The 107,158-nt window shown below is 60.6% G+C and carries 99 protein-coding genes and 1 pseudogene; 48 read left to right on the top strand and 52 right to left on the bottom strand.

Annotated elements, in window-relative coordinates; genetic code table 11:
- Positions 1 to 220, top strand: a 220-nt coding sequence (locus tag HU765_RS26830) for a hypothetical protein (RefSeq protein ID WP_238344703.1), incomplete at its 5' end; no start/stop codon positions are given.
- Between the two features lie 127 nt (positions 221 to 347).
- Positions 348 to 1,409 carry a DNA polymerase IV gene (dinB, locus tag HU765_RS13955; protein ID WP_186621191.1) on the top strand — a complete coding sequence of 354 codons (1,062 nt, stop codon included), beginning with the start codon at positions 348 to 350 and terminating at the stop codon, positions 1,407 to 1,409.
- Positions 1,410 to 1,507: 98 nt separating this feature from the next.
- Here the strand turns inward: dinB and HU765_RS13950 are convergent, their stop codons facing one another.
- The 4 genes from HU765_RS13950 to HU765_RS13935 form a co-directional block, all read right to left on the bottom strand.
- Positions 1,508 to 2,461, bottom strand: a complete 954-nt coding sequence (locus tag HU765_RS13950; protein WP_186621189.1) for a hypothetical protein — start codon at positions 2,459 to 2,461, stop codon at positions 1,508 to 1,510.
- Between the two features lie 16 nt (positions 2,462 to 2,477).
- Entirely contained in the window at positions 2,478 to 4,193 is a 1,716-nt protein-coding gene (locus HU765_RS13945) for a proline--tRNA ligase (RefSeq protein WP_186621187.1), read from the bottom strand.
- Between the two features lie 129 nt (positions 4,194 to 4,322).
- Entirely contained in the window at positions 4,323 to 5,882 is a 1,560-nt protein-coding gene (locus HU765_RS13940) for an AmpG family muropeptide MFS transporter (protein ID WP_186621186.1), read from the bottom strand.
- 43 nt (positions 5,883 to 5,925) lie between these two features.
- Complete coding sequence (locus tag HU765_RS13935) at positions 5,926 to 6,279, bottom strand: MGMT family protein (RefSeq protein WP_186621185.1); 354 nt, start codon at positions 6,277 to 6,279, stop codon at positions 5,926 to 5,928.
- Positions 6,280 to 6,445: 166 nt separating this feature from the next.
- Here HU765_RS13935 and HU765_RS13930 point away from each other — a divergent pair, with 166 nt between their 5' ends.
- Positions 6,446 to 7,453, top strand: coding sequence for a DUF481 domain-containing protein (locus HU765_RS13930; protein WP_186621184.1), 1,008 nt, complete (start codon positions 6,446 to 6,448; stop codon positions 7,451 to 7,453).
- A gap of 117 nt (positions 7,454 to 7,570) precedes the next feature.
- On the opposite strand, the gene HU765_RS13925 is transcribed toward HU765_RS13930, so the two are convergent.
- Positions 7,571 to 7,780 (bottom strand): cold-shock protein, encoded by a 210-nt coding sequence (locus HU765_RS13925; protein WP_002554837.1) that lies wholly within the window; start codon positions 7,778 to 7,780, stop codon positions 7,571 to 7,573.
- 355 nt (positions 7,781 to 8,135) lie between these two features.
- On the opposite strand from HU765_RS13925, the gene dcd reads away from it, so the two are divergent.
- The gene (dcd, locus tag HU765_RS13920; protein ID WP_007904652.1) at positions 8,136 to 8,702 is read left to right on the top strand and encodes a dCTP deaminase; all 567 of its coding nucleotides are present in this window, start codon (positions 8,136 to 8,138) and stop codon (positions 8,700 to 8,702) included.
- A gap of 107 nt (positions 8,703 to 8,809) precedes the next feature.
- Positions 8,810 to 9,016 carry a hypothetical protein gene (locus tag HU765_RS13915; RefSeq protein WP_186621183.1) on the top strand — a complete coding sequence of 69 codons (207 nt, stop codon included), beginning with the start codon at positions 8,810 to 8,812 and terminating at the stop codon, positions 9,014 to 9,016.
- A gap of 44 nt (positions 9,017 to 9,060) precedes the next feature.
- On the opposite strand, the gene pdeM is transcribed toward HU765_RS13915, so the two are convergent.
- The 10 genes from pdeM to HU765_RS13865 form a co-directional block, all read right to left on the bottom strand.
- Positions 9,061 to 9,717 carry a ligase-associated DNA damage response endonuclease PdeM gene (pdeM, locus tag HU765_RS13910; RefSeq protein ID WP_186621181.1) on the bottom strand — a complete coding sequence of 219 codons (657 nt, stop codon included), beginning with the start codon at positions 9,715 to 9,717 and terminating at the stop codon, positions 9,061 to 9,063.
- A complete protein-coding gene (locus HU765_RS13905) occupies positions 9,714 to 12,203 on the bottom strand; it encodes a ligase-associated DNA damage response DEXH box helicase (protein WP_186621180.1) in 2,490 nt (829 codons plus the stop codon). Before HU765_RS13905 ends, pdeM begins: the two co-directional genes overlap by 4 nt.
- A 187-nt stretch (positions 12,204 to 12,390) precedes the next feature.
- Complete coding sequence (locus HU765_RS13900) at positions 12,391 to 13,155, bottom strand: ATP-binding cassette domain-containing protein (protein WP_180699748.1); 765 nt, start codon at positions 13,153 to 13,155, stop codon at positions 12,391 to 12,393.
- A 13-nt stretch (positions 13,156 to 13,168) separates the two neighbouring features.
- Positions 13,169 to 14,287 carry a succinylglutamate desuccinylase/aspartoacylase family protein gene (locus HU765_RS13895; protein WP_186621178.1) on the bottom strand — a complete coding sequence of 373 codons (1,119 nt, stop codon included), beginning with the start codon at positions 14,285 to 14,287 and terminating at the stop codon, positions 13,169 to 13,171.
- A gap of 12 nt (positions 14,288 to 14,299) precedes the next feature.
- Positions 14,300 to 15,010 (bottom strand): ABC transporter permease, encoded by a 711-nt coding sequence (locus tag HU765_RS13890; protein WP_186621176.1) that lies wholly within the window; start codon positions 15,008 to 15,010, stop codon positions 14,300 to 14,302.
- Complete coding sequence (locus HU765_RS13885) at positions 15,007 to 15,735, bottom strand: ABC transporter permease (protein WP_186621174.1); 729 nt, start codon at positions 15,733 to 15,735, stop codon at positions 15,007 to 15,009. The genes HU765_RS13890 and HU765_RS13885 overlap by 4 nt, the downstream gene beginning before the upstream one ends.
- A 56-nt stretch (positions 15,736 to 15,791) precedes the next feature.
- A complete protein-coding gene (locus tag HU765_RS13880; RefSeq protein ID WP_186552422.1) occupies positions 15,792 to 16,574 on the bottom strand; it encodes a transporter substrate-binding domain-containing protein in 783 nt (260 codons plus the stop codon).
- Between the two features lie 392 nt (positions 16,575 to 16,966).
- Complete coding sequence (locus HU765_RS13875; protein ID WP_186552423.1) at positions 16,967 to 18,655, bottom strand: ATP-dependent DNA ligase; 1,689 nt, start codon at positions 18,653 to 18,655, stop codon at positions 16,967 to 16,969.
- Positions 18,652 to 19,686: a ligase-associated DNA damage response exonuclease gene (locus HU765_RS13870; RefSeq protein WP_186552424.1), complete on the bottom strand. Its 1,035-nt coding sequence runs from the start codon at positions 19,684 to 19,686 to the stop codon at positions 18,652 to 18,654. Before HU765_RS13870 ends, HU765_RS13875 begins: the two co-directional genes overlap by 4 nt.
- A gap of 189 nt (positions 19,687 to 19,875) precedes the next feature.
- Complete coding sequence (locus HU765_RS13865) at positions 19,876 to 22,326, bottom strand: penicillin acylase family protein (RefSeq protein ID WP_186621172.1); 2,451 nt, start codon at positions 22,324 to 22,326, stop codon at positions 19,876 to 19,878.
- A 199-nt stretch (positions 22,327 to 22,525) separates the two neighbouring features.
- Between HU765_RS13865 and HU765_RS13860 the strand changes: the two genes are divergently transcribed.
- A complete protein-coding gene (locus HU765_RS13860; RefSeq protein ID WP_186621193.1) occupies positions 22,526 to 23,083 on the top strand; it encodes a cysteine hydrolase family protein in 558 nt (185 codons plus the stop codon).
- 272 nt (positions 23,084 to 23,355) lie between these two features.
- On the opposite strand, the gene HU765_RS13855 is transcribed toward HU765_RS13860, so the two are convergent.
- The 4 genes from HU765_RS13855 to HU765_RS13840 form a co-directional block, all read right to left on the bottom strand.
- Positions 23,356 to 23,559: an SEC-C metal-binding domain-containing protein gene (locus tag HU765_RS13855; protein WP_003198420.1), complete on the bottom strand. Its 204-nt coding sequence runs from the start codon at positions 23,557 to 23,559 to the stop codon at positions 23,356 to 23,358.
- A complete protein-coding gene (locus HU765_RS13850) occupies positions 23,556 to 24,050 on the bottom strand; it encodes an LEA type 2 family protein (protein WP_186621170.1) in 495 nt (164 codons plus the stop codon). The genes HU765_RS13855 and HU765_RS13850 overlap by 4 nt, the downstream gene beginning before the upstream one ends.
- 122 nt (positions 24,051 to 24,172) lie before the next feature.
- The gene (locus HU765_RS13845; protein WP_186621168.1) at positions 24,173 to 24,649 is read right to left on the bottom strand and encodes a YchJ family protein; all 477 of its coding nucleotides are present in this window, start codon (positions 24,647 to 24,649) and stop codon (positions 24,173 to 24,175) included.
- A gap of 4 nt (positions 24,650 to 24,653) precedes the next feature.
- Entirely contained in the window at positions 24,654 to 25,151 is a 498-nt protein-coding gene (locus tag HU765_RS13840) for a DUF6231 family protein (RefSeq protein WP_186621166.1), read from the bottom strand.
- A 199-nt stretch (positions 25,152 to 25,350) separates the two neighbouring features.
- Here HU765_RS13840 and HU765_RS13835 point away from each other — a divergent pair, with 199 nt between their 5' ends.
- The 4 genes from HU765_RS13835 (at position 25,351) to HU765_RS13820 (ending at position 28,052) form a co-directional block, all read left to right on the top strand.
- Positions 25,351 to 26,046: an OmpA family protein gene (locus HU765_RS13835; RefSeq protein WP_186552029.1), complete on the top strand. Its 696-nt coding sequence runs from the start codon at positions 25,351 to 25,353 to the stop codon at positions 26,044 to 26,046.
- A gap of 90 nt (positions 26,047 to 26,136) precedes the next feature.
- A complete protein-coding gene (locus HU765_RS13830; protein WP_186621163.1) occupies positions 26,137 to 26,859 on the top strand; it encodes an OmpA family protein in 723 nt (240 codons plus the stop codon).
- 160 nt (positions 26,860 to 27,019) lie between these two features.
- Positions 27,020 to 27,301, top strand: coding sequence for a DUF1145 domain-containing protein (locus tag HU765_RS13825; RefSeq protein ID WP_186552027.1), 282 nt, complete (start codon positions 27,020 to 27,022; stop codon positions 27,299 to 27,301).
- Positions 27,294 to 28,052 carry a collagen-like protein gene (locus HU765_RS13820; protein WP_186621161.1) on the top strand — a complete coding sequence of 253 codons (759 nt, stop codon included), beginning with the start codon at positions 27,294 to 27,296 and terminating at the stop codon, positions 28,050 to 28,052. Before HU765_RS13825 ends, HU765_RS13820 begins: the two co-directional genes overlap by 8 nt.
- A 230-nt stretch (positions 28,053 to 28,282) precedes the next feature.
- On the opposite strand, the gene HU765_RS13815 is transcribed toward HU765_RS13820, so the two are convergent.
- A complete protein-coding gene (locus HU765_RS13815; RefSeq protein WP_186621159.1) occupies positions 28,283 to 28,747 on the bottom strand; it encodes a DUF2269 family protein in 465 nt (154 codons plus the stop codon).
- Positions 28,748 to 28,846: 99 nt separating this feature from the next.
- On the opposite strand from HU765_RS13815, the gene dinG reads away from it, so the two are divergent.
- From dinG to HU765_RS13785, 6 genes are all read left to right on the top strand, one after another.
- Positions 28,847 to 30,991 (top strand): ATP-dependent DNA helicase DinG, encoded by a 2,145-nt coding sequence (dinG, locus tag HU765_RS13810; protein ID WP_186552024.1) that lies wholly within the window; start codon positions 28,847 to 28,849, stop codon positions 30,989 to 30,991.
- Positions 30,992 to 31,086: 95 nt separating this feature from the next.
- Positions 31,087 to 33,555 carry a beta-galactosidase gene (locus tag HU765_RS13805; RefSeq protein ID WP_186621157.1) on the top strand — a complete coding sequence of 823 codons (2,469 nt, stop codon included), beginning with the start codon at positions 31,087 to 31,089 and terminating at the stop codon, positions 33,553 to 33,555.
- 218 nt (positions 33,556 to 33,773) lie between these two features.
- Positions 33,774 to 34,919 carry a serine hydrolase gene (locus HU765_RS13800; protein WP_186621155.1) on the top strand — a complete coding sequence of 382 codons (1,146 nt, stop codon included), beginning with the start codon at positions 33,774 to 33,776 and terminating at the stop codon, positions 34,917 to 34,919.
- A 113-nt stretch (positions 34,920 to 35,032) separates the two neighbouring features.
- Positions 35,033 to 36,136, top strand: a complete 1,104-nt coding sequence (locus HU765_RS13795; protein WP_186621153.1) for an OmpA family protein — start codon at positions 35,033 to 35,035, stop codon at positions 36,134 to 36,136.
- Positions 36,137 to 36,160: 24 nt separating this feature from the next.
- Entirely contained in the window at positions 36,161 to 36,808 is a 648-nt protein-coding gene (gene pdxH, locus HU765_RS13790; RefSeq protein ID WP_186621151.1) for a pyridoxamine 5'-phosphate oxidase, read from the top strand.
- A 180-nt stretch (positions 36,809 to 36,988) separates the two neighbouring features.
- Positions 36,989 to 37,453 carry a glycine zipper 2TM domain-containing protein gene (locus HU765_RS13785; RefSeq protein WP_007969461.1) on the top strand — a complete coding sequence of 155 codons (465 nt, stop codon included), beginning with the start codon at positions 36,989 to 36,991 and terminating at the stop codon, positions 37,451 to 37,453.
- An 84-nt stretch (positions 37,454 to 37,537) separates the two neighbouring features.
- On the opposite strand, the gene HU765_RS13780 is transcribed toward HU765_RS13785, so the two are convergent.
- The 3 genes and pseudogenes from HU765_RS13780 to nhaA form a co-directional block, all read right to left on the bottom strand.
- Entirely contained in the window at positions 37,538 to 37,768 is a 231-nt protein-coding gene (locus HU765_RS13780) for a hypothetical protein (protein WP_186621149.1), read from the bottom strand.
- Positions 37,769 to 37,850: 82 nt separating this feature from the next.
- A pseudogene (locus HU765_RS26825) lies at positions 37,851 to 38,078 on the bottom strand (toxin); the annotation flags it as partial.
- A 234-nt stretch (positions 38,079 to 38,312) separates the two neighbouring features.
- Positions 38,313 to 39,497, bottom strand: a complete 1,185-nt coding sequence (gene nhaA / locus HU765_RS13775) for a Na+/H+ antiporter NhaA (protein ID WP_186621147.1) — start codon at positions 39,495 to 39,497, stop codon at positions 38,313 to 38,315.
- A 250-nt stretch (positions 39,498 to 39,747) separates the two neighbouring features.
- Between nhaA and HU765_RS13770 the strand changes: the two genes are divergently transcribed.
- Positions 39,748 to 40,842, top strand: a complete 1,095-nt coding sequence (locus tag HU765_RS13770; RefSeq protein ID WP_186621145.1) for a PLP-dependent cysteine synthase family protein — start codon at positions 39,748 to 39,750, stop codon at positions 40,840 to 40,842.
- Positions 40,843 to 40,958: 116 nt separating this feature from the next.
- Here HU765_RS13770 and HU765_RS13765 read toward each other — a convergent pair whose 3' ends face one another.
- The 3 genes from HU765_RS13765 to HU765_RS13755 form a co-directional block, all read right to left on the bottom strand.
- Positions 40,959 to 42,572, bottom strand: a complete 1,614-nt coding sequence (locus HU765_RS13765) for an NAD(P)/FAD-dependent oxidoreductase (protein ID WP_186621143.1) — start codon at positions 42,570 to 42,572, stop codon at positions 40,959 to 40,961.
- A gap of 96 nt (positions 42,573 to 42,668) precedes the next feature.
- Entirely contained in the window at positions 42,669 to 43,322 is a 654-nt protein-coding gene (locus tag HU765_RS13760) for a hypothetical protein (RefSeq protein WP_186621141.1), read from the bottom strand.
- Between the two features lie 59 nt (positions 43,323 to 43,381).
- Positions 43,382 to 43,981 carry a short chain dehydrogenase gene (locus tag HU765_RS13755; protein WP_186621139.1) on the bottom strand — a complete coding sequence of 200 codons (600 nt, stop codon included), beginning with the start codon at positions 43,979 to 43,981 and terminating at the stop codon, positions 43,382 to 43,384.
- A 104-nt stretch (positions 43,982 to 44,085) separates the two neighbouring features.
- Between HU765_RS13755 and HU765_RS13750 the strand changes: the two genes are divergently transcribed.
- Positions 44,086 to 45,000, top strand: a complete 915-nt coding sequence (locus tag HU765_RS13750) for a LysR family transcriptional regulator (protein WP_186621137.1) — start codon at positions 44,086 to 44,088, stop codon at positions 44,998 to 45,000.
- Between the two features lie 108 nt (positions 45,001 to 45,108).
- On the opposite strand, the gene HU765_RS13745 is transcribed toward HU765_RS13750, so the two are convergent.
- From HU765_RS13745 to HU765_RS13730, 4 genes are read right to left on the bottom strand one after another with little or no spacing between them, the layout of a single operon-like run.
- On the bottom strand, positions 45,109 to 45,585 hold the full coding sequence (locus HU765_RS13745; RefSeq protein WP_186621135.1) for a DoxX family protein: 477 nt from the start codon (positions 45,583 to 45,585) through the stop codon (positions 45,109 to 45,111).
- Positions 45,582 to 46,340: a DNA-binding domain-containing protein gene (locus tag HU765_RS13740; protein WP_186621133.1), complete on the bottom strand. Its 759-nt coding sequence runs from the start codon at positions 46,338 to 46,340 to the stop codon at positions 45,582 to 45,584. Before HU765_RS13740 ends, HU765_RS13745 begins: the two co-directional genes overlap by 4 nt.
- On the bottom strand, positions 46,337 to 47,224 hold the full coding sequence (locus tag HU765_RS13735; protein WP_186621132.1) for a DUF692 domain-containing protein: 888 nt from the start codon (positions 47,222 to 47,224) through the stop codon (positions 46,337 to 46,339). The genes HU765_RS13740 and HU765_RS13735 overlap by 4 nt, the downstream gene beginning before the upstream one ends.
- Before the next feature lie 25 nt (positions 47,225 to 47,249).
- A complete protein-coding gene (locus HU765_RS13730) occupies positions 47,250 to 47,555 on the bottom strand; it encodes a DUF2282 domain-containing protein (RefSeq protein ID WP_186552007.1) in 306 nt (101 codons plus the stop codon).
- Between the two features lie 566 nt (positions 47,556 to 48,121).
- Between HU765_RS13730 and HU765_RS13725 the strand changes: the two genes are divergently transcribed.
- Entirely contained in the window at positions 48,122 to 48,361 is a 240-nt protein-coding gene (locus tag HU765_RS13725; RefSeq protein WP_186621131.1) for an acyl carrier protein, read from the top strand.
- A gap of 79 nt (positions 48,362 to 48,440) precedes the next feature.
- On the opposite strand, the gene HU765_RS13720 is transcribed toward HU765_RS13725, so the two are convergent.
- The 5 genes from HU765_RS13720 to HU765_RS13700 all read right to left on the bottom strand — a co-directional run bounded on the left by HU765_RS13720 (position 48,441) and on the right by HU765_RS13700 (position 53,442).
- Positions 48,441 to 49,142 carry an ABC transporter ATP-binding protein gene (locus HU765_RS13720; RefSeq protein ID WP_186621130.1) on the bottom strand — a complete coding sequence of 234 codons (702 nt, stop codon included), beginning with the start codon at positions 49,140 to 49,142 and terminating at the stop codon, positions 48,441 to 48,443.
- A complete protein-coding gene (gene livG / locus HU765_RS13715; RefSeq protein WP_186621129.1) occupies positions 49,143 to 49,910 on the bottom strand; it encodes a high-affinity branched-chain amino acid ABC transporter ATP-binding protein LivG in 768 nt (255 codons plus the stop codon).
- Positions 49,907 to 51,163, bottom strand: a complete 1,257-nt coding sequence (locus HU765_RS13710) for a high-affinity branched-chain amino acid ABC transporter permease LivM (RefSeq protein ID WP_186552005.1) — start codon at positions 51,161 to 51,163, stop codon at positions 49,907 to 49,909. The genes livG and HU765_RS13710 overlap by 4 nt, the downstream gene beginning before the upstream one ends.
- Positions 51,160 to 52,083 (bottom strand): high-affinity branched-chain amino acid ABC transporter permease LivH, encoded by a 924-nt coding sequence (livH, locus tag HU765_RS13705; protein ID WP_186552004.1) that lies wholly within the window; start codon positions 52,081 to 52,083, stop codon positions 51,160 to 51,162. The genes HU765_RS13710 and livH overlap by 4 nt, the downstream gene beginning before the upstream one ends.
- A gap of 231 nt (positions 52,084 to 52,314) precedes the next feature.
- Positions 52,315 to 53,442 (bottom strand): branched-chain amino acid ABC transporter substrate-binding protein, encoded by a 1,128-nt coding sequence (locus HU765_RS13700; RefSeq protein ID WP_101158403.1) that lies wholly within the window; start codon positions 53,440 to 53,442, stop codon positions 52,315 to 52,317.
- A 353-nt stretch (positions 53,443 to 53,795) separates the two neighbouring features.
- On the opposite strand from HU765_RS13700, the gene HU765_RS13695 reads away from it, so the two are divergent.
- Complete coding sequence (locus HU765_RS13695; protein WP_186621128.1) at positions 53,796 to 54,101, top strand: DUF2288 domain-containing protein; 306 nt, start codon at positions 53,796 to 53,798, stop codon at positions 54,099 to 54,101.
- A gap of 284 nt (positions 54,102 to 54,385) precedes the next feature.
- Here the strand turns inward: HU765_RS13695 and HU765_RS13690 are convergent, their stop codons facing one another.
- Entirely contained in the window at positions 54,386 to 56,584 is a 2,199-nt protein-coding gene (locus tag HU765_RS13690; RefSeq protein ID WP_186552001.1) for a hypothetical protein, read from the bottom strand.
- Between the two features lie 193 nt (positions 56,585 to 56,777).
- On the opposite strand from HU765_RS13690, the gene HU765_RS13685 reads away from it, so the two are divergent.
- The gene (locus HU765_RS13685) at positions 56,778 to 57,674 is read left to right on the top strand and encodes an NAD(P)-dependent oxidoreductase (RefSeq protein ID WP_186621126.1); all 897 of its coding nucleotides are present in this window, start codon (positions 56,778 to 56,780) and stop codon (positions 57,672 to 57,674) included.
- Here HU765_RS13685 and HU765_RS13680 read toward each other — a convergent pair.
- Positions 57,565 to 59,847: an EAL domain-containing protein gene (locus HU765_RS13680; protein ID WP_186621125.1), complete on the bottom strand. Its 2,283-nt coding sequence runs from the start codon at positions 59,845 to 59,847 to the stop codon at positions 57,565 to 57,567. The two genes, HU765_RS13685 and HU765_RS13680, sit on opposite strands and share 110 nt — an antisense overlap.
- 150 nt (positions 59,848 to 59,997) lie before the next feature.
- Positions 59,998 to 60,366 (bottom strand): YkgJ family cysteine cluster protein, encoded by a 369-nt coding sequence (locus tag HU765_RS13675; RefSeq protein ID WP_186551998.1) that lies wholly within the window; start codon positions 60,364 to 60,366, stop codon positions 59,998 to 60,000.
- Positions 60,367 to 60,667: 301 nt separating this feature from the next.
- On the opposite strand from HU765_RS13675, the gene HU765_RS13670 reads away from it, so the two are divergent.
- Positions 60,668 to 62,017 carry an MFS transporter gene (locus HU765_RS13670; RefSeq protein WP_186621124.1) on the top strand — a complete coding sequence of 450 codons (1,350 nt, stop codon included), beginning with the start codon at positions 60,668 to 60,670 and terminating at the stop codon, positions 62,015 to 62,017.
- Positions 62,018 to 62,180: 163 nt separating this feature from the next.
- Here the strand turns inward: HU765_RS13670 and rapA are convergent, their stop codons facing one another.
- Positions 62,181 to 65,027, bottom strand: a complete 2,847-nt coding sequence (gene rapA / locus HU765_RS13665; protein ID WP_186621123.1) for an RNA polymerase-associated protein RapA — start codon at positions 65,025 to 65,027, stop codon at positions 62,181 to 62,183.
- Between the two features lie 253 nt (positions 65,028 to 65,280).
- Here rapA and HU765_RS13660 point away from each other — a divergent pair, with 253 nt between their 5' ends.
- The 3 genes from HU765_RS13660 to ccoM all read left to right on the top strand — a co-directional run bounded on the left by HU765_RS13660 (position 65,281) and on the right by ccoM (position 66,137).
- Positions 65,281 to 65,622, top strand: coding sequence for a hypothetical protein (locus HU765_RS13660; RefSeq protein ID WP_003222394.1), 342 nt, complete (start codon positions 65,281 to 65,283; stop codon positions 65,620 to 65,622).
- Positions 65,623 to 65,654: 32 nt separating this feature from the next.
- On the top strand, positions 65,655 to 65,879 hold the full coding sequence (locus HU765_RS13655; protein WP_186621194.1) for a hypothetical protein: 225 nt from the start codon (positions 65,655 to 65,657) through the stop codon (positions 65,877 to 65,879).
- A gap of 144 nt (positions 65,880 to 66,023) precedes the next feature.
- Positions 66,024 to 66,137 carry a cytochrome c oxidase subunit CcoM gene (ccoM, locus tag HU765_RS27065; protein ID WP_016771346.1) on the top strand — a complete coding sequence of 38 codons (114 nt, stop codon included), beginning with the start codon at positions 66,024 to 66,026 and terminating at the stop codon, positions 66,135 to 66,137.
- Between the two features lie 1,076 nt (positions 66,138 to 67,213).
- On the opposite strand, the gene HU765_RS13650 is transcribed toward ccoM, so the two are convergent.
- Both HU765_RS13650 and HU765_RS13645 read right to left on the bottom strand, forming a co-directional pair.
- Positions 67,214 to 68,689 carry an inorganic phosphate transporter gene (locus tag HU765_RS13650; protein WP_186552071.1) on the bottom strand — a complete coding sequence of 492 codons (1,476 nt, stop codon included), beginning with the start codon at positions 68,687 to 68,689 and terminating at the stop codon, positions 67,214 to 67,216.
- A 373-nt stretch (positions 68,690 to 69,062) separates the two neighbouring features.
- Positions 69,063 to 69,263, bottom strand: coding sequence for a hypothetical protein (locus HU765_RS13645; protein WP_008080067.1), 201 nt, complete (start codon positions 69,261 to 69,263; stop codon positions 69,063 to 69,065).
- 648 nt (positions 69,264 to 69,911) lie between these two features.
- Here HU765_RS13645 and pcaR point away from each other — a divergent pair.
- From pcaR to pcaC, 11 genes are all read left to right on the top strand, one after another.
- On the top strand, positions 69,912 to 70,754 hold the full coding sequence (gene pcaR, locus HU765_RS13640) for a pca regulon transcriptional regulator PcaR (protein ID WP_186552072.1): 843 nt from the start codon (positions 69,912 to 69,914) through the stop codon (positions 70,752 to 70,754).
- A gap of 292 nt (positions 70,755 to 71,046) precedes the next feature.
- The gene (locus HU765_RS13635) at positions 71,047 to 72,393 is read left to right on the top strand and encodes an MFS transporter (protein ID WP_186621122.1); all 1,347 of its coding nucleotides are present in this window, start codon (positions 71,047 to 71,049) and stop codon (positions 72,391 to 72,393) included.
- A 273-nt stretch (positions 72,394 to 72,666) separates the two neighbouring features.
- Entirely contained in the window at positions 72,667 to 73,524 is an 858-nt protein-coding gene (locus HU765_RS13630) for a CoA transferase subunit A (RefSeq protein WP_186621121.1), read from the top strand.
- Entirely contained in the window at positions 73,524 to 74,303 is a 780-nt protein-coding gene (locus HU765_RS13625) for a CoA-transferase subunit beta (protein ID WP_186621120.1), read from the top strand. The genes HU765_RS13630 and HU765_RS13625 overlap by 1 nt, the downstream gene beginning before the upstream one ends.
- Positions 74,300 to 75,505, top strand: a complete 1,206-nt coding sequence (gene pcaF / locus HU765_RS13620) for a 3-oxoadipyl-CoA thiolase (RefSeq protein WP_186621118.1) — start codon at positions 74,300 to 74,302, stop codon at positions 75,503 to 75,505. The genes HU765_RS13625 and pcaF overlap by 4 nt, the downstream gene beginning before the upstream one ends.
- Before the next feature lie 36 nt (positions 75,506 to 75,541).
- Entirely contained in the window at positions 75,542 to 76,246 is a 705-nt protein-coding gene (gene pcaH, locus HU765_RS13615) for a protocatechuate 3,4-dioxygenase subunit beta (RefSeq protein ID WP_186621116.1), read from the top strand.
- Position 76,247: 1 nt separating this feature from the next.
- Positions 76,248 to 76,814, top strand: coding sequence for a protocatechuate 3,4-dioxygenase subunit alpha (gene pcaG / locus HU765_RS13610; RefSeq protein ID WP_186621114.1), 567 nt, complete (start codon positions 76,248 to 76,250; stop codon positions 76,812 to 76,814).
- Positions 76,815 to 77,066: 252 nt separating this feature from the next.
- On the top strand, positions 77,067 to 78,362 hold the full coding sequence (locus HU765_RS13605; RefSeq protein WP_186552079.1) for an MFS family transporter: 1,296 nt from the start codon (positions 77,067 to 77,069) through the stop codon (positions 78,360 to 78,362).
- A 46-nt stretch (positions 78,363 to 78,408) separates the two neighbouring features.
- Positions 78,409 to 79,773, top strand: a complete 1,365-nt coding sequence (locus tag HU765_RS13600) for a 3-carboxy-cis,cis-muconate cycloisomerase (protein ID WP_186621112.1) — start codon at positions 78,409 to 78,411, stop codon at positions 79,771 to 79,773.
- Positions 79,774 to 79,784: 11 nt separating this feature from the next.
- Entirely contained in the window at positions 79,785 to 80,576 is a 792-nt protein-coding gene (gene pcaD / locus HU765_RS13595) for a 3-oxoadipate enol-lactonase (protein ID WP_186621110.1), read from the top strand.
- Positions 80,577 to 80,586: 10 nt separating this feature from the next.
- Positions 80,587 to 80,979, top strand: a complete 393-nt coding sequence (gene pcaC, locus HU765_RS13590) for a 4-carboxymuconolactone decarboxylase (RefSeq protein WP_024011942.1) — start codon at positions 80,587 to 80,589, stop codon at positions 80,977 to 80,979.
- A gap of 105 nt (positions 80,980 to 81,084) precedes the next feature.
- Here pcaC and HU765_RS13585 read toward each other — a convergent pair whose 3' ends face one another.
- From HU765_RS13585 to emhA, 5 genes are all read right to left on the bottom strand, one after another.
- Positions 81,085 to 81,891: a methyltransferase domain-containing protein gene (locus HU765_RS13585; RefSeq protein WP_186621108.1), complete on the bottom strand. Its 807-nt coding sequence runs from the start codon at positions 81,889 to 81,891 to the stop codon at positions 81,085 to 81,087.
- Between the two features lie 275 nt (positions 81,892 to 82,166).
- Entirely contained in the window at positions 82,167 to 83,426 is a 1,260-nt protein-coding gene (locus HU765_RS13580) for an OprD family porin (protein WP_186621106.1), read from the bottom strand.
- Between the two features lie 415 nt (positions 83,427 to 83,841).
- Entirely contained in the window at positions 83,842 to 85,302 is a 1,461-nt protein-coding gene (gene emhC, locus HU765_RS13575) for an efflux RND transporter outer membrane subunit EmhC (protein ID WP_186621104.1), read from the bottom strand.
- A complete protein-coding gene (gene emhB / locus HU765_RS13570) occupies positions 85,299 to 88,463 on the bottom strand; it encodes an efflux RND transporter permease subunit EmhB (RefSeq protein ID WP_186621102.1) in 3,165 nt (1,054 codons plus the stop codon). The genes emhC and emhB overlap by 4 nt, the downstream gene beginning before the upstream one ends.
- Before the next feature lie 3 nt (positions 88,464 to 88,466).
- Positions 88,467 to 89,624 carry an efflux RND transporter periplasmic adaptor subunit EmhA gene (gene emhA / locus HU765_RS13565; RefSeq protein ID WP_186621100.1) on the bottom strand — a complete coding sequence of 386 codons (1,158 nt, stop codon included), beginning with the start codon at positions 89,622 to 89,624 and terminating at the stop codon, positions 88,467 to 88,469.
- A gap of 266 nt (positions 89,625 to 89,890) precedes the next feature.
- On the opposite strand from emhA, the gene emhR reads away from it, so the two are divergent.
- Entirely contained in the window at positions 89,891 to 90,523 is a 633-nt protein-coding gene (emhR, locus tag HU765_RS13560; protein ID WP_186621098.1) for an efflux system transcriptional repressor EmhR, read from the top strand.
- A gap of 212 nt (positions 90,524 to 90,735) precedes the next feature.
- On the opposite strand, the gene HU765_RS13555 is transcribed toward emhR, so the two are convergent.
- Genes HU765_RS13555 through HU765_RS13545 form a run of 3 tightly spaced genes read right to left on the bottom strand, consistent with a single transcriptional unit; the run spans position 90,736 to position 93,317 of the window.
- Positions 90,736 to 91,785, bottom strand: a complete 1,050-nt coding sequence (locus HU765_RS13555; RefSeq protein WP_186552089.1) for an alkene reductase — start codon at positions 91,783 to 91,785, stop codon at positions 90,736 to 90,738.
- A gap of 28 nt (positions 91,786 to 91,813) precedes the next feature.
- Positions 91,814 to 92,980 carry an MFS transporter gene (locus tag HU765_RS13550; protein ID WP_186621096.1) on the bottom strand — a complete coding sequence of 389 codons (1,167 nt, stop codon included), beginning with the start codon at positions 92,978 to 92,980 and terminating at the stop codon, positions 91,814 to 91,816.
- Positions 92,981 to 93,014: 34 nt separating this feature from the next.
- Positions 93,015 to 93,317, bottom strand: coding sequence for a metalloregulator ArsR/SmtB family transcription factor (locus HU765_RS13545; RefSeq protein ID WP_186552091.1), 303 nt, complete (start codon positions 93,315 to 93,317; stop codon positions 93,015 to 93,017).
- 168 nt (positions 93,318 to 93,485) lie between these two features.
- Between HU765_RS13545 and HU765_RS13540 the strand changes: the two genes are divergently transcribed.
- A complete protein-coding gene (locus HU765_RS13540) occupies positions 93,486 to 94,070 on the top strand; it encodes an ACP phosphodiesterase (protein WP_186552092.1) in 585 nt (194 codons plus the stop codon).
- A gap of 103 nt (positions 94,071 to 94,173) precedes the next feature.
- On the opposite strand, the gene HU765_RS13535 is transcribed toward HU765_RS13540, so the two are convergent.
- Positions 94,174 to 94,965 carry a lysophospholipid acyltransferase family protein gene (locus HU765_RS13535; RefSeq protein ID WP_186621094.1) on the bottom strand — a complete coding sequence of 264 codons (792 nt, stop codon included), beginning with the start codon at positions 94,963 to 94,965 and terminating at the stop codon, positions 94,174 to 94,176.
- A complete protein-coding gene (olsB, locus tag HU765_RS13530) occupies positions 94,965 to 95,720 on the bottom strand; it encodes an L-ornithine N(alpha)-acyltransferase (RefSeq protein ID WP_186621092.1) in 756 nt (251 codons plus the stop codon). Before olsB ends, HU765_RS13535 begins: the two co-directional genes overlap by 1 nt.
- A gap of 153 nt (positions 95,721 to 95,873) precedes the next feature.
- On the opposite strand from olsB, the gene HU765_RS13525 reads away from it, so the two are divergent.
- From HU765_RS13525 to HU765_RS13505, 5 genes are all read left to right on the top strand, one after another.
- Entirely contained in the window at positions 95,874 to 96,752 is an 879-nt protein-coding gene (locus HU765_RS13525) for an acyl-CoA dehydrogenase family protein (protein WP_186621090.1), read from the top strand.
- Between the two features lie 165 nt (positions 96,753 to 96,917).
- Positions 96,918 to 97,991 (top strand): serine hydrolase, encoded by a 1,074-nt coding sequence (locus HU765_RS13520; protein WP_186621088.1) that lies wholly within the window; start codon positions 96,918 to 96,920, stop codon positions 97,989 to 97,991.
- Positions 97,988 to 98,284 (top strand): amidase, encoded by a 297-nt coding sequence (locus tag HU765_RS13515; protein WP_186621086.1) that lies wholly within the window; start codon positions 97,988 to 97,990, stop codon positions 98,282 to 98,284. Before HU765_RS13520 ends, HU765_RS13515 begins: the two co-directional genes overlap by 4 nt.
- Before the next feature lie 241 nt (positions 98,285 to 98,525).
- Entirely contained in the window at positions 98,526 to 99,116 is a 591-nt protein-coding gene (locus HU765_RS13510) for a YceI family protein (RefSeq protein ID WP_186621084.1), read from the top strand.
- Position 99,117: 1 nt separating this feature from the next.
- Positions 99,118 to 100,275, top strand: coding sequence for a phospholipase D-like domain-containing protein (locus HU765_RS13505; RefSeq protein WP_186621082.1), 1,158 nt, complete (start codon positions 99,118 to 99,120; stop codon positions 100,273 to 100,275).
- Positions 100,276 to 100,409: 134 nt separating this feature from the next.
- On the opposite strand, the gene bglX is transcribed toward HU765_RS13505, so the two are convergent.
- Positions 100,410 to 102,701, bottom strand: coding sequence for a beta-glucosidase BglX (gene bglX / locus HU765_RS13500; protein WP_186621080.1), 2,292 nt, complete (start codon positions 102,699 to 102,701; stop codon positions 100,410 to 100,412).
- A 259-nt stretch (positions 102,702 to 102,960) separates the two neighbouring features.
- Between bglX and HU765_RS13495 the strand changes: the two genes are divergently transcribed.
- The 5 genes from HU765_RS13495 (at position 102,961) to HU765_RS13475 (ending at position 107,023) form a co-directional block, all read left to right on the top strand.
- Positions 102,961 to 103,569 (top strand): LemA family protein, encoded by a 609-nt coding sequence (locus HU765_RS13495; RefSeq protein ID WP_186552101.1) that lies wholly within the window; start codon positions 102,961 to 102,963, stop codon positions 103,567 to 103,569.
- Between the two features lie 13 nt (positions 103,570 to 103,582).
- Entirely contained in the window at positions 103,583 to 104,317 is a 735-nt protein-coding gene (locus HU765_RS13490; RefSeq protein ID WP_186621078.1) for a TPM domain-containing protein, read from the top strand.
- Positions 104,318 to 104,350: 33 nt separating this feature from the next.
- Positions 104,351 to 104,968: a TPM domain-containing protein gene (locus HU765_RS13485; protein WP_186621076.1), complete on the top strand. Its 618-nt coding sequence runs from the start codon at positions 104,351 to 104,353 to the stop codon at positions 104,966 to 104,968.
- 256 nt (positions 104,969 to 105,224) lie between these two features.
- Positions 105,225 to 106,451: an SAM-dependent methyltransferase gene (locus tag HU765_RS13480; RefSeq protein WP_186621074.1), complete on the top strand. Its 1,227-nt coding sequence runs from the start codon at positions 105,225 to 105,227 to the stop codon at positions 106,449 to 106,451.
- A 227-nt stretch (positions 106,452 to 106,678) separates the two neighbouring features.
- Positions 106,679 to 107,023: a YegP family protein gene (locus tag HU765_RS13475; protein ID WP_186621072.1), complete on the top strand. Its 345-nt coding sequence runs from the start codon at positions 106,679 to 106,681 to the stop codon at positions 107,021 to 107,023.
- The last annotated feature ends 135 nt before the right edge of the window (positions 107,024 to 107,158 follow it).

The following is a 107,158-nucleotide window of genomic DNA, read 5'->3' as shown; positions in this document are numbered from 1 at the left end:
GGAGCCGGATTTGAACCGACGACCTTCGGGTTATGAGCCCGACGAGCTACCAGACTGCTCCATCCCGCGTCTGTGTGTCGGCATTCTACAGAGGATCGCCGAGCTGTCAACCTTCAATCTGGATAAATCTGTTGAGGTTCAAGCGCTTAGCTCGTTTTCAAGGACGCCGGTCGGCGCGCAGCCCAGAGCGTACAAGGCTTCCAGCTCTATTGGCCGTTGATCGGTGATTGAGAAAATAAATCCTTATCAAATTTCCTACCGTCGGAAAAGATCCTTCAACCACTGGTGCTATATACAGGTGTCGGTGAGATACTGGCGCTCCGGCTTGCCACGTTTGTTTTTCCTACATGACTCAGCGAAAAATCATCCACATCGACTGTGATTGTTTCTACGCCGCCATCGAGATGCGCGACGATCCGCGTCTGGCTGGCAAGCCGTTGGCGGTCGGTGGTTCGGCGGATCGACGCGGAGTGATCGCGACCTGCAATTACGAAGCGCGAGCCTATGGCGTGCGCTCGGCGATGGCCTCCGGGCATGCCTTGAAGCTGTGTCCTGACCTGACCATCGTCAAGCCGCGCATGGAGGCTTACCGCGACGCGTCGAAGGAAATTCATACGATCTTTGCCGATTACACCGATCTGATCGAGCCTTTGTCATTGGACGAGGCCTATCTGGACGTGTCGGACAGTGCGCATTTTGGCGGCAGTGCCACGCGCATTGCCCAGGACATTCGTCGCCGGGTCTCCAATCAATTGCATATCACTGTTTCCGCTGGCGTTGCGCCGAACAAGTTTCTGGCCAAGATCGCCAGTGACTGGAAGAAGCCCAACGGCTTGTTCGTGATCACGCCGGACCAGGTCGAGGATTTCGTCAGCGGTTTGCCCGTGAGCAAGCTGCACGGCGTGGGTAAAGTTACCGCCGACAAACTCGGCAAGCTGGGCATTGTTGACTGCGAGCATCTGCGTGAGTGGGGCAGGCTGGCGCTGGTGCGTGAATTTGGCAGCTTCGGCGAGCGATTGTGGAACCTGGCTCGTGGGATTGACGATCGACTGGTGCACAACGACAGTCGTCGTCAGTCGATCAGCGTGGAAAACACCTACGACGTTGATCTGCCGGACTTGCGCAGCTGTCTCGACAAGTTACCCGAACTGCTGGACACCCTGAAAACCCGTATGGCCCGGATCGACAGCAGTTATCGGCCGGGCAAGCCGTTCGTCAAAGTGAAGTTTCATGACTTCACCCAGACCACGCTGGAACAGGCCGGGGCAGGGCGGGATCTGGGCAGTTATCAGTTGATGCTGACGCAGGCGTTCAATCGCGGCGGCAAACCGGTGCGGTTGTTGGGGGTGGGGGTGAGGCTGGAGGATTTGCGCGGTGGGTTTGAGCAGATGGAGTTGTTCGAGCGGTAGTGCAGTTGCAAGGCTCATGACGCTTTCGCGAGCAAGCCCGCTCCCACATTTGGAATGCATTCCACTGTGGGAGCGGGCTTGCTCGCGAAGCTTTAGGCTTAATTCGGTCCAGGATCAGCCACTAAACGCCCGGCATCCTTGGTCAGTGCCTTGAGAAACTCAGCCTGCAACTCAGGATCGTTGCGCGTCAGTTCGATCAGGCTTTGTTCCAGTTCGCTGGCTTCTTCTTCCAGACCCAGTTCCGACAGACGCTTGACCCGGTGTACCCACTGGCTCACTTCGTCGTCTTCCAGATCGTCATAAATCAGCCCGTGCGCCTCCAGCAACTTGCCCCGCAGGTGACTGCTGATCATCAAGGTCGAATCGGAGTGCACGTCGTCCTTGGCATCTTCCACGCTGATCTGCAATCGGCCGATATGATTGAGGTCATTTTCGGCAAACGGGCTGTCGAGCAGATTCAGGCGCAGCACGCCGTTGCGATCGGTGGTCATGTCGAAGGTCTGCTTGCCGGCCTTGACCTGCACCGGGCGCTCGCTCCATGGCAGGCTCGAATACTCCGTGCGCTTGTCGCGCTGGACTTCATCGATGCCCGCCAGGTTCTGCTGCGCGCGTCCGTTGGACTGCACGTTCATGAACGGGTTGAGCCCGGCGAAACCGTAGCTCAGCCAATCCCGGGTGATGCTGTCCGGCAGGTTGCCGAGGGCAAACACGTTGACCACGTTGGCGCCGACACCGCCGACCACCGCCACCGCGCCCAGCGGAATCTCGTAGACTTCGCGCCAGGGTTGGTACGGCGTGTAGCGGTCGTAACGGCGGGTGACTTCGAACTCGGTGACTTCGAAAGTCTTCTGTTCGTTGATCTTCACACGCCGCTGCGGCAGCTCAAGCACCTTGGGCTCGCCGACATCTATCTGCAGGCTGTGGTCGAGCAATTTACGCTCGACCCGCTCCTCGTGCTCGCTGCGTTGGGACATGTGATTGGCACAGCCGCTGACCAGCAGGGCGCCGCACAGGGCGGCGCCACCGAGGCCTAAGGTGTTTCGCTTGAACATGACGTCTCTACTGGTTTCAGCGGCGGATACGGGCCTGCAGGAAGGACAGTACGTCGGCCACCGGCAACGCTTGCGCCTCGCCTTCGGTACGACTCTTGTATTCCAGGTTGCCTTCGGCCAGGCCGCGGTCGCTGACCACGATCCGGTGTGGAATGCCGATCAGCTCCATGTCCGCGAACTTGATGCCCGGGCTGGTTTTCTTGTCGCGATCGTCCAGCAGCACTTCGAAGCCGGCCGCCGTCAGTTCGGCATACAGCTTGTCGGTGGCCTCGCGCACCTGTTCGGTTTCATAGCGCAGCGGGACCAGGGCAATCTGGAACGGCGCCAGGGTGTCGCTCCAGATGATGCCGTTTTCGTCGTTGTTCTGCTCGATGGCGGCAGCCACCACGCGGGACACGCCAATGCCGTAGCAACCCATTTCCAGGGTCACCGGCTTGCCGTTCTCGCCCAGCACTTCGCACTTCATCGCCTTGCTGTACTTGTTGCCCAGCTGGAAGATGTGCCCGACTTCGATGCCGCGCTTGATTTCCAGCGTGCCCTTGCCGTCCGGGCTTGGGTCGCCGGCGACCACGTTGCGCAAGTCGGCGACGGTCGGAACCGGCAGATCACGCTCCCAGTTCACGCCGAAGTAGTGCTTGTCGTCGATGTTCGCGCCAATGCCGAAGTCGCTCATCATCTCCACCGAGCGGTCGATGATGATCGGCAGCGGCAGGTTCAGCGGGCCGAGCGAGCCGGCGCCGGCGCCAATGGCGTCACGCAGTTCGGCATCGGACGCCATGACCAGCGGGCTGGCCACGCCTGGCTGGTTGGCCGCCTTGATCTCGTTCAGTTCGTGGTCGCCACGAATCACCAGTGCGATCAGCTTGCCTTCTTCTTCGGCGTGGACGATCAGCGTCTTGATGGTCTTTTCAATCGGCAGATTGAATTTTTCCACCAGGGCCGCGATGGTTTTGGTGTCTGGCGTGTCGACCAGGCGCAGCTCTTCGGTCGGCGCAGGACGCGAGGTTTCGCGTGGCACCGCTTCGGCTTTTTCGATGTTCGCCGCGTAGTCGGAACCGTTGCTGAAAACGATATCGTCTTCGCCGGACTCGGCCAGCACATGGAACTCGTGGGAGCCGGCGCCGCCGATCGAGCCGTTGTCGGCTTCAACCGGACGGAATTTCAGGCCCAGACGGGTGAACACGTTGCAGTACGCCTGATGCATGCGGTCATAGGTGACCTGCAGCGAAGCTTGATCGGCGTGGAACGAGTAGGCGTCCTTCATGATGAATTCACGGCCGCGCATCAAACCGAAGCGTGGACGGATTTCATCACGGAATTTGGTCTGGATCTGGTACAGGTTGATTGGCAGCTGTTTGTAGCTGCTCAACTCGTTGCGCATCAGATCGGTGATCACTTCTTCGTGGGTCGGGCCCGCGCAGAAATCGCGACCGTGGCGGTCTTTGATGCGCAGCAGTTCAGGGCCGTATTCTTCCCAGCGCCCCGATTCCTGCCACAGCTCGGCCGGTTGGGTGCTCGGCATCAACACTTCCAGAGAACCGGCAGCGTTCATTTCTTCGCGAACGATGGCTTCGACCTTGCGCATGACTCGCAGGCCCATCGGCAGCCAGGTGTACAGGCCCGAGGCAAGCTTGCGGATCATGCCGGCGCGCAGCATCAGCTGATGGCTGATCACGACCGCATCGGAAGGCGTTTCTTTCTGTGTGGCGAGCAAAAATTGACTGGTGCGCATGGTTGGCCGTTGTCGGTTGCTATGACTGGAAATGACGCAGCAGTGTACCGGCGAGTGCTGCCGACGTACAGGCGTGCGGTCGGTGGGGCGGTACGACGGCAGGATTCCTCCCGCCGCCGACGAAACGTCTTACGACTCTTCGCTGACCGGGGCCGCGGCGGGCTCGGGCGTCGGCGTCGGGCCTTCGCGGCGGCTTTCCTGAAACCAGTGCAGCGCAATAAGGATCAGTGTCGGTACGCCGAGCAGTGCGGTGATAAGAAAGAAGCTGTGATAGCCGAATTTCTCCACCAGCACCCCGGAATAGCCACCCATCAGGCGTGGCAGCAGCAGCATGATCGAGCTGAGCAGGGCGTATTGCGTGGCGGAGAACTTCAGGTTGGTCAGGCTCGACAGGTAGGCGACGAACGCCGACGTAGCCAGGCCCGAGCTGAAGTTGTCGAGGGAAATGGTCACCACCAGCATTTGCAGGTTCGGGCCCATGTCGGCAAGCATCACAAACAGCAGGTTGGTCCCCGCCGAGGCTACGCCGCCGATAAACAGGATCGGCAGGATGCCGAAACGCACAATCAACAGGCCGCCCATGCCAGCCCCGACAAGGGTCATGATCAGGCCGAAGATCTTGCTGACACTGGCGATCTGGTCCTTGGTGAAGCCCTGGTCAATGTAGAACACGTTGGCCATCACGCCCATCACCGTGTCCGACATGCGATAGGTGGCGATCAGGCCCAGCAGCAGCAGGGCCTGCCAGCGATAACGCAGGATGAAGTCATTGATTGGCGTCAGCACCGGCGCCAACCCGCGCCGGCCCATGGCCGACAGGCACAGGCCGGTGAGCAGTGTATAGAGAATGGCGCGCAGGAAGGCCCGGTCTTCGAGCAGCAGGTCCAGAGGACTCATGTCGCCGAACAGCACGCCGGCGAAATCGGTGTTGTACAGCTGGGTGAACATCGCCGGTACCGACACCAGCAAAATGATCAGCACAAACACCGACATCAATTGATGCATGAACGTGTAACGCCCGGCCTGCAACTGCGTGCGCAGCGGCACGGGCGGCTCACGCATGAACAGCGTGGTCAACAGTGCGGGCACCATCAAGGCGCCGAACAAGACATAAGTGCCGGTCCAGGCTGCGTGTTTATAGTTGAAACCGGTGGAGCCGAAACCTTCGGCGAAAAACAAGGCGCCGGCGGTGGCGAGCAGGGCGGCGACGCGGTAGCCGGACATGTAACTGGCGGCAAGGGCGGCCTGGCGGCTGTCGTCGGCGATTTCCAGACGATAGGCGTCGACCGCAATATCCTGGGTGGCAGAGGCGAACGCGACGACAACGGCAATGGCGATCAGCCAGGACAAGTGTTTCTGTGGATCACAGAAGCCCATGCCGATCAGTCCGAGAATCACCAGCGCCTGCGAGAGCACCAGCCACGAACGACGACGGCCCAGCTTGCCCAGGAACGGCAGGCGCCATTGGTCGAGCAGGGGCGACCAGACCCATTTGAACGCATAAGCCAGACCGATCAGGCTGGCATAGCCGATGGTTTCACGGGCCACACCGGCTTCACGCAGCCAGACGGAAAGCGTTGAAAACACCAGCATGTACGGCAGGCCGGCAGCAAAACCGAGCAACAACAGCACGAGCGTCGAAGGACTGGCATAGGCGGCGAGCGCGGCGCGCCAGGTTTTACGGGGCATGGGCTGAAGTCTGCCTCAAAATTGCGAAAACAAAGCGCGCACTCTAACCGCTGTGCTCTACCGGACGCCAGCCATGACGCTGAATATCCACACGATTGTTCAGGACGGTAATGCCTTCCATACGCAATCGTGCCCTTTGTTCATCGCCGGAAGGGCTGCCCACCGGCAGGCTGATCCGCCCACCGGCACCCAGCACACGGTGCCAGGGCAGTCTGGTATCGCTCGGCAACTGGCTCAAGGTGCGGCCGACCCAGCGGGCGGCGCGTCCCAGCCCCGCCAGTTCAGCCAGTTGGCCGTAGCTGACCACTTTGCCTTCAGGCACCTGCGCGAGGGTCGAGTAGAGCGCCGTGCGTCGGATTTGCGCTTCGCTCTCGTGGTCATGGATCGCGTCTTTCACGGGCCGGGTTCCTGAGCATCGCTGTGATTAATGCCCCAAGGGTAATCCGTGATCGGGCAGATGAGAAATGAACTCAATAGAAATAGTCCGGTCAGTCCTTGTCATGGGCAGGATCCTGCGGATAATGCCGACTTTTTTTCGCCAACTCTGAGCCCCCGACCTGCTTATGTTCTCCAGAACCCTGTTGTGCCTCGCTGTTTGCAGCACGTCCACGCCCCTGCTTGCCGACACCGTCTGGTTGAAAAACGGCGACAAGCTGAGCGGCACTATCACGGTGTTCGATGGCGGCAAGCTGTTGATCCAGACCAAATACGCTGGTGCGGTCGCGATTGACTGGAAAGAGGTCAAGACCCTCGATAGCGATCAGCACTTGCTGGTCAAGCAGGACGCCTACACCGGTGAAGTATCGAAGTCGCTCACCGCGGCGGATGACGGCAAAGTCACGCTGGCTAACGGTGATGCGCCGAAAACTGTCGAGCTGGCCAGCATTCAGCAGATTCTCAAGCCCAAGCCGATCGTCACCGACCTGGTGTGGAAGGGCAATGTCGACCTGGCGCTGGACTATCAACGCGCCGAAAAAGACACCGACGACTACGATGTCGGCTTCAAGACTTCGGCGCGTCATGGCCGCTGGCGGCATACCGCTGAAGGCGAGTACAACCGCGAAGTGCAGGACGCGGAAACCACCACCAACAACTGGCGTGCCGAATACTCCCTCGACCGCTTCCTGACCGATCAGTGGTTCTGGCAAGGGCGCCTGAACTACAAGCGCGATCATATCGAAGAGCTGGCGCGTCAGCGTGTGGTCGGTACCGGTCCGGGCTACCAGTTCTGGGATGACGAGCTGGGCGCGTTCTCGCTGGGTTCGCTGCTCAACCGCACCGATTACGAATACCGCGATGGCAGCAAGGACAACTTCTATTCCGTTGCCATGAAATGGGATTACAACCGTTACCTGATTGGCAAGAAGGTTGAGTTCTTCACCAGCGGTGAGGTCGGCAAGCCACTGTCGGGTGTAGCTGATTACGCACTGGACGCCGAGTTGGGGCTGCGTTACAAGGTCACTGACTGGGCATCGCTGAACCTCAAGGCCGAGCGCGACATTATCAGCGGCACCAACGATGCGGATTTGAACAAAACGCGCTACACCGCTGGGTTTGGCGTGGCCTGGTAAAGCACAAACATAAAATTGCAGCCTTTCGCGCTGCGATTTTTTTTGCCTGAACAAAACAGGCGCCCACAAAAAAGCCCCGCTTTTAAGGGCGGGGCTTTTTTCTAAAGAAGCTACAAGTTAGATAACTTGTACTTCTTCAGCTTGCATGCCTTTCTGACCGCGGGTAGCGATGAAAGAAACCTGTTGGCCTTCTTTCAGGCTTTTGAAGCCGTCGGATTGGATAGCTTTGAAGTGAACGAACAGGTCGTCACCGGATTGTGGGGTGATGAAGCCGAAGCCTTTTTCATCGTTGAACCACTTAACGGTACCGGTTTGGCGATTAGACATGGTGTAACTCCTTGAACAAAGATAACTGCGACTCAGGAAGAACCCTGGCCGAGACTGAGTGCAAAGAGCAGGAAAAATTCTTGTAGATGGTTGGATCGAAATTCAACATATCGTGTAGAGATTCTCAGTGACACAAGCAACACAGTGACGCCACCTTAACCCTTTTTCAGGAACGTGCCAATGGTTCTTGCGAAGGTTTCTCTGATTTCGGGATCGACGGTCTGCCAGTTCGTCGGCAGAACGCGTAATTACGGGGTGTTCGCCGAGAATTGCGATGTGCACTTTGAACGCGGCGGCGCGCCCGGTAAGATGCCGGACAGAATTTTTCCACCTCGCTATTCAGGACAAACCCGCCATGAGCATCAAATCGGACAAGTGGATTCGCCGCATGGCGCAGGAACACGGCATGATCGAACCGTTCGTCGAGCGCCAGGTGCGCGGCAGCGATGACAGCCGGGTGATTTCCTACGGCGTGTCGAGCTACGGCTACGATGTGCGCTGCACTAACCACTTCAAGGTGTTCACCAACATCAACTCCGCCATTGTCGACCCGAAAAATTTCGACGCCGGCAGCTTCGTCGACATTCACAGCGATGTTTGCATCATTCCGCCGAACTCCTTCGCCTTGGCCAGCACTGTCGAGTACTTCCGCATTCCGCGCAATGTGCTGACCATCTGCCTGGGTAAAAGCACCTACGCGCGTTGCGGCATCATCGTCAACGTCACCCCGCTCGAGCCTGAGTGGGAAGGTCACGTGACCCTGGAATTCTCCAACACCACCAACCTGCCGGCGAAGATCTACGCCAATGAAGGCGTGGCGCAGATGCTCTTCCTCGAGTCCGATGAGGAATGCGAAGTGTCCTACAAGGATCGTGGCGGCAAGTACCAGGGCCAGCGTGGCGTGACATTGCCGCGTACCTGATTTGCCATCCGACGGGCGTCGGGAATTCTTTGGCGGGCAGACACTCTATGGGGTGTACTGCCCGTTTTTGTTACAGACAAATACGGGCCTTCAATGAGGAGTGCCCTATGAAGATCGATCCGCGAATCAGCGCTGAACTGGCAAGGCTTGAGCCCAATCAGATAGGCGTCCTGGCCTGGTCGTTATTGGCGAATCCGTCTTTGAGCCTGTCCGGCGTGCCGGGTCAGCCCGAACCCGATACTCCCAACGAACAGCCGACCGAACCGGGTGAACCGACGTTGCCGGATGAACCGCCTCCGGCGCCTGTCGCTTGATTTGCCTGGAGGTCGATGGCCGTCAATCGGGGTCGGTGAGGACTTCAGTTGACGGGCCATATTTCCTTGTCGCCAATGACAAAAATCCTGCACGTGTCGTCCCGCTCGACCGCATAGCCGCCAGTGAACGCGCCGAAGGCCGGTAGCAGGCTGACCTGTTCGCCCAGCCTGAAGCACGCCAGTCTTAGCCGTTGCCGTCCCTTGCCATGCAAGTGATAAACAGGGTGTACGTGCCCGGCGAGGACGTGTCGCTCCGGATGCGGGTCCGGCTCGTGCTGTAATGCGAACGGCCCCAGCAGCATGGGCTCCGGCACTACACGAATGTTCAGCGAGGCTGGTGGATCGCCGGCGCGCTTGTCATGATTACCGCGAATCAGCGTCATCGGCAACGCGGTGTGCCGAGCTCGCCATTCGGCTAACGCGCTCAGCGTGGCCGGCGCATGCGAGCCCGGGCCATGGAGGAAATCCCCGAGGAAGATCAACTGGCGGCACGGCAGCCTCGCCAGCAGCGCGTCGATCACCGCGATATTGCTCGCAGTGGTGCCATGCGGCACTGGCTGACCAAGGCTGCGATAGGCCGCTGCTTTGCCAAAATGCACGTCGGCAATCAGCAGGGCCTCCTGCGCTGGCCAGTACAACGCCTTCTCCGGCAGCAGCCACAATTCTTCGCCTGCCAGACGCACCGGGTACGCCGCGCTCATGCTGACTGCGCCTTGTCAGCGGTTTTTTCCAGATCTCCAACCATTCTTCTGATCCTGTCCGCGAGTTTTTCCGAACTCATGCTTTCGCGCATCCGCTCCACCAGCAGGGGGAATCCCAGCGGGGTAGGACGTTTAACTTGATGCACGTCCATTTTCATCCGCTTGATGCGTTCCAATGTCTGTTCCAGGCGACGAATATCCAGCTCTTCGCGCAGGACTTCTTCCCCGGCCTGCGCCAGCAGCAGGTTGTCGGCGTCGTATTGTTTGAACACCTCGAAGAACAAGCCGCTCGACGCTTGCACTTGGCGGGTGCTTTTCGGTGCACCGGGATAACCGGCGAACACCAGTCCGGCAATGCGTGCAATTTCGCGAAAACGGCGCAGCGCCAACTCGCCAGCATTGAGGCTGGCGAGCACATCCAGCAACAGGTCATCGGCGTTGAACAGTCGTGCATCGAGATGCGTCGACCAATCCAGCGGCGTGGCGCTGAGCAATTCCAGCCCGTAATCATTCACCGCTATCGAAAAGCTCACCGGCTGGCGCTGGCTGACCCGCCATGCCAGCAGACTCGCCAGTCCCAAATGCACCTGGCGCCCGGCAAACGGGTAGAGGAAAAGGTGCCAGCCCTCGCGGGATTTCAGCACCTCGGCCAGCAGATTTTCGCTGGTAGGCAAGCCGGACCAACGTATCTGGGTTTCCAGCAGCGGTCGCAGCGACTGCATTTCCGGGCCGGCAAACTGACCGCGGGCTGCCGCGCTGAAACGCGCAACCACCGCTTCGGCCAGTTCGTTGGATAACGGCATGCGACCGCCATTCCAGCGCGGCACCGCGGCTTTTTTCGCGGTGCTGCGCTTGACGTAGGCGGTCATGTTCTCCACCCGTACCAGTTCCAGCAGGCGGCCAGCGAAGAGGAAGCCATCGCCGGGTTTGAGTCGAGCGATAAAGCCTTCCTCGACACTGCCCAACTGTTTACCCCCACCACCCTTGCTCCAGAACTTCAGATTGATGCTCGCGTCGCTGACAATGGTGCCGATGCTCATTCGGTGGCGTCGCGCCAGACGAGCATCCGGCACCCGCCAGACGCCATGTTCATCCGGCTCGACCCGGCGGTAATCCGGGTAGGCCGTCAGCGACATCCCGCCATGGCGTACGAAAGCCAGCGCCCAGGCCCAATCGGCAGGTGTCAGATCGCGGTAGGCCCAGGCGCCACGGACTTCTTCGTACAGATCTTGAGGAATAAACCCACCGCCAAGGGCCATGCTGACCAAATGTTGCACCAATACATCCAGAGGTTTGTGCGGCGACAGGCGCGGTTCGATACGGCGTTGCTCGACGGCATCACGAGCCGCAACCGCTTCGATCAGCTCCAGGCTGTGGGTCGGCACCAGTGTCACGCGCGATGTGCGTCCCGGTGCATGGCCAGAGCGCCCGGCGCGCTGCATCAACCGCGCGATGCCTTTCGCCGAGCCGATTTGCAGCACGCGCTCGACCGGCAGGAAATCCACGCCCAGGTCCAGGCTTGAGGTACACACCACGGCCTTCAACTGTCCGTCCTTCAAGGCCTGTTCGACCCAGTCACGGGTCTCGCGCGACAGCGAACCGTGGTGCAAGGCAATCAGCCCGGCCCAATCCGGCCGCGCTTCAAGCAGTGCCTGATACCAGATTTCCGATTGTGCCCGGGTGTTGGTAAACACCAGGCTGCTGGCGCAAGCGTCCAGTTCGGCGACCACCTGCGGCAGCATCTTCAGGCCGATATGCCCGGCCCAGGGAAAACGCTCGATGGCCGGCGGGAGAAGGGTGTCGACCTGCAGGTTTTTTTCGCTTTTGCCCTGAACACTGATACCGCCGCCCTGTGGGATCAGCACTTGCTCGGCGTGGGATTGATTACCGAGGGTGGCGGACACGCCCCAAACGATCAGTTCCGGCTGCCAATGCCGCAGGCGGGCGAGGGCCAGTTGCAATTGCACGCCGCGTTTGTTGCCGAGCAATTCGTGCCATTCATCCACGACGATCATGCGCAGGGTCGATAGCGCCGTGCGAGCATCGGCTCGGGCAAGTAACAGCGTCAGGCTCTCCGGCGTGGTGATCAGTGCGGTCGGCAGGCGCCGGCCCTGACGCGCGCGTTCGCTGCTGCTGGTGTCGCCGGTGCGCAGCCCGATGCTCCATGGCAGTTGCAAATCATCGACCGGTGCCTGCAAGGCGCGCGCAGTGTCGGCGGCGAGGGCGCGCATGGGCGTGATCCACAGCACGGTCAGCGGTTCGGCCGGCGGTTTGCGCTTGCGCGGCGTGGCCGCTGGTGCTTGTCCGCGGGCGAAGCGATTGAGCGCGGCAAACCACACCGCGTAGGTCTTGCCGGCGCCTGTGCTGGCGTGGAGCACTCCGGATTCGCCATTTTTCACCGCCGCCCACACCTGTTTCTGAAAGGCAAACGGCTTCCAGTCGCGGGCCTTGAACCAGGTTTTTGCGTGGTCGGGGGATCTCGCCATGCCGGCTGCGTGCGCTCTGGAGGGGTTGTTTCAGAGACAGCGAAGCGGGCGGACAAGTTTAACTTGGGCTTGCCCCGATCCCTGTAGGAGTGAGCCTGCTCGCGATAGCGTCATCACATCCAGCATTGATGTGACTGACATACCGCTATCGCGAGCAGGCTCACTCCTACAGGGAATGTGTATGGCGTTATTTCAGGTTTCCGCTCAGGAATTGCTTCAGGCGTTCGCTTTTCGGGTTGCCCAGCACTTCTTCCGGCGCACCTTCTTCTTCCACCAGGCCCTGATGCAGAAACAGCACCTGGCTGGACACCTTGCGCGCAAAGCTCATCTCGTGCGTGACCATGATCATCGTCCGGCCTTCTTCGGCCAAGCCTTGAATCACTTTCAACACCTCACCCACCAATTCCGGATCCAGCGCCGAGGTCGGTTCATCGAACAGCATCACTTCCGGCTCCATCGCCAGCGCCCGGGCAATGGCCACGCGTTGCTGCTGACCACCGGAAAGAAAGGCCGGGTATTGATCGGCAACCCGCGCCGGCAGGCCGACCTTGTCCAGATACCGGCGGGCGCGGTCGTCGGCCTCCTGTTTGCTGCAGCCCAGCACCCGGCGTGGGGCCATGGTGATGTTTTCCAGCACGGTCATGTGGCTCCACAGGTTGAAATGCTGGAACACCATCGCCAGCCGCGTGCGCAGGCGTTGCAGTTCATCGGCGTCAGCGACGTGCATGCCGTGGCGGTCGGTGACCATGCGGATCGCCTGGCCGTCGAGGCTCATGGCGCCGTCGTTGGGTTGTTCGAGAAAATTGATGCAGCGTAAAAAGGTGCTTTTGCCCGAGCCGCTGGCGCCGATCAGGCTGATCACGTCGCCGGTTCTGGCCTTGAGCGAAACGCCTTTGAGCACCTGATGATCGCCATAGCTTTTGTGCAGGCCTTCAACGGTCAGTTTGTACATGGGACGAGCATCCTCAAGGCGAAAGTAGGTAGCCGCTGCGATAGGCTTCGGCGCCCGCGACGTGGGCGATGACCATGCCGGCAGTGGCCATGCGCCGCAGCGAGCGCGCATACAACAGGCCGGCGGCGGTGCAATGAATGGGGGTGACCTTGTCGTGGATGGGGTCGATGATTTCGGCAATCTGCTGTCCGGCTTCCAGGTATTGGCCGGGCGCCGCGCAGTACACCAGCAGGCCGCCGACCGGTGTGGTCACAGGTTCCACGCCGGCCAGCGGCGTGGCCGGGAATGGCAGCGGCGGTTGCGGCTTGGTCTCGCCGACGATGGCGTCGAACTGCACCAGATAATCGATCAGTGCCTGGCAGTCGCGACTGGCCATTGGATGGTTGACGTCACCCTGACCGCGCAATTCGACAGTGACCGAGAAGCTGCCCAGCGGAATCTCGAACTGCTCGCCAAAACGTTCTTTCAATTGCCACCACAGCAGGGTGAAGCATTCGTCGAACGACTGGCCGCCGGAATCGGTGGCCAGCAGGCTCGCCCGGGACTCGATGTAGCGCGCCAGAGGTTCGACCTGCGGCCACGCTTCTGGCGTGGTGTAAAGATGCACCACCGATTCGAAGTCGCAGTGCAAATCCAGCACCATGTCGGCATCACAGGCCAGGCGTTGCAGGGTCAGGCGCTGAGACTGTAATTGCGTCGTCGGGGTCTGGCGGGCGAGCGCGTGGCGCAGGCTGGCGCGAATCAGTTCGAGGTTGTGCTGCGGGTCGTCGTTCAGTTGGCCTTCGATGGCGTTGCCGATCTCTTCACTGAGGTCGACGAACCAGCGATTGAAGTTCTGCCCGCTCTCCAGCTCATAACGGCCCAGCGGCACGTCCATTAGCACTTGTTCGAGGCCGACCGGGTTGGCTACCGGCACCAGCACGATCTCGCTACGCAGGCGACCGGCCGCTTCCAGCTCCGCCAGGCGTTGCTTGAGGTGCCAGGCGACGAGCATGCCCGGCAGTTCGTCGGCATGCAGCGAGGACTGGATATAAACCTTGCCCTTGGCCTGCTCCGGGCCGAAGTGAAAGCTGTGAATCTGCCGTGCGGTCCCCGGCAGCGGGGCCAGCAAGTCATGAATCTTGTGGCGCATTGCAAAAGAGTCCTAGTGAGTCGGGCCGAGGAAGGCCAGCCAGCGGCGTTCGGCGAGGCGGAACAGGCCGACCAGGGCGAAGGTGATGGTCAGGTAGATCAGCGCGGCGATTCCGAATGACTGAAACGTCAGGAAGGTCGCCGAGTTGGCGTCCCGAGCGACTTTCAGGATGTCGGGGATGGTCGCGGTGAAAGCCACCGTGGTCGAGTGCAGCATCAGAATCACTTCGTTGCTGTAATAAGGCAACGAGCGGCGCAGCGCCGACGGCATGATCACGTAGGCATACAATTTCCAGCCGGTCAGGCCGTACGCCTTGGCCGCTTCGACTTCGCCGTGGTTCATGCTGCGAATCGCTCCGGCGAAAATCTCCGTGGTGTACGCGCAGGTGTTGAGGGCGAAGGCGAGGATCGTGCAGTTCATCGCATCGCGAAAGAAACTGTCGAGAATCGGTTGTTCGCGCACGGAGGCGAGGCTGTAGATCCCCGTGTAGCAGATCAGCAGCTGGATATAGAGCGGCGTGCCACGGAACAGGTAGGTGTAGAACTGCACCGGCCAGCGAACATAGAAGTGCGGTGAGACGCGGGCGATTGACAGCGGAATCGAGACGATAAAGCCGATGCAGATCGAGGCGCTCAGCAGCCACATCGTCATCGCCAGTCCGGTGATGTTCTGGCCGTCGGTATAAAGGAAGGCTTTCCAGTATTCCTGCAAGAGTTCGATCATCGCACGGCCTCCCGGGCGCCGGCAGCGTAGCGGCGTTCGAGCCAGCGCAGAATGAAGTTCGAAGCACTGGTGATCAGCAGGTAAATCAACGCCGCAAGGACCAGAAAGTAGAACAGCTGATAGGTACTTTTGCCCGCGTCTTGCGCAGCCTTGACCAGATCGGCCAGGCCGATGATCGACACCAGCGCGGTGGCCTTGAGCATGACCATCCAGTTATTGCCGATGCCCGGCAGGGCGAAGCGCATCATTTGCGGGAACACCACGAAGCGAAAGCGCTGGCCGCGTTTAAGACCATAAGCGGTGGCCGCTTCGACCTGACCACGGGGCACGGCGAGGATGGCTCCGCGGAAGGTTTCGGTGAAATAGGCGCCATAGATGAAGCCCAGCGTCAGCACGCCGGCGCTGAACGGGTCAATCTCGATGTATTCCCATTCCATGTAATCGGTCAGCGTGGTCAGCCAGGTTTGCAGGCTGTAGAAGATCAGCAGCATCAGCACCAGGTCCGGCACGCCGCGAATCAGCGTGGTGTAGAGCTGCGCGGGCAGGCGCAGCAGTTTGACTTTCGACAGTTTGGCACTGGCGCCGAGCAGGCCGAGCAACACGGCCACCAGCAGCGACATCGCCGATAATTTGATGGTCATCCAGGTGCCTTGCAGCAGCAACGGACCGAAGCCGTGCAGACTGAAGGAGGCAAGCCCCAGACTTTGCAGAAGGGTTTCGAACATAAATCAGCAACCTGAGCGGATGGAAAAGGCGCCCATCGTGGATGGGCGCCGGAGCATTATTTGCCGCTGTACAGATTCAGATCGCCAAAGTGTTTCTTTTGAATCTCGGCGTACTTGCCGTCGTCGTGTAACGCTTTGATACCTTTATCCAAAAGTGCTTTCAGCTCAGTGTTACCTTTCTTGATACCGATCGCGGTTTTCGACGGCAGCAATTCGCTGTCCACTGGCTGGCTGATTTCATAATCGGCGCCTTTTGGCGACTTCAAAAAGCCCAGCTCGGCTTGCAACATGTCCTGGATGCCAGCGTCGAGACGGCCGGAGGTCAGATCGGAATACACCTGATCCTGGTTCTGGTAGGCCTGGGTTTTCACGCCGGCCTTGTCCAGCACGGCTTTGGCGTAGGCTTCCTGAATGGTGCCCTGCTCATAACCGACAGTTTTGCCCTTCAGCGAGGCGGCATCAGCGGTGATGCCGGAGCCCTTCTTGAATACGTAGGCGGTCGGGCCGGAAAACAGCTCGTTGGAGAAATCGATTACTTTTTCGCGGGCCGGGGTCACGGTCATCGACGAGATCACACCGTCGAATTTGTTGGCCTTGAGGCCCGGAATCATGCCGTCGAAGTCGCTTTCGACCCACTTGCACTTGACCTTCAATTCGGCGCAGATCGCGTTGCCCAGGTCAATGTCGAACCCGACCAGGCTGCCGTCGGCCGCTTTCGACTCGAACGGTGCGTACGAAGGGTCGACGCCAAAGCGCAGCTCTTTGTATTCCTTGGCCAGCGCGGAGCCGGCGGCCATGCACAACGCCAGTGCAGAAAGGGTCAGCAATGCTTTTTTCATTATTCAATCCCTAAGAACCAATATGAGCGCTTGTGGCGCAGAATTATTGTTACTGCAACGCTTACGACCTATAGAAAGTAGCAATTTCCGAACCAGAGTCCCGAACAAGTGTTTTAAAAGGTTGAGCAGGGAGGCAGGAGGGCGATTGAATGCCCGGAAACGGGCGTTGCGATTTCGGTGCACTGTTTCGGATCAAGCGCGAAGCAGAGGGTAGTTAGTAAGAAGCAGAGGGTAGTCAGTAAACTGTGGCGAGGGGATTTATCCCCGATCGACTGCGCAGCAGGCGCAAAAACCTGAGTGCACGATTTCAGGGGGAAATTGCTGGGGCCGCTGCGCAGCCCATCGGGGATAAATCCCCTCGCCACAGGGTTCTGCGTTGTCTCGAGAACCAATCAGGCCAACAGGTCCTGCAGGGTGGCGAGGCTGTCGGCTTCTTCCACGGTTTTGTCCTTGCGCCAGCGCAGCATTCGCGGGAAACGCACGGCGATTCCGCTCTTGTGCCGGCGGGAAAGGGCGATACCTTCGAAGCCCAATTCGAACACCAGACTGGGTTTCACGCTGCTCACCGGGCCGAATTTTTCCACGGTGGTCTTGCGCACGATGCTGTCGACCTGGCGCATTTCTTCGTCGGTCAGGCCCGAATACGCCTTGGCAAACGGCACCAGCGTGCGTTGGCTCGACTCCGGCGGGCCGTCCCACACGGCAAAGGTGTAATCGCTGTACAGGCTGGCGCGGCGGCCATGCCCGCGCTGGGCATAGATCAATACCGCATCGACACTGAACGGGTCGACCTTCCACTTCCACCACACGCCCATGTCCTTGGTCCGACCGACGCCATACAACGAATCGCGCGCCTTGAGCATCATGCCCTCGACCCCCAGTTTGCGCGACGCTTCGCGCTGGCGACCGAGGTCGAACCAGTCTGTGCCGGTCAGCACCGGCGAGGGCAGCAGCACCGGGCTGTTGCAGCGGGCGATCACCTGCTCAAGTTGCGCACGACGCTTGACTTGAGGCTGGTTGCGCCAGTCTTCGCCTTGCCATTCCAACAAGTCGTAGGCAAGCACCACCACCGGCACTTCATCGAGGATTTTCTTGTCGAGGGTCTTGCGGCCGATGCGTTGTTGCAGCAGGGCGAAGGGCTGCACCGCCGGCGGCTCGCTGGATTGCGGATCGAAGGCATCTTCGGTGGTTGGATGGGTGCTTTTCCACACGACGATTTCGCCGTCGATCACCGTGCCATCGGGCAAACCGTGCACCAGCACATCGAACTCAGGGAAACGCTCGGTCACCAGTTCTTCGCCACGCGACCACACCCACAACTTGCCGTCACGCTTGACCACTTGGGCGCGGATGCCATCCCACTTCCATTCCACCTGCCAGTCGCTGGCGGGCCCGAGCAACGCGTCGAACTCCTCGACCGGTTGCGACAAAGCGTGGGCGAGAAAAAAGGGGTAGGGCTGACCGCCGCGCTGGGCATGCTCGTCGGCGGATTCCGCGGCGATCAGTTTCAGGTAACTGGCGGCGCTGGGCCGGTTCGACAGATCGGTGTAACCGACCAGACGCTGGGCCACGCGTTTGCTGTCCAGCCCGGCCATCGACGCCAGCGCGCGGGTGACCAGCAGTTTCGATACTCCGACGCGGAAGCTGCCGGTGATCAGTTTGATGCACAGCATCAGGCTGGGCCGGTCCAGTTGCGCCCACAACGCCGGCAGTTGCCGCGCCAGGTATTCAGGGCTTTCGCCGCGCAGTGGCAGCAGTTTGTCTTCGATCCATTCGGCGAGACCGGCCTCGGAGCTGTGCGAATTCTCCGGCAGCACAAGAGAAATGGTCTCGGCCAGATCGCCGACCGCTTGATAGCTCTCTTCGAACAACCATGGCTGCAGCCCGGACACCTCGACGGCCAGCTCGCGCAGAATACGCACCGGCACCAACTGCCGTGGGCGCCCACCGGACAAGAAATACACCGCCCACCCGGCATCTTCCGGTGCAGCCTGGGCGAAGTACGCCTGCATCGCCGCCAGTTTGGCGTTGCTGGACGTGGTCGCGTCGAGTTCGGCGTACAACTCGGCGAAAGCTTTCATGCGGACGTCTCGGTAACGGTGGGCTCGACGGCGATGTTGTCCTCTTCGTCATCGCCGTATTCGGTGTTGAAGCCTTGTGCGTCCAGACCCTGTTCGCGCAGGTGACGCACGAGCACGCCGATCGAACCGTGCGTGACCATCACCCGTTCTGCGCCGGTCTGGTTGATCGCCCAGAGCAGGCCGGGCCAGTCGGCGTGATCAGATAAGACAAAGCCGCGATCCACACCACGCCGCCGACGAGTACCGCGCAGGCGCATCCAGCCGCTGGCGAAGGCATCGCTGAAATCGCCGAAACGGCGCATCCAGCTACTGCCGCCCGCCGAGGGCGGGGCAATAACCAGGGCCTGACGCATCATCGGGTCGGTTTTTTTCACATCGCCGGCGTAAAGGGTTTGCGGCAGATACACGCCGGCTTCGCGATAAACCCGGTTGAGCGGTTCCACCGCACCGTGGCTAAGGATCGGCCCGAGGCTTTCGTCGATGCCGTGGAGAATCCGCTGGGCCTTGCCGAACGAGTAGCAGAACAACACGCTGGCCTTGCCGGCGGCGATATTGGCGGCCCACCACTGATTGATTTCGTCGAAAATCTGCGCCTGCGGTTGCCAGCGGTAAATCGGCAGGCCGAAGGTCGATTCGGTGATGAAGGTGTGGCAGCGCACCGGTTCGAATGGCGCGCAGGTGCCGTCCGGCTCGACCTTGTAATCCCCCGACGCGACCCAGACTTCGCCACCATATTCCAGGCGCACCTGCGCCGAACCGAGCACATGGCCGGCCGGATGAAAACTCAGGGTGACACCTTGATGGCTCAGGCGCTGACCGTAATCAAGGGTTTGCAGATTGATGTCCTGGCCCAGCCGTGCGCGCAGAATGCCTTCGCTGGCGCTGCTGGCGAGGTAATGCTGATTGCCGCTGCGCGCGTGATCGCCGTGGGCATGGGTGATCACCGAACGTTCGACCGGCCGCCACGGATCGATATAGAAATCCCCGGCGGGGCAGTACAGACCTTCGGGTCGGGCGATAACAAGATCCATGTCGTGACCGGAATGGAGGGCTTGTTAAATATGAGGCTGGGGTGAGGCGGGAAGTTCGATCGGTTTTGAAGTCCTAAGCAAAGCCCATGTGGGAGCGGGCTTGCTCGCGAAAGCGGTGTTTCAGACGATACAAGTATCGACTGACAGGACGCCTTCGCGAGCAAGCCCGCTCCCACAGGTTTGCAGCTGTCACTTACCGGGAGTCAGGGTCAGACGACTCTTGCCATACACCCGATCAAAGTTCTGCGGCTGCATCGGCAGACCGATGTACTGCCCCTTCAGCCACGCATCGATACCATTCAGGTAGTTCGGACTCAGCGGATTGCCCGATTGCCCCGTACCGTTCTGCGCCATCAGCGGTTCGCTCTGGCCGAAATCGACGATAAAACGCATCGACGGCGCCCGCGTTGTGGCGAAGTCCTGACCCCAGGCAAACGCCGAGGCGTTCAGCGTGGTGTGATCGCCACCCGCTGCCAGCGGCCCGCGCACGGTCTGGCCACTGCTGTTTTTCCAGGCATAGCTGTGCAATTTGCCCCACTGCCAGGCGCGGTGATCGCCGCCCAATTGACTGTCGCCTGCGGTGATCGCCGCCGCCAGGCTGCGGGCCAGAATCACGCTTTTGTCTTCCTTCTGCGGCGTGCGAACGTCGTCCCAGAACGGACTGTCCTCGCGGCCAAGCAGATGATCGGCCTGCGCCGCATAAGACAGATCGCCGCTGGCGATAAAAGCTTTCCACGCCGGGCTGGACTCAGGCCCCAATTCGTCGAGGAAGATCTGCTTCATGCTTTCCTGCAGAAACAATTCATAAAGCGCCGCGTCCGCCGAGGTCGGGCTGAGCTTGCCATCGAACGCCATCAAGCGGGTGAAGGCTTCACGGGCCTTGCTGCGCTCGGCTTCCGGCAGGCCATCAATGGCCTGTTTCAGCGGCTGCTTCATGCCTGGAGCTTCAAAGACTTTTTTCAGCTTGGCGGCGAAAGTAGTGGTTTGGTCGTACTGCATCGCGATGACGCTGCGGCTGTCATGCTTGCCGCTGCCGGCCAGTTCGGCCAGGCGTTCGCCACGCTCCGGTGCCGCCCAGGATTTCGACAGCTGCATGCCGTAGCCGTCCGGGATGACGCGCTGGTTGGCCGTGCCGAGCCAGCCTTGGGCCGGGTCCTGATCGTAGGGGTGCAGCATCGGGTCGGCGTAACCGTCCCAATCGTAACGACCGTCCCAGCCCGGCGAGGGCAGCAGACCTTCACCTTCGCGGCGGTTGGGGAAACGTCCGGTGACTTGCCAGCCGATATTGCTCGCATCGGCGAACACCAGGTTTAGCGTGATGGCCCGGATCTCGCGGCTCGCGTCGGAAGCACGCTCGACGTTTTGCGCGCGTGTCAGGTCGAAGAACGCGTCGAGGGTTTTGTCATCGGTGAAACTCGGCATCTGCAAGGCCAGGCCGAAACCGCTGCCTTGCGCCGCTGCCTGCGCACTGTTGAGCAGCGCGCCATGGCGAGTTTCGTACACCGCTTCGCGAATCGGCCGCTGGCCTTTGACGAAATAGGTTTCGTTGCGCACGCCCAGCGGCTGCCATTTGCCGTTGACCTCGTAGGTCAGGCTGCTGCCCTGACGACGGATTTTTTCCAGAAACAGGTCCTGGTTATCACCGAGTACGCTGCTCATGCTCCAGGCGACTTTACCGTTGAAGCCGCCGAGGACCATCGGCAAACCGGCAATCGTCACGCCCGCCGCCTGATATTTCGGGGCGCGGATCTGCACGAAGCTCCACAGCGACGGCGCGGCCAACGGCCCATGGGCGTCGCTGGCCAGCAGACTCTTGCCGCTGCGGCTGCGTTGCGGGGCGATCGCCCAGTTGTTCGCAGTCGGCGTGCCGAGCAGGTTCAGCACCGACAGTTGTTGGCTGGCGTTGCTCAGTTCGTTCAAGCCGGGGATTTGCCCGTTGAGCTTGACGCCTTGCAGTTTGTCGGCCTCGGCCAGTGGCAGATTTTCGTCCGGTGCGGACGGCGACAGCGAGGCGAGTTTGTCGCTGGTCACGGTTTGCGCCAGTACCAGCGAGGCAATTTCCTCCGGCAGGTTGGCCGACTGGCTGAAGTTCAGCAGGGCGAAAATCAGCGCCGAATCTTCCGGCTTCCAGTACTCCGGCTTGTAACCGCTGGCCGCGAGGTCGCCGGGCAACTTGTCGGCGTAGCGGAACAGGTAGGCATTGACGCCCCGCGCATAGACTTCGAAAAAGCGCTTGAGCCGTGGCGACGACGCCTTGTACAAGTCGCCGCCGCTTTTCTTCAGGTTGACGGCGCGCATGTAACGGTCGGCATCGAGCATCGAGGCGCCGGACATCTCCGCCAGTCGGCCCTGCGCCAACAGCCGCAGGGTGACCATCTGGTTGATGCGGTCGCTGGCGTGGACGTAGCCGAGACTGAACAGCGCGTCATGGAAACTGTTGCTTTCGATCAACGGCATGCCCATGGCATTGCGTCGCACCGATACGTTCTGCGCCAGACCCTTGAGCGGTTGCACGCCGGCGGTCGGTGGCAGGCTGTCCTGAGCATTCCAGGTCTGGCACCCGGACAGGCCCAAAACACCGGCCACTGCTGCGGCAACGCCGAACCGGGGAAGAAAATGTGTAAGGGCTGGCGAGGCCATGGCGAAGCTCCTGCGGGGGTATAAGGCTGGGGGCGCAATAAAGCCGCTACGTTAGTGAGCGGGCGAGGGCTGCGCAAGCGGGGCGAGTGGTTATTTGTGCAGTTGTCGGCTGATCGGTCAGAGGCTTTGCAGTTGCCTGTGGGAAAGCTGAGATGTTGAACTACGGAAAACCCCTAGACCTTGCATGAGAAATATCGCCATGGAACTGCAGGCCAGCGCCGCACTGATCATCATCGACCAGCAGAAGGGCATTCTGCATCCGCGCCTGGGCCGTCGGAGTAATCCTCACGCTGAAGAAAACATGCTGGAACTGTTGGCGCTGTGGCGCCGGACAGGGCGACCAGTGATTCATGTGCAGCATTTATCGCGCGAGCCTGATTCGGTGTTCTGGCCCGAGCAATCAGGCGTGGAATTTCAGCCGCGTTTTACGCCGCAGGACGGCGAATGGCTGATCCAGAAAGCCGTGCCAGATGCATTTTGTGCGACGCGTCTGGAAGGGCGGTTGCGCGAAGCGGGGATCGGGCAAGTGGTGATCGTCGGTGTGGCCACAAACAATTCGGTGGAATCGACGGCGCGTACCGCGGGCAATCTCGGGTTCGACGCGTGGGTGGCGGAGGATGCGTGTTTTACCTTCGACAAAGCCGATTATTTCGGCACACCGCGTACCGCTGAAGAGGTGCACGCAATGTCGCTGGGGAATCTGCATGGGGAGTATGCGACGGTGGTCGATTGTGCGCGGATTCTGGCGGCGGGCTGAATGTTCTTGGTCAATGTGCCTGCCTCTTCGCGAGCAGGCTCGCTCCCACATTGGAGCGCGTTTCGTCAGAAGGAACGCGGTCCCTGTAGGAGTGAGCCTGCTCGCGATAGCGTTTATACAGACGACATCAATTTTGAATGTGCCGGCCTCATCGCGAGCAGGCTCATTCCTACAGGGGATCGCATTTCAACTGAAGGAACGCGGTTGTCATGTGGGAGCGAGCCTGCTCGCGAAGGCGGCCTGTCAGGCGAAGAAAATCTCCGCCAAGGGCATCAAGCGCCGTGGCACTTCTTGAATTTCTTGCCGTTGCCGCATGGGCAAGGGTCGTTGCGGCCGACGTCTTTCAGGGCGTTGCGCACCGGTTCCTGGTGGGCATGGCCGCAGTTCGGGCCGTGTACATGGCCGTGGTCATGGTCGTGATGATGGTCATGATCGTGGTTGCAATCAGGGCCATGGACATGAGGTTGTTGAGTCATCGGTGTTGCTCCGGAATTAAATCGGCGGGGATTATCACGCCATTGCGCTCAAGGTGCACGTAGTGGGCGATGAATAAACCGGTTTCCATCTCCCCTTGCAATCGATAGGGAATTTGCTGATTGGGGTTTTTCAGCATTTTCACCACGTCTTTGACCTTCGGCCACAGGTTGGTGCGAATCGGTACCTTGAAATAGGCGCTGCGCTTCGGTCCGACGGTAAACCAGTGTTCATGCTCGCCCTCCGCCAGCAGGATGTCAGCCAGATGAATGCGGTATTCCAGCCCGCGCACCGTCAGGTCGCTGTCGTTGGGGTTATCGAGGCGAAAGTGCAGGATGAACTTTTGTTCGAGCAGTTTTGCCCGCACCACTTCGACGTTCACCAGATGCACGGTGGGTTCGACGCTGTTACCGCTGAACCACGACGCACAGCCGCCGAGATTGAGGATCAGCATGAGGAACAAAAGATGGAATGTGCGTCGACGGCCAAGCATGGTTGTACTCCCTTTGTTGCCAGTCTAGACGCTAAAAGATCGCAGCCTTCGGCAGCTCCTACAGAGGGAACGCAAATGCTGTGTAGGAGCTGCCGCAGGCTGCGATCTTTTGATCTTGTCCTTTAAACGCCGAAGTAACCTGCGCAGCACTTCTTGAACTTTTGTCCGCTGCCGCAAAGGCAACTGTCATTGCGCCCCAACTTCACCGGCACTGTCGGGTCGATGAAATACCAGCGCCCGGCGTTCTGCACGAACGAAGAACGCTCGCGATGACTGTGCTCGCCCTGGCTGTCGTGCCAGCGCGCGGTGAAGGTGACAAAGGCGTGTTCCGGCTGGCCGCCGAAGACCTCCGAACCTTCCACCTCAAGGCCCAGCCAGGTACTTTGCGCGCTCCAGTCGCTGATCGATTGCTTGTTCAGCCCGGCCTGTTGGGCGGGCAGGGTGGTCGCCACCAGATAATCGATCAGCCCCAGCACATAAGCGCTGTAGCGCGAACGCATCAAGGCTTCGGCGCAAGGTGCCGGATGGCCTTCGTGATAATGGCCGCAACAGGCCTCCAGCAGATTGCCGCTGCCGCACGGGCAAATGGCTGTACTCATTGCATTACCACCAGTATTTCCCGAAGTTTTCCGGATTGGCCCAGAACCGCGAGTTGAGCCAGTCGGGGACTTGTTTGTAGTCAAGCAGATCGTAGGTGAACAGGGTCAGCATCTGGTCGTCGCGTTGAAAGCGTTCGCTCGCTTGCAGCGCCAGCGAATAGAAGTCGGTCTCCTGCCAGCCACTGGCCGCCAGGTCGGCCAGCACGGCGATGCGGCTGGCGTTGAGATTACGAATACCGCCTAACAGATTCAGGCCGTCGCGCTTGGGTAAATGTTCCAGGCAATCGACCACCAGTGCGAGGTCGAAGCGCTGCGCCGCCAGTTCGGTGGGCAACGCACCGGGCGCGGCGTGGGCGACCAGGCTGTTGGGGTGCGCGTCCTTGAACGCGCTCAAGGCCGGGAATTCACTGGCGCCGATCAATAACAGTCGAGCCGGGGCGTAGCGGTCCAGCAAAGCGGCCAACGCCTGTTGCGGCGTGCGTGAAGAAATGGCGACGTTCATCGAAGCTCCTCAGTCAGACCGCCAAGACTAGCCTGCCAGACTGCGCCGGCAAAGCGTCCGCTAGCGTGGTTTTTCATTAAAAGAGGCAAACGCCTGTGAACACGGTCGCAAACAGCGCTGGCCTATTGCTGGCGGAGATTAAAACTCCGGTCTTTACTCCCTGAATCGGTTTTAAGCCGATCCCTCAGGAGAAAACTAGATGAGCATAGTTCGGACAGCATTACCCTTGGTTCTGCTAACCAGTGTGTTGACTGGTTGCGCAGGTTTGCAGAAAACCGACTGGCCGACCTGTGCGGCGGTCGGCGGTGTGGTCGGTGCCGGTCTCGGCGCGACGGAAAGTGCGGCGTGGGCCGGCTACGGTGCGTTGCTGGTCGGCGGTACGGCAGCGGCCTATTGCTGGGTGCATGGCGATGGCGACGAAGACGGCGATGGTGTGCCGGACAGTCGCGACAAGTGCCCGGGCACGCCTAAGGGTGTGCAGGTCGATGCCGACGGCTGCCCACCGCCGACGCCTGCGCCAGTGGTTGAAGAAGCGGTAGTGGTCAAGGAAGAGACGATTGTCATCCGTGATGTGCACTTCCAGTTTGACAAAGCCACCCTGACCGGTCCCGACAAGCAAGTGCTCGACAAAGTCGCCACGCGCCTGAAGCAGGAGTCCTCTACTGCGCAACTGACCGTGACCGGTCATACCGACAGCGTGGGCAGCGATGCCTACAACCAGAAACTGTCGGATCGTCGCGCGCATTCGGTGGTGGAATACCTGATCCAGCAAGGTGTGCCGCGTGCCAGCTTCGTTTCGGTGTCGGGCCTGGGTGAAAGCCAGCCGGTGGCGGATAACAAGTCTGCCGACGGCCGCGCACAGAACCGTCGTACTGAAATCAAAATCGTCCGTTGAAACCTCTCGCGTCCGCGGCTTGTGCAGTCGCGGATGCGGGTCTTTACTCCTGTGTAACCGGTATGGGCCGGTGACACAGGAGCTTTCACCATGACTGTTTTCGCAAGGTCCGTCTTGCCGGTGCTGCTGCTTGGCAGCTTGCTTACCGGTTGCGCCACGCACAGCGATGGCACTGCACCCCTCAATCAACGTACATGGCCGATCTGCAGTCTGTTGGGCGGACTGGTCGGCGGTGGGCTTGGCGCTATCGAAAGTGCGGGCTGGGCCGGCGGCGGCGCAGCGCTGGGCATCGTCACCGGCGGATTGATCTGTTACGCCCAGGATGGCGATGAAGACAGCGACGGCGTGTTCGATCGCCGCGACCGTTGCCCGGATACGCCGGAAAATACCGAAGTCGATCACCGCGGTTGCCCGTTGCCGCAATATCCGGTCGCTGAGAAACCGGCCGAGCCGGCGCCGCAAAGTGAAGTGATCACTTTGAGCGATGCGGGCAACGTGCTGTTCGATTTCGACAAGTCTGACCTGACGCCAGCAGCGAAAGCCCAGCTCGACACCCTGATGGACAAGCTGCGCAATGCCGATGTGGTCAGCATCAAAGTGATTGGCCATACCGACAGCAAAGGTTCGGATGCCTACAACCAGGCGTTGTCGGAGCGTCGCGCGAGCAGCGTGGCGGCTTATCTGCTCAGCCAGGGCCTGGCGCCGGACAAATTGACCAGCGAAGGTCGCGGTGAAAGCGAACCGGTGGCCGATAACGCGTCTGACGAAGGACGCGCGCAAAATCGCCGCGTGGAACTCCATATCAATCGTTAGGACGGGTCTGTAGTCCGCAGGCTAGAGCTGCCGGGGAGATATCGTCGACCCGGCAGCCGTTTGGCCGGCATTTGCAGATTTTTCGTTTTCCCCTCTGGCTTATCCCCCGCAGAAGCCGTTACTGTGCGCGCAAAGAATAATTCGCAACGCGGGGGCGCGTATGAAACTGTTTTGGGGGCTGGGCCGTTTACTGACCCTGCTGTTCTGCGGCGTGGTGCTGGTCAATCAACTGGTGCCGTTTGTCCATCCGCTGCACCTGCTGGTCAATCTGGCCGGTGGTCTGTTGTTGCTGATCCATGTGCTCGAAGTGCTGCTGTGCAATCGCAGCCTCAAGGGCCGCCCCCATCCCTGGCGCGACCGTGGCCGCATCCTGCTGTTCGGCGTTTTCCATTTGCAAACCCTCCCGGCCCCGGCCGCTCCGCAGGCTTCTTCCCATGCGTAAACTCTGCTTGCTCGCTGCATTCATCAGCCCCCTGGCCTGTGCTCAGGTCGTCAGCGTTGAAACGAATTCCTTGATGCGCCTGCCCAACACGGCCAGCACCTTGCAGTTGGAGAAGCTGGAGGTCGCCGATTACGGCACTCTGCTGATCCCCTCGAACGTGACGGAACTGAACGTCGATGAACTGCGTCTGGGCCATGAAGCGCGTATTGCCATTGTTCCGGCTGAACAGGCGCTGGAGGTGAGAGTCAAGCGTGCCGAATTGAGCGATGGCAGCCAGATCACTGCCCGCGGTGCACCGGGCACCTATGAAAAAGCCGCGCGTGCCGGGCGCAATCTGAATCTGCAATTCAAGGCGCTGAACGCGCCGCTGCTGTCAATCGACGCGCGGGGCGGCACCGGTGCGCCGGGTTTCGTCGGGCTTGACGGTGGCAACGGCGAAGATCCGGGCTGCACGTATGGTTCGGCCGGTCACGGTGCCGATGGCGGTGACGGCAGCGACGGGCAACCGGGCGCTCCGGGTGCACTGGTACGCCTTGAAATACCTCGCGATTTCCCGGCGGATCTGATCAAGGTCAATGTGGCCGGCGGTGCCGGTGGCCCCGCGGGTGTGGGCGGCAAGGCTGGCAAGGGTGGCAAGTCCAAGGGCTGCCTGGTGTACCGCGCCGATGGCGGCAAGAACGGCAAGGCGGGGGCGGACGGCCAGCCCGGGCCGGTGGGGGCGGCGGGTTCTGTTAGCGTGCAACGCCTCTAAACTGCGACCCGCTCTCTGAACAGTAAAATGCTCTGGTGAGTGGAGATCTTTGGTGAGTGAAATTCTGTGGCGAGGGGATTCTGTGGCGAGGGGATTTAGCGAAATGTCGCACCGCCCCGTTGGGCTGCGCAGCAGTCCCGCTTTTAAATTGAAGAGCGGGGCCGCTGCGCAGCCCAGCGGGGATGAATCCCCTCGCCACAACTGTGTTCACAGCAGAGCAAGAGTGCGGTTCAGAGCATGGGCCGAGCCGCCGCAATAGCCACCAGCACCAACCCGACAAGCAAATTAAGCCCTACCACCCGCCGTATCCGACCCAGCACTGCCGCGCCCGCCGGCCAGTCCTTCGCGTCCACCGCTTTGCGCAGTTCCGGCAACATCAGCCCCTGAATGCGGATAAACAGCGCGGTCATCACCACATACAAACCGATCATGACCTGCACGTACTTCGGCGCGGTTTCGAACCCGACCTGCTGCAGATGCAGCATGCCCACGCCACTGATCGGAAGCAGAATCACCGCGACCCAGACCCAGCGGAAAAAACCTTGAAACACTTCCACCCACAAGGTCAGGCGAGCGGGGCCGTCGAGGGCCTTCACAGCCGCTGGGCGCAGGACCATCCAGGCGAAAAACATGCCGCCGACCCAGACCAGCGCGGCGAGGACATGCAGGGGATAAACGAGGCTAAAAGGTGTCATTGGGTTACTCCGTTCTGCGCAGGATCGATTCGCGGGGTATGATAGCCGCCGAACCAAACTACTGAAAATTTATCCAGCGTTTTTAGCGCCCGACACTCAATGATCAGCACTGAACTCAAAACCACGATCCAGGGCGCCTATTCGCGTTTTCTAGAGGCCAAGAGCCTCAAACCGCGTTACGGCCAGCGCCTGATGATCGCCGAGATCGCTAAAGTCCTCGGGGATATCGACACCGACGACGAAGGCCGGCGCAGTGGCGACCCGGCGATTGTCGCGGTGGAAGCCGGCACCGGTACTGGCAAGACTGTGGCCTACAGCCTGGCGGCGATCCCCACGGCGAAACTGGCGGGCAAGCGTCTGGTGATTGCCACCGCGACCGTCGCCCTGCAGGAACAGATCGTCTACAAGGATTTGCCCGACCTGATGCGCAACAGCGGGCTGAATTTCAGCTTTGCCCTGGCCAAGGGCCGTGGCCGCTACATGTGCCTGTCCAAACTCGACATGCTGCTGCAGGAAGGCCACGCGCAGACGGCCACCGCGCAGCTGTTCGAAGAAGAAGGCTTCAAGATCGAGGTGGACGAGGCCAGTCAGAAGCTGTTCACCAGCATGATCGAGAAACTCGCCGGCAATAAGTGGGACGGCGACCGCGACAGCTGGCCGAACGCGCTGGAAGACGCCGATTGGGCGCGCCTGACCACTGATCACAGCCAGTGCACCAACCGCCATTGCCCGAACTTCGGCCAGTGCGCCTTCTACAAGGCCCGCGAAGGCATGGGCAAGGTTGACGTGATCGTGACCAACCACGACATGGTCCTCGCTGACCTGGCCTTGGGCGGCGGTGCGGTGCTGCCGGACCCGCGCGACACCATTTACGTGTTCGACGAAGGTCACCATCTGCCGGACAAGGCCATCGGCCATTTCGCCCATTACACGCGCCTGCGTTCCACCGCCGACTGGCTGGAAACCACCGCCAAGAACCTCACCAAACTGCTGGCCCAGCATCCGTTGCCCGGCGATCTCGGCAAGTTGATCGAGCAGGTGCCGGAGCTGGCGCGAGAGATCAAGACCCAGCAGCAGTTCATGTTCAGCGCCTGCGAGCAGATCGCCGATTTCAAGCCCGGTGAAGACGTCGAGGGGCGCGAGCGCCCGCGCCATCGCTTCGTGGGCGGGGTGATTCCCGAGCACATGCGCGAGATGGGCATCGAGCTGAAAAAAGGCTATTCGCGCCTCAACGATCTGTTCACGCGTCTGACCGACCTGCTCAAGGAAGGCATGGACGGCGAGGTCAACATCGGCATCGCCAGCAATCAGGCCGAAGAATGGTATCCACTGTTCGGCAGCCTGTTGTCGCGTGCCTCCGGCAACTGGGAACTGTGGACCGCATTCACCGCCGAAGACCCGGAAGACAGCCCGCCGATGGCGCGTTGGCTGACCCTGGCGGAAAGCGGTTCGCTGTTCGACATCGAAGTCAACGCCAGTCCGATTCTGGCTGCCGAAACCCTGCGCCGCAGTTTGTGGAACGTCGCTTACGGTTGTCTGGTGACTTCGGCGACGCTGACGGCGCTGGGCACGTTCGACCGTTTCCGCATGCGCGCCGGTCTGCCGAAAAAAGCCGTCACGGCGGTGGTTCCCAGCCCGTTCCATCACGCCGATGCCGGTGTGTTGCGCGTGCCGGATCTTAAGGCCGACCCGCGCGATGCGGCCGCCCACACGGCGGCGATTATCCGGGAGCTGCCCGATCTGGTCGAAGGTTCGCGCGGCACGCTGGTGCTGTTCTCCTCGCGCAAGCAAATGCAGGACGTGTTCGACGGCCTCGACCGTGACTGGCGCAAGCAAGTGTTCATTCAAGGCAACCTGTCGAAACAGGAAACCCTGAACAAGCACAAGGCGCGGGTCGATGGCGGTGACTCCAGCGTGTTGTTCGGCCTGGCCAGTTTCGCCGAAGGCGTCGACTTGCCGGGGGCTTACTGCGAACACGTGGTAATCGCCAAGATCCCGTTCTCGGTGCCGGACGATCCGGTCGAAGCTGCGTTGTCGGAGTGGATCGAAGCCCGTGGCGGCAATCCGTTCATGGAAATCTCCGTGCCCGATGCCTCGCTGAAACTGGTCCAGGCCTGCGGCCGCCTGCTGCGTACCGAAGAAGACCGCGGCACCATCACCTTGCTCGATCGGCGTCTGGTCACCCAGCGCTACGGCAAAGCGATCCTCAACGCGTTGCCGCCTTTCCGTCGTGAAATATCCTGAGGCACCGGTGGGCCGTTTGGCCCGCCGCGCTGTCTATCTCTCTACCATCGCTTTTCCATTGGCCTTTGTTGGTCGTCAGGGAGAACTCCGTTCTTATGATCCGCCGTTCGTTGCCTGCCGTATTTGCCCTGATCTTTGCTGCGCCGTTGCTCGCGGCGCCTGCCGGCCAGCAGACGCTGTTCAATTTTGTCCGTCCGGCCGATGTGGTCAAAGTCGCGACTGAAAACGCCGATCTGCCGCAAGCCAATGCCGAACAGACCCCCGAAGGCGAAGTGCTGCGCCGCGTGATCTTCAATCCGGCCGCCCGCCCGACCTTGCGTCTGACGCCGCAGACCGGCGCGTGGGACTGGTCGCAGTCCGGCATGATGACCCTGCGTCTGCAGAGTGCAATGAACTGGGCGGTGACGGTCTATGTGCAGATCCAGAGCAACGATGGCCGCACCCTGGTCAGCCGCGTCGATCTGCCGGCCGGCCCCGCGCAAACCTTGCTGGTGCCACTGGTGGCCTCGACGCCGCTGAGTCAGGGCATGAAGGCCGGCCCGCCAATGCCGATGACCGTCGATGGCCAGCGCATCCTGCTGGCCAGCAGCACGGGTGAAATCGATCGCAGCCAGGTGGTCTCGGTCAGTCTGTCGATGGATCAACCGAAGGTTGCGCAAAGCCTGCTGCTTGAGCGTTTCGGCGTGCAGGACGGGGGATCGGTCACGCAGGCGGTGTACGGCAATCTGGTCGACGCTTACGGGCAATCGACCCGTGGCCAATGGCCGGAAAAGATCAGCAATGACGAACAACTGAAATCCGCCGCCAGCAAAGAACAGCGACAACTGAACACTTGGCTGGCCGAGCGCGACAAGTCATCGCTGGACACGTTCGGTGGCTGGAGCAAAGGCCCGGCGTTCAAGGCCAGCGGGTTCTTCCGCACGGAAAAGCGCGATGGTCGTTGGTATCTGGTGACCCCTGAAGGCCATCCGTTTTACTCGCTGGGCGTCAACACCGTCAGCCCCCAGGTCAACCAGACCTACGTGGCCGGGCGCGAATACATGTTCGAGTCCCTGCCCAAGCAAGGCGAGCCGTTGGCCGTGCAGTTCGGCGAAGGCGACAACCGTGGCGGCAATGGTGCCGATCAGGGCCGTGGCTACGGCAGCGGTCGCTGGTATGACTTCTACGGCGCCAACCTGCAGCGCCTGTACGGCGAACCGTGCAAACCTGACAGCGACCACAAGGCCGGTATTGCCGAAGCGGCAAAGGCGGGCGCGTCTGAAACCGGTTTGGATCAGGCGGCTGAATCGGTAGCGGTGCCTGCCGAGCCGAAGCCGGGTATTGCCGAAGCAGCGCAGACAGACGCGGTGCAAGCGTCCGCCGAGAATGCCGTTGCGTGCAAGGCCACGTTTGATGAAACGCGGTGGACTACCCACACCCTCAATCGCCTGCAGGCCTGGGGTTTCAATACTGTCGGCAACTGGAGCGCGCCGTCACTGGCTGACGCCGAACGCGTGCCGTATACCATGCCGCTGTCGATTGTCGGCGACTACACCAGCATCAGCACCGGCAACGATTGGTGGGGCGCCATGCCTGATCCGTTCGATCCGCGTTTTGCCATGGCCACCGAACGCGCCGTGGCGATTGCGGCACGCGATCACCGCGATGATCCGTGGCTGATCGGCTACTACGCCGACAACGAACTGGCCTGGGCCGGCCCCGGCGACGACGCGAAGTCGCGCTACGCACTGGCCTATGGCACGCTGAAAATGACCACCGATGTGCCGGCCAAGCGCGCGTTTCTCAAGCAGTTGCGGGACAAGTATCGCAATCAGGCCGGGTTGTCGAAGGCGTGGGGGGTAGACGTACCGGCATGGGAACTCATGGAGGACCCGGGCTTCGAGCCACCCCTGCCGAACCCGGAGCATCCGGAAATCGAGGCTGATTTCAAATACTTCCAGAAGGTCTTCGCCGACACCTACTTCAAGACGATTTCCGACGCGCTGAAATGGCACGCACCGAACCAGTTGCTGCTCGGTGGCCGCTTTGCTGTCAGTACCCCGGAAGCGGTGGCCTCCTGCGCACAGTATTGCGATGTGCTGAGCTTCAATATGTACACGCTGAAACCCCAGGACGGTTATGACTTCGCAGCGCTGAAGGCCTTGGATAAACCGGTGCTGATCAGCGAGTTCAACTTCGGCTCGACCGATCGCGGCCCGTTCTGGGGCGGTCCGACGCAACTTTCCCGGGAAGAGGATCGTGGCCCGGCCTATGCCAATTTCCTTAAACAGGCCTTGAGTGAACCGTCGATAGTCGGCGTGCACTGGTTCCAGTATCTCGACCAACCGGTGACCGGGCGTTTGCTCGACGGCGAGAACGGCCATTTTGGACTGGTCGGGAACACCGATCTGCCCTATCAAGGCTTCGTCGAGACGGTGCGCAAAAGCAATCTGCAAGCGCTTGAGCAATTGGGCAAGGAGGCGCAGAAAGCGCCGGTGCATGAGGCTGAAGGCGGGCGAAAAGGCGAGGCGGGTAAAAACGCCGGCGCAGGCCATGCCGGGGGGCATTCGGGAAATGGCCACTAGGCTTTGAACCGCGTTATCGTTCTTCGCGAGCAAGCCCGCTCCCACACGGGTCTCGGTAGCATTAGAGTTCCCCTGTGGGAGCGAGCCTGCTCGCGAAGGCGTCAGCCGCCTCACCGAAATATCTGAAATAACCGTCTGGCCCGCGCCTGTTCCCAAATCCCTCAAGGGCTGGAACAATGCGGGCCACTTTGTAGAGCGTTTTCGCGGGGGAGTTGCGGGTGCAGATTCAGGGACATTACGAGCTTCAATTCGAAGCGGTGCGCGAGGCTTTCGCGGCACTGTTCGACGATCCCCAGGAACGCGGCGCAGCCTTGTGCATAAAGGTCGGCGGAGAAACCGTCCTTGACCTCTGGTCCGGTACCGCCGACAAGGACGGCACCGAGGCCTGGCACAGCGACACCATCGCCAACCTGTTCTCGTGCACCAAGACTTTCACCGCGGTCACTGCGCTGCAACTGGTCGCCGAAGGCAAGTTGCAACTCGACGCCCCGGTGGCTCGCTATTGGCCGGAGTTCGCCGCTGCCGGCAAAGAATCCGTAACCCTGCGTCAATTGCTCTGCCATCAGGCCGGCTTGCCGGCTCTGCGCGAACTGCTCGCCCCCGAAGCCCTCTACAACTGGCAAACCATGGTCGACGCCCTCGCGGCCGAAGCACCGTGGTGGACGCCGGGCACCGGTCACGGTTATGCCGCGATCACTTACGGCTGGCTGGTCGGCGAATTGCTGCGCCGCGCCGACGGTCGTGGGCCGGGCGAATCGATTGTCGCTCGGGTCGCCAAACCGTTGGGCCTGGATTTCCATGTGGGCCTGGCCGACGAAGAGTTTCATCGCGTCGCGCACATCGCTCGGGGCAAGGGCAACGCCGGCGACGCCGCGGCTCAGCGCCTGCTGCAAGTGACCATGCGCGAACCGACTGCCATGACCACCCGCGCCTTCACCAATCCGCCGTCAGTGCTGACCAGCACCAACAAGCCGGAATGGCGACGCATGCAGCAACCGGCGGCCAACGGCCACGGCAATGCGCGCAGTCTTGCCGGGTTCTACGCCGGTCTGCTCGATGGCAGCCTGCTCGAAAGCGAGATGCTCGAAGAGCTGACCCGCGAGCACAGCCTCGGCGACGACAAGACCTTGCTCACCCGCACCCGTTTCGGCCTCGGCTGCATGCTCGATCAGCCGGATGTGGCCAACGCCACCTACGGCCTCGGTCCGCGTGCGTTCGGCCATCCGGGCGCGGGCGGCTCGATCGGTTTTGCTGATCCCGAGCATGATGTCGCGTTCGGTTTCGTGACAAATACCTTGGGGCCATACGTTTTGATGGATCCGCGTGCGCAAAAGCTGGCGCGGGTGCTTGCCACTTGTCTGTAAAGCTTCAACAGAGGTTCCAGGGTCGGAACCTCGAAGGGATTTTCGATTCAAAACGGCTGTTTATCCGGGCGAAAGTGCTCTGATTTTTCATTACTTCATTTTGTGGATTTTCAATGTCAGCTAAAAAGACCCTCGCCCTGGCCCTGTGTGTAGCGATCACCGGTTGCGCACAGACCCCGAAAAACGATGCGGACGGCGGCAGTTGGTGGCCGTTCGGTTCTACCGACAACGTAGCCGCCAAGGAGCCTGCACCGGCCCCGGCCCCGTTGAAACCTGCAGCGACCGCGCCCGTCGCCAAGGCCGAGAGCAGCAACCCGTGGTACTGGCCGTTCGGTTCCAGCGATGAAGCGGTCAAGGCTGATTTGAAAGCCGAGGTCAAACCTGAAGCCAAGCCGGTCGAGGTGGCCAAAGCCGAAGCCGAGTCCAATGGCAAATGGTGGTGGCCGTTCGGCGGCAAGGATCAGCCAACCGCCAAAGCCGTGCCGATGCCGGATCCGAAAGTCACGCAGGCCTGGCTCGACGATTACGAGCCGCGTCTGCGTGCGGCGGTGAAGGACAGCAACCTGCAACTCGAACGTCGCGACAACGTACTGGTGGTGACGGCGCCGGTCGAAGGCTCGTTCAACCCGGACCGTCCGGCCATGCTGTTGCCGGTCACCCTCGGCCCGTTCACCCGCGTCGCGAAAATCCTCGAAGCTGACCCGAAGACCGCCGTGCTGGTGCTCGGTCACAGCGACACCAGCGGTGCCGCGCCGGCCAACATCAAACTCAGTCAGGAACGTGCGCAATCGGTGGCGGCGATCTTCCGCCTCAGCGGCTTGCAGCGTGATCGCCTGATGCTGCGTGGCATGGGTTCCGAAGCGCCGCGCGCGGCTAACGACAGCGTGGAAGGGCGTGCGCTGAACCGCCGTGTCGAATTGCTGGTGACCCCGCAAAACACCATGGTTGCGCTGCTGAGCAAATACAACATGCCAGCACCGAAGCCAGTGACCCTAGTGGCTGCGCAAGACGTCAAGCCAGCGGCGAAACCGGCCACTCCAGCGCCTGCCGCGAAGAAAGCCGCCGTCCCTGCGACCAAGAAGGCCCCAGCCAAGAAAGCCGCCGCCAAGGCTCCAGCGAAAAAGGCCCCGGCCAAGACTCCGGCGAAGAAGACAGCACCAGCCAAAGCCGCGGCGACCGACAAGAAAGTCGCCGCGACCGACGCCGCCAAGAAGTAATCCGCTAACGAAAAGGAATGCGCCATGACCCAGTCTCTGGCCGATATGCGTCGTGATTACACCCGGGATGGCTTGACCGAGGCGCAAGCACCGGTCGAGCCGTTTGCGCTGTTCCACCAGTGGTTTGCCGACGCGGTGAAAACCGAGCAGGCGCCGGTGGAAGCCAACGCCATGACCCTGGCCACGGTCGATGCGGCTGGACGTCCGCATTGCCGCATTCTGCTGCTCAAGGGCCTGGACGCGCAGGGCTTCACCTTTTTCACCAACTACGACAGCGCCAAGGGCCAGCACCTGGCGGCCAATCCGTTCGCCGCCATGACGTTCTTCTGGCCAACCCTGGAACGTCAGGTACGCATCGAAGGTCGCGTGGTGAAAGTTACGCCACAAGAGTCCGATGCGTATTATCAGGTGCGTCCGCTGGGCAGCCGTCTCGGTGCCTGGGCATCGCCGCAGAGCCGGGTCATCAACGGCCGTGGCGAGCTGGAAGACTTGCTCAAGGCCACCGAGCAACGCTTCAGCGACACCCAGCCGCACTGCCCGGAACATTGGGGCGGTTACCGCCTGCTCCCCGAGCGTATCGAGTTCTGGCAGGGCCGTCCGAGTCGCCTGCACGATCGCCTCAACTACCGCGTCCAGGGCGTCGACTGGATTCTTGAACGCTTGGCACCTTGAGCAGTCTACCGAGCGGGATAAAGAGTGGCGGCGCAGGATCGGTGATTTAGCGCTACTTTAAGTGGACGCTCGCAGGCATCTGTACCCAGCCTGAATGGAAGCCAATTTATCCGGATGGTGTCGTGACAGGCGCCAAGCCACGGAGTTTAATGAACACAATGTTCTTTTGGAGTTGATGCTATGCGTAAGTCTGTTCTGCTGGTTGCTTCCTTTTCCACGATGGCGATGTTGCTGACCGGCTGCCAATCGAGCCTGACCGGTGACTCCTACTCCCGTGACGAAGCGCGTCGCGTGCAGACGATTCGCATGGGCACCATCGAATCCCTGCGACCGGTGAAAATCGAAGGCACCAAAACCCCGATCGGTGGCGCAGCAGGCGCGGTGGTCGGCGGCGTTGGCGGCAGCGCCATCGGCGGCGGCAAGGGCAGCATCGTCGCAGCAGTCATCGGCGCCGTGGCTGGCGGCCTCATCGGTTCGGCTACTGAAGAAGGCCTGACCCGCACCCAGGGCGTGGAAATTACCGTCCGCGAAGACGACGGCAGCATGCGCGCCTACGTGCAGCAGGTTCAGGAAAATGAAGTGTTCCGCGTTGGTGAGCGGGTGCGTATTTCGACCGTTGGCGGGACCAGCCGCGTTTCGCACTAAGCGCGAGGCAGGTCAAAGAAAACCCCGATCAGGTGACTGGTCGGGTTTTTTTTGGGGAGTGGTTCGGTAGGCAGTAGCCATAAATCATTCGACGCAAACCAGTTGAACGATGTGATTTACGTCCAGCAGTTTTTGTCCCGTCCATTTCTCCAATGTTTTGATTTGTTCTTCAGTCAGATCATCGCCATCAAATTCATCTTCAGGCTTATGCCAGTTCATCAACTCCTTCAATGCTTCCTTATGGCATGCCTCGATTTCGACCGCTCTGAGTAAATTCTCAGTCTTTCGATCAAAGACCTCTACTACGTGTTTCATTTTTCAACCCTCCTGGTTGAATCGGCTGGTTTCGTTTGTTCCCCTGTTTGCGGGTAGTTGCCCGACCAAGGACACAACCACACTTGCAGGACTTGGCAAACACGCATCCGGCACGCACGGCGTCAGGTTTTTTCGCAGCCACTTCACGGCTACGCTCGAAAGCCTCCTGCCGCGCCAACATCGCGTCGTAAGCGTTTTGCCCGGCTTCGCGCTCGGCCAGTTCGGCGGCCGTCATATAACGCCAGGTAACGTGATGCCCGTCGCCCGCCGGTGGGTTCTGCACCCGGGGGATGTCCTTGTTCCGCGCCACTGATCGTCCCTTCGTTCATCATCGACAGCCCTTGGAAAGGGGCTGCACGACGTTATCGAAGCGGGAAAAGTGTGGCTGTAGGACGCGTCGCTAAAGACGTGGGGATTGTTCGCTGTGTAACTGAGAGCGGGGAATCTGTGGCGAGGGAGCTTGCTCCCGCTGGGGTGCGAAGCGCCCCCAATAAATGGGCCTGCTACGCAGTCCAGCGGGAGCAAGCTCCCTCGCCACAAGGGGTCATTTCAGTTGAGAGTTCCTGCGACTCGCCATCGCCGTCACCACATACCCAATCACCGCCGCCAGAATCGAGCCGGTAAGAATGCCCATTCGGTCCATGCCGGCGTAATCGCTCACGCCCGGTTCGAAGGCCAGCGAACCGACGAACAGGCTCATGGTGAAGCCGATGCCGCAGAGGATCGCCACCCCGAGGATCTGGCCCCAGTTAGCGCCTTGGGGCAGGGCGGCGATGCCGATCTTGACGGCCAGCCAGGTCAGGCCGAAGACGCCGATGGTTTTGCCCAGCAGCAGGCCAATGGCGATGCCCATCGGTACGTCGTGGGTGAAGCTTTCGACGGTGACGCCGCTCAGCGACAGGCCAGCGTTGGCGAAGGCGAACAGCGGCAAAATGCCGTAGGCGACCCATGGGTGCAGCGCGTGTTCGAGGGTCAGCAGTGGCGACGGTTCGGCGTTTTTCGTGCGCAGCGGAATGCAGAAGGCCAGGGTCACGCCGGCCAGCGTGGCATGGACGCCGCTCTTGAGTACACAGACCCAGAGGATCAGGCCGATGATCATGTACGGCCCGAGCTTGACCACGCCGAGCCGGTTCATCGCCACCAGTGCGGCAATGCAGGCCGCTGCCAGGCCCAGGGACAGGGTCGACAATTCGCCGGAGTAGAAAATCGCGATGATCACGATGGCACCGAGGTCATCGATGATCGCCAGCGTCATCAGGAACAGCTTCAGCGATACCGGCACGCGCTTGCCGAGCAGGGCCAGCACGCCGAGGGCGAAGGCGATGTCGGTGGCGGTCGGGATCGCCCAGCCGCTCAGGGCGGCGGGGTTGTCGCGGTTGAGGAACCAATAGATCAGCGCCGGCACCAGCATGCCGCCGATGGCCGCTGCACCGGGCAGGACAATCTGCGAGGGCTTGGACAGCTGGCCGTCGAGCACCTCGCGTTTGACCTCCAGACCGATGAGCAGGAAGAACATTGCCATCAGGCCATCGTTGATCCACAGCAGCAGGGGCTTGGCGATTTTCAACGCACCGATCTGCGCCACCACCGGGGTGTCGAGCAGGCCGGTGTACAGCCACGACAGTGGTGAGTTGTTGATAATCAGCGCGAGGATGGCTGCAGCGATCAATAACAGACCGCTGGCAGCTTCCAACTGAAAGAAACGCGTGAAAGTGCTACGCAGAGGCAAGGTCGCTCTCCATCGAATAGTCAAAAGGTGCAACACCCTAACCCGTACCGTTAGTTGTTAAAACAAAAGTTATATTCTTTTTTGTTATATAGCGTTACAAGCCGTCTAGCCCCGGCCACGCTGAGCCTAGCAGTTGCCTGACATATTGAGACTCAGCTGTATCTTTGCGGGCTATAGGTTTTTTCCTAAGCTGACGGACAAGCCTTTCGAGGAGTTCAACCTCCTGCCTGATCCAACGAGAACCCAGACCATGAGCGACAACCGACAGTGGGCCCGCGAAGCCATCCGCATCATTGAAGCGGACTTCCAGCGCAGCGCCGACACCCACCTGATTCCCTTGCCGCTGCCGGGTTTTGCGGGCATCGAACTGTATTTCAAGGACGAGTCCAGCCATCCGACCGGAAGCCTCAAGCATCGCCTGGCGCGTTCGCTGTTCCTCTATGCGCTGTGTAACGGCTGGCTGAAGCCTGGCGCGCCGGTGATCGAGGCGTCCAGCGGCTCGACGGCGATTTCCGAGGCGTACTTCGCCCGCATGCTTGGTCTGCCGTTCATTGCGGTGATGCCGGCGACCACATCGAAAGAGAAGATAGCCCAGATCGCCTTTTACGGCGGCCAAAGCCATCTGGTGAACGATCCGACGCAGATCTACGCCGAGTCCGAGCGTCTGGCACGCGAGCACGGCGGGCATTTCATCGACCAGTTCACCTACGCCGAGCGCGCCACCGACTGGCGAGCGAACAACAACATTGCCGAGTCCATCTTTCAGCAGATGCGCTATGAAAAACACCCGGAACCGAGCTGGCTGATTTCCAGCCCGGGCACCGGCGGCACCACCGCGACCCTCGGTCGTTACGTGCGCTATCGCCAGCACTGCACCCGCGTGCTGTGCGCCGACGCCGAGCGTTCGGTGTTCTTCGATTTTTACCAGACAGGCGACGCCAGCCTGCGACTCGACTGCGGCTCACGCATTGAAGGCATCGGCCGGCCACGGGTAGAGGCGTCGTTCTTGCCCAAGGTGATCGACGCGATGGTCAAGGTGCCGGATGCCTTGTCCCTGGCCGCCATGCACTATCTGGCGCAGCGCCTCGGGCGGCATGTCGGTGGATCGAGCGGGACCAATCTGATCGGCGCGCTGATGGCGGCGCAGCAGATGAAAGCGGCGGGGGAGTCGGGGTCGATTGTGGCGATTCTGTGCGATGGCGGCGAACGGTATGCCGATACGTATTACGACCAGGAGTGGTTGAAGGCGCAGGGGTATGAGTTGGACGGATTGATCGAAGCAGTAGCGGCGAGTGCCGAGCGCGGGGAGGCGCTGCCGCCTTCGGTGCTGCGCGCCAATATCTGACACACCGAAATCAAATGTAGGAGTGAGCCTGCTCGCGATAGCGCAATAATATTCAGCATCGATGTTGACTGAATCACCGCTATCGCGAGCAGGCTCACTCCTACAAGGGTTATGTATCAGTCAGTGAGACCGAGGATATCCCGCGCCACTGCCTCGGCAATCCGGATTCCGTCCACGCCCGCCGAGAGAATCCCGCCGGCATAGCCCGCGCCTTCGCCGGCCGGGAACAGGCCCTTGACGTTCATGCTCTGCAGCGACTCGTTACGCGTGATGCGCAGCGGCGAGGAGGTGCGTGTCTCGATCCCGGTCAGTACCGCATCGTGCAGCGAATAACCGCGAATCTGCTTTTCGAAGGCCGGCAACGCTTCACGAATCGCTTCGATCGCGAAGTCCGGCAGCGCCAACGCCAGGTCGCCCAAGGCAACGCCCGGTTTGTACGACGGCTCGACTTCACCCAGTTCGGTCGAAGGAATGTCGTTGATGAAGTCGCCGACCAGTTGCGCCGGGGCTTTGTAGTCGCTGCCGCCAAGGATGAAGGCGTGGGACTCCAGGCGTTCCTGCAACTCGATCCCGGCGAGCGGGCCGCCCGGATAATCGACTTCCGGGGTGATGCCAACGACGATGCCGGAGTTGGCATTGCGCTCGTTACGCGAGTACTGGCTCATGCCGTTGGTGACCACGCGGTTCGGCTCGGACGTCGCTGCCACCACAGTGCCGCCCGGGCACATGCAGAAGCTGTAGACCGAGCGGCCGTTTTTGGCGTGGTGTACCAGTTTGTAGTCGGCAGCGCCCAGTTTCGGGTGGCCGGCGTATTTACCCAGACGCGCACGGTCGATCAGCGATTGCGGGTGTTCGATACGGAAACCCACCGAAAACGGCTTGGCTTCCATGAACACGCCACGGCTGTGGAGCATGCGGAAGGTGTCGCGGGCGCTGTGGCCGAGGGCCAGGACCACGTGTTTCGAATGCAGGGTTTCGCCGCTGGCCAGTTGCACGCCGACCAGTTGGCCGTCCTCGACCAACACGTCGGTGACGCGCTCCTGAAAACGTACCTCACCGCCCATCTCACGGATCTGCTCGCGCATGTTTTCGACCATGCCGGTCAGGCGGAACGTACCGATGTGCGGCTTGCTGACGTAGAGGATTTCTTCCGGCGCGCCGGCCTTGACGAATTCGTGCAGGACTTTGCGACCGAGAAACTTCGGGTCCTTGATCTGGCTGTACAGCTTGCCGTCGGAAAACGTCCCCGCGCCGCCTTCGCCGAATTGCACATTGGACTCGGGGTTGAGCACGCTTTTGCGCCACAGGCCCCAAGTGTCCTTGGTGCGCTGGCGCACTTCGGTGCCGCGCTCGAGGATGATCGGCTTGAAGCCCATTTGCGCCAGCAGCAACCCGGCGAAGATCCCGCACGGGCCGAAACCGACGACAATCGGCCGCTGGCCCGGATCGCTCGGTGCCTGACCGACGAATTTGTAGCTGACATCCGGCGCCACATTGACGTTACGGTCGTCGGCGAACTTGCCCAACACCTTGGCCTCGTCGCGTACGTTGAGGTCGATGGTGTAGATGAAGCACAGTTCGGAGGACTTTTTGCGCGCGTCATAGCTGCGCTTGAACAAGGTGAAATCGAGCAAGTCATCGCTGGCGATGCCCAGGCGTTGCACGATGGCGGCGCGCAGGTCTTCTTCGGGATGGTCGATTGGCAGCTTGAGTTCAGTGATTCGTAACATGGCGGGGATCCGGATTCGCGGGGCGCACAACTGCGCCAGGGCGTTTGAAGGCGGCGATTATAAGCCGCCGCGACCGGATCCGTGGGGGAAAAACGATCAGTCGTTACGCGCGCCGCCGAAATAGCCGCAACCGCGCTGCACCTGACCGTCGATACGCAGTTCTGCGCTCATGTGCTGCACGCTGCCGGTGCTGCTGTCGACGCAACGCTGCGGCGCGACCCACAATTCGATGCGCTGGTTGTTGGCTTCGCTGCTCAGGTTGAAGCGGCCGTCGCCCAGTTGTTCTTCCACATACGGCACGGCGAGCGGCGGCTGGCCCTCGCGGTCGATCACCATGCCTTTGCCGCTGACCTTCACATTCCATTCCGGGCCATGGCCGGCGGCACGCAGGATCAGCAGTTTGAAATTGGGGTCATCGCACGCCGTGCCCGAGCGTTCGACGCGATACAACTGGCTCAGGTCGAGGCGATCACCAGACACCTTGCCACGCACATCGGCAAACAGTTTGCCCTGCTCGTCGGCGAGGGTCGCAGCCTCTTGCAGGATACTGGTGCCGCCGCTGTCATTGACCACCAGTTGGCGCTGATCCTGACATGGCTGGAACACCAGTTTGCCGTCAGCGGCGGTCAACTGCCCCTGCATCCGCGTCTGCCCGGCATGTGAAACGCTTTCGCGCTGGCCGTCGAACAATTGGCAGGCGGCAAACATCGGCAGCAGGGCAACGAGGACTAACGAACGGGCGACACGCATCTTTGGTTCTCCAGACAAGTGTCGCCACGTTACGCAGCCTGACCGTTCATCACAAGGGCTTAGCCCACGTGAAACGTCTGACCTGTCTGCAGGCCTTCGACACTCTTGGCGTAGGCCAACGCGACTTCCGCCGCAGGAACCGGTTTGAAGCCGCGGAAATAGGGCGCGTATTTGCCCAGGGCTTCGGTTAGCACCGTCGGGCTGACCGAGTTCACCCGCAGGCCGCGTGGCAGTTCAATGGCGGCGGCGCGCACGAAGCTGTCGAGGGCGCCATTGACCAAGGCTGCCGATGCACCGCTGCGAATCGGATCATGGCTGAGTACGCCGGTGGTGAAGGTGAACGAGGCGCCGTCGTTGGCAAATTCGCGACCGATCAGCAGCAAGTTGACCTGACCCATCAGCTTGTCTTTCAGGCCGAGGGCGAAGCTGTCTTCAGTCATCTCGTCCAGTGCTGCGAAGGTGACGTTGCCCGCCGTGCAGACCAGCGCATCGAATTTGCCGGTCTGTTCGAACAGCTCGCGGATTGATGCGCTGTCGCTGATATCCACCCGCAAGTCGCCGCTGTTGCGGCCGATACGAATGACTTCGTGACGTTGCGACAATTCTTTGTCCACCGCCGAACCGATGGTGCCGTTGGCGCCTATCAACAGAATCTTCATCGAGCTGTACCCCAAGTGATTGAACGAGGCTTCAGTCTAGAGTGGTTTTTCCTGCGGATAAGCGCACTAATAGGCAACCTTTGGTTTTCAAATGGAAACAATCGATGAGCGAAATGGATGACCTTGCCGCGTTCGCCGTGCTGATCGAGGCCGGCAGTTTTACCTTGGCCGCGCAGCAGTTGGGTTGCAGCAAAGGCCAGTTGTCCAAGCGCATCAGTCAGCTCGAAGCGCAGTTCAGCGTGGTTTTGCTGCAACGCACGACCCGGCGTTTGAGTCTCACGGCAGCGGGCGCGGCGTTGTTACCGCAGGCTCAGGCGCTGGTGGTTCAGGTCGAACGCGCCCGACAGGCCTTGGCGCGCTTGAAAGACGACATGGCCGGTCCGGTGCGCATGACCGTTCCGGTGTCGCTGGGTGAAACCTTCTTCGATGGCTTGTTGCTCGAGTTTTCGCAGCAATATCCCGAGGTGCAGATCGAACTGGAGCTGAACAACAGTTACCGCGATCTGTCCCGCGACGGTTTTGATCTGGCGATCCGCGCCGAGGTGGCCAATGATGATCGGCTGGTGGCCAAACCCCTGCTGGCCTGGCATGAAATGACCTGCGCCAGCCCGGCCTATCTCGAACGTTTCGGCGAACCGGCGACACCGCAGGCACTGGCCGAACACCGCTGCTTGCTCAACAGCCACTACAGTGGGCGAGAGGAGTGGCTGTACCACCAACAGCACGAATTGCTGCGGGTGCGGGTGTCGGGTCCTTTCGCCAGCAACCATTACAACTTGCTGAAAAAAGCCGCGTTGTCCGGTGCAGGCATCGCTCGCTTGCCGTCGTACCTGTTGCAAACGGAACTGGCTGACGGCCGCTTGCGCTGGTTGCTGCGCGATTATCAGACGCGGCGCATGCCGATGTATCTGGTGCATCCGTATCAGGGCGGCTTGCCGAAACGCACGCTGGTGCTCGCGGATTATTTGATGGGGTGGTTCAAGCGCAGTGGCGAGGCGCTGGATCGACTCCAGCGCTGAAAGCAATCTTTTTGTAGGAGTGAGCCTGCTCGCGATAGCGGTGGATCAGTAAAAAATTGATCGACTGACACACCGCTATCGCGAGCAGGCTCACTCCTACAATTCAGGTCAGCCTTGGAATCGGCGGGCAATCAGATTATCTATCGACAATCGGCCCGGTCCGCTAGCCATCAAGTACAGCAACACCGCCGCCCAGGTGCCATGAGTCGAATAAGCATCCGGATACACAAACAGTTGAATGACCAAGGTCATGCCGAGCAATGCGAGCGCCGAAAACCGTGTGGCCAAGCCGATCAGAATCAGCACCGGGAAAGCATGCTCGGCGAACGCCGCCATGTGTGCCGCGATCTCGGGTGACAACAGCGGCAGGTTGTATTCGCTCTTGAACAAGGGAATCGTCGAGTCGGCCAGGCGTGGCCAACCCAGTTGAAAGGTGCCGTCGATCAGGTCGATGGCCAGTCCTTCAACCTTGGTCTGGCCGGACTTCCAGAACACGCCGGCGATCGAGAAACGGGCGATGAATGCGATCAGGCTGTGCGGGATTCTTTCCAGCAGCGCGACGGCCCGCAGGATGAAAATGTTCATGGCATTTCCTTGTGAGTCAGGCGAGCGATGGCGTTGTGTGCAATCAGCGCGGCAAGGGTCTGTGCGAGGTCGAAGGGCGGGCTGTTTTCCACCGCCGCGAGCAGTGGCTGACCCTTGATCAGGTGACGGATAAACATCGTGGCGCCGGGCTCAATGGCAAACACTTCCACGTCCAGTCCGTTGCGCAGGACCATGGCGTGCTGACCCTGATTGAGGCCAATCCCCGCCAGGGTCTGCGCCTGCTGATGTGCGGCCCAGATTGCGACCACCGCATAGGCTGAATCGAGTGTGTGCACGGACGGATGAAGCCTCAGATACAGATCGCTCAAGGCCTGCGGGCTGGCGAGGGCGGCGCTGATGTCGTCGGGCCGGACGGGCTGCGCATCCGCGGCGTGATAGGCGAGGGTGCGCAGATGCTCAAGGCGTGCAACATCGGCGACATAAGGTACGCCGGCGATCGGTTCGAAGCCGGCGATGAAGTCGGCAAATCCGCCGCCGTAACGGCTCATCAGCGGACTCTGCGGTGGCTGGCGTTGAACAAACACGCCTGCCATGGCACGGAAGAATTCTTCGCCGACCAACTGCACCACCACCGGATAACTCTCAGCCAAGGCGTTGACCAACGAACTGTGCACGTTATTGCGATACACCGCGAAACGGCTGGCAGGGTCGGCACCGTTGTGGCTGCACAAGCCATCCGGACACGGCCGTTTTACGTCGAGCAGCGCGGCGGCGAAGGCCGCTTGCCGGCTCATGGTGCACCCTCCGCCTGGCGCAACAACGCCTCGGCCTGTTGCGCTTCGGCGAGCAACACGTCGAAGGCTGGCACCTGGTTGTCGCGTTCGATCAGGGTCGGCACCGGGCCGATGCGCGCAAGTACTTGTCGATACAGGCGCCAGACCGCCTGATCGACCGGCGCCCCGTGGTCGTCAATCAGCAAGCGATCGCCGAGGTTGTCGCAATCTTCAGCGAAACCGGCCAGATGAATCTCGCCGACGGCGTGCAGCGGCAATGCGTCGAGATAGGCCAGCGGATCACGCTGATGGTTGACGCACGACACGTAGACATTGTTGACGTCGAGCAGCAAGCCGCAGCCGCTGCGCCGGATCACTTCGCTGATGAAGTCCGCCTCGTCGAGGGTTGAATCCCGAAATGCCAGATAGGTCGCCGGGTTCTCCAGCAACATCGGGCGTTTCAGAGTGTTCTGCACCTGATCGATGTGCGCGCACACGCGATCGAGCGTTGGCGTGTCATAGGCCAGTGGCAGCAGATCGTTGAGAAACACCGGGCCATGGCTCGACCAGGCCAAGTGTTCGGAAAAGGATTGTGGTTGATAGCGCTCGATCAGCTCAGCGAGGCGTTGGAGATGCCCGGTGTCGAGCGGACCTTCGCCACCGATCGACAGCCCCACGCCATGCAATGACAACGGGTACTGTTCGCGGATCAAACCGAGAAAATGATGAAACGGGCCGCCGGCCACCATGTAGTTTTCGGCGTGGACCTCGAAAAAACCGAGGTCGGGGATGGAACCGAGCACTTCAAGGAAGTGCCCGGTCTTGAGCCCCAGCCCGGCACGGGCGGGGAGCTCGGTGCGAGCTGCCTGAGTGCGCGGCAGGGACGGTTCGTGATGACTGAACATGGGCGTCACTCAGGCAGGCCGTGGATCAGGACTTGGCTTTGAAGGCTTCGAGCTGACCGAAACCGCTCGGCGAGGTTTTGCTTTCGGTGGTGATGCAGGTGCCTTTCGGAACGAGTTTCCAGGCGTTGGCCTGATAGTCCATTTTCGCCGTGCCGGCACAGGTGGTGCCTGCACCTGCGGCGCAATCATTCTTGCCTTTCAGCGCCACGCCGAAGCATTTTTCCATGTTGGCATCGGCGGCCTGGGCGGTAGAGACAGTGGCGATGCTCAGGGCGGAACCGAGGGCCAGAACCAGGGCGGTGGCGGACAGGGTACGAGTAGTCGCAGTCATGATGTTTCTCCAGATTTATCAGGGTTTCTGCAAGCGGTTTGCGCTTGCTTGTCCCTCTAGAGAAAGCTCACAGCGATGCGTTACAGCCGGCGCAAAACTTTTCCGGAATTTTTCCTGACACGGCTATCCCTTGTGGGAGCGGGCTTGCTCGCGAAAGCGGTGAATCAGTCGACATCTTCGTTAACTGACACACTGCTTTCGCGAGCGAGCCCGCTCCCACAGAGATTCCTCGGGGGCGCCAAATATTTGGAATAACTTGGCTGAAACTTTCAGGCTCCGATCAATTATTTGAAGGAAGAATGGCAGTGTAATAAAAGAATTTTTTATCGCCGATGCGTCTAAAAAACTGTCATTTATAACAGTGGTCAGTATTTTTCAAGTGGTTATATTCAAATCTGGTCAGTCACCTACTAGGAAGAATATTTATGACGCTTATTTCAAAGATTAAGAAATGAACCTCTATCATTGGCCCTTGTTACGCTATGGAGCCTGTCAAGGCGCTCTACTGAAGCGGGAGTTTGCAAGGAAACAAAGAGTGGCATCGGACGGGAATTAAGGAGCATCGAATGGGTACTGTAATAGAGCGGTTTCAGGCAATTGTTGTAGATCATCTGAATGTAGATCCGGATAAGGTTGTAGGCCCTGCCGATTTTATAGAAGATTTAGGAGCGGACTCCTTGGATGTGGTTGAGTTGGTTATGGCGCTGGAGGAAGAGTTTGGTGTGCAGATTCCAGACGACGCTGCCGAAGGCATCGCAACTGTTCAACAAGCCATCGACTACATTACAGCGCAGATTGGCTCATGACTATTAAGTCGCACGTTGGTTTAACTTCGCTTTAAAATTAAAAACGGCCCGAAGGCCGTTTTTAATTTAGCGATATTCTTCAACCACCCAAATACGCCTCGCGCACTTTCGGGTCGGTCAGCAGCGCTTCACCGGTGCCTTGCATGACCACGCGGCCGTTCTCCAGCACGTAGGCGCGGTCGGCGATTTTCAGCGCCTGGTTGGCGTTCTGCTCGACCAGGAACACGGTCACACCGTCCTTGCGCAGCTGTTCGATGATGTCGAAGATCTGCTGGATGATGATCGGTGCCAGGCCCAGCGACGGCTCGTCGAGCAGCAGCAGTTTGGGCTTGCTCATCAGCGCCCGGCCGATGGCGAGCATTTGCTGTTCGCCGCCGGACATGGTGCCGCCGCGCTGGTTGAAGCGTTCTTTCAGGCGTGGGAAAAGTCCGAGGACCTTGTCCATCTGTTCCTGATAATCGCCCTTGTCGGTGAAAAATCCGCCCATGGACAGGTTTTCTTCCACAGTCAGACGGGCAAACACTCGACGACCTTCCGGGACCACGGCAATGCTCTTGCGCATGATCTGCGACGAGTCCTGGCCGATCAGTTCCTCTCCCATGTAGCGGATGCTGCCGCTGTGCGCCTGCGGTGAACCGCAGAGTGTCATCAACAGCGTGGACTTGCCGGCACCGTTGGCACCGATCAGCGTGACGATCTCGCCCTGACGGACTTCGACGTTGACGCTGTGCAGGGCCTGGATCTTGCCGTAAAAGGTGGAAACGTTTTCGAACTGCAGCATTTACGCTTCCCCCAGGTAGGCTTTGATCACTTCAGGATTGTCGCGGATCTGTTCCGGCGTACCGTCGGCGAGTGGCGTGCCCTGGTTGATCACGACGATGTGGTCGGAAATGCTCATGACCAGTTTCATGTCGTGTTCGATCAGCAGCACGGTGACGTTGTGCTCTTCACGCAGCACGCCGATCAGCGCCTTGAGGTCTTCGGTTTCTTTCGGGTTCAGGCCGGCGGCCGGTTCGTCGAGCATGAAAATCCGCGGGCGGGTCATCATGCAGCGAGCGATTTCCAGACGCCGTTGCTGACCGTAGGCGAGGGTGCCGGCGGTGCGGTTGGCGAACTCTTTGAGGTTGACCTTTTCCAGCCAGTACTCGGCAAACTCCATGGCCTCCCGCTCGCTTTTGCGGAACGCCGGGGTCTTGAACAGGCCGGACAGGAAGTTGGTGTTCAGGTGACGGTGCTGGGCGATCAACAGGTTCTCGACCGCCGTCATGTCCTTGAATAAACGCACGTTCTGGAACGTACGCACCACGCCTTTGAGGGCGATCTTGTGGCCCGGCAGGCCCTGAATCGGCTCGCCGTCGAGCAGGATGCTGCCGCCGGTAGGCTGATAGAAACCGGTCAGGCAGTTGAACACGGTGGTTTTGCCGGCGCCGTTCGGCCCGATCAGCGCAACAACCTGTTTCTCTTTGACGGTCAGCGCCACGCCGTTGACCGCCAGCAAGCCGCCGAAGCGCATGCTCAGATTTTCGACTTTAAGGATCTCGCGGCTCATTTGCGCAACTCCATGTGTGGGCGTTGCATCGGCAGCAGACCTTGTGGACGCCAGATCATCATCAACACCATCAGCGCACCGAACATCAACATGCGGTACTCGCTGAACTCACGCATCATTTCCGGCAACAGAATCATGACGATCGCCGCCAGGATCACGCCCAACTGCGAGCCCATCCCGCCCAGTACGACGATGGCGAGGATGATCGCCGACTCGATGAAGGTAAACGACTCTGGCGTCACCAGACCCTGACGCGCGGCGAAGAAGCTGCCGGCGAAACCGGCAAACGCGGCGCCCAGGGTGAACGCGGAAAGCTTGATCACGGTCGGGTTAAGACCCAGCGCACGGCAGGCGATTTCATCTTCACGCAGCGCTTCCCAGGCACGGCCGATCGGCATGCGCAGCAAACGGTTGATGACGAACAGCGCTGCCAGCGCCAGCAACAGGGCAACGAGGTAGAGGAAGATCACCTTGTTGATCGAGTTGTATTGCAGGCCGAAATACTCATGGAACGTCTGCAGGCCTTCGGCCGCTTTACGCTCGAAAGTCAAGCCGAAGAACGTCGGTTTCTCGATGTTGCTGATGCCGTTCGGGCCGCCGGTGATGTCCGTCAGGTTACGCAGGAACAGGCGGATGATTTCGCCGAAGCCCAAGGTCACGATCGCCAGATAGTCGCCGCGCAGACGCAATACCGGGAAGCCCAGCAGGAAGCCGAACGTCGCCGCCATCAGGCCGGCAATCGGCAGGCAGATCCAGAAACTCAGGCCGTAGTAATGCGACAGCAGTGCGTAGCTGTAGGCGCCGACGGCGTAGAAGCCGACGTAACCCAAGTCAAGCAGACCGGCCAGACCGACGACGATGTTCAGACCGAGGCCGAGCATCACGTAGATCAGGATCAGCGTGGCAATGTCCACCGCGCCACGGGAGCCGAAGAACGGCCACACCAGCGCCAGCACAATCAGCCCAATGATGAAATAACGCTGGGTGGAGGGCAGGGTCAGGAAGTTGCTGGCCTTGGCCGGAATCAGCGGCATGCCCGGCGAAGAACGCCAGGCCTTGCTGATCTGCTGGTTGAACAGCACGCGCAAAAACATCAGCACCGAGCAGATCGCGATGGTCGCGAGTACCGCAGGGCTGGTGTTGTGCACTTCCAGATTGATGCCGACGATGGTCAGTTTCAGTCCGAGCACAGGATACGCAACTGCCCAAACCAAGAGCGCACTGAACAGCGCCTGTTTAAGATTCCTAGTCATACTTTCTCAACCTCCGGACGGCCCAGAATGCCGGTCGGACGGAACAACAGCACCAGAACCAGCAAGCCGAACGCCACGACGTCCTTGTACTGGTCGCCGAAGATATCGGCACCGAACGCTTCCGCTACACCCAGCACCAACCCGCCGAGCATGGCCCCGGGGATGCTGCCGATGCCGCCCAGTACCGCAGCGGTGAAGGCCTTGAGGCCGACGAGGAAACCGGCGTTGGGGTTGATCACGCCGTATTGCATGCTCAGCAGCACAGCCGCAACGGCTGCCAGCGCAGCACCGATGACGAAGGTCAGGGCGATGATGTTGTTGGTGTTGATGCCGAGCAGGTTGGCCATCTTGATGTCCTCGGCACAGGCGCGGCAGGCGCGACCCAGGCGGGAACGGGAGATGAACAGGGTCAGGCCGAGCATGGCGATCAGGGTGACTACGAACACCACGATCTGCATGTAGGAAATCAGCACTTCTTGTGCGCCACCTGGACCGAAGGCGAAGTTGCCCGGGATCAGGTTGGGGATAGCTTTGTCCTTGGAGTCTTGCGCCAGCAGAACGGTGTTCTGCAGGAAGATCGACATACCGATGGCGGAAATCAGCGGGATCAGACGGTTGCTGCCACGCAGGGGGCGGTAGGCGATCCGTTCGATGCTGTAACCGTAGGAACTGGTGACGACGATGCTGGCGATGAACGCCGCGGTCATCAACAGCGGGACACTGTCGAGTCCCATCATGGTCAGCCCGGCAATGGCGATGAACGCCACGTAGGAGCCGATCATGTACACCTCGCCGTGGGCGAAGTTGATCATTCCAATGATGCCGTAAACCATCGTGTAGCCGATGGCGATCAGGGCATACATGCTGCCAACGTTGAGGCCGTTAACCAGCTGTTGGAAGAAGTGATAGATGTCAGGCATTACAGCGCTCCTAAAAACCTGATACGCATTTCACTGGTGGAGTCATTTTCCCGCCCGGCCCCGTGGATCTTTATCCACTTCGAATCCGGGTTTTGCCAGCGAACCGCTGATGACGGTTTTGAGATTTTCAGGTGGGGAGACTGGCGGATCACGCCAGCGCGGCCCAATACGTTCGTAAAACAAAGCCCACGGCACGCCGTGGGCTTTATTGGCAGTCAGTCAGGCAAGGCCTTACTGAGGCGAAACTTCGGTTTTAGGTTTGCCGTTGTGCCACTCGTAGACCACAAATTTGAAGTCTTTCAGGTCGCCCTTGTCGTCGAAGCTCAGGTCGCCAGTCGGGGTCTTGAACGAACCGGCGTGGATGGCTTCAGCCACTTTGGTTGCGTCTTCGGACTTGGCAGCCTTGATGCCTTCGGCAATCACGGTCACAGCCGAGTAGGACGGGAACACGAACGGACCGCTCGGATCTTCCTTCTTGGCTTTGAATGCATCAGCCAGAGCGACGTTGGCCGGATCCTGGTCGAAGGATTTCGGCAGGGTCACCAGCAGGCCTTCGGACGCGTCCTTGGCGATTTGGGTGATCGAGTCGTTACCCACGCCTTCCGGACCCATGAAGCGGGCTTTCAGGCCTTTTTCCTGAGCCTGGCGCAGGATCAGGCCCAGCTCCGGGTGGTAGCCGCCGTAATAGACGAAGTCGACGCCGGCTTGCTTGAGCTTGGCGATGATCGCCGAGAAGTCTTTGTCGCCGGCGTTGACGCCTTCGAACACGGCAACCTTGGTGCCTTTCTTTTCGAGGGTCGATTTGACGGCGGTGGCGATGCCTTCACCGTATTGCTGTTTGTCGTGCAGCACGCCAACCACTTTCGGTTTGACGTGATCGGCGATGTAGTTACCGGCGGCAGGGCCCTGCGCGCTGTCCAGACCGATAGTACGGAAGATCATTTTGTAGCCACGGGCGGTGATGTCCGGGCTGGTGGCGGCCGGGGTGATCATGATCACGCCTTCGTCTTCGTAGATGTCCGAAGCCGGCTGAGTGGAGCTGGAGCACAGGTGACCGACCACGAACTTGACGCCGTCGTTGACGACCTTGTTCGCTACCGCAACCGCTTGTTTCGGATCGCAGGCATCGTCGTATTCAACGGCTTGCAGTTGCTTGCCGTCGACGCCGCCCTTGGCGTTGATCTGCTCGATGGCCATTTTGGCGCCACTGAACTGCATGTCGCCGTACTGGGCTACTGGACCGGTCTTGGGACCTGCGATACCGATCTTGATGGTGTCAGCTGCGAACGAATGGCTGGCAACCCCGGCCAGAACCATAGCGGCAAACAGTTTGGAAATCTGCTTAGTAGCCTTAGTCATAGTGCTCCACTCTTACTGTTGTATTTTTTAGAGTTCTGGCGCCGCAGCAGCAGAACCGGGACAGATATCTTTGCGATACCCTCCGGAAATGCCCCCGGCAACTGTACCGGTACAGTGTAGAGCGCCGCTTGTTCAACTGGGAAGCAGGCGTCACGGGGCAAAACTTGGGGGTGTCGCATTTTTGAATGAAAAAGACAGAATCGCGGCGGGGCATTCATAGGCATATAGCCTAAACAGCAGCATTCCCTGGCGTTCCTGCTCTTTTCGTTCGGTGCGGCCATTTGCAACCGGGTTTTTTCTGACGGACCACCAACGTTTATGATTCGCGTCGATTTCTTTTCCGGACAGTTCCCATGAATCAAGAACCTAGCACCCTCTATGCCAAGCTGCTTGGTGAAACGGCATCTATCACCTGGAAGGAGCTGGAGCCGTTCTTCGCCAAGGGTGCCCTATTGTGGGTCGACCCTGACCTGGATTTGATCGCCGCTGCCGAGGCCGTGGCGTCCGATAAAGGCGAGAAAGTCGCGGCCTGGCTGGCCGACGACAAGGTCGCCAAGCTGTCTGAAACGCGGGCGCTGGATATCTTCGAGCGTGATCCACAGCTATGGGCGGTGGTGGTTTCGCCGTGGATTCTGATCCAGGAAAGGGCGGCGACTTGAGGGTTTGCACCTTTTTGGTGCTTGCCTTGTCGCGCCGCAAGTGTGTAGCGGAGTAGCGTGATGGCACGTTGCCGTAGAGAAACACCACGCATCACGGTGACGTAAACGTAACGGGAACAGTTTATTGAGCGGCTTGAGGGCCGCTTAATTGTTTCTGAATGTTCGCAAAGCTGAAATGTGCGATGAATTCGAAGGCGCCTTCGCGAGCAGGCTCGCTGCCACAGGGGAATGCATATCTCTGTGGGAGCGAGCCTGCTCGCGAATAGGGGCGACTCAGTCCTGGATCAGACCGAATAAGTCTTCCCGGTATGGTTATTCAGTGAAATAACCTTGGTCTTGCCAATCCGGTGACGGTAGATCTCACGCAGGTACTTGATCGACTTCTTCACGCAATCGCGGGACAAACGAATGTCGTTGATCGAGACAAACTTGTCTTTGTCGTTGATCAGCTCGCGGTATTTCTTCTCGTACATGGGTTTGATCGCGTACCAGTTGGTGTCGAGGATCTTCGCCGGGTTTTCGAACTCGTTGAGCAATTCGTCGATGCGGTCTTCGTCAAAATCTTCTTGAACGATGAAGTCGAGAATCGAGTTGTCCAGCGTCTCGTCGAAGCGGTACGGATTCTTCGCGAAGCAGCGCTTGATGAACGCCACGATCAGGGTCAGGAAGTCGTCCGACAGGCACGGGCTCTTGGCAATCAGTGTGGTCAGCGACAGGTTGGCCGAAGCGCCGATCACCAGCGCGTAACGCTTGAGCGTGGTGTTGGGGAACAGGCTGTTGAGGTGGGTTTTCAGCCGGTTCAAGTCCATGTACGACAACTTGTAGTCTTTCGGCAGTGAGACGATCGAGACCACCGACGAGCAGTTCTTGAAGAAGTGCAGGTCGTGCAGGGCCGCCGCGTCGTAACCAGAATTCTTGTACTGCTCCAGCGAGGCGCGATAACGCTTGGATTCGATCGGCAACAAACTGATGCCTTCGATGGCTTGGGTAACCTTGTTGAAGTGCGGCAAGTCGATCGAGCGGAAGAACAGGTCATCGATGTTCAGACGCTGTGGCTCTTTATCGAAGACCTTGAACTTGTCGCTGCTCGGCGGCGGCGTTTCCGGCACCACCGATTCGGCGTAGGCAATCGCCACCGGGCCGGCCAGGCTCATGAACAAATCGTTGGCATCCAGGCGAATGGTCTCGCCGATGTCGATGCCGGCGCGGCGGAAGTAGTTCTGGTCGTAGTCGGTGGTAACGGCCTGCGCCGTGAGAATGTTGAAGATCTGCTGCGAGATATACTGGTTGGCGTGCTTCTCCATCGCATTGACATCAATGTTCTGGATGTTGCCGTCATCGCTTTCTTCGGCGTAACGCATGATGTCGTTGGAGATCAGCATCATCGCGTTCCACGGGCGGATACGGCCCATGACGCTGGCTTCGCTGCTGTCTTCGTTGGCGAAGTTGTAGGAGAAGTCCCATTCCTCCGAAAGGTATTTGCACAGCAAACGCCCGGCGTTGATGTGCAGCGCCTCGGACATTTCGCTGCGGTGATCGGAAATATTCGGCAGCACGCAGATGCCGCTGGTGAAGATCGGCTCGAACACAAACGAATGACCGCTCTTGCCGTCGTGTTCATCCATCGGCTTGGTGTCGAACGTCTTGTTCATGTACGAGTGCTGCTGGGCCAGACCAAACTCCGAGGCCATGCCCGAACCGGTACCGCCGCCGGCACTGAAGATTGAAAAGTACAGGCGCGACTGGTTGGCTTTGATGCCGCAGCTGTCGATCAGGTACGAGTGGATCATTTTCCAGTCGGGGCTGGAGAAACGCTGGGTGTCCTTATTAAGGATGATCTTCGCCAGGTACTGGCCGAGGATCGGCGCGTTGCCGGCGCCACCGGCGTGGACTTCGGACAAGTCCATGATTTTCATTTTGCTGTAGTCGCGCAGGAAGCCGCTTTTCTCGCCCTTGCGCGAAAAACGGATGCGTCCGGCGATGTCCTTGTCGAGGTCGCCGAGCATCACCAGCGGTTCGACCAGAAACACCGGTTTGGTCGATTTGCTGGTGCCGATGCGCAGGTTGTTCTTGATCCACTGCGCCGGGCTGTAGCCCTTGTCGGCCAGACGCCGATCCGCCGGGCGGTCTTCGTTGTTGAATTCGTTGAGGTAGAACTTGCGCGCGTTGTACACCAGCTCCGCAACATCCAGGGCGATGTTGGAGCCGCAGCGACCGAGGCCGATCAGGCACACCGACGGAAATTCCTGATCGTTGTGCTGCTCGTTGTCGCCTTCCTGGTGAGGTGGGCGGGGGAACACCGAATCGCGCAGGCCGTCGAGGTTGTCGAGGATGCGGTCGGTGTTGGTTTCAGTGAAATACAGGTATTGCTGGGTCGACAGCGGGCGCGAGGGAGCCGATGGCCTGGACGGTGAAGCGCTGTTGGCGGCAGGATTCAGCGTCAGATCGGATACCGCCGTGGCGGGCTTGTTGTTAGAAGTCATTGCGCCATGCACCTGGACTGGGTTGGTTCGCCGACCAGTGCCGGCGAACCTCACGGAATAGGATCTCGCGTCTTTTGCGCGAATTAGGCCCGAGCGCCAGGGTGTTGGCCTGGGGTGATCGCTGGGCGGAATCCTTTCCTGATCGTTGATGAATCGGCCATTATTCGGCGATCTTTAATGGAAAAGAGGCAAAATGATGTCAACGCTACCTTCGTTGGGATTTGCCGGAATCGGCCTGATGGGCTTGCCCATGTGTCGACGGTTGTTGGCCGCGGGTTACCCGCTGGCCGTGTGGAATCGCAACCCGGACAAATGCGCGCCACTGGTTGAAGCTGGCGCCCGTCAAGTCGCGAGCCCCGCTGAACTGTGCGAACACGCCGATATTGTCATGCTGTGTCTGGCCGACACGGCGGTGGTGCGGCAGGTGGTGTTTGGCGCTGGCGGTGTGGCTGAAGGGGCGAGAAAAGCTCAGTTACTGGTGGATTTTTCCAGCCTCGAACCGACCGCGACCCGCGAAATGGCCGCCGAGCTGGCCGAAAAAACCGGCATGCACTGGCTCGATTCGCCGGTGTCCGGCGGCGTGGTCGGTGCCGAAGCCGGCAGCCTGGCGATCATGGTCGGCGGTGCGGCGGAGCATCTTGAACGGGTGCGCCCGGTGTTGCTTACTCTCGGTCAGCGCGTCACGCACATGGGCGGCATTGGTGCCGGCCAGGTGACCAAGGCCTGCAATCAGATGATCGTCGCCTGCAATGCGCTGGTGATTGCCGAAGTGGTGGCGCTGGCTGAACAGGCAGGCGTCGATGCGCGCCTGATCGCCGAGGCGCTGGCCGGTGGCTTTGCCGATTCGAAACCCTTGCAAATCCTCGCCCCGCAAATGGCCGAGAGCCGTTTTGAGCCGATCAAGTGGCATGTGCGCACACTGCTCAAGGATCTCGACACGGCGGTGAAATTCTCTCGCGAGCAAGGCTCGGCCACGCCGATCAGCGGATTGGCCGCACAACTGATGCGCCTGCATGGGGCGCAGGGTTTTTTGGCGAAGGATCCAGCGACATTGGTGCAAATGTACCGTGCGCCAGACTCAACGGATTGACCGCGTGTGATGGCTTGCGCTGATTGATTTCTGCCAGCACCGGGCGCAATTCATCCAGCGGCACCGGGCGGCTGAGCAGATAGCCCTGAATGAAATCGCAACCCGAGCGCTCGAGGAATTCGTATTGCTCCAGGCTTTCCACGCCTTCGGTGACCACCTGCAAATGCAGGGTATGGGCCATGACGATAATTGCCTGAACGATTTCCATGTCGGCGGTGGCGGTGGGAATGTCGAGGATAAAAGAGCGGTCAATCTTCAAGGTGTTGAGCGGCAGTCGCTTGAGGTAGGCCAGTGATGAATAACCGGTGCCGAAGTCATCGATCGACAGCGACACGCCTAGGGCGCGGATCTGGCGCAACAGCACCAGGGTATTGGCGATATTGCCCATCAGGGCGTTCTCGGTGACTTCCAGCTCCAGTCGCTCCGGTGCGACGCCGGCAGTGCGCAACGCGCTTTCGATTTCGTCGGCCAGTTCCTCGCGGGCCAGGTTCAGCGGTGAGCAGTTCCAGGCGATTTTCAGGTCTTCGCAGCCATGGCGCGACAGCTCGCCCAGATCCTTGCAGGCCCGGCGCAGCACCCAATTGTCCAGTTCGGCGATCAGGCCGTTGTTTTCGGCAATGCCGATAAAACGGTCCGGGGTCAGCAAGCCGTGGGTCGGATGTTGCCAGCGGATCAACGCTTCGAGCTTGGTCACGCGGCCGGTTTTCAGTTCAAAAATCGGCTGGTAATACAGCATCAGCGCGTGCTCTTCACGCAAGGCGTTACGCAATTCCTCTTCCAGTTGCAGCTCGAAGCTGGCGCGGGTCTTGAGGCTGGGACTGAAAAAGTGCAAACCGTTGCGCCCGGCGCCCTTGGATTGATACAGCGCGAGGTCGGCGTGCTTGAGCAACTCTTCGCAAGTGCTGCCATCGTGCGGAAACAGGCTGATGCCGATGCTGGTGGTCATCACCATCCGGCGCCCGGCCAGTTCGACGGGCTCTTTCATCTTGAGCATGATGCGCTGGGCCATGTTGCGCGCTTCTTCGCGGTCACGCAGACTGATGAGGATGCAGAACTCGTCACCGCCGAACCGCGCCACCACGTCCTCATGGCTGCGCACCGAGCTTTTGATGTGACTGGCGATGACTTTGAGCAGCGCATCGCCGGCATCGTGGCCGAGGCTGTCGTTGATACGCTTGAAGTGGTCGATGTCGAGAAACATCACCGCCAGCATGCCGCCTTCGCTGGCTTTCTGGCTGAGCTTCTCGGCGAAGAGCTGATTGAAGCCACGGCGATTGATCAGGTTGGTCAGCGCGTCGTAGTTGGCCACTTGCTGCAACGACATGCGCGCCTGATCGAGCTGGCTGAGCAGGGCGTTGACCCGGCGCAGGTCGTGTTCCTTGTTCTGCAGTTTCTTGTCGGCCATGGCGGCGCTGATGGCGCTGCCCAGAATCAGCAAGATGATCAACGCGACCGTCAGGCCCAGTTGCAGATGGCCGGTTTCCACGGCCATCGTCGGTGCGGCGCCGTCGGGCAGCACCAGTTGCAAGGCGGCCATGCCGGTGAAATGCATGCTGATAATGCCGGCGCCGAGCATCAGCGCGGCGACGTATTTGAGCACCTGATGCGCCACGCCGCTGCCTTCACGCAGGTAGCCGGCCACCCACAACGCCGCAAAACTGGCGCCGACGGCGATCACGATCGACAGTCCGAACAGACTCGGTTGGTAATACGCCGTGGCGCTCGATTGCATGGCGGCCATGCCGACGTAATGCATGCTGGCGATCCCCAGGCCGATGACCACGGCGGTCCTCAGGCAACGCGCCAGACTCGGCTGCGCCACGCTCAGGGTGTGCATGGCCAGCGCCGAGGCGAGCAGGGCGATCAACAATGAAAACAGGGTGGTCGGCAGGTGGTAGTGGATCTCGATGGGGGCCTGAAAGGCCAGCATGCCAATGAAATGCATGGCCCAGATCCCGCCGGCCAGGCAGGCGCCGCCGATCCAGCGCCAGACGCGTCGCGCGCCCGGGTTTTCGGCATGGCCGACCCGCTCGGCCATGTCCAGCGTGGCAAAACTGGCCGCGCACGCGACCAGATACGCCACCAGCACCAGCACGGGATCGTGGGTGCAATTGAGTATGACCTGTCCGCTCTCCGGCAGCTCGGTAACAAACTGCAAACCAAGCCACTCCATAGCGTGCCCCGTCTCGGATTCATCGGGCCGGTGCGTTCGTCAACGCCGGCGAATGCCTGGAGTATAGAGGCCGTTTCTGGGGCGCAAGGCGTAGTGGCACATTGGCGCGAATGATTTTGACATTAGCCTCATAGCGATTGGCGCTAAGGGTCAGGCAATACGTTCCAGAGGCAGGTCATTCCAGTGCGGCGGCAAGGGTGGCAGGCCGTGGGCGGCGCGGGCTTTGTCGCAGTCGCTGTTGTGTTCGCCGTTTTCCCATGAGGCCTCGAACTCGCGGCAGGGGCTGGAGCGCTGTTCATAGATCGTGCATTGCACGGCGCTACCGACCTCGCCCGCCAGCGATATGCAGCGCGTCGGCTTGCGGTCAGTGCCGATCATCGCTACCCGGCTCGGCGTGACTTGGGTCACCAGTTCATCGGGGACCGTACCGCCTGAGGATGAACACTCACCCCAGAAAAAAGACACGCGAAAATGGGAACAGCAGGCACCGCAATTCAGACACGGACTGGCTTCGGACATGGGCGGGGGTATCAAAGGGATTGATCGGAAGATCCGGACGGATCCGGCGGCCATTCTAGGCTTTGCCATGGCGTTGGGAAGGGGGGCGCGAAACTATTTTTTTGTGCCAGGGTTTTGCCGCAAAGCCCCCGGTTTTCGGGGGATTGCAGACTTATCAAGGGCTTACGTTTCGTTACAGTGCGATGGGCCGATATCAGGCTGACGAATGATGACAGACAGCCCTCGCGCGGCTGACTAGATTGCAGGTTCCGGGCTCGGATGCGTTGGCAGTGAAGCCCCATAACAATAAAGAGACGGACCCATGCAGAACTCGACCCAAGCGGCGAATGCCTGGCGCATTCTGTTCCTGCTGTTCCTCGCCAACCTGTTCAACTTCTTCGACCGCACGATCCCGGCGATCATCATCGAACCGATCCGTATGGAATGGCACCTCAGCGACTTTCAGCTCGGTATCATCGGTACCGCGTTCACCGTCGTTTATGCCATCGCCGGCCTGCCGCTGGGGCGCATGGCCGACACCGGTTCGCGCAGCAAGCTGATGGGTTGGGGCCTGGCGACGTGGAGCGCGCTGACCGCCGTCAACGGTCTGGTCGGCAGTTTCTGGAGCTTTTTGATCGTGCGCATGGGCATCGGCATTGGCGAGGCCAGTTATGCGCCGGCGGCCAACTCACTGATCGGCGACTTGTTTCCAGCGCACCGTCGGGCGCGGGCCATGGGCATTTTCATGCTTGGCCTGCCGCTGGGGTTGCTGCTGGCGTTCTTCACCATCGGTGCGATGGTCAAGGCGTTCGACAGCTGGCGGGCGCCGTTTTTCATTGCAGCGGTACCGGGGCTGATCCTCGCCATTTTCATGTTTTTCATCAAAGAGCCAAAGCGCGGCGCGGCAGAAGCCGTGCAGGTCTCGCAAGAGAAGGTCGACAGGCCGATTCGCCGGGTACTCGCCGTGCCGACTTTTCTCTGGCTGGTGATGGCCGGGCTGTGTTTCAACTTCGCCACCTACGCCTGCAACTCGTTTCTGGTGCCGATGCTGCAACGTTACTTCCTGATGCCTTTGCAGGACGCGGCTGTGGCGACCGGGGTTATCGTCGGCGTGACCGGGCTGGTCGGGCTGACGCTCGGCGGCTGGATCGCCGACAAGATTCACCAGCGTTTCGCCAGTGGCCGGCTGTTGTTTGCCGCGTTCAGCCTGATTATCTCGACGCTGTGCACGGCGTGGGCGTTGCATGCCGGGCGCATTGAGATCGGCGTGTTCGTCGCGGTGTTCAGCGTTGGCTGGCTGTTCGCGTACAACTTCTACACCTGCGTATACACGGCGATCCAGGACGTGGTCGAACCGCGCCTGCGGGCTACCGCGATGGCGTTGTTCTTCGCCGGGCTGTATCTGCTCGGCGGTGGTCTGGGGCCGGTGGTGGTCGGTGGGTTGTCGGATCACTTCGCCCACACGGCGATGTTGTCGGCGGGGGCTGAGCAGATGACCGAAGCGTTCAAGGCCGTGGGTCTGCATGACGCGATGTACCTGATTCCGGTGGCGCTGTTTTTGACCATGGTCTTTCTGTTTCTGGCGTCGCGGTGTTTTGTTCGCGATGCGCAGCGGATGAGGGATGGGTTGGTGGCGGTGGTTGAGCCAGAGGTTTCGGCGGCGACTGCTTAACGGCTATCGCGAGCAGGCTCACTCCTACAGGGGGAACGCTTTCCAACTGTAGGAGTGAGCCTGCTCGCGATAGGGTTATCAGCATCAGCTGATAAATAACTGACTTACAAAAAGGCCCGCATCACTGCGGGCCTCCTTGTTTTTCAACGGTGGGGCGGGGCGATCAACCCGCCACCAGCACCCGAATCGCTTCCAGGCGCAAAGCCGCTTTATCCAGCATCGCCAGACCCTGTTCACGCTGTGTACGCAGCGCTTCCAGTTCGCTGTCACGTACGCTCGGGTTGACCGCTTGCAACGCGGTCAGGCGCGCCAGTTCTTCGTCGGTGTCGGCGGCCAGGCGACGACGCGCTTCGGCCACGCGCTCGGCGTGACGCGGGGCGATCTTGTCTTCACCGGCGTTGATCCGTGGCGTCAGCTGATCGCGCTGGGCCTGGATGAACTTGTTGGCGCTGGCACGCGGCACGCTTTCGAGTTGATCGTTCAGGGTTTCAAACGACACCCGTGGCGACAGGTCATTGCCATTGGCATCGAGCAGGCAGCGCAGCGCCGCCGGTGGCAAGTAGCGGCCCAGTTGCAGCGAGCGCGGCGCGACCACTTCACTGACGTAAAGCAGTTCCAGCAACACGGTGCCCGGTTTCAGCGCCTTGTTCTTGATCAGCGCGACGGCGGTGTTGCCCATCGAGCCGGACAGCACCAGGTCCATGCCGCCCTGCACCATCGGGTGTTCCCAGGTGATGAACTGCATGTCTTCGCGCGACAGCGCCTGGTTACGGTCGTAGGTGATGGTCACGCCTTCGTCGTCGCCCAGCGGGAAACTGGCGTCGAGCATTTTCTCGCTCGGCTTGAGGATCAGGGCGTTTTCCGAATGGTCTTCGCTGTCGATGCCAAACGCATCGAACAGGGTTTCCATATAGATCGGCAGGGCGAATTGGTCGTCCTGCTCGAGGATCGCCTCGACCAGCGCTTCACCTTCGCCAGCGCCGCCGGAGTTTAGTTCCAGCAAACGGTCACGACCGGTGTGCAGCTCGGCTTCCAGGCGTTCACGCTCGGCGCGCGCTTCGTCGATCAGCGCTTGCCACTCGCCGTCGTCGGCTTCTTCGAGCAGCGGCAGCAGGCGCGGGCCGAACTGATGCTGCAAGGCGTTGCCGGTCGGGCAGGTGTTGAGGAACGCATTCAGCGCTTCGTGATACCACTGGAACAGGCGCGCTTGCGGGCTGGTTTCCAGGTACGGCACGTGCAGCTCGATGATGTGCTTCTGGCCAATCCGGTCGAGGCGACCAATGCGCTGCTCGAGCAGGTCCGGGTGTGACGGCAGATCGAACAGCACCAGGTGGTGAGCGAACTGGAAGTTGCGGCCTTCGCTGCCGATTTCCGAGCAGATCAGCACCTGCGCGCCAAACTCTTCGTCGGCGAAGTAGGCGGCGGCGCGGTCACGCTCGAGGATGTTCATGCCTTCGTGGAACACCGTGGCCGGGATGCCGGAGCGCACGCGCAGGGCGTCTTCCAGGTCCATCGCGGTTTCGGCATGGGCGCAGATCACCAGCACTTTGGTGCGCTTGAGCATTTTCAGCTGATCGATCAGCCACTCGACACGCGGGTCGAATTTCCACCAGCGCTCTTCTTCGCTGGCGTCCGGCTGGGCCTGGAAGCTGACTTCCGGGTACAGCTCGGCGTGTTCGCCCAGCGGCAGTTCGAGGTATTCGGCCGGGCACGGCAGCGGATACGGGTGCAGCTTGCGCTCCGGGAAGCCCTGCACGGCGGCGCGGGTGTTACGGAACAGCACGCGGCCGGTGCCGTGGCGGTCGAGCAGCTCACGCACCAGGCGCGCGCTGGCTTGCGTGTCGCCATCGTTGACGGCGGTCAGCAGGGCTTCGCCTTCGTTGCCGAGGAAACCGTGAATGGTCTTGTGCGCTTCGGCCGAGAGACGGCCCTTGTCGAGCAGCTCCTGAACGGCCTCGGCCACTGGGCGATAGTTGTCGCTCTCGGCGCGGAAGGCGGCCAGGTTATGGAAACGGTTCGGGTCGAGCAGGCGCAGACGGGCGAAGTGGCTGTCCTGACCCAGTTGTTCCGGGGTGGCGGTGAGCAGCAGCACGCCCGGGATCACTTCAGCCAGTTGTTCGACCAGCGAATATTCCGCGCTGGCTTTCTCTTCGTGCCAGACCAGGTGGTGCGCTTCGTCGACCACCAGCAGATCCCAGCCGGCGGCGAACAGCGCGTCCTGGGCCTTCTCATCGTCGACCAGCCATTCCAGCGCGACCAGCGCCAGTTGCGTGTCTTCGAACGGGTTGGTGGCATCGCTTTCGATGAAGCGTTCTTCGTCGAACAGCGCGACTTGCAGATTGAAGCGGCGGCGCATTTCTACCAGCCACTGGTGCTGGAGGTTTTCCGGCACCAGGATCAGCACGCGATTGGCGCGGCCCGAAAGCAGTTGGCGATGGATCACCAGACCGGCTTCGATGGTTTTCCCCAGGCCTACTTCGTCCGCCAGCAGTACCCGCGGCGCAATGCGGTCGGCGACTTCGCGGGCAATGTGCAACTGGTGCGCGATCGGTTGCGCACGCACGCCGCCCAGGCCCCACAGCGAGGACTGCAACTGGCGGCTGGTGTGTTCAAGGGTGTTGTAGCGCAGGGAGAACCACGGCAGCGGGTCGATCTGTCCGGCGAACAGACGGTCGCTGGCCAGACGGAACTGAATGAAGTTCGACAGCTGGGTTTCCGGCAGGGTAACGGCTTCGTTCTGGGCGTTGAGGCCGTGATAAACCATCAGTCCGTCGACATCGTCGACTTCCTGCACGGTCATCTTCCAGCCTTCGAAATGAGTAATGCTGTCGCCGGGCGAGAACCGCACGCGGGTCAGGGGCGCATTCCGTAGCGCGTACTGGCGGGTTTCGCCAGTGGCCGGGTAAAGCACGGTCAACAAGCGGCCGTCCTGTGCCAGAACGGTGCCTAAACCAAGCTCTGCTTCGCTGTCACTGATCCAGCGTTGCCCCGGTTGATACTGCTGCGCCATGCTGCCTGACTCCCACCTTGAAAAAGCGGGCTATCTTAACGGAATGCGACCCTGAGGCCAAAGAAATACTGGGGTAGGAGCTGCCGCAGGCTGCGATCTTTTGATCTGTCGGAACACTTGGGTTTTGCGTTGTCCCATAAGAGATCGCAGCCTTCGGCAGCGCCTGCAGGTGCCAAGTGCATCACAAGTTTGCGACGGGCGGCTCAAGGCGCCCTCGTCACAGCCGATAGCCTGCACACAGGAGACCCTTTATATGTTGCCACCGATGCTGCCCTTGAGCGCTGTGCCGATCACCTCCCAGCAGGATCCGATCCGCCAGCGGCCGGACATCCCGCCAGTGGTGCCGGTGCAGGAGAGCTCCAATGAAAGCACGATCGATCTGCAAAAGCGCGATCCCGAAGAGGATCGATTGCTGGCGCGCGAAGAACAGCGTCGCCAGCAGGAGCGTGATCGCCGTCGTCGTGAGGCGGATGAAGACCCCGAAGAACATCTGGCCGTGCCCGGCACCGAGTTGAACGCTGACAACACCGTGCCGGTGGTGCCGCTGATGGAAGATCAGCCACGTCAGGGTTTGTGGGTTGATATCGAGATTTGAGCTGTGGCTGGTCAGCGGGCGTGTGAGGCGGCATGATTGGCGCAACTCTGCCGCTGATCGGCAGCTCTGATCTCTTTCGCGATGTGCCGGACGCCATGAGCCAAGACGACAAACTGATCGACCTCAGCACTGAACGCGCCAAGCGTGTGCATGACCTCAACGAGAAACGCTTGAACGAAGTGCGCAACGCCTTCGAGCAGGCTATGCCGTTGGGAAAAAGCAAGAAACAGTCGAAGAACAAGCCGAAAAAGCGTTGATCTCCCGCTGCATTCGTTGATGCAGGTCAGTTATTTCCTTTCCTTTGTTCCCTTCGTTGCGGATATTGATCCCGGTCAATGTGTGCGCCTGTGTGTTTGCTAACTTGGCCCCATCGCAGCAAAGCAGGGGCCAGGAGGCCAGTCATGTTTTTCGATAACGTGGTGTTTGCCGGGGTTTTGACTGTAGGCCTCATGGTTCTGTTTTTTGCAGGGTTTGGATTTTTTATCTGGAAGGATGCGCATAAGCGGCGCAAGTGATTTCTTCTGGATTGATGAGCACGCAAGGCATTTTGGGGCGACTTCGGTTGCCCCTTTTTTTTGGGGCCGTGGCGGCCTTTGGGCCGACCAGGCTTTTGGGGTTTTGGGTGAATATCCGTTTTTTGCGGTGCTGCGGCTGGCGGTTTCGCCCTTACGGCGAGTCACCTTTTTCAAACGCCAAAAAGGTAACCGAAAAGGCTTGCTCCTGCGTTCGGCCCTCGCAGGCTCGGGTTCCTTCGCTGCGGGATCGATCCGGGCGCAGCGTCTCCGGTTTGCTTCGCTGCACCTCCTCTCGCTGTGTTTGGCTGCGCCAAACGGTCGCTGCGCTCCCACGCCCGGATCAATCCCTCCGCTCAGCCTCCCGAAGTCGCCCGTGGATCAAAAGCACTCGAGCTAACGCTCATTGTTGAGTGGGGCGGCTTCGCCGCGGGCAGCTGCGCTGCTTTGCTTTTCTGTGGGAGCGAGCCTGCTCGCGAAGGCGGCCTGACAGCCGACCTGTTTCTCACTGGTGTATGCATTCCAACTGTAGGAGCGAGCCTGCTCGCGAAGGCGGCCTGACAGCCGACCTGTTTCTCACTGGTGTATGCATTACAAATGTAGGAGTGAGCCTGCTCGCGATGGCGGCCTGGTGGCCGGCCAATTTCTATCAAATTCACGCGATCCAACTGTAGGAGCTGCCGAAGGCTGCGATCTTTTGATCTGGCTTCTGCTTCTGCTTTTGCTCTGGCTTTTGACCTTTAGCCCCTTCGGCAGGCTTCGTTAGGGGATCGATCCGGGCGTGGGAGCGCAGCGACCGTACGACGCAGTCGTACACAGCGGGAGGAGGTGCAGCGAAGCAAACCGGAGACGCTGCGCCCGGATCGATCCCGTAACGAAGGAACCCCGAGCCCCAGCGAGCGGGCCGTACGCCGGGGCAAAGCCTTTTGGGTTACCTTTTCGGCGTTTGGAAAAGGTGACTCGCTGTAAGAGCGAAACCATAAGAAGCCGTTACCGCAGCAACGGATATACACACAACCTCAATACCAAAAAAAAGGCGCGATCCCAAGAATCGCGCCTCTTTCAACAACAGCAATCGATCAACTACCCAGAGCCTTCGAAGCCAGCCAGAACAACCCAGCCGACAGCGCCACAGTCGCCGGCAGGGTCAACACCCAAGCCAGCAGAATAGTCTTCACCGTACCACCTTGCAGGCCGCTCTTATTGGCAACCATGGTCCCGGCCACACCCGAAGACAACACGTGAGTGGTCGAAACCGGCAGGCTGAAAATGTTGGCCATGCCAATCAAACTGGCGGTGGTGATCTGCGCCGACATGCCCTGCGAATAGGTCATGCCCTGCTTGCCGATCTTCTCGCCGATCGTCAGCACCACGCGCTTCCAGCCAACCATGGTACCCAGGCCCAGTGCCAGGGCGACCGCGAGAATCACCCAGAACGGTGCGTATTCGGTGGTGGTGGTCAGGTCTTTGCGCAGCTTGTCCAGGTCAGCCTTTTCACGGGCTTCCAGGCCAGGCAACTTGCCGACTTTCTTCGCCGTGTCGTCCAGGCAGAGCAGGTAGCGACGCACTTCGATGCGGCTTTCCGACGACAGCGAATGGTAGTCCGCTACGCCTTTAAGGGTGTGCAGCAGGGCGGAAATGGTCGGTTCGGTCTGCTGCGGATTGCAGCGGAATTTCTCCGGCAGGTCGCCTTCCACGCTCTTGCCCAGGGCCAGGAACTCGCCCAGCGAATCGGCGTTGCGCTGGTAGAACTGGCTCAGGTGCAGGGTCGCGTCGCGGGTGCGTTCGATCTGGTAGGTGGTGCTGTTCAGGTCGAGAACGAACTGCGCCGGCACGATACCGATCAACACCAGCATGATCAGGCCGATGCCTTTCTGACCATCGTTGGAACCGTGCACGAAGCTCACGGCCATCGCCGAGATGACCAGGACCAGGCGGTTCCAGAACGGCGGGTGCTTTTTGTCGTCGATCTTGCGGCGCTGTTCCGGCGTCTTGTGCATCTTCGACAGCGGGCGCCACCACTTCAGGCCGATCAGCACCAGCGCGGCAATCAGGAAGCCGGCCATTGGCGAGAACACCAGCGAGGCGCCGATATCCATTGCCTTGCGCCAGTTCACACCGTCGGCCAGCGGGATGTCGTTGATCAGGGCGTTGGCCAGGCCGACACCGAGGATCGAGCCGATCAGTGTGTGCGAGCTGGAAGCCGGGATACCGAAGTACCAGGTGCCCAGGTTCCAGGCGATTGCCGCGGCGAGCAACGAGAACACCATCGCCAGGCCATGGCCGGTGTTCACATTGATCAGCAGCTCAACCGGCAGCAGGTGGACGATGGCATACGCCACGCCCACGCCGCCCAGCAGGACGCCGAGGAAATTGAACACACCGGAAAAGAACACCGCCAGGTGCGGCGGCATGGCTTTGGTGTAGATAACAGTGGCTACCGCGTTAGCGGTGTCATGAAATCCATTGATGAACTCGAAGGCGAGGACAAACGTCAGGGCGAGCAAGAGGCTCACAAGCACCCAAGCATCCAGTCCGCTGAATAAATCGATCATGAAGGTTTTCTGACCCGGTCGTAAGGGGGCGCGATTATGCCAGAAAAGAGTGGAAATCGATGCCCTGTCTGCTCATCGGTCACACTCTTCTTCAATTTAATTTGTTGCAGGGCGTTAAAGCCAAGGGCGCTGCATGGTTTTCTAACTAATTGATAGCAAAGAGAAAAAATGTTTTTTATGAGGTTTTTTCAGGTGCGCTGACCCCTCAAACGCTTGTCTGAAATATCTCTGAAACCTGTAGGACGGTCGCTTTCAGTCTGCGCTGTGCAGAGATTGCCGCTGCCCGCGGGTAGCGGGCGCGCAAGGCATCGTCGTTGCACCGCGCTTGTAGCGGGTGTGGACGCCAACCTTCGAAAGATGCAAAAAGCCTGCTTCAAGGCTCTTCGGCTTTGAGTTCCTTTTCGATCTTTTCGATTTCCTGCTTGAAGACCTGATCCTGAACGGTGGGGCGTTTACGCCAGGCCTTGCGTTCCGGTTCGGGCTGAGCGGCGTAGGTGGTGACTTCCCCGCCGTAAACTTCCTTGTAACGTTGTTCCTGGCGCTCAAGTTCCGCGCGCAGTTCGTCTTTCGTCACAGTGCTACCTGTATGAGTTGGGATAAATGTCCGGTGATACGCGCTGCAACGAATTGATTGAGCGACCTCGACGAACTCCCGACGCCTGAACAGGCATTGGGGCAATCGGCGGGGCGATCAAGACTTCCGTGTTACAGGCGGCTACGACACCAGATTAAAACTGACGCAGCATCAGCTTCCAGTTTCGGCGAGCGTTGGCGTTGTGATGATCAAGAGTGCCAGGCGCTGGCCGGGGCCGACGGCGATTGAGATCGCCTCAGCGGGTGGCAACCGCACAGTAAGGCGAGGTTGCACTGAGGTGCATTATAGCGGTCGATTCAGGAATGACTATCTTTGCCAAGTTAAAAACGGTTCTGGATGTGTGATTGTTTTGTTACTCGCAAGTTTTACGGCGAGTTGAAACGCTAACAAACTGTTAGAGGACAGCGATCAGTTTTTGGCGCCATTTAGTCGAGCAACTAAGTCCAACATCCGTTTTCTCATTGAAGTTACACAAGCGCCCTGATCGGCGGCTTGGGCCCGCTACGGGCGATTGCGATTATCGGTCGGCGGTTCGATAATCGCCCAATGTTGGCGGCTCAAGGCTTGCGCATCGGTCTGTGAGCCGTTTGTATGGCCATTGATCCGCGCCGGGTATAGGGACAAGAAATGAACGATCAAATGCGCAACTCCTTCACTTCCGTGGCGCCGCCGATTGTGGCCTCGCCGGCCAAACGCATTCAGGCCCTGACCGGCGATCCTGATTTCATGACCTCGCTGGCACGGGGACTGGCGGTTGTTCAGGCGTTTCAGGAGCGCAAGCGTCACCTGACCATCGCGCAGATCAGCCATCGCACGGAAATTCCCCGCGCCGCCGTGCGCCGTTGCCTGCACACGCTGATCAAGCTCGGTTACGCCACCACCGACGGTCGCACTTATTCATTGCTGCCCAAGGTGCTGACCCTCGGCCACGCGTATCTGTCGTCGACGCCGCTGGCGGTGTCCGCCCAGCCCTACCTCGACCGCATGAGCGAGCAACTGCACGAAGCCTGCAACATGGCCACGCTTGAGGGCGACGACATTCTCTATATCGCCCGCTCGGCGACCACCCAGCGTCTGATTTCGGTGGACCTGTCGGTGGGCGGACGCCTGCCGGCCTATTGCACGTCGATGGGGCGGATCCTGCTGGCAGCGCTGGACGATACCTCGCTCGGTGAATACCTTGAGCACGCTGAACTCGTCGCCAAGACCAGCCGCACGATTCATACCCCCGATGCTTTGCTCGAATGCCTGCAGCAAGTGCGGCAGCAAGGCTGGTGCATCGTCGATCAGGAGCTGGAACAGGGCCTGCGCTCGATTGCCGTGCCGGTCTACGATGCCTCGGGGCAAGTGGTCGCGGCGCTCAACGTCAGTACCCATGCCGGCCGGGTCAGTCGTACCGAACTGGAGCAGCGCTTCCTGCCGGGCCTGTTGAGCGCCAGCCGCGACCTCAGCGCGCAGTTGTTCGCCTGATGAAGCTGTTCGATAAACGCACAGTGTTGCGTTTATCGAATTGACGCTAAAACCCTCGGATCATTAATGTCGCGGCAGCGTCATCCGGCGTTGACCGCCCGTGTCAGCCCGGACTGCCGACCCCGATAATAATGACAAGAGGCACCCCCATGCGCATTCCCCCCGACTGTCTCCGCTCTGCGCCCTGTTGCCGGCTACAGCGCAACGCCTGACCGCAACCTTCTATTCTTGTGACCGTGCCGGGCTTCGGCCGGCCGCCGTTCGACTGCGTTTTTTGCGTGGAATAAAAATAATGAACCAGCCTCAGTCCGCTGTGGGTAACTGCCTCGATGTGCAGACCTTTATCAACGCCCAACCGATCTCGCGCTATCAGTGGCGGGTGGTGATCCTGTGTTTTCTGATTGTGTTTCTCGATGGACTCGATACCGCGGCGATGGGCTTTATTGCCCCGGCGCTGTCGCAGGACTGGGGCATCGACCGTGCCAGTTTGGGACCGGTGATGAGTGCCGCGCTGATCGGCATGGTCTTCGGTGCTCTCGGTTCCGGCCCGCTGGCTGACCGCTTCGGGCGCAAAGTGGTGCTCGTCGGCGCGGTGGTGCTGTTCGGCGCCTTCAGCCTGGCGTCGGCGTACAGCACCAACGTCGAACAATTACTGGTGCTGCGCTTTCTGACCGGCCTTGGCCTTGGAGCGGGGATGCCCAACGCAACAACGCTGTTGTCGGAATACACCCCGGAGCGCAAGAAATCCCTGCTGGTGACCAGCATGTTCTGCGGCTTCAACCTGGGCATGGCCGGCGGCGGGTTCATCTCGGCGAAGCTGATTCCGGCGTTCGGCTGGCACAGCCTGTTACTGATCGGCGGGGTGCTGCCACTGATGCTCGCAGTGGTGCTGCTGTTCTGGCTGCCGGAGTCGGCGCGCTATCTGGTCGTGCGCAACCGCGGCACCGATAAAGTGCGCAAGACCCTGGCGCCCATTGATCCGCTTGTGGTCGCCCAAGCCTCCAGTTTCAGCGTGCCGGAACAGCAAACCGTGAAGGCGCGCAACGTCTTCGCAGTGATCTTCTCCGGTACTTACAGCGCCGGCACCTTGCTGTTGTGGCTGACCTATTTCATGGGCCTGGTGATCGTGTACCTGCTGACCAGTTGGCTGCCTACGCTGATGCGCGACAGTGGCGCCAGCATGGAACAGTCCGCGTTCATCGGAGCGCTGTTTCAGTTCGGCGGTGTATTGAGCGCGGTCGCGGTGGGCTGGGCAATGGATCGCTTTAATCCGCACAAGGTCATCGGCATTTTCTACCTGCTGGCCGGGGTGTTTGCCTACGCAGTGGGGCAGAGCCTGGGCAACATTACGCTGCTGGCGACTCTGGTGCTGGTGGCGGGCATGTGCGTCAACGGTGCGCAATCGGCGATGCCGTCGCTGGCGGCGCGGTTTTATCCGACCCAAGGGCGGGCGACCGGGGTGTCCTGGATGCTAGGGATTGGTCGCTTCGGCGCGATTCTCGGGGCGTGGATGGGCGCAACGTTGCTCGGTCTGGGCTGGAATTTCGAGCAGGTGCTGACGGCTTTGGTGATACCGGCCGGTTTGGCGACGGCGGCGGTGTTGGTCAAGGGCATGGTCAGTCATGCGGATGCAACCTGAGTTCCATGCGCAGGATGTTCAGTGAATGTTCTGGCCCCTTCGCGAGCAAGCCCGCTCCCACAATTGGAATGCATTCCAATTGTGGGAGCGGGCTTGCTCGCGAAGCTTTTGATCCTGATTGTTAGGGGAACAACAATCCGTTCGATAAACGAACACTCAGTCGATTATCGGATTGTTTGGCCAATTTCCCGCGCTTAATCTTCAGTGACTCCGGCGCTGAACCTCGCGCCTTTTTATCACTGGCGATTCAATACCAAAACGGGAGCCCGCTCCATGGCTGAGATCCTTTCGCTGCACGACGCGGTGAAGCAATTCGTCAACGATGGCGACACCGTCGCCCTCGAAGGCTTTACTCACCTGATCCCTACGGCAGCGGGTCATGAAATCATTCGTCAAGGCAAGAAAGATCTGACCCTGGTGCGGATGACGCCTGACCTGATCTACGACCAACTGATCGGCGCCGGGTGCGCGCGCAAGTTGATTTTCTCCTGGGGCGGCAACCCCGGCGTGGGTTCGCTGCACCGTCTGCGCGACGCGGTCGAGAAGCAATGGCCGCAGCCGCTGGAAATCGAAGAACACAGCCACGCCGACCTCGCCAACGCCTACGTCGCCGGCGCTTCCGGTCTGCCGTTCGCGGTACTGCGTGCTTATGCCGGCTCTGATCTGCCGAAGGTCAATCCGCTGATCAAAACCGTGACCTGCCCGTTCACCGGCGAAGTGCTGGCGGCGGTGCCTTCGGTGCGCCCGGACGTCACGGTGATCCATGCGCAGAAAGCCGACCGCAAGGGCAACGTGCTGCTCTGGGGCATTCTCGGCGTGCAGAAAGAAGCCGCGCTGGCGGCCAAGCGCTGCATCGTCACGGTTGAGGAAATCGTCGACGACCTCAATGCGCCGATGAACGCCTGCGTATTGCCGACCTGGGCACTGAGTGCGGTCTGCCACGTGCCGGGCGGCGCGCATCCGTCCTACGCCCACGGTTACACCGAGCGTGACAATCGGTTTTACCAGGCGTGGGACCCGATCGCCCGCGACCGTGAGACGTTTACTGCGTGGATCAACGAATACGTCCATGGCTGCGCTGACTTCAGCGAGTTCCAGGCCAAGTTGGCCGCTGCCTCGGAGGCCAAGTAATGACTTACACCACCAACGAAATGATGACCGTCGCTGCGGCCCGCCGCCTGAAAAACGGCTCGGTGTGCTTCGTCGGCATCGGCCTGCCATCGAAAGCTGCCAACCTTGCGCGACTGACCTCGTCGCCGGACGTGGTGTTGATCTACGAATCCGGCCCGATTGGCGCCAAGCCGAGCGTACTGCCGCTGTCCATCGGTGACGGCGAGTTGGCCGAGACCGCCGACACCGTGGTGCCGACCGGTGAGATTTTTCGCTACTGGCTGCAGGGCGGGCGCATCGACGTCGGTTTTCTCGGCGCCGCGCAGGTTGACCGTTTTGGCAACATCAACACCACCGTGGTCGGCGACTATCACGCGCCGAAAGTACGCCTGCCGGGTGCCGGTGGCGCGCCGGAGATTGCCGGTTCGGCGAAAAGCGTGTTGATCATCCTCAAACAGTCGGCGCGTTCGTTTGTCGACAAACTCGATTTCATCACCTCGGTCGGTCATGGCGAGGGCGGCGATTCGCGCAAGCGTCTGGGCCTGCCGGGCGCCGGTCCGGTGGGGATCATCACCGACCTGTGCATCATGGAGCCGGAGGAGGGCACTCACGAATTCGTGGTCACTGCGTTGCATCCGGGCGTGACCCGTGAGCAAGTGGTGGCCGCCACTGGTTGGGCGATTCGCTTTGCCGACACGGTTGAAACCACCGCTGAGCCGACCGAAGTCGAGCTGACAGCGCTGCGTGATCTTGAAGCGCGTACCGCTGCCGCCCACGGTCAGGCACCGGGAGAAGCATGATGCGTGACGTCTATATCTGCGACGCGATTCGCACCCCCATCGGCCGTTTCGGCGGCGGACTGTCCGGCGTGCGCGCCGATGACCTGGCCGCCGTGCCGATCAAGGCGCTGATGGAGCGTAATCCAGCGGTGGACTGGACGGCCATCGACGAAGTCTTTCTTGGCTGCGCCAATCAGGCCGGTGAAGACAACCGCAACGTTGCGCGCATGGCGCTGCTGCTCGCAGGCCTGCCTGCCAGCGTGCCGGGCGTGACCCTCAATCGCCTCTGCGCTTCGGGCATGGATGCGATCGGCACGGCGTTCCGCGCCATCGCCAGCGGCGAGATGGAGCTGGCGATTGCCGGCGGCGTCGAGTCGATGTCCCGCGCGCCGTTCGTGATGGGCAAGGCCGATGCGGCGTTTTCGCGCAACATGAAACTGGAAGACACCACCATCGGCTGGCGTTTCATCAACCCGCTGATGAAGGCGCAGTACGGCGTCGATGCCATGCCGCAAACCGCTGACAACGTCGCCGACGACTACAAGGTATCGCGCGAGGATCAGGACGCCTTTGCCCTGCGCAGTCAGCAGCGTACCGCCGCCGCCCAGGCCGCTGGCTACTTCGCTGAAGAAATCGTTGAAGTGCGCATCGCGCATAAGAAAGGCGAAACCGTGGTCAGCCAGGACGAACATCCGCGCGCTGACACCACCCTTGAAGCGCTGAGCAAACTGAAACCGGTCAACGGCGCCGACAAAACCGTCACCGCCGGGAATGCCTCGGGTGTTAACGATGGCGCCGCGGCACTGATTCTCGCTTCAGCCGAAGCAGTAAAAAAACACGGCCTGACCGCCCGTGCCAAAGTGCTGGGCATGGCCAGCGCCGGTGTGGCGCCGCGGGTGATGGGCATCGGCCCGGTGCCGGCGGTGCGCAAGTTGACCGAACGCCTTGGCGTGGCGGTCAGCGATTTCGACGTGATCGAACTCAACGAGGCGTTTGCCAGCCAGGGTCTGGCGGTGTTGCGCGAGTTGGGTCTGGCCGACGATGCGCCACAGGTCAACCCGAACGGTGGCGCGATTGCCTTGGGCCACCCGCTGGGCATGAGCGGAGCGCGGCTGGTGCTGACAGCCCTGCATCATCTGGAAAAAACCGGTGGCAAGAAAGGTCTGGCGACCATGTGCGTCGGTGTCGGCCAAGGTCTGGCCCTGGCCATCGAACGCGTCTGACGCGCTGTGACACTTATAAGAACAGAGGAAAGCGAAATGACTGACAAGCCTGGCTACCGTCGCCCACAGGCAGGCACTCAGCCTGACTACCTGCACCCGACCTATCAATCCACCAACCTGCGCTCGCCGTCCAAGCCTTTGGTGTATCTGCCTCATTCACTCTCGGAAATCACCGGGCCGACCATTGGCGCCGAGCACGTCGCCGAGAAGGACAACGACCTGACCGCCCAGCACGACGGTGAGCCGTTGGGCGAGCGCATCATTATTCATGGCCGCGTACTCGACGAAAACGGTCTGCCGGTGCCGGGTATTCTGGTGGAGATCTGGCAGGCGAACGCCGCCGGCCGCTACAACCACGCGCGCGATCTGCACGACGCGCCGCTGGACCCGAATTTCACCGGCACCGGCCGTACCGTAACCGATGCCGACGGCTGGTATCAGTTCCAGACCATCAAGCCCGGCGCGTATCCGTGGGGCAATCACCACAATGCGTGGCGCCCGGCGCACATCCATTTTTCCCTGTTCGGGCCGAGCATCCTCACGCGTCTGGTCACGCAAATGTATTTCCCCGGTGATCCGTTGCTGGCCTATGACCCAATCTACAACTGCGTGCCGGATACCTCGGCCAAGGAACGCCTGATCGCCAGTTTCGATCTGGAAAAAACCATTCCGTCCTACGCCCTCGGTTACCGCTGGGACATCGTGCTGCGCGGCCGTGATGCCACGCCGATGGAGAAATAAGATGACCCTGACTGCGACTACCTCCCACACCGTCGGGCCGTATTACCACATCGGCCTGACCTGGCTGAATCGCGAAGCCCTCGCCAACGAGCTGACCCTGGGCGAGCGCGTAGCGATCACTGGCCAAGTGGTGGACGGCAACGGCGATATCGTCAGCGACGCCATGCTTGAAGTCTGGCAGGCCAACGCCGCCGGCAAATACGACCACCCGGAAGATCAGCAAGACAAACCGCTCGACCCGAATTTCGAAGGTTTTGGCCGGATCCCTGTGGACGCCGAAGGGCGCTTCCGTTTCACCACGATCAAACCCGGCACTGTGCAAGGGCTCAAAGGCTCGACCCAGGCGCCGCATCTGGTGGTGCTGGTGTTCGCCCGGGGCCTGGTCAAGCACCTGCTGACGCGGATCTACTTTGAGGGTGAGCCGGCGAACGTGGATGACCCGTTGCTGGAATGCGTGCCGGCAGAACGTCGCCAGACCTTGCTGGCCAAAGCGGATGCTTCGGGCGTTTACCAGTGGAATGTGATTCTGCAGGGCACCGATGCCGAGACGGTGTTCTTCGATTATTGATCGGTGCATCAGTGGCCAGCGATCACTGTGGTGAGGGGATTTATCCCCGCTGGGCTGCGAAGCGGCCCCAAAACCAGCCGGCGCGGTATTTCAGGTGAACCGCGTGTATCTGATTTGCGAGTGCTTCGCACTCGAGCGGGGATAAATCCCCTCGCCACAAGGGCTGATCCGGCCTGTGTGATGAGCCAATGTGGAACGGGACTGTTGCAAAGTGTGTCTAGACTGTGACCGTCCCTTTCGAGTGAAAAGACAATGACCACCACCACTTCCCACTACACCGGCGAAGAGCGCAGCAAGCGCATCTTCGCCATTGTCGGCGCCTCGTCCGGCAATCTGGTCGAATGGTTCGACTTCTATGTCTATGCCTTCTGCGCGATCTATTTCGCCCCGGCGTTTTTCCCCTCCGATAACCCGACCGTGCAACTGGTCAATACCGCCGGTGTGTTTGCCGCTGGCTTCCTGATGCGGCCGATTGGCGGCTGGATCTTCGGCCGGGTCGCCGACAAGCACGGGCGCAAGAATTCGATGCTCATCTCGATTCTGATGATGTGCTTTGGCTCGCTGTTGATCGCCTGCCTGCCGACCTACAAGGACATTGGGGTCTGGGCGCCGGTGCTGCTGCTTTTTGCGCGCCTTTTGCAAGGGCTATCGGTGGGTGGCGAATACGGCACCACCGCAACCTACATGAGTGAGGTGGCGCTTAAGGGCCAACGCGGTTTCTTCGCCTCGTTCCAGTACGTGACGTTAATCGGCGGACAACTGCTGGCGGTGTCGCTGGTGGTGGTGCTGCAACAGTTCCTCACCGAAGAAGACCTGCGGGCCTACGGCTGGCGGATTCCGTTCGTGGTCGGTGCGGTGGCGGCGCTGATTTCGCTGTTCCTGCGGCGCTCGCTGAAAGAAACCACCAACAAGGAAACCCGCGAACACAAAGACGCCGGCAGCATCGCGGCACTGTTTCGCGATCACAAAGCCGCGTTCATTACGGTACTCGGCTACACCGCGGGCGGGTCGCTGATTTTCTACACCTTCACCACCTACATGCAGAAATACCTGGTCAACACCGCCGGCATGCACGCCAAGACCGCCAGCTACATCATGACCGGCGCGCTGTTTCTGTACATGTGCATGCAGCCGCTGTTCGGCATGCTCGCCGACAAGATCGGCCGACGTAATTCGATGCTCTGGTTTGGCGCTCTCGGCACGCTGTTCACCGTGCCGATTCTGCTCAGTTTGAAAAGCATCAGCAGTCCGTTTCTGGCGTTCGTGCTGATTACGCTGGCGCTGGCAATTGTCAGTTTCTACACCTCGATCAGCGGGTTGGTGAAAGCCGAAATGTTCCCGCCCGAGGTGCGCGCCCTCGGTGTCGGTCTGGCCTATGCGGTGGCCAATGCGATCTTTGGCGGTTCGGCGGAATTCGTCGCTCTGAGCCTGAAAAATATCGGCATGGAAAACTCGTTCTATTGGTACGTCACGGCGATGATGGCGGTGGCGTTCCTGTTCAGCCTGCGCCTGCCGAAACAGGCGGCGTATTTGCACCACGATCTCTAACCTCCAGCGCGCGGGCCGGCATGGCCCGCGCCGGCAAGGACTGTTTATGACTCAGCGACCGGGCAATCAATTGTTCGATGCCTACTTCACCGCCCGTGATATGCGCGAGGTGTTCTGCGATCAGGGCCGCGTGCAGGCAATGCTCGACTTCGAAGCGGCGCTGGCCCGGGCCGAGGCGCGTATTGGCCTGATTCCTTTATCAGCGGTGGCACCGATTGCGGCGGCGTGCGACGCCGGTCTGTATGACTTCGCCGCGCTGGGCGAGGCGATTGCCAGCGCCGGCAACTCGGCGATTCCACTGGTCAAGGCGTTGGGCAGACAGATTGCGTCTAGCGACGCCGAAGCCGAGCGCTATGTGCATCTGGGCGCGACCAGTCAGGACGTGATGGATTCCGGGCTGGTGCTGCAATTGCGTCAGGCGTTGGCGCTGATCGAAAGCGATCTGGCGCTACTGGCCGATTCGCTGGCCACCCAGGCACAACGGTTCGCCACCACACCGTTGGCCGGGCGCACCTGGCTGCAACACGCGACGCCAGTCACCCTCGGCATGAAAATCGCCGGCTGGCTGGGTGCTGTGACGCGCAGCCGTCAGCGTCTGCGGGAACTGAAACCGCGGCTGCTGGTGCTGCAATTCGGTGGCGCCTCCGGCACGCTCGCGGCGCTGGGTGAGCAGGCCTTGCCAATCGCGCAAGCCTTGGCCGAAGAGCTGCAACTGAGCCTGCCGGAACAACCGTGGCACACCCAGCGCGATCGCATCGTCGAATTCGGCGCCGTGCTTGGCCTGATCGCCGGCAGCCTCGGCAAGCTCGGCCGCGACATCAGCCTGTTGATGCAGACCGAAGCGGCGGAAGTGTTCGAGCCGGCGGCGCCGGGCAAGGGCGGGTCATCGACCATGCCGCACAAACGCAACCCGGTGGGCGCGGCAGTATTGATCGGCGCGGCGACCCGGGTGCCGGGGCTGGTGTCGACGCTGTTCAGTGCGATGCCGCAGGAACACGAGCGCAGCCTCGGTCTGTGGCATGCCGAATGGGAAACCCTGCCGGAGATTTGCTGCCTGGTCTCGGGTTCGCTGCAACAGGCGCGCTTGCTTGCCGATGGCCTGGAAGTCGACGCCGCACGCATGACCCGTAACCTCGAATTGACTCAAGGGCTGGTGCTGGCCGAAGCGGTGAGCATTGTCCTTGCGCAACGGGTGGGTCGCGACACCGCGCATCATCTGCTGGAACAGTGCTGCAAACGCGCGGTGGCCGAGCAGCGTCACTTGCGCGCGGTGCTCGGTGACGAGCCGCAAGTCACCGCCGAACTCAGCGAGGCTGAACTCGACGATCTTCTCAACCCCGCGCACTACCTCGGCCAGGCCCACGTCTGGGTCGAGCGCGCGGTGGCCGAACACAACGCTTTGACTGTTTGAAGGAGAAGGCTGTGGCTTTCGTTCACCTCGCCGATGGCGAACTGCACTACCAAATCGATGGCCCGGACGATGCGCCGGTGCTGATGCTGTCCAACTCGCTGGGCACCGACCTGCACATGTGGGACGCGCAGATGCCGGCGTTCACCGAGCATTTTCGCGTGCTGCGTTTCGACACTCGCGGCCATGGTCAATCGCTAGTCACCGAAGGGCCGTACAGCATTGAGCAACTGGGCCACGACGTGCTCGGTCTGCTCGATGCGCTGCACATCGAGCGTGCACATTTCTGCGGACTGTCGATGGGCGGATTGATCGGCCAGTGGCTGGGGATCAATGCCGGCCAGCGCCTGCACAAGCTGGTCGTCTGCAACACAGCGGCGAAAATCGGCGATCCGTCGGTGTGGAATCCGCGCATCGAAACGGTATTGCGCGACGGCCCGGCGGCGATGGTCGCGCTGCGTGACGCCTCGATTGCGCGCTGGTTTACCCCGGACTTCTCGGCAGCGCATCCCGAGGCGGCGAAGAAGATTACCGACATGCTCGCCGCGACGAATCCACAAGGTTATGCGGCCAACTGCGCCGCCGTGCGCGATGCCGATTTCCGTGAGCAACTGGCTTCGATCAAGGTGCCGTTGCTGGTGATTGCCGGCAGCGAAGATGCGGTGACGCCGCCGTCCGGTGGGCATTTCATTCGCGACCACGTGCGCGGCGCCGAGTACGCCGAGTTCTACGCGGCGCACCTGTCCAACGTGCAGGCCGGCGTCGGGTTCAGCGACCGGGTGCTGGCGTTTTTGCAGGCTCAGTGAGGAAAATTTTGTGGACGAAAAACAACGTTACGACGAAGGCATGCAAGTGCGCCGCGCGGTATTGGGCGACGCCCATGTCGATCGCAGCCTGACCACCCTGACCGAATTCAACTCGGAGTTCCAGGAGATGATCACCCGCCACGCCTGGGGCGATATCTGGACCCGCCCGGGCCTGCCTCGGCACACGCGCAGCCTGATCACCATCGCCATGCTGATCGGCATGAATCGCGAGGGTGAACTGAAGCTGCACCTGCGCGCGGCGGCCAACAACGGCGTGAGCCGGGGCGAGATCAAGGAAGTGATCATGCAGAGCGCGATTTATTGCGGCATTCCGGCGGCGAACGCGACGTTTCATCTGGCCGAATCGGTGTGGGATGAATTGGGTGTTGAATCCCGGGATTGATGGTGTCTGAGCTGATGCTATCGCGAGCAGGCTCACTCCTACAGGGAAACGCATTCCAAATGTAGGAGTGAGCCTGCTCGCGATAGCGGTAGTGGATGCGACAAATCAAACCGTGGCGACAATAAATATCCGCTTGAACGCAAACAACGTGCAGCCGTCGCCCTCTGGCGGGTAATGCTCATGCACCCGCATCAGGTAGTGATAGATAAACCGCGCCTGTTGCGCTGAATCCAGCGCCTGCATCACCGGCCGCAGCGCCGAGACCTTGACCCAGTCATACACCGGCGACTTGCCGTTCACCACTTGCAACTGCTCGGTCTCCCAAATGTCCAGCGACGTGGTCAGCGGGGCGAGCAACCGGTAGTAATCCTCCAGTGTCAGCAACGTCCGCGAAGCCATGCGCTGGCGCAGTTCAGGCGTGCCCAACGGCGTGCCGCCGGGGCCTGCGTCTTCCAGTGTTTCGAGCATCAAGCGATACCACAACGCGTCGCGCCAGTCCGGCATGTGCGCTGCGAGGCAACCGCCAGGATTCAGATGCCCGAGCAGGCGCGGCAGCAACGTTTCATGGCCATCGAGAAAATGCAGCACGGCGGCGGCAAACAGCAAATCCGCTGGCTGCTCCGGTTGCCAGGCCAGCAGATCACATTGCTTCCACAGCGCCTTGATCGGCAGGCCGCGGGCCTCGTCGAGCATTTGCGGCGAGCTGTCGATGCCCTGCAATTGCGCACGCGGCCAGCGCTTGGCCAATAATTGCGTGGCGATGCCTGTGCCACAGCCCAGATCGTAGATGCGCTTGGGGTTTTGCACATCGACACGGTCGAGCAATTCGTTGACCGGGCGTTGCCTGAGTCGGGAAAACTGTTGGTACGCCTTGGCGTCCCAGTCGGGTGCTGAGGTGAGTCGGTTGATCATGAGGTGGTCCTCCGGTGATCAATGGTGTCTTCCGATGACAACCTGGTGCACAGCTGGGGACCGACTACGAAACGGAAGCGGGAAGGGTGGGGCGCCTGAGTCCTTCAGGTTTGCTCACTGTAACTGCCGCTTGGCAAAGCGCCAAACATCCTGACCAATGGCACAAATCCCCTGTAGGAGTGAGCCTGCTCGCGATAGCGTTAGGTCAATCATTGCGAATGTGACTGATCTACCGCTATCGCGAGCAGGCTCACTCCTACAGATGAAATCGTGGTTTACAGGAGGCTGATCGGGTAGCTGACGATCAGGCGATTTTCATCAAACTCGTTATTGCTAAAATCCCGGCGCAGGGTCGAGTTGCGCCATTTGACGTTGAGGTTCTTCAGCGTGCCGCTCTGCACGGTATAGCCCAGTTCTGACTCGCGGCCCCATTCCTTGCCGTCGGTGAGGGTCCCGGTGTGCACGTTGTCGCCGCTGATGTAGCGGTTCATCAGCGTCAGGCCGGGAATGCCCATGGCGGCAAAGTTGTAGTCGTGGCGCAACTGCCAGGAACGTTCCTGCGCATTGTCATAGCTGGCGTTGTAGCTATCGTTGGCCAGCGTGCCGCCGCTGGTGCCGTTGACGCGCATCCACGCGCTGTCGCCGGTGAGTTTCTGCAGGCCGACGTAGAAGGTGTTGCCGCCGTACCTGGCCGAGAACATCCCGGACCAGGTCTTGTTGTCGAGATCGCCGGCGCGGGCACTGCCATCTTCCTTGCCGTAAAAGAAGCCGAGGCTGGCGCCCAGCGTCCAGTCGCCAAGCGGCTGGCTGTGGATCAGGTTGATGTACTGCTGGCTGTAGATGTCTTTGAGTTCGGCGTTCCACAGGCCGATCTGCGTGCGTTTGTCATTGAAGACGTATTCGCCGCCCTGAAAGTTGAACCGGTCAGAGGTGAACGCGGCTTTGCCGGTCATCGACATGTCGCTCATGCTGCTGTCGTCGCGCGGGCTGTTGGCGCGGAACTGGCCACCATAAAGGGTCAGCCCGTCGATTTCCTTCGAGGTGATCTGGCCGCCGCGAAAGGTCTGCGGCAATGAACGGCCGTCGTCGGAGCGCAGAATGGGCAACACCGGCATCCACTCACCAACCTTGATTTCGGTTTCGGACAACTTTGCCTTGAAGGCAACGTTGGTGCGACCGAAGTTGTCCGCCGGACGGCCGTCGCGGTCCAGCGGCAACAGCTGCGTGCCGCCGGTGCCCTTACCGCCATCGAGCTTCACCGAATACAGCCCCAATACATCCATGCCGAAACCGACGGTGCCCTGGGTGAACCCGGATTTGGCGTCAAGGATGAAACTCTGCGTCCATTCCTCAGCCTTGCCTTGGGCTTTGGTTGGATCGGTGAAGTTGCGGTTGATGTAGAAGTTGCGCAGGTTGAGGTTGACCTTGGCGCCTTCAACGAAACCGGCTTCTTCGGCGCTCGCTGGCAGGGCCAGACCGGCAATGGCCAATGCAACCAGGCCGGGCAATGCATAAGGCACAGGGAAAACTGTCATGGACGTGGTCTCTCTTGTTTTTTTAGGGCGAACGGCTGCGCTGTCATCGTTTTCAAGGGCGTTGACAGGGATTGCTATTAAGAGTGAAGCGGCGGCAGTCAGCCGGGCGGGGCAGGGCGCTGGAGCATGGTGTCGAACCTTGTTGTTATTGGTTTTCTGAGGCGAATGGTGCGGGGCGCGGCGATGGGGATTCAATTGGTAAAAGCGGGTTTTGGGCGGTTATCGAACGCAAGATTCAACGGAGTTTTTAGCGACTGAGATGGCCTCATCGCGAGCAGGCTCACTCCTACATTTGGAATGCGTTCCCTTGTAGGAGTGAGCCTGCTCGCGATGGCGCCGGTGCAGGCGCCATATCTTTTTTGCCAGCCAACAAAAAGCCCACCAATAAGGTGGGCTTGATGCTTTCAACCGATGGTCAGAACAGCTTCATCTTCGGTGCTTCTTCTTTCACCGGCTCGTTCTGCGCGGTCTGCGCATTCCAGCCGCCACCCAGGGCCTTGTACAGGTTGACCGCACTGGTCAGCTGCGCGAGGCGGTCGGTGATCAGCGCCTGTTGCGCGCTGAACAACTGACGCTGGGCATCGAGGAAGGTCAGGTTGCTGTCGACGCCGATGCGATAGCGGCGTTCGGCCAGGCGGTAGTAATCCTGGTTGGCCTGAACGAAGTCACGCTGCGCTTGCAACTGCTCGGTGTAGGTCTGACGTGCGGCCAGGCCGTCGGCGACTTCCTGGAAGGCCGTTTGAATGGACTTCTCGTAGTTCGCCACGCCAATGTCCTTCTGGATCCTGGCGTAGTCGAGGCTGGCGCGCAGGCTGCCGGCGTTGAAGATCGGCAGGTTGATCTGCGGCTGGAACAGCCACGTTCCCGAACCGCCCTTGAACAGACCGGACAGATCCGGACTCAGAGTGCCCGCGTTGGCGGTCAGGCTGATGCTCGGGAAAAACGCGGCGCGGGCTGCGCCGATATTGGCGTTAGCCGCTTTCAGGTTGTGCTCGGCTTGCAGAATGTCCGGACGACGTTGCAGCAGATCCGAAGGCAGACCGGCCGGCACGTCGCTGAGCAGATCGTCCGACAACGGTTTGGCCGCTTGCAGGTTGGCCGGAATGCCGGTGCCGAGCAGCAGGGTCAGGCTGTTTTCATCTTGCGCCACCTGACGGGTATACCGCGCCAGTTGCGCCCGGGCGTTTTCCACCGAGGTTCGCGACTGCGCCAGATCCAGCGCCGAGGCCACACCGACTTCGTTGCTGCGGCTGGTCAGCTTGTAGCTTTCTTCGAAGGCACCGAGGGTGTCCTGGGTCAGCTTGAGCAGTTCCTTGTCCGCTTGCCAGGTCAGGTAAGCGTTGGCGACGCTGGCGACCAGACTGATCTGGGTGCTGCGCCGCGCTTCTTCGGTGGCGAAGTATTGCTGCAGCGCTTGCTCGCTCAGGCTACGAACGCGACCGAACAGGTCGAGCTCGTAGGCGCTGACGCCCACAGTCGCCGAGTAGGAACTGCTGATGCTCGACTCACCGGTTTGCGAGGCGCGGGCCGGCAGGCGCTGGCGGCTGCCGGAGCCGTTCGCCGAGACGGCCGGGAACAGGTCGGCACGCTGGATACGGTACTGCGCCGCGTAAGCGTCGATGTTCAGCGCCGCGACACGCAGGTCGCGGTTGTTTTCCAGCGCGACCTGGATCAGCTGTTGCAGCGCCGGGTCATGGAAAAACTGCTGCCAGCCCTGCTCGGCCGCGGCTTGTGCCGGTGCCTGGGCCGGCGAGTATGCCGGCCCTTGCGGGTACTGACCTGCGACCGGAGCCTCAGGCTGCTGATAATCAGGTATCAGCGAGCAACCGCTCAGCACGAAGGCGGCGACTGCGATGGAGAGTAGCGACTTGCTCATTGGCCAGCCTCTTTAGGAGTTTCTTGAGTGTCATCCACGTGGGCGTTTTTACGTTGGCCCATGGACGAAACCGTGACAAAGAACAGTGGGACCCAGAAGATCGCCAGGATCGTGGCCGTGAGCATACCGCCAATCACGCCCGTACCGATCGCATGTTGACTGCCTGAACCGGCGCCGGTGGAGATCGCCAGCGGTACAACACCGAGGACGAAGGCCAGCGACGTCATGATGATCGGGCGCAGACGCATACGGCAGGCTTCGATAGCCGCCTCACGCAGGCTGCGTCCCTGCTCGTGCAATTCCTTGGCGAATTCGACAATCAGAATGGCGTTTTTAGCCGCCAGACCGATGGTCGTCAACAGGCCCACCTGGAAGTACACGTCGTTGGACAGGCCGCGCAGACTGGTGGCCATCAACGCACCGATGATCCCCAGCGGTACCACGAGCATGACCGCGATCGGAATCGACCAGCTCTCGTACAGCGCCGCCAGGCACAGGAACACCATCAGCAGCGACAAGGCGTATAGCGCTGGCGCTTGCGAGCCGGACAGACGTTCCTCGTAGGACAGACCGGTCCAGGAGATACCGACACCGGCCGGCAGCTTCTTGGCAATCGCCTCGACTTCGGCCATCGCTTCACCGGTGGAGTAGCCCGGCGCCGGAGCCCCGAGAATCTCGACTGCTTCTACACCGTTGTAGCGCGCCAGTTTCGGTGAGCCGTAGACCCATTCGCCCTTGGCAAACGCCGAGAACGGAACCATGGTGCCGTCGGCGTTACGCACGTACCACTTCTTCAGGTCTTCGGGGCTCATGCGCGAGTCCGGCTGGCCCTGCACGTACACTTTCTTCACGCGACCACGGTCGATGAAGTCGTTGACGTAGCTACTGCCCAGCGCGATCGACAGGGTGTTGTTGATATCGCTGATGGTGATGCCGAGGGCGCTGGCCTTCTCGTCGTCGATTTCCAGCTGGAACTGCGGCTCGTCGTTCAGGCCGTTCGGCCGCACCTGCGTCAGCACCTTGCTCTGTGCTGCCATGCCGAGGAACTGGTTGCGTGCCTCCATCAGTTTTTCGTGGCCGATACCGGCGCGGTCCTGCAGGAACACGTCGAAACCGGTGGCGTTACCCAATTCCAGTACCGCTGGCGGGGCGAAGGCAAACACCATCGCATCGCGGAAACTGAAGAAGTGTTGCTGGGCACGGGCCGCGAGCTTGAACACGCTGTTGTCAGCGTTACGCTCGCCCCACGGCTTGAGCATGATGAACGCCATACCCGAACTCTGACCACGGCCGGCGAAGTTGAAGCCGGTCACGGTGAACACCGACGCCACTGCGTCCGCCTCACCGCCGTCCTTGTTGGGACGCAGCAGGTACTCACGCATTTCATCCACGACCACCTGCGTACGCTCGGCACTCGAACCTGCCGGGGTCTGCACCTGAGCGAACAGAACGCCCTGGTCTTCTTCTGGAAGGAACGCGGTCGGGATGCGGGTGAACAGCCAGATCATGCCGACCACGATCAACAGATAAGCCAGCAGGTACGGCACCTTGCGGGTCAGCATGTTGCCGACGCCACGCTCGTAACTCTGCACGCCACGGTCGAAGTTGCGGTTGAACCAGCCGAAGAAACCTTTCTTCGGGGTGCCATGCTCGCCTTTCGGAATCGGCTTGAGCATGGTCGCGCACAGCGCCGGGGTGAAGATCAGGGCAACCAGTACCGACAGGGCCATGGCCGAAACGATGGTGATCGAGAACTGCTTGTAGATCACCCCGGTGGAGCCGCTGAAGAACGCCATCGGCAGCAGTACCGCCGACAGCACCAGGGCGATACCGACCAGGGCTCCCTGGATCTGGCCCATGGATTTTTTCGTGGCTTCCTTCGGTGACAAGCCTTCTTCGCTCATCACCCGTTCGACGTTTTCCACCACAACGATGGCGTCGTCCACCAGCAGACCGATGGCCAGCACCATGCCGAACATGGTCAGGGTGTTGATGCTGAAACCGGCGGCGGCGAGGATACCGAACGTACCGAGCAATACCACCGGCACGGTCATCGTGGTGATGACGGTGGCGCGGAAGTTCTGCAGGAACAGGAACATCACCAGGAACACCAGCGCGATCGCTTCGACCAGCGTGTGCACCACGCCTTTGATCGACTCGGTCACCACTGGCGTGGTGTCGTACGGGAACACCACTTCCATGCCTTGCGGGAAGAACGGCTTGAGGCTGTCGATGGTGTTACGCAGGGCCTTGGCCGTGTCGAGGGCGTTGGCACCGTTGGCCAGTTTCACCGCCAGACCGGAAGCCGGGCTGCCGTTGAACTGGGCGCTGATCGCGTAGTTCTCACCGCCGAGGCCGACCTCAGCCACGTCTTTGAGGCGAACCTGCGAGCCGTCCTTGTTGACCTTGAGCAGGATTTCCTTGAACTGCTCGGCTGTCTGCAGACGGGTCTTGCCGATGATCGTCGCGTTCAGTTGCTGGCCCTTGACGGCAGGCAAGCCACCGAGCTGACCGGATGAAACCTGAACGTTCTGCGCCGCGATGGCGGTTCTGACGTCGACCGGGGTCAGGTTGAAGTTGTTCAACTTGGCCGGGTCCAGCCAGATGCGCATCGCGTACTGGGCACCGAAGACCTGGAAGTCACCGACACCGGCGGTGCGCGAGATCGGGTCCTGCATGTTCGACACGATGTAGTTGGACAGGTCGTCCTTGGTCATGCTGCCGTCACGCGATACCACGCCGATCACCAGCAGGAAGTTTTTCACTGCCTTGGTCACGCGGATACCTTGCTGCTGCACTTCCTGGGGCAACAGCGGGGTGGCCAGGTTCAGCTTGTTCTGGACCTGGACCTGCGCGGTGTCGGAGTTGGTGCCTTGCTCGAAGGTCGCGGTGATGGTCATGCTGCCGTCGGAGTTACTTTCCGAGGACACATAACGCAGGTTGTCGATACCGTTGAGTTGCTGCTCGATCACCTGGACCACGGTGTCCTGCACGGTTTGCGCGGACGCACCCGGGTAGGTCACGGAGATCGCAATGGCCGGCGGTGCAATGCTCGGGTATTGGTTGATCGGCAATTTCAGGATCGAAAGCGCGCCGACCAGCATGATCACCAGGGCAATTACCCAGGCGAAAATCGGACGGTCGATGAAGAATTTTGACATGAGTTACTCCCCTTGGCCGCCGGCGGCTTTATCAGCTGCCTGAGCGGGGGCCGGGTTCTTGGTGCCGACGTTGGTCGCTTCGGTCGCTTTGACCTCAACGCCCGGTTTGACGTACTGCAAGCCTTCGGTGATCAGACGATCGCCGGCTTTCAGGCCGTCTTCGATCAGCCACTGGCTGCCGACGGTGCGGCTGGCCTTGAGCTGACGCAGCTCAACCTTGTTGTCGGCGCCTACAACCAGTGCGGTCGGCGTGCCTTTGAGGTCGCGGGTCACGCCTTGCTGAGGCGCGAGGATCGCGGCGCTGTTAACACCGGCCTGCAACTGGGCGTGCACAAACATGCCCGGCAGCAGGGTGTGATCCGGGTTCGGGAACACGGCGCGCAAAGTCACCGAACCGGTGGTCTGGTCAACCGAGACTTCGGAGAACTCCAGCTTGCCGTCGAGCTTGTACTGACTGCCGTCTTCCAGGGTCAGCTTGACCTTGGCGGCGTTGTCGCCAGCCTTTTGCAGACGGCCGCTTTCCAGTTCGCGGCGCAGCTCCAGCAGTTCGACCGACGATTGGGTGACGTCGACATAGATCGGGTCGAGCTGCTGAATCACGGCCATGGCATCGGTCTGGCCGTTGCTGACCAACGCACCTTCGGTCACCGAAGAGCGGCCGATACGACCGGAAATCGGCGCGTAAACCTTGGTGTAACGGACATTGATCTGCGCGCTTTGCAGTGACGCTTCCGACTCCATGCGATTGGCCACGGCAGTGTCGTATTCCTGACGGCTGACGGCTTGCTCATCGACCAGTTGCTTATAGCGGTCGGAAATCGACTTGGTCGAACGCAGGTTGGCCTCGGCGCTTTTCAGGGTCGCTTCATAGACCGACGGATCGATCTGATACAGCTGCTGGCCGGCTTTGACGTCGCCGCCTTCCTTGAACAGACGCTTGAGAATGATGCCGTTGACCTGCGGACGCACTTCGGCGATGCGGAACGCACTGGTGCGGCCCGGCAGTTCCGAGGTGAGCGTGAAAGCTTGTGGTTGCAGAGTGACGACGCCGACCTGAGGAGGCGGAGCGGCCGGGGCCGCTTCTTCCTTTTTACATCCGCTGAGCAGCGATGCCAGGGCGACGGCAGTGACCAGGGCGGTAACAGCTGGCTTGAATTGCATGTAGATCCTCGGGTCAGGCGCGCGAAAAGCGCACAAGAAGTGTGGAAAAGTAAAAATCGGGCACCGGGTGGATAAGTAGCTTGCTAAGGAATATACTTACGTTCATGGTTGTTTGTAAATACCTGCGCCGCGTACCCACCCTGTTACAAAAGTCGTCGCAAGGTTTGAAATTGTAGGCCGGGGAGTCGATTCATGAGAAATCGCCCCCTCTTTATTCAGCGGATATTCAGCCATCCCTGAAACGTCCTGTTTGAGGTTTTACTGCCATGGTCCGTCGTACCAAAGAGGAAGCTCAAGAAACCCGCAGCCAGATTCTGGAAGCGGCTGAGAAGGCCTTTTATGAAAGGGGGGTCGCCCGCACCACCCTGGCGGACATCGCGACCCTGGCCGGTGTCACGCGCGGTGCCATCTACTGGCATTTCAGCAACAAGGCCGATCTGGTTCAGGCCATGCTCGACAGTCTGCATGAGCCGCTGGATGAATTGGCCAAGGCCAGTGAAAGCGAGGACGAACTCGATCCATTGGGCTGTATGCGCAAATTGCTGATTCATTTGTTTCATCAAGTTGCGCTGGACCCGAAAACCCGGCGCATCAACGAAATTCTGTTTCATAAATGCGAGTTCACCGATGAAATGTGCGATCTGCGCCAGCAGCGCCGGACAGCCAGCCTCGACTGCAATGTGCGCATCGGCCTGACCCTGCGCAATGCGGTGAATCGCGGCCAGTTGCCGGCAGATCTCGACACCGCCCGCGCGGCCATCAGTATTCACGCCTACATCGATGGCCTTCTATATGGCTGGCTGCTGGCACCGGACGGTTTTGACCTGCATACAGAAGCTGAACGCTGGGTCGACACCGGGCTGGACATGCTGCGCCTGAGCCCCAGCCTGCGCAAATGAAACAAAATGCGCAATGGGCCATGGGGATGTCAATCAGCCGGCATGGCTGATGATCGCGACGGGGGAGTTTAAACGTAGCGAGCCCTGCATTTTGTAGGGAAATTGTGTCGCCCTTGTGAAACCGTGTTTCGCCACTTGCCCTCATCCTCCGGCAACAACAAAAAGCCCCCGACTCTCACAAGTCGGGGGCTTTTGCGTTTCCAGGGTATGGCTTACAGCGTCGGATAGTCGATGTAACCCACCGGACCCTTGCCATAGAAGGTTTCCGGATGCGGCTCATTGAGCGGCGCATCAGCCTTCAGGCGTGCCGGCAGATCCGGGTTGGCAATGAATGGCACGCCGAACGCCACTGCGTCAGCCTTGCCTGCGGCCAGCCAGGCGTTGGCGCTTTCTTTGGTGAATTTTTCGTTGGCGATGTAAGGGCCACCGAACGCTTCTTTCAGCTGTGGGCCGAGGCTGTCGGCGCCTTCTTTTTCGCGCGAGCAGATAAAGGCGATGCCGCGCTTGCCCAGTTCACGGGCGACGTAAGTGAAGGTCTCGGCGAGGTTGTCATCGCCCATGTCGTGGGAATCCGCACGCGGTGCCAGGTGCACACCCACGCGGCCGGCGCCCCAGACTTCGATCGCGGCATCCGTCACTTCCAGCAGCAGGCGCGCACGGTTTTCCAGCGAGCCGCCGTAGTGGTCGGTGCGTTGGTTAGTGCTGCTTTGCAGGAACTGATCGAGCAGATAACCGTTGGCGCCGTGGATTTCCACGCCGTCGAAACCGGCGGCTTTGGCGTTCTCGGCACCGGTGCGGTAGGCGTCGACGATGTCGGCGATTTCAGCGGTTTCAAGCGCGCGCGGGGTCGGATAGTCCGCCAGTGGGCGCACCAGGCTGACATGGCCCTTGGGCTGGATGGCGCTTGGCGCGACCGGTGCTTCACCGTTGAGGTACGACGGGTGGGAGATGCGGCCGACATGCCACAGCTGCAGGAAGATCTTGCCGCCGGCAGCGTGAATCGCCTTGGTGACGTTGGCCCAGCCACGCACTTGATCGTTGGACCAGATGCCCGGGGTGTCCGGGTAGCCGACGCCCATCGGCGTTACCGATGTGGCTTCGCTGAGGATCAGGCCGGCCGAGGCGCGTTGTACGTAATATTCAGCCATCAGTGCGTTGGGTACGCGGCCTTCGTCGGCGCGGCAACGGGTCAGCGGGGCCATGATGATGCGGTTGCTCAGCTCGATGTCGCCGAGTTTGATGGGATCGAAAATAGTCGCCATGTCTATAAGCCTCTTGAAGGGAAGTTGATCAGTTGGAAGCAGGGGCCAGCTCGGCATTGCCGTTCTGGCGGAAGGTAATCAGGGTCACCAGCAGCGCGAGCACGGCCAGCGCGGCGGCTGCGAGCGGCACGCGGGTCAGGCCGTAGCCGTGGGCGATGACGCTGCCACCGACCCAGGCGCCGAGGGCGTTGCCGACGTTGAAGGCGCCGATGTTCAGGGTCGAGACCAGATTGGGTGCAGCTTTGCCGAAGGTCACCACGTTGACTTGCAGCGCCGGCACGGCGGCGAAACACGCGGTGGCCCAGAGGAACAGGGTGATTTCGGTCGGGATCAGCGCAACGCTGGTCCAGCTCAGCACGGTGGAGACCACGGCCATGGCAATGAACACGCCGATCAGCGTGGCGGCCATGCCTTTGTCCGCGAGCTTGCCGCCGATGATATTGCCGACGGTCAGGCCCAGGCCGATCAGCATCAGCGTCCAGGTCACGCCACGCGGCGAGACGCCGGTGACTTCGCCGAGCAGCGGCGCAACGTAAGTGAACAGGGTGAACACCGAGGCGGCGAACAGCGCGGTCATGCTCAGCGACAGCCAGATGCCGGCGCCTTTGAGGGCGGCGAGTTCGGCGCGCATGTCGAGCTTTTCTTCGTCACGCTTGGCCGGCAGGAAACGGATCAGGCCGATCAGCGCGATCACGCCAATCACAGTCACCGCCCAGAAGGTCGAACGCCAGCCGGCTTCCTGACCCAACGCCGTGCCCAGCGGTACGCCCAGCACGTTGGCCAGGGTCAGGCCGGTGAACATCAAGGCCACCGCCGAAGCACGTTTGTTCGGTGCGACCAGACCGGCCGCCACCACCGAACCGATGCCGAAGAACGCGCCGTGACACAGTGCGGTGACCACGCGGGCGAACATCAGCACGTTGTAATCGCTGGCGATGGCGCAGAGCAGGTTGCCGACAATAAAGATGCCCATCAACGCCACCAGCGCGGCCTTGCGCGGCAGCTTCGCAGTGGCCAGCGCCATGAACGGTGCGCCGATGGCCACGCCAAGGGCGTAACCGGTAACCAGCCAGCCGGCACCGGGAATCGACACACCGAGATCGGCCGCCACATCGGGCAGCAGGCCCATGATGACGAACTCGGTGGTGCCGATGGCGAAGGCGCTCAGGGCCAGGATGAGGAGCGAGAGGGGCATGCGGGGTTCCTTGTCGGCTGGCTGACGTTAAGGGTCAGAGCTCTTTACTGAGGGTGTTGAGAAACGCCTGGATGACGTCCTCGTTACGTCTGAAAAAATGCCACTGCCCGGCCTTCTGGCTGCTGATCAGCCCGGCCCGTTGCAGCGTTGCCAGATGCGCCGACACGGTCGATTGCGACAGGCCGCAGCGTTGATCGATCTGTCCGGCGCAGATGCCGTATTCGTGGTTGTGCAACTGCTCGGGAAACTCGGCTTTCGGATTCTTCAGCCAGTTGAGGATGTCTCGCCGTACTGGGTGCGCCAGGGCTTTTATTATTTCGTCGAGGTCGAGGTTCATGGCTTGGACTCATGTTGGCAGTGGCGATATATCGCGATGAGGCGAACTTTAAATCGTTAGATCGCGATATACCAATAGGAAATCGGTCTGACAAACTTATAAATCGCTATATCGGGTTATAACGATATTGAGGTGATGGCGGGGCGGACGCAGTGCTAAGCTGCGCCCATGAACTATCTCGCACATTTGCACCTCGGTGGCCAGCGCCCCGGCCAGCTGCTCGGCAGCCTGTATGGCGACTTCGTCAAAGGGCGCCTGCAAGGGCAGTTTGCCCCGGAGATCGAGGCAGCGATTCAACTGCATCGGCGCATTGACGTGTTCACCGACCGTCACCCGTTGGTGGATATCGCCTTGGGACGTTTTTCTCAGACCCGGCGACGTTACGCCGGGATCGTCCTCGATGTGTTTTTCGATCATTGCCTGGCGCGGGATTGGTCGAGCTATGCCGATCGGCCGCTGGAGCTGTTCACCGCTGACGTGTATCAGGTGCTGTCTCGCGAACGGCAATTGCCCGAACGCCTGGCGAAGATCGCGCCGCACATGGTTGCCAACGACTGGCTGGGTTCATATCGCGAATTTGAAGTGCTGGAACAGGTGCTGCGGGGGATCTCGCGACGGTTGACCAGGCCTGAAGAGCTGGCGGGCGCGATGGAGGAATTGCGGCGCTTGTATGAACCGCTGAGCGAAGACTTCAGTTTGTTCTACCCGCAACTGCAGGATTTCGCACAAAACGCGAAACCACCGAAAATCTAATTGTAGGAGTGAGCCTGCTCGCGATAGCGGTCTGTCAGTCACAGTTGCATCGACTGATAGACCGCTATCGCGAGCAGGCTCACTCCTACAGGGGATCTGTGTTTCAGGCAGCGATTGCCGGGCGCATCGGCGATTGTCGGGTGTCCGGAACCGATCCAAACAACGCCTTCTGCACCGCCTGCTGCGCCTCGAACGCCAGCGCTGCACGCTCACGACCCTGACACGCGATCGGTTTGAGCAAATGTACTTCGACATCGCCGCAGTCTTGGCTGAACAGGCGCATCAAGTGCGAGAGCAAATCATCGTCGCCAATGAACGGCGCCAGCCCATCGATTTCGCCATCACGCAGATAACGGATCGCTACCGGTTGCAGCAACACCTCGGAATCAATCGCGGCCGACAGCAAGCGACCATGAAAAGTGCGCAGCGAGCGGCCGTCGGTGGTGGTGCCTTCGGGGAACATCAGCAAGGCGTGATCGGTTTGCAGGTGACGGGTCATCTGTTTGCGGATCAACTGGCTGTCGCCGGCGCCGCGACGGATGAACAGGCTGCCGGCCTTGGCCGCGAGCCAGCCGGCCACCGGCCAGGTGCGCACTTCGGCCTTGGACAGAAATGACAGCGGCGTGAGCATGCCCAGCAGCGGAATGTCGGTCCACGACACGTGATTGCTGACCCACAGCATCGGCTGTTTCGGCAGCTCGCCATGCACCGTCACGCGAAAGGGCAGGGCGTTGCCCAGGCGTGCCATGAAGAAGCGCGACCAGCGCTGGCGACGCTCCATCGAGTGTGCCAGACCGATCCGTTCGAACACACCGAAGACGCTGGCCATGGTCAGCCCCAGCGTCACCACCAGCAGCACTCGCGCGATTCGCGCGTACACCCGCAGCCGGCTCATCACACGGCCGCCTTGAAGTGCTTGGCGTAGCGCGGGCAGAGTTCGTCGCGCTTGAGCAGGATGAACACGTCGGCGACCTGGAAGTCTTCGTCCCAGCACGGCTCGCCGCAGATCTTCGCGCCCAGACGCATGTAGGCCTTGAGCAGCGGCGGCATTTCGGCGATGACGTTCGATGGAATATCCAGTGTCGGCAGCGGTTTTTTCGGCTCGGCGCGCAGGTGTTCGGTACACAGGTAACGCTCGCGCAGACGCTGCATGATCGCGTGGGCCTGAATGCCGCCGTCCTGCATCGGAATGCTCGCGCAGCCCATCAAATAGCTGTAGCCACCTTGATTGAGCACTTCGGCCAATTCGCCCCAGAGCACAGCGATAGTGCCGCCGTTGCGATAGGCCGGGTCGACGCAGGTGCGGCCGATTTCCAGGATCGGGCCCTGCAGATGCGCGAGGCCGTGCAGGCTGAATTCTTCTTCGCTGTAAAACTTGCCGAGGCTGCTGGCAGCGGTGTGATCGAGCAGACGCGTGGTCGCCACCAGGCGCCCGGTATTCAGGTCACGCACGCCGATGTGGCTGCAGTGAACATCATAATCATCCATGTCCAGACCCAGCTCCGCGCCTTTGAGTTTGGCGTTGAACTCGCCGCTAAAGACGTTGAAGCGCAGGGCCTGGGCTTGCTGCAAAGCCTGGGCGCCGATCAGGCGTTCGGCTTGCAGGCGGCGTTCATTGCCGGTGTCGCTGATGCGGGCGATTTGCGTCATGTGAATCTCCGTACGGGCCTTGAACCCGTCGTGGGTTGCAGCCGATCGACTTTCTTTATGCAGCCGTGTTGTGCAAAGTCAGGCTATGTAGCCCCGGTGTCATCGCCATGAACGTTCGGTGATGCTTATATGACAGCCCAAAAGGAGCCGCTTATGCCCTGGTCAGATTTGCTGCACAGCCGTGAACGCTTGCCCGCTGTTGCTGACCTGGCGGAGGGTTTTGCGACGTTGTTACAGGCGTTGGGCAGCGTCACGCCTTTCGAATTGGCGGTCGCGGGCGGTCGGCGCATGGCGACGCCAGGGCTGGCGTTTCTGGTCGGTTATCAGGCGGCGTTGCGCATGTTGTGGCCGAGCGCGCCGCTGAGCCTCGGTGCCTTGTGTGCGACCGAACAGCGCAGCCTGCGCCCGGCGGAGATGCAGACGCGGTTAACCGATTTGCGCTTGAGCGGGCGCAAGGATTTCGTCACCGCTGGCGATGCGGCGGACTGGCTGCTGATTGCAGCGCGCAGCGAATCACCCGGCGAAGCGCCGCGCCTGAGTCTGGCGGTGGTCTATCCCGGCGAACCTGGCGTGAAGGTGGAAAAACTGCCGGCGTTGCCGTTGATGCCCGACATCAGCCATGGGCGGCTGCACCTCGATGGCGCGCTGTGCGAATTGCTCGCCGGCGATGGCTGGGACGCTTACGTCAAACCGTTTCGCACCCTCGAAGATGTTTACGTGCTCAGCGCCATGACCGCGTGGTTGTACGGTGTCGGCCAGGACAGCGACTGGCCGCAGGCACTGCAACTGCGTTTGCTGGCGCTACTGGCCGGGTGCGCCGAGGTCAGTCGGCAACCGCCGAACAATCCGGCCGGGCATGTGCTTTTGGGTGGGTTGTTTGCGCAGTTTGAAGCGCTGGAGGGGGAGGTGAATCAGGCGCTGGCCGAGGGCCCGGCGGAGTGGGCGCAGATGTGGCAGCGGGACAAGGGCGTGATGCAATTGGCGACGGGGGCGAGGGCCAAGCGGCTGACCCAGGCTTTGGCAGTGACCTGAAGGGCCGCATCGCGAGCAGGCTCACTCCTACAGGGGACCGCATTTCTTCAGTTGAAATGCGATGAACTGTAGGAGTGAGCCTGCTCGCGATAGCAATATATGAAACGCCACCAACCTGTCATGAATCCCGCCTAATCTCAGCAGACCCACCCCCGAGCCCCCACCATGTTCAAAGGCCTGTCTCTGTTCCTGCTGCTGATCAGCCTCACCGCCCAGGCCGAACAATGGCCCGGTGAACAATGGTCGGTCGGTCCGCAGATCACTGCCGTTACCGATTTGGAAAACTACGCCTTCCCAACCCGTGATGAATCCACCCGCCAAGGCATCCGCACCGACGCCTTGCTGATCATCCGCGACGGCCAGATTATCTACGAACGCTACGCCGGCCCGACCACCGAACAGACCCCGCACCTGACCTGGTCGGTCAGCAAAAGCCTGTTGGCTACCGTCCTCGGTATGGCCTACGGCGAAGGCCTGTTCAAACTCGACGATCCTGCGCTGAAATTTTACCCGGCGCTGGAAAAACACCCGACCATCATCCTTGCCAATCTGCTGAATTGGGCCTCGGGTCTGGACTGGCAGGAAGATTACGAATATGCCCCGCTGAAATCCTCGGTGGTGGCGATGCTCTACACCCGCGGCCATCGCGACATGGCCGGATTTACCGCCGAGCACGACGCCTACGCGGCGCCAGGGCAAGCTTTCCGTTATTCCAGCGGCGACAGCAATTTGCTCGCCGCCGCGCTGAAAACCATGGTTGGCCCGCAGCGTTATCCGGACTATCCGTGGACAGCGCTGTTCGAGCCGCTGGGCATTCGCCACGCCGTTTGGGAAACCGATGCAAACGGCACTTTTGTCGCTTCGTCCTATGCCTATCTAACTGCACGTGATCTGGCGCGGGTCGGTCTGTTGATGGCGCGAGGCGGACGCTGGAACGAGCGACAATTGCTGCCCAAGGATTGGGTCGCGTTCAACCTCAAACCTTTTACAGGTTACAAGGCGCATCAGGACGATGCCGTGCCCGGCGGCCATTGGTGGCTTAACCGTCCTGTCGAGGGCGCATCATCACCGTGGCCCGACGCACCGCCCGACGCCTTCGCCGCCCTCGGCCATTGGGGCCAGGCGCTGTATGTGATTCCCAGCGAGCAATTGGTGATCGTGCGTTACGGCGATGATCGTGACGGCAGCTATAACCACAACGAACTGCTCAAGCGCGTGTTGCAGGCGGTGCGGCCATGAAGCGATTTCTGTTGCTGCTGCTGGTGGCGCTGCTCGGCTGGAGCTTTTATGAGCGCGAGAACCTTTGGGCCTTCCCGGACATCATCAGCGCCTACACCGCTAAGGAATATTGCTCGTGCCGTTATGTGATGAACAACGACGCCGAGTACTGCCGTGGTTACGTGAAGCAGTGGCTGCCCATCAGTAGCTTCAGCGATGAAGCGTCCAGCAAAACCGTCAGCGTCAGTGGCATGGGCCGCAGCAACAACGCGCAGTGGCTGAGCGAACGCCAAGGCTGCCGCCTTAATCCCTGACCACACCCGTTCTCCCTGCAAACAAATTCCCCCTGTGGGAGCGGGCTTGCTCGCGAAGGCGTCATGTCAGCCTGAACAGTTGTTACCTGATACACCGCTTTCGCGAGCAAGCCCGCTCCCACAGTTGCAATGCATTCCCCTGCAGCCGCTGTCACAGGCTGTGATCTTTTGCTCTGGATGTTTGCAATAACCCCATGGGCGGTTAAGGTTCGTGCAGGTTTATCACCCCCACGAGTCTTCAATGTTCAACCGCTCCCTCGATAAGATTTGCGCCAGTCTGCTGCTGGCCGCCGCTGCCTTGCCGGCACACGCCAATTGGTATCTGGACGGCGAGTCTTCACGGCTGTCATTCGTCAGCACGAAAAACGCCAACGTGTCCGAAGTGCAGCGCTTTCTGGTGCTGCACGGCAAAGTCGACCCCAACGGTCGCGCCGAAGTCGAAGTCGAGCTGGACTCGATCAACAGCGGCATCCCGCTGCGCGATGAGCGCATGCGCAAGGAGCTGTTCCAGATCGAGCAATTCCCCGACGCAACCATCAGCACCCAGATCGACCTGCGTCCGATCAACGATCTGGCCCCCGGTGCGCAGCTGGAGTTGCGCCTGCCACTGACCGTCAAACTGCACGGCAAACAGCACGAATACCCGGCCGAGTTGCTGGCTACGCGCCTGGATGACCGGCGCTTTCAAGTGGTGACGCTGGAGCCGCTGGTGATCAATGCCGAGGATTTCGACCTCGCGCCAGGTCTGGAGAGTCTGCGTAAACTGGCCGGGCTGTCGGCCATCAGTCTGTCGGTGCCGGTGGGTGCGGTGCTGATCTTCACGGCGCGCTGACGTGCGCGGTGCAGTGTTCCCCTGGCGCGACGGCAACCGTTTCGAGCTGTTGATCGACGGCCCGCAGTTTTTTCCGCGAATGCTCGAGCACATCGCGGGCGCCAAAGAGCAGATCGAACTGGAGCTGTACCTGGTCGAGGCCGGCGCCTGTGCCGACACCATCGTCCAGGCGCTGGTGCTGGCGGCTGAGCGCGGCGTGCGCGTGCGTTGCCTGTTCGATGATTACGGCAGCCTCGCATTCACCCTCACATTGCGCCAGCGCTTGACGCAGGCAGGGGTGGAGCTGCGTTTCTACAATCGCTTGAGCTGGCGGCGCTGGGTCGGCAATTTCTATCGTGATCACCGCAAATTGCTCCTGGTCGATCAGTGCCTGGCGGTGGTCGGTGGCACTGGCGTTACTGATGAGTTCTGGACGCCGGGCTTTGATGTCAGCGAGTGGCACGAGGTGATGGTGCAGATCAGCGGGCCGCTGGTGATCGACTGGCAGTTGCTGTTTGATCGGCAATGGATCGCCAACCGCTATCGCCGCGCCTGGCGCCCGGCGGCGCATTTCGGTTTGCCGCGCTTGCCGCGAGTCCCGGACAAAGGCGAGGGCATGGGCCGCGTGGCTTACGCCGATGCCCGTCAGCACCGCGACATTTTGCAATCGCTGTTCCGCGCATTGAATAGCGGCCAGCACCGCATCTGGATGGCCACGCCGTATTTCCTGCCAACCTGGAAAATCCGCCGGTCCCTGCGCAAGGCCGCTGCCCGCGGCGTCGACGTGCGTTTGCTGCTGACCGGGCCGCGCACCGATCATCCGTCGGTGCGTTACGCCGGCCATCGTTATTACCCGCGCCTGCTCAAGGCCGGGGTGCAGATCTTTGAATACCAGCCGTGCTTTCTGCACTTGAAAATGGTGCTGGTGGACGATTGGGTGAGCATCGGTTCCTGCAACTTCGATCACTGGAACCTGCGCTTCAATCTGGAGGCAAATCTGGAGGCGCTGGATCCGCCCCTGACGGCGGCGGTCGAGGCGAGCTTCGTCAAGGATTTCGCCCTCAGTCAGCAGGTGAGTCTGGAAGAGTGGCGGCGCCGGCCGTTGTGGCGGCGGGTCAAGCAGCGGGTGTGGGGATGGGTGGATCGGCTGGTGGTCAACATCCTCGATAAACGCGGATAACGCCCCCCGATGATCGTTCCCAATGTGGGAGGGGGCTTGCTCCCGAAGGCGGAGTGTCATTCAGCATGGATTTAGCTGATGCACCGCCTTCGGGAGCAAGCCCCCTCCCACATGGTTTTGCGCTGTTCCCGGGATTACAGCAGTTCGAAGCTCTGCTGCGTCACCGCCTGCGAATCCAGGCCGATCTGCACGTTGAACTTGCCAGGCTCGGCCGCGTACTTGAGCTGGGCGTTGTAGAACTTCAGGTCATCCTCGGTGATGGTGAAGTGCACGACCTTTTGTTCGCCGGCCTTGAGCATGATTTTCTGGAAGTTCTTCAGTTCTTTGACCGGGCGGATCATCGAACCGGTGACGTCCTGAATGTACAACTGCACCACGGTTTCGCCATCACGCTTGCCGGTGTTCTTGACCATGACGCTGGCGTCGAGCTTGCCGGTGGCGTTCAGGGTAGTCGAGGACAGCGCCATGTCGCTCAGGGCGAAGGTGGTGTAGCTCAAGCCATAACCGAACGGAAACAGCGGGCCGGTCGTGTCATCGAAATACTGTGAGGTGTAGTTGCCCGGCTTGCCCGGGGTGAACGGCCGGCCAATGCTCAGGTGATTGTAGTAAGTCGGAATCTGGCCCACGGAGCGCGGGAAGGTCACCGGCAGTTTGCCCGACGGGTTGTAGTCACCGAACAGCACGTCGGCAATGGCGTTGCCGCCCTCGGTGCCGCTGAACCAGGTTTCCAGAATGGCGTCGGCGGACTGGTTCTCTTCAAGAATGGTCAGCGGGCGGCCATTCATCAACACCAGCACCAGCGGCTTGCCGGTGGCTTTCAGCGCGCGGATCAGCTCGCGCTGAGTTTCCGGGATGTTCAGGTCGGTACGGCTGGAGGATTCGTGAGACATGCCACGGGACTCGCCAACGGCAGCCACGATCACATCAGCGTCTTTCGCGGCTTTCACTGCTTCGTCGATCAGCACGCTGGCCGGGCGTGGGTCATCGACGACTTCCGGCGCATCGAAGTTGAGGAAGTTCAGGTAGTCGAGGACCTTCTTGTCGCCCGTGATGTTGGCGCCACGGGCGTAGATCAGGTTGGCCTTGTCGCCGATCAGCGAACGCATGCCATCAAACAGCGTGACCGATTGTGCCGGACGCCCGGCGGCCGCCCAACTGCCCATCATGTCGATCGGCGCCTTGGCCAACGGGCCGACCAGCGCGACTTTCGCGGTCTTCTTCAGCGGCAGGGTTTCATTCTGGTTCTTCAGCAGCACCAGGCTGCGACGCGCTACCTCGCGCGCCTCGGCGCGGTGCAGGCGGCTTTCGGCGTAGGTGTCGGCCGGATCATCCGCAGCCTTGCCGATGCGCAGATACGGGTCCTTGAACAGGCCCATGTCGTACTTGGCTGCGAGCACCTCGCGCACGGCGTTGTCGATGTCCTTCTGCTCGATGTCACCGGACTTGAGCAGCCCCGGCAATTCTTTGCCATAGAGGGTGTCGTTCATGCTCATGTCGATGCCGGCCTTGATCGCCAGCTTCGCCGCTTCCCGACCGTCGCGCGCGACGCCGTGCTTGATCAGTTCAAAAATGGCGCCGTGGTCGCTGACCGCCAGGCCCTTGAAGCCCCAATCCCTGCGCAGCAGGTCGTTCATCAGCCAGGTGTTGGCGGTGGCCGGAATGCCGTTGATTGAATTCAACGCCACCATCACGCCACCGGCGCCGGCATCGATCGCGGCGCGGTAGGGCGGCAGATAATCCTGGTACATCTTCACCGGGCTCATGTCGACGGTGTTGTAGTCGCGACCGCCTTCAACCGCGCCGTACAGGGCGAAGTGCTTGACGCTGGCCATGATGCTATCGGCCGCGCTCGGGGTCTGGCCCTGATAGGCCTTGACCATGACGCTGGCAATGCGTGAGGTCAGGTAAGTATCTTCACCAAAACCTTCGGAACTGCGGCCCCAGCGCGGATCGCGAGAAATATCGACCATCGGCGCAAAGGTGATGTCGAGGCTGTCGGCGGCGGCTTCTTTGGCGGCAACACGACCGGACTGGCCGATGGCGTCCATGTCCCAGCTCGACGCGAGCGCCAGTGGAATCGGGAAAATCGTACGGTGACCGTGGATCACGTCGTACGCAAAAAACATCGGGATCTTCAGGCGACTGCGCATGGCGGCGTCCTGCATCGGACGGTTTTCGGCACGGGTGATCGAGTTGAAGGTGCCGCCGATGTTGCCGGCGGCAATTTCCTTGCGGATCAGCTCACGGGGCATTTCCGGGCCGATGCTGATCAGGCGCAACTGGCCGATTTTTTCATCGAGGGTCATCTGCTTCATCAGGTTGCTGATGAAGGCGTCCTTGTTTTCCAGAGGAACCGGGGTCGTGGCGGCCAGTACCTGATGACTGGCCAGGCTGACGAGCAGGCCCAGCAAACACAGCTTCTTCATGAATTTTTTTCTCAAGGGCCCAAACGGTGATGTAACACCGGCCAGCCAAAATGTAGGGAGCGACTATTGTTGTTCGGGTGCCGGCGCAAAATAGCCGAGCCAAAAACCACCGCCGACAGCGGCGGGGTGAACGTGAAGGGCACTTTTTAGCCCATTCACCCGTCGCATGCCAGTGGCGGCGCCGATTATGCCCCAACCGCCGGCCGGGAATGTCCAGCGCTCGGTTTTTAAATCAAATGTGCCATGGAGCATTACTGCAATGACTATCAGTCCAACCAATCGTTCACGGTTACAGATCGCGACTTTGCTGGTGTTCGCCACGCTGTTGACTGCGTGCGGCATCAACAATATCCCGACCCTCGACGAACAGGCGAAAGCCGCGTGGGGCCAGGTGCAGAACCAGTATCAGCGCCGTGCCGACCTGATCCCCAATCTGGTGGAAACGGTGAAAGGCTATGCGGCACACGAGCAGGAGACCCTGACCGCGGTGATCGAAGCCCGGGCCAAGGCCACATCGATTCAGGTCGATGCCAGCACCCTCGACAATCCCGAGAAGCTCAAGCAGTTCCAGCAGGCCCAGGATCAACTGACCGGTGCGTTGAGCCGCTTGATGGTGGTCTCCGAGCGTTATCCGGACCTCAAGGCCAACCAGAACTTCCTCGCCCTGCAATCGCAACTCGAAGGCACGGAAAACCGCATTGCCGTGGCGCGTCGCGATTTCATTCTGGCAGTGCAGAAATACAACACCGAGATCCGCACCTTCCCCGGTCGCCTGTGGCACAGCGTGATGTACAGCGATCTGCCAATGCGCGAAACCTTCGAAGCCACCACGCCCGGCGCGGAAAAGGCCCCGGAAGTGAAGTTCTGACTCGAGGTTGCCCATGCGTGTGTTGAAACTGGGCCTGGTGCTGATGCTGTGGCTGTTCGCCGTCAGCGCCCGGGCCGAATTGACGTTCCCGGCGCTGAGCGGGCGCGTGGTCGATCAGGCGCAGATGCTCGAGCCGTCGGTGCGCGCGCAACTGAGCCAGCAATTGCAGGCCCACGAACAGGCCACTGGCGAGCAATTGGTGGTGGTCACGGTGCCGGACCTGCAAGGCACCCCCATCGAGGATTTTGGCGTTCAACTGGGGCGGCATTGGGGCATCGGCCAAAAGGACAAAAACAACGGCGCCCTGCTGATTGTCGCCCGTGACGAGCGCAAACTGCGCATCGAAGTCGGCTATGGCCTGGAGGATCGCCTTACTGATGCGCAATCGTCGGTGATCATTCATCAGGTCATCACCCCGGCGTTCAAGGCCGGCAATTTCAGCAAAGGCATCAGCGACGGCGTCGCGGCGATGCTGGTGGTGCTGGGCGGCAATCCGCTGGACGAGCCGTCGACCGTGTATGAATCCAGCGGCGACCCGGCCGATGATTTCATCTCGCGGCACCCGGCGCTGTTCATGTTTTTGGTGATGTTGTTCATCCTGACGGTGTTTGTCTGCCAGATGCTCGGTATCCTGCCTGCCGGTCGTGGCGGCTCCGGGGGAGGGGGCGGCTTCGGCGGTGGCGGTGGCGGGGGCTTCAGCGGCGGCGGGGGCAGTTTCGGCGGCGGCGGTTCGTCCGGCGGCTGGTGACATCAAAAGAATAATGAGCAGGCACTTTTCGACATGGCATTACTGACTGAACACGAACAACGCAAAGTCGCCGAGGCGATTGCCCGGGTCGAGCGCGACACCGACGCCGAACTGGTCACGGTACTCGCTGCCCGCGCCGACGACTATGCGTACATTCCGCTGCTGTGGGCCAGCCTGTTGGCGCTGGTGTTGCCCGGCATCGTCCATTACCTCACTGGCTGGCTGACCCTGCGCAGCCTGCTGCTGGTGCAGTGGGGCATGTTCATCGTGCTGTGCCTGTTGTTTCGCCTGCCCAGGATCACCACTCACCTGGTCCCGCGCCGCGTACGCCATTGGCGTGCGTCGAACCTGGCGCGGCGGCAGTTCCTTGAACAGAACCTGCACCACACCGCTGGCGGCACCGGCATGCTGATTTTTGTCTGCGAGGCTGAGCGGTATGTCGAGATTCTGGTGGATGAGGGGATTTCCAAGCGGCTGGATAACAGCAACTGGGACGCGATTGTCGCAGCGTTTACCGAACAGGTCCGGCAGGGCCGCACGCTGGAAGGGTTTGTGACGTGTGTGGAGGCGTGTGGTGAGTTGTTGAAGGTGCACGTGCCGGTGACGCAGATGCGCAATGAGTTGCCGAATCGGTTGGTCGTCCTCGGCTGATTTTCCCGGACTCAGCAATTCCTTGTGGCGAGGGGATTTATCCCCGTTGGGCTGCGAAGCGGCCCCATGCGGTGTATCAGTGAAACCCAGTATTCAGGTGTGGCGACTGCTCCGCAGCCGAACGGGGATAAATCCCCTCGCCACAGGGTTCGGTGTCATGGATTTTGCCGTTGGGTAAATAAGCACGTGTCCCGCGCTCTCATCCCCCCTAAAATACCCGCCATTCCCGATCCCGCCCGTCCGAGGCCGCTTGTCCATGCCCGTTTCCGCTTCTTCCGCGCCGTCCGCCAAACCGGCCGCCGATCACCACGCCCAGTTCATCGAGCTGCTGCAGACCAGCCTCGACGACAACGGCTTCATCAAACTGGTGCTGGCCAAATATGTTGGTGCAGAGGCGGATCTGCAACGGATCATCATCAAGCCAGTGACGGTCAAGGCGCAGCCGTGCCTGTCCTTCGTCTACCGCTACAAGACCCGCGACATCACCAAGAACCTGGCGTTGAGCGAAGGCGTGGCGACGATTGCCGGGCTGGTGCCGACCTCGTTCAAAAATGCGCATTTGCTGGCGTTGACCGACGAAGCGCAGCTGGAATACAGCAAAAAGGGCAAGAGCTCGCTGTTCAAGAGCAAGCCTCAGCAATTGCGCGAAGCGCCGTCCGCCGAGCACAACCGCGAGAAAAACCGCTTTCTGGAACTGAGCCGGCCGTTTCTCAAGGACCTGGGCGTGACCAACGCTCAGCATGAGCTGATCCCGGCGATGTCGCGCAAGTGGAAGCAGATCAACAAATTCATCGAAGTGTTCAGCCACGCGCTGACCTCGTCGCCACTGGCGCTGGACAAACCGGTGCGGGTTGCGGATTTCGGCTCGGGCAAGGGCTATCTGACGTTCGCCATTCATGACTATCTGCGCAACACCCTCAAGGCCGAGGGCGAAGTCACCGGTGTCGAGCTGCGCGAAGAAATGGTCAACCTGTGCAACGCGGCGGCGGCAAAGCTGGAGCACCCGGGCCTGGTGTTCAAGTGCGGCGATGTGCGCACGGTGGCGCCGAGTCAACTGGACGTGATGATCGCACTGCACGCCTGCGATATCGCCACGGACTACGCGATCCACACGGGCATCCGTTCGGGCGCGTCGATCATCATGTGCTCGCCGTGCTGCCACAAGCAGATCCGCTTGCAGATCCAGAGCCCGGCGCTGCTCAAGCCGATGCTGCAATACGGCCTGCACCTGGGCCAGCAGGCGGAAATGGTCACCGACAGCCTGCGCGCACTGTTCCTTGAAGCCTGTGGGTACGAGACCAAGGTGTTCGAGTTCATCTCGCTGGAACACACCAACAAGAACAAGATGATTCTCGCCGTGAAACGCGCCGATCCGGTCGATCCGACGCAGCTGCTGACGAAAATCGAAGAACTCAAGGCGTTCTACCAGATCAGTGAGCATTGCCTGGAAACCCTACTGCGCGCTGACGGCTATCTGGCCTGATTCACCGCCGAACCGTGTGGGAGGGGGCTTGTCCCGAATGCAGCATGTCAGCCAACGAAGATGCTGGATGTGGTGCCGCCTTCGGGAGCAAGCCCCCTCCCACATTCTGAAATGCAACTCTCTGTGGCAGCGAGCCTGCTCGCGAAGAGGCCGGTACAGGCGACAGATAGCCCGGACTGGTCTTTACTCTGAAGCGCGAAACCTCTCATTCGCCAGGAGAAACCAGCATGTCCGGATGGTACGAAGTGAGTAAAAGCGGCAACGGCCAATTCAGGTTCGTGTTGAAAGCGGCCAATGCCGAAACGATTCTGACCAGCGAGCTGTACACCACGCGCGCCGGGGCCGATGGCGGTATTGCCTCGGTGCAGACCAACAGCGCGGTCGATGAACGTTACGAGAAAAAGTCGACCAAGGATGGCCATCCTTACTTCAATCTTAAGGCGGCCAACCACGAGGTCATCGGCAGCAGCGAGGCGTATTCATCGCAGGCGGCGTGCGATAAAGGCATCGCCAGTGTGAAGGCGAACGGTGCAACGAAGACGATCAAGGACAAGACGCTGCCGGTCCTCTGAGTCCACCACTTCCCTTGTAGGAGTGAGCCTGCTCGCGATAAAGCCATCAGATCCAGCACAGATGTCGCCTGCCGGACCGCTATCGCGAGCAGGCTCGCTCCCACAATGGAATGCATTGCATCTGTAGGAGTGAGC

This window comes from Pseudomonas sp. SWRI81 (assembly GCF_014268545.1).
In the GTDB taxonomy this organism is placed as follows: domain Bacteria; phylum Pseudomonadota; class Gammaproteobacteria; order Pseudomonadales; family Pseudomonadaceae; genus Aquipseudomonas; species Aquipseudomonas hamedanensis.
This window is presented reverse-complemented; position numbering and strand designations above follow the sequence as displayed.

Coding starts and splice junctions, on each gene's coding strand:
- dinB (WP_186621191.1), top strand. CDS start 348: ATGACTCAGCGAAAAATCATCCACATCGACTGTGATTGTTTCTACGCC.
- HU765_RS13950 (WP_186621189.1), bottom strand. CDS start 2,461: ATGTTCAAGCGAAACACCTTAGGCCTCGGTGGCGCCGCCCTGTGCGGC.
- HU765_RS13945 (WP_186621187.1), bottom strand. CDS start 4,193: ATGCGCACCAGTCAATTTTTGCTCGCCACACAGAAAGAAACGCCTTCC.
- HU765_RS13940 (WP_186621186.1), bottom strand. CDS start 5,882: ATGCCCCGTAAAACCTGGCGCGCCGCGCTCGCCGCCTATGCCAGTCCT.
- HU765_RS13930 (WP_186621184.1), top strand. CDS start 6,446: ATGTTCTCCAGAACCCTGTTGTGCCTCGCTGTTTGCAGCACGTCCACG.
- HU765_RS13925 (WP_002554837.1), bottom strand. CDS start 7,780: ATGTCTAATCGCCAAACCGGTACCGTTAAGTGGTTCAACGATGAAAAA.
- dcd (WP_007904652.1), top strand. CDS start 8,136: ATGAGCATCAAATCGGACAAGTGGATTCGCCGCATGGCGCAGGAACAC.
- HU765_RS13915 (WP_186621183.1), top strand. CDS start 8,810: ATGAAGATCGATCCGCGAATCAGCGCTGAACTGGCAAGGCTTGAGCCC.
- pdeM (WP_186621181.1), bottom strand. CDS start 9,717: ATGAGCGCGGCGTACCCGGTGCGTCTGGCAGGCGAAGAATTGTGGCTG.
- HU765_RS13905 (WP_186621180.1), bottom strand. CDS start 12,203: ATGGCGAGATCCCCCGACCACGCAAAAACCTGGTTCAAGGCCCGCGAC.
- HU765_RS13900 (WP_180699748.1), bottom strand. CDS start 13,155: ATGTACAAACTGACCGTTGAAGGCCTGCACAAAAGCTATGGCGATCAT.
- HU765_RS13895 (WP_186621178.1), bottom strand. CDS start 14,287: ATGCGCCACAAGATTCATGACTTGCTGGCCCCGCTGCCGGGGACCGCA.
- HU765_RS13890 (WP_186621176.1), bottom strand. CDS start 15,010: ATGATCGAACTCTTGCAGGAATACTGGAAAGCCTTCCTTTATACCGAC.
- HU765_RS13885 (WP_186621174.1), bottom strand. CDS start 15,735: ATGTTCGAAACCCTTCTGCAAAGTCTGGGGCTTGCCTCCTTCAGTCTG.
- HU765_RS13880 (WP_186552422.1), bottom strand. CDS start 16,574: ATGAAAAAAGCATTGCTGACCCTTTCTGCACTGGCGTTGTGCATGGCC.
- HU765_RS13875 (WP_186552423.1), bottom strand. CDS start 18,655: ATGAAAGCTTTCGCCGAGTTGTACGCCGAACTCGACGCGACCACGTCC.
- HU765_RS13870 (WP_186552424.1), bottom strand. CDS start 19,686: ATGGATCTTGTTATCGCCCGACCCGAAGGTCTGTACTGCCCCGCCGGG.
- HU765_RS13865 (WP_186621172.1), bottom strand. CDS start 22,326: ATGGCCTCGCCAGCCCTTACACATTTTCTTCCCCGGTTCGGCGTTGCC.
- HU765_RS13860 (WP_186621193.1), top strand. CDS start 22,526: ATGGAACTGCAGGCCAGCGCCGCACTGATCATCATCGACCAGCAGAAG.
- HU765_RS13855 (WP_003198420.1), bottom strand. CDS start 23,559: ATGACTCAACAACCTCATGTCCATGGCCCTGATTGCAACCACGATCAT.
- HU765_RS13850 (WP_186621170.1), bottom strand. CDS start 24,050: ATGCTTGGCCGTCGACGCACATTCCATCTTTTGTTCCTCATGCTGATC.
- HU765_RS13845 (WP_186621168.1), bottom strand. CDS start 24,649: ATGAGTACAGCCATTTGCCCGTGCGGCAGCGGCAATCTGCTGGAGGCC.
- HU765_RS13840 (WP_186621166.1), bottom strand. CDS start 25,151: ATGAACGTCGCCATTTCTTCACGCACGCCGCAACAGGCGTTGGCCGCT.
- HU765_RS13835 (WP_186552029.1), top strand. CDS start 25,351: ATGAGCATAGTTCGGACAGCATTACCCTTGGTTCTGCTAACCAGTGTG.
- HU765_RS13830 (WP_186621163.1), top strand. CDS start 26,137: ATGACTGTTTTCGCAAGGTCCGTCTTGCCGGTGCTGCTGCTTGGCAGC.
- HU765_RS13825 (WP_186552027.1), top strand. CDS start 27,020: ATGAAACTGTTTTGGGGGCTGGGCCGTTTACTGACCCTGCTGTTCTGC.
- HU765_RS13820 (WP_186621161.1), top strand. CDS start 27,294: ATGCGTAAACTCTGCTTGCTCGCTGCATTCATCAGCCCCCTGGCCTGT.
- HU765_RS13815 (WP_186621159.1), bottom strand. CDS start 28,747: ATGACACCTTTTAGCCTCGTTTATCCCCTGCATGTCCTCGCCGCGCTG.
- dinG (WP_186552024.1), top strand. CDS start 28,847: ATGATCAGCACTGAACTCAAAACCACGATCCAGGGCGCCTATTCGCGT.
- HU765_RS13805 (WP_186621157.1), top strand. CDS start 31,087: ATGATCCGCCGTTCGTTGCCTGCCGTATTTGCCCTGATCTTTGCTGCG.
- HU765_RS13795 (WP_186621153.1), top strand. CDS start 35,033: ATGTCAGCTAAAAAGACCCTCGCCCTGGCCCTGTGTGTAGCGATCACC.
- pdxH (WP_186621151.1), top strand. CDS start 36,161: ATGACCCAGTCTCTGGCCGATATGCGTCGTGATTACACCCGGGATGGC.
- HU765_RS13785 (WP_007969461.1), top strand. CDS start 36,989: ATGCGTAAGTCTGTTCTGCTGGTTGCTTCCTTTTCCACGATGGCGATG.
- HU765_RS13780 (WP_186621149.1), bottom strand. CDS start 37,768: ATGAAACACGTAGTAGAGGTCTTTGATCGAAAGACTGAGAATTTACTC.
- HU765_RS13770 (WP_186621145.1), top strand. CDS start 39,748: ATGAGCGACAACCGACAGTGGGCCCGCGAAGCCATCCGCATCATTGAA.
- HU765_RS13765 (WP_186621143.1), bottom strand. CDS start 42,572: ATGTTACGAATCACTGAACTCAAGCTGCCAATCGACCATCCCGAAGAA.
- HU765_RS13760 (WP_186621141.1), bottom strand. CDS start 43,322: ATGCGTGTCGCCCGTTCGTTAGTCCTCGTTGCCCTGCTGCCGATGTTT.
- HU765_RS13755 (WP_186621139.1), bottom strand. CDS start 43,981: ATGAAGATTCTGTTGATAGGCGCCAACGGCACCATCGGTTCGGCGGTG.
- HU765_RS13750 (WP_186621137.1), top strand. CDS start 44,086: ATGAGCGAAATGGATGACCTTGCCGCGTTCGCCGTGCTGATCGAGGCC.
- HU765_RS13745 (WP_186621135.1), bottom strand. CDS start 45,585: ATGAACATTTTCATCCTGCGGGCCGTCGCGCTGCTGGAAAGAATCCCG.
- HU765_RS13740 (WP_186621133.1), bottom strand. CDS start 46,340: ATGAGCCGGCAAGCGGCCTTCGCCGCCGCGCTGCTCGACGTAAAACGG.
- HU765_RS13735 (WP_186621132.1), bottom strand. CDS start 47,224: ATGTTCAGTCATCACGAACCGTCCCTGCCGCGCACTCAGGCAGCTCGC.
- HU765_RS13730 (WP_186552007.1), bottom strand. CDS start 47,555: ATGACTGCGACTACTCGTACCCTGTCCGCCACCGCCCTGGTTCTGGCC.
- HU765_RS13725 (WP_186621131.1), top strand. CDS start 48,122: ATGGGTACTGTAATAGAGCGGTTTCAGGCAATTGTTGTAGATCATCTG.
- HU765_RS13720 (WP_186621130.1), bottom strand. CDS start 49,142: ATGCTGCAGTTCGAAAACGTTTCCACCTTTTACGGCAAGATCCAGGCC.
- livG (WP_186621129.1), bottom strand. CDS start 49,910: ATGAGCCGCGAGATCCTTAAAGTCGAAAATCTGAGCATGCGCTTCGGC.
- HU765_RS13710 (WP_186552005.1), bottom strand. CDS start 51,163: ATGACTAGGAATCTTAAACAGGCGCTGTTCAGTGCGCTCTTGGTTTGG.
- livH (WP_186552004.1), bottom strand. CDS start 52,083: ATGCCTGACATCTATCACTTCTTCCAACAGCTGGTTAACGGCCTCAAC.
- HU765_RS13700 (WP_101158403.1), bottom strand. CDS start 53,442: ATGACTAAGGCTACTAAGCAGATTTCCAAACTGTTTGCCGCTATGGTT.
- HU765_RS13695 (WP_186621128.1), top strand. CDS start 53,796: ATGAATCAAGAACCTAGCACCCTCTATGCCAAGCTGCTTGGTGAAACG.
- HU765_RS13690 (WP_186552001.1), bottom strand. CDS start 56,584: ATGACTTCTAACAACAAGCCCGCCACGGCGGTATCCGATCTGACGCTG.
- HU765_RS13685 (WP_186621126.1), top strand. CDS start 56,778: ATGATGTCAACGCTACCTTCGTTGGGATTTGCCGGAATCGGCCTGATG.
- HU765_RS13680 (WP_186621125.1), bottom strand. CDS start 59,847: ATGGAGTGGCTTGGTTTGCAGTTTGTTACCGAGCTGCCGGAGAGCGGA.
- HU765_RS13675 (WP_186551998.1), bottom strand. CDS start 60,366: ATGTCCGAAGCCAGTCCGTGTCTGAATTGCGGTGCCTGCTGTTCCCAT.
- HU765_RS13670 (WP_186621124.1), top strand. CDS start 60,668: ATGCAGAACTCGACCCAAGCGGCGAATGCCTGGCGCATTCTGTTCCTG.
- rapA (WP_186621123.1), bottom strand. CDS start 65,027: ATGGCGCAGCAGTATCAACCGGGGCAACGCTGGATCAGTGACAGCGAA.
- HU765_RS13660 (WP_003222394.1), top strand. CDS start 65,281: ATGTTGCCACCGATGCTGCCCTTGAGCGCTGTGCCGATCACCTCCCAG.
- HU765_RS13655 (WP_186621194.1), top strand. CDS start 65,655: ATGATTGGCGCAACTCTGCCGCTGATCGGCAGCTCTGATCTCTTTCGC.
- ccoM (WP_016771346.1), top strand. CDS start 66,024: ATGTTTTTCGATAACGTGGTGTTTGCCGGGGTTTTGACTGTAGGCCTC.
- HU765_RS13650 (WP_186552071.1), bottom strand. CDS start 68,689: ATGATCGATTTATTCAGCGGACTGGATGCTTGGGTGCTTGTGAGCCTC.
- pcaR (WP_186552072.1), top strand. CDS start 69,912: ATGAACGATCAAATGCGCAACTCCTTCACTTCCGTGGCGCCGCCGATT.
- HU765_RS13635 (WP_186621122.1), top strand. CDS start 71,047: ATGAACCAGCCTCAGTCCGCTGTGGGTAACTGCCTCGATGTGCAGACC.
- HU765_RS13630 (WP_186621121.1), top strand. CDS start 72,667: ATGGCTGAGATCCTTTCGCTGCACGACGCGGTGAAGCAATTCGTCAAC.
- HU765_RS13625 (WP_186621120.1), top strand. CDS start 73,524: ATGACTTACACCACCAACGAAATGATGACCGTCGCTGCGGCCCGCCGC.
- pcaF (WP_186621118.1), top strand. CDS start 74,300: ATGATGCGTGACGTCTATATCTGCGACGCGATTCGCACCCCCATCGGC.
- pcaH (WP_186621116.1), top strand. CDS start 75,542: ATGACTGACAAGCCTGGCTACCGTCGCCCACAGGCAGGCACTCAGCCT.
- pcaG (WP_186621114.1), top strand. CDS start 76,248: ATGACCCTGACTGCGACTACCTCCCACACCGTCGGGCCGTATTACCAC.
- HU765_RS13605 (WP_186552079.1), top strand. CDS start 77,067: ATGACCACCACCACTTCCCACTACACCGGCGAAGAGCGCAGCAAGCGC.
- HU765_RS13600 (WP_186621112.1), top strand. CDS start 78,409: ATGACTCAGCGACCGGGCAATCAATTGTTCGATGCCTACTTCACCGCC.
- HU765_RS13585 (WP_186621108.1), bottom strand. CDS start 81,891: ATGATCAACCGACTCACCTCAGCACCCGACTGGGACGCCAAGGCGTAC.
- HU765_RS13580 (WP_186621106.1), bottom strand. CDS start 83,426: ATGACAGTTTTCCCTGTGCCTTATGCATTGCCCGGCCTGGTTGCATTG.
- emhC (WP_186621104.1), bottom strand. CDS start 85,302: ATGAGCAAGTCGCTACTCTCCATCGCAGTCGCCGCCTTCGTGCTGAGC.
- emhB (WP_186621102.1), bottom strand. CDS start 88,463: ATGTCAAAATTCTTCATCGACCGTCCGATTTTCGCCTGGGTAATTGCC.
- emhA (WP_186621100.1), bottom strand. CDS start 89,624: ATGCAATTCAAGCCAGCTGTTACCGCCCTGGTCACTGCCGTCGCCCTG.
- emhR (WP_186621098.1), top strand. CDS start 89,891: ATGGTCCGTCGTACCAAAGAGGAAGCTCAAGAAACCCGCAGCCAGATT.
- HU765_RS13555 (WP_186552089.1), bottom strand. CDS start 91,785: ATGGCGACTATTTTCGATCCCATCAAACTCGGCGACATCGAGCTGAGC.
- HU765_RS13550 (WP_186621096.1), bottom strand. CDS start 92,980: ATGCCCCTCTCGCTCCTCATCCTGGCCCTGAGCGCCTTCGCCATCGGC.
- HU765_RS13545 (WP_186552091.1), bottom strand. CDS start 93,317: ATGAACCTCGACCTCGACGAAATAATAAAAGCCCTGGCGCACCCAGTA.
- HU765_RS13540 (WP_186552092.1), top strand. CDS start 93,486: ATGAACTATCTCGCACATTTGCACCTCGGTGGCCAGCGCCCCGGCCAG.
- HU765_RS13535 (WP_186621094.1), bottom strand. CDS start 94,965: ATGAGCCGGCTGCGGGTGTACGCGCGAATCGCGCGAGTGCTGCTGGTG.
- olsB (WP_186621092.1), bottom strand. CDS start 95,720: ATGACGCAAATCGCCCGCATCAGCGACACCGGCAATGAACGCCGCCTG.
- HU765_RS13525 (WP_186621090.1), top strand. CDS start 95,874: ATGCCCTGGTCAGATTTGCTGCACAGCCGTGAACGCTTGCCCGCTGTT.
- HU765_RS13520 (WP_186621088.1), top strand. CDS start 96,918: ATGTTCAAAGGCCTGTCTCTGTTCCTGCTGCTGATCAGCCTCACCGCC.
- HU765_RS13515 (WP_186621086.1), top strand. CDS start 97,988: ATGAAGCGATTTCTGTTGCTGCTGCTGGTGGCGCTGCTCGGCTGGAGC.
- HU765_RS13510 (WP_186621084.1), top strand. CDS start 98,526: ATGTTCAACCGCTCCCTCGATAAGATTTGCGCCAGTCTGCTGCTGGCC.
- bglX (WP_186621080.1), bottom strand. CDS start 102,701: ATGAAGAAGCTGTGTTTGCTGGGCCTGCTCGTCAGCCTGGCCAGTCAT.
- HU765_RS13495 (WP_186552101.1), top strand. CDS start 102,961: ATGACTATCAGTCCAACCAATCGTTCACGGTTACAGATCGCGACTTTG.
- HU765_RS13490 (WP_186621078.1), top strand. CDS start 103,583: ATGCGTGTGTTGAAACTGGGCCTGGTGCTGATGCTGTGGCTGTTCGCC.
- HU765_RS13485 (WP_186621076.1), top strand. CDS start 104,351: ATGGCATTACTGACTGAACACGAACAACGCAAAGTCGCCGAGGCGATT.
- HU765_RS13480 (WP_186621074.1), top strand. CDS start 105,225: ATGCCCGTTTCCGCTTCTTCCGCGCCGTCCGCCAAACCGGCCGCCGAT.
- HU765_RS13475 (WP_186621072.1), top strand. CDS start 106,679: ATGTCCGGATGGTACGAAGTGAGTAAAAGCGGCAACGGCCAATTCAGG.